The following is a 114,593-nucleotide window of genomic DNA, read 5'->3' on the forward strand; positions in this document are numbered from 1 at the left end:
TTGCTGATGGATGCCTGGACACGTTGTCTCGAACGTCTGGAGGCGGAATTCCCGCCCGAAGATGTCCACACCTGGTTGAAGCCGCTGCAGGCCGACCAACGCGCTGACAGCCTTGTGCTGTATGCGCCCAATGCCTTTATTGTCGACCAAGTGCGCGAACGCTACCTGCCGCGCATCGGCGAACTGCTGACCCATTTCGCCGGTTTCGGCGAGGTTGTGCTGGAAATCGGCTCGCGTCCGCGGGCGCCGGAACCGGCCCCGCTGGTCGCACCAAGCGCCAGCCATGTGCCGGCCGCGCCGGTGGTGCCGTTCAACGGCAACCTCGACGCGCATTACACCTTCACAAATTTCGTCGAAGGCCGCAGCAACCAGCTCGGTTTGGCCGCGGCCTTCCAGGCGGCGCAGAAGCCGGGTGATCGTGCGCATAACCCGCTGCTGCTGTACGGCGGCACCGGTCTGGGTAAAACCCACTTGATGCTGGCCGCCGGCAATGCCATGCGCCAGGCCAATCCGGCGGCAAAAGTGCTGTATCTGCGTTCGGAACAGTTCTTCAGCGCGATGATCCGTGCGCTGCAGGAAAAGACCATGGACCAGTTCAAGCGCCAGTTCCAGCAGGTCGACGCGCTGCTGATCGATGACATCCAGTTCTTCGCCGGCAAGGACCGCACCCAGGAAGAGTTTTTCCACACTTTCAACGCCTTGTTTGACGGCAAGCAGCAGATCATCCTGACCTGCGACCGTTATCCGCGCGAAGTGGAAGGCCTGGAAGCCCGCCTGAAATCGCGCCTGGCCTGGGGTTTGTCGGTGGCCATCGAGCCGCCGGACTTTGAAACCCGTGCTGCCATCGTGCTGGCCAAGGCCCGCGAACGCGGCGCCGAGATTCCGGACGACGTGGCTTTCCTGATCGCCAAGAAGATGCGCTCCAACGTGCGCGATCTGGAAGGTGCGCTCAATACGCTGACCGCCCGCGCCAATTTCACTGGCCGCGCGATCACCACCGAGTTTGCCCAGGAAACCCTGCGCGATCTTCTGCGTGCCCAGCAACAAGCCATCAGCATCCCCAATATCCAGAAAACGGTTGCCGACTACTACGGCCTGCAGATCAAGGATCTGTTGTCCAAGCGGCGCACCCGTTCACTGGCCCGTCCGCGCCAGGTCGCCATGGCGCTGACCAAGGAACTGACCGAACACAGCCTGCCGGAAATCGGCGACGCCTTTGCCGGCCGCGACCACACCACGGTGCTGCACGCCTGCCGGCAGATCCGCACCTTGATGGAAACCGACGGCAAGCTGCGCGAGGACTGGGACAAGCTGATCCGCAAGCTCAGCGAGTAAGCCCCGGCGCTGCCCTGTGGAAATGCTCATCGATGAAACAGGTGGGAAAACCATTGGGGCAGCGAGGTCTGGGCCGGAAGTGGAGCGAATGATGCACCGACGCCACTGCGGCGTCATCGCACAAAACGGTGCATGATTCGGGGGCAGGTTTTGGAGAAGTTGTGGATAAAATTGGTCGGCAGATCCGCATCAAAATTATCCACAGGTTCACCCACCAGCTCAGCGGTAGTAATACATGGGTTTCAGCTTCAAATAAACATTTAAAAACAAACACTTAGGTGTGTTTTAAGCCAAATCTGGCTCTACCAGCACCACCAAGCTTTTGATTTAATCCACATCTTTTAAAAGCATAGGGGCACGAAACCACATGCGTTTCACACTGCAGCGCGAAGCCTTTCTCAAGCCGTTGGCCCAGGTTGTCAACGTGGTTGAACGCCGCCAGACCCTGCCGGTTCTGGCCAATTTCCTCGTCCAGGTCCAGGGCGGCCAGCTTTCGCTGACCGGTACCGACCTGGAAGTCGAAATGGTCTCCCGCATCGCGGTCGAGGATGCGCAGGACGGCGAAACCACGATCCCGGCGCGTAAGCTGTTCGAAATCATCCGCGCCCTGCCCGATGGCAGCCGCATCACGGTTTCGCAGACGGGCGACAAGATCACTGTCCAGGCAGGCCGTAGCCGCTTCACCCTGGCAACCCTGCCAGCCAACGACTTCCCCTCGGTTGACGAAGTTGAAGCCACCGAGCGCGTCGTCGTGCCGGAAGCCGCCTTGAAGGAACTGATTGAACGCACTGCCTTCGCGATGGCGCAGCAGGACGTGCGTTATTACCTCAACGGCCTGTTGTTCGACCTCCGCGACAGCATCCTGCGCTGCGTTGCGACCGACGGCCACCGCCTGGCGCTCTGCGAAACCGCACTGGAAAACGATAATGGCGCCAAGCGCCAGATCATCGTGCCGCGCAAGGGCGTGACCGAATTGCAGCGTCTGCTGGAAGGCGGCGAGCGCGAGGTTGAGCTGGAAGTCGGCCGTAGCCACGTGCGCATGAAGCGCGACGATGTCACCTTCACCTCGAAGCTGATCGACGGCCGCTTCCCGGATTACGAAGCAGTGATTCCGATCGGCGCCGACCGCGAAGTGAAGGTTGAGCGTGAAACCCTGCGTGCTTCGCTGCAGCGTGCGGCAATTCTCTCCAACGAGAAGTACCGCGGCGTTCGCGTCGAAGTGACCCCTGGCCAGCTGAAGATCAGCGCGCACAATCCGGAGCAGGAAGAAGCGCAGGAAGAAATCGAAGCCGATACCGTGGTCAGCGATCTGGCCATCGGCTTCAACGTGAACTACCTGCTCGATGCCCTGTCGGCACTGCGCGATGAGCACGTTGTCATCCAGCTGCGTGATTCCAACTCCTCGGCACTGGTGCGTGAAGCCAGCAGCGAGAAATCGCGTCACGTGGTGATGCCGCTGCGTCTCTGACCTGCAGGTTCCACGTGGAACACGAAGAAGCCCGGCCTGATGCCGGGCTTTTTTGTGGCTTGGATTCTGACTGAGGTTCCACGTGGAACAGCCGGAAGCGGCCCCGAGTTCGCCGGCCTCTGGGCGATTACGCCCTATCAGCCTGCTTCTTGGCGAGGTGCAACGACGTGGTGCCAGATCTTGGACTGATGCGAGTCTCGCGATTTCCTTCAGCTAGCGTGCCAGGTGCTGATTCCGGTAGCAGAGCCCAGACACCTGGTCCCGGCTCATACCGATCGCTCTTGCCACTGTCTCCGGAGCTCACTGAGATCTTTGCACTGGTTTTCTATCTGGACGATCGCATCAGCACTTAGCGGAAGGGCTTTGATCTGCAGCACTCCTTCCCTGCCTGGCTACGTTGGCGGGCAGGACCTGGCTGGATGCCGTTGAACTTTGGCGTTAGCCAAGCTGATCGAAGATCAGCAACTCAAATTCCTCGATGCTTCGGACCATGACGCCCGATACCCATGCGGAACTCGGTTCGCAGATCAAAGCGAGCAGCTCAATCCGTGAAATCCGGGGGCAGGGACCTTGATCGGCCGATCAGAATTCAAGAAATCAGCAGCCTTTCCGGACCATCTCCAAAGGACGAGCAAAGCGGACGGGTCAGGAAGCTCAGATCGACCTCGGATTTCTTGAAATCTGGATCCTGCTGCTGGATCCCAGCACCCAGAATTCAAGGATTCACAGCTCTGGTTTTTCGCCCTTTCTGGCGGCCTGTTTTCTCAGCTCTATGCTTTAAATCTGAGAATAAATCAAAAGCTTGGTGGTGATGGTAGGAGCAGATTTTATGTAAAACTAGCTTAAGTGATTGTTTTACATTGAGTTGTTGGTATTGAAACCCCCTGTAAAACAGGGCTCCTAGCCTGTGGATATCTGTGGATAAGGTCGGATAGGCCTTTCGGGGCCTCTTTTATCCACAGATTGCCCCACTTATACACAGGGTTTGTACCCGGACCTATACATGCTCCAAAAAACGCCACATTTCGTGAAATCTGCAGAGCTGCTGCCTTGGCCGCTACTCAGATTTGAAGAAATCCTGTGGTGTTCCACGTGACAGAGAACGGGGTTGTTCCAGCGAACCCGTTTGGCCTACTCATCAGGCTGCTCGAATTTGGCGGATGCTTTAAGCTGCGCATGGCCAGCCACGGCCCCCGTGCTGGCGTCGTGCTTTCTTTCGAGCGTCAATGCATATCGTCCGTGTTGCCCTGAACCGCGTGCGTCGGTTCGACTCGGTGGAACTGGCTCCCCGCCCCGGCATCAACCTGATTACCGGCGCCAATGGCGCGGGCAAGACCAGCGTGCTCGAAGCGCTGCACCTGATGGCCTATGGCCGCAGCTTCCGAGGCCGCGTTCGTGATGGGCTGGTGCAGAAAGGTGCCGAGAATCTGGACGTTTTTGTTGAATGGCAGGAACGCAGCGACGCAGAACTGGGCGTTTCAACGCGTCGGGCAGGCTTGCGGCACAGCGGACAGGCCTGGAAAGGCCGTTTGGACGGCGAAGACGTGGCGCAACTGGGCAATCTTTGCGCCGCACTGGCCGTGGTTACCTTTGAACCGGGTAGCCATGCCTTGGTCAGTGGCGGCAGCGAACCCCGTCGTCGCTTCATCGATTGGGGATTGTTCCACGTGGAACCTGACTTCCTTCCCCTGTGGCGGCGCTACACGCGGGCCTTGAAGCAGCGCAATGCGCTGTTGAAGATGGGCGCGCCCGGGAAACAGCTGGATGCCTGGGATTGGGAGCTGGCTGAAGCCGGAACTCCCCTCACCTCCCGTCGCCAGCACTATCTGGAACGCCTGCAGGATCGGGCGGTCGGGATCGCTGCAGATCTGGCCCCAGGCCTGCAATTGAGTGCTTTGGAACTGCAACCGGGTTGGCGCCGGCACGAAATGTCGCTGGGCGATGCCCTGTTGCTGGCCCGCGAGCGCGACCGAAGCGCGGGCTATACCTCGGTGGGACCGCACCGGGCTGATTGGAGCGTTGGTTTCACGCAGATCCCCGGCCGTGATGCGCTATCGCGTGGGCAAGCAAAGCTCACTGCCCTGGCCTGCTTGTTGGGGCAGGCCGATGATTACGCCAGCCAACGCGGCGAATGGCCGGTAATCGCCCTGGATGACCTTGGCTCGGAGCTGGACCGCAATCACCAGCAACGCGTCCTGCAGTATCTGGCGGCAACGCCTGCACAGATCTTCATCACTGCAACGGAAACACCGGCGGCACTGGAAGCAGAACTGCAGCCGGCAGCTGTGTTCCACGTGGAACATGGCACCATCAGTGTCGCAAGTTGAGCCTTCAGGGCGGAAATTCCCCCGGCAGGTATAATCGGAACGTCATCCCCTATCTCTCATGCCCGTTCCACGGAACGGCGCATGACCTGCGGAGCCTACGGCAAGCGCAATGAGCGAAGAACAGAACACCCCGGTCAACAACGGCAATTACGACGCCAACAGCATCACCGCATTGGAAGGCTTGGAGGCTGTTCGCAAGCGTCCCGGTATGTACATCGGCGACGTCCATGACGGCACTGGCCTGCACCACATGGTGTTCGAGGTTGTCGATAACTCCATCGACGAAGCCCTCGCCGGCCATGCCGACAACGTGCTGGTCACCATCCATGCTGATGGCTCGGTGTCGGTGGCGGATAACGGCCGCGGTATCCCGGTCGGCAAGCATGCGCAGATGAGCCAGAAGCTCGATCGCGAAGTCTCCGCTGCCGAAGTGGTGATGACCGTCCTGCACGCAGGCGGCAAGTTCGACGACAACAGCTACAAGGTTTCTGGCGGTCTGCACGGCGTCGGCGTCAGCGTGGTCAATGCGCTGTCGCAGAAGCTGCTGCTGGATATCTTCCAGGGTGGCTTCCACTACCAGCAGGAATACGCCGACGGCGCAGCGGTAACGCCGCTCAAGCAGCTTGAAACCAGCGACCGCCGCGGCACCATGCTGCGCTTCTGGCCGTCGGTGACTGCGTTCCACGGCAATGTGGAATTCCACTACGAAATCCTGGCGCGTCGCCTGCGCGAACTGTCGTTCCTGAATTCCGGCGTCAACATCACCCTGGTGGACGAGCGCGGCGAAGGCCGTCGTGATGACTACCACTACGAAGGCGGCATCAAGAGCTTCGTGGAGCATCTGGCGCAGGTGAAGACCCCGCTGCATCCGAACGTGATCGCGGTAACCGGCGAAGCCAATGGCATCGTGGTCGAAGTTGCGCTGCAGTGGACCGATTCCTATCAGGAAACGATGTACTGCTTCACCAACAATATTCCGCAGAAGGACGGCGGTACCCACCTTGCTGGCTTCCGTGCTGCGCTGACCCGCACGCTCAACAGCTACATCGAGCAGAGCGGCATCGCCAAGCAGGCCAAGATCAGCTTCACCGGCGACGACATGCGCGAAGGCATGATCGCGGTGTTGTCGGTGAAGGTGCCGGACCCGAGCTTCTCCAGCCAGACCAAGGAAAAGCTGGTCAGCTCCGACGTCAAGCCGGCGGTGGAAAGCACCTTCGGCGCCAAGCTCGAAGAATTCCTGCAGGAAAACCCGAACGAAGCCAAGGCCATTGCCGGCAAGATCGTTGATGCTGCCCGTGCCCGCGAAGCCGCGCGCAAGGCCCGCGATCTGACCCGCCGCAAGGGTGCACTGGATATCGCAGGCCTGCCGGGCAAGCTCGCCGACTGCCAGGAAAAGGATCCTGCGTTGTCCGAACTGTTCATCGTCGAGGGTGACTCGGCAGGTGGCTCGGCCAAGCAGGGCCGCAACCGCAAGAACCAGGCGGTGCTGCCGTTGCGCGGCAAGATCCTCAACGTGGAACGTGCCCGCTTCGACCGCATGTTGGCGTCCGACCAGGTCGGTACGCTGATCACCGCGCTGGGCACCGGCATTGGCCGTGATGAGTACAACCCGGACAAGCTGCGTTACCACAAGATCATCATCATGACCGACGCCGACGTCGACGGCGCGCACATCCGTACGCTGCTATTGACCTTCTTCTACCGGCAGATGCCGGAGCTGATCGAGCGTGGTTTCGTGTATATCGGCCTGCCGCCGCTGTACAAGATCAAGCAGGGCAAGACCGAGTTGTACCTCAAGGACGACCCGGCACTGGATGCGTATCTGGCCAACAACGCAGTGGAAAACGCGACGCTGATTCCGGCTGCCGGTGAGCCGCCGATCGAAGGCGTGGCCCTGGAAAAGCTGCTGATGACCTACGCTGCTGCGCAGGAAACCATCAACCGCAACGCGCACCGCTACGACCGCGGCCTGCTGGAGGCGCTGGTCGATTTCACTCCGATGGACCTGGAACACCTGCGTAGCGCAGCGCCGGGCGAAGGCCTGGAGGCTTTGGCTGCACGCTTGAACCAGGGCAGCCTGGGCACGCCGCGTTTCAGCCTGGTGCTGCAGGAGCCGAACGAACAGCGCCCGGCCGCCGTGCTGGTAACCCGCCGCCACATGGGCGAGGAACATACCCAGGTGCTGCCGCTTGCTGCATTTGAATCCGGCGAGCTGCGTCAGCTGCACCTGGCTTCGCAGTTGTTGCATGGCTTGGTACGCGAAGGCGCCACCATCAACCGTGGCAACAAGTCGTCCGAGATCACCGGTTTCGCGCAGGCACAGGCCTGGTTGATGGAAGAAGCCAAGCGCGGCCGCATGATCCAGCGCTTCAAGGGCCTGGGTGAAATGAACCCGGAGCAGCTCTGGGACACCACGGTGAACCCGGATACGCGCCGCCTGTTGCAGGTGCGCATCGAAGACGCGGTCGAAGCCGATCAGATCTTCAGCACCTTGATGGGCGACGTGGTGGAGCCGCGTCGTGACTTCATCGAGAGCAATGCGCTGAAGGTCATGAACCTGGATATCTGATCCAGGGCAACCGCAAGTGTGGGCGCCGACGATGGCGCCCACGTTTTATCCGCGTCACTCCCAGGTCCGCGATGTCCAGTCTCCCCGACGTACCGCTTTCCTCGCCCTCCTCGCCTTCGTCCAGCCCGGGTTCGCCGCTGCTGGGGTTTGGCCTGGATCTGTTGATCGGCGTTGCCACACTGCTGTTTCTGAGTGTGCTCGGTGGTTTGGCCTGGGGTTTATGGCGGGGTTTTGAGGTTGGCCTGCAGGCTGCGCGCGATGGCACCGCACCTGCGGCAGCTGATCTGGCCAGCTCGCTGGGTGCGCCGGGCGCGCTGGCACAGATGCTGATTGCCTTGTTTTCAACCGGTGGTGCAGCGTTGCTGCTGTACTTCCTGCGCCGTCGTGCCAGCTCGGCCGAACGTGCAAGCTCGCATCAGGCGTTGGGCCGCACATCCACCTGGGGCTGGATAGCGCTTGTCGCCACCGGCGTTTTCCTGGGCAGCAGCGGCATTGGCTGGGCCGCCAAGCAGATGGGCGTGGAGCCGGTGCCAACCAACCTGGTGTTGATGCAGCAGGCGTGGGCGCAATACCCGCTGTTCCTGATCGCTTTCGCGGTGCTGTTGGCACCGGCCTACGAAGAGCTGCTGTTCCGCCGCGTGTTGTTTGGGCGCTTGTGGGCAGCTGGCCGTCCGGCCTTGGGCATCGTGCTCAGCAGCTTGGCCTTCGCGCTGGTGCATGAAATCCCCGGTACCAGCCCCAACAGCTTTGCGGCGATGCTGCAGCTATGGCTGATCTATGGCTGCATGGGCGCAGCCTTTGCCTGGGTATATCGCAAGACCGGCACACTGTGGGCGGCCGTCATCGCGCATGCTGTCAACAACGCAATCGCCTTGGCGGCGATGGTCCTGCTCGGCGTGCAATAAGACCGCCAACGGTTGACGAAAAATTAAGCAAGACACTCGCACACTGCAGTTGTGAACGAGGGGGATCCCGAATGAAGGCTGTCGGACTAGCTGTTGTTGCCGCGCTGTTGCTCAGCGCCTGCGCCACCACCACCTCCCCTACCGGGCGGCGCCAGGTGGTAGGCGGTGTTTCGCAGCAGCAGCTGGATCAGCTCGGTGCCCAGGCCTTTGCTGAAACCAAGGCCAAGGAAACGCTCAACCGCGATGCCAAGCAGAACGCCTACGTGCAATGCGTGGTCAATGCTTTGGTCGCGCAGCTGCCTTCTCAATACCATGGCGTACGCTGGGAAACCGCGGTGTTCGTCGACAAGGAACCCAATGCCTTTGCCCTGCCCGGTGGCAAGGTCGGGGTGAATACCGGCATCTTCACAGTGGCCAAGAACCAGGATCAGCTGGCGGCTGTCATCGGCCATGAAATCGGCCACGTGATCTCTCGCCATCACGAAGAGCGCCTGACCCGCCAGCAAGGCACACAGGTTGGGCTGGGGATTCTGGGCGCGCTGGCAGGCGCAGCCTACGGCGATACCGCCGCCAGCGCGGTCAACCAGTTCGGTGGAATGGGCGCACAAGGCCTGATCCTGCTGCCTGGTTCCAGAACTCAGGAAAGTGAGGCTGATGTGGTGGGGCAACGTCTGATGGCCCAAGCCGGCTTTGACCCCTCACAGGCAGTGAATCTATGGCAGAACATGATGGCAGCCAGCGGAAATCGCTCTCCGCAATGGCTTTCCACCCATCCTGACCCGGCCAATCGCATCCGTGAATTGCAACGTGACACCCCTGCGCTGGAGCCTGTATATCAGCAGGCGAGGCGTTCTGGTGTAGTCCCACGCTGTGGTTAGTTGTAGGGTTTTTGTGCACTACAGCATCGGAAATTATTTCTCAGGCAAATGATTTCTGATACGTTTGTGAGCTCGGTTCCGTTCCGAGAGTATGAATTTCTACCGCCATGGCGGCTCCTTCGAGGTGAAACATGATCTTCCGCAGCCAAAAGCACGCCGTGCTCTCCCTCCTCATCGCCACTGCATTGGGTGGTGTTGTCGTCGCTGACGCCGTGGCGCAGTCGCGTTCCTCCGAGCGTCGTGGCAACAAGGGCAGTGCCAAGGCTGAAGTGCTGTTCCCGGAAGCCACCCGCGTGGAGCCGAAGGGCAAGGCCTCCTCGAAGATGGGCAGCAAGCTCAACAAGCTGTTCGCCGCCTACAATGACAGCGAATACGCCGAGACCCGCAGCCTGGCCGATGAAATCCTCGCTTCGCCGGATGCCAACGATTACGACAAGGCCGTCGCCAACCAGCTGGCCTCGCAGGGCGCATACAACCTCGACGACAATGCCGCTGCCAAGCAGTACCTGCAGCAGGCGATCGCGCTGAACCAGCTGGACAACAATGGCCACTACCAGGCGATGTTGATGCTGGCCCAGCTGCAGCTGCAGGACGACCAGTTCGCGGAAGGCCTGGCCAACCTGGACAAGTACTTCGCCGAGTCCAAGTCGAACAAGCCTGAAGAACTGATCATCAAGGGCCAGGCCCTTTACCAGAGCGAGAAGTACGCCGAGGCGATCCCGGTGCTGAAGGCGGCCATCGCTGCCTCGCCCGAGCCGAAGGACAACTGGAACCAGCTGCTGATGGCGGCCTACTCCGAAGCCGGCCAGACCGGTGAAGCAGTCAAGGAAGCCGAGGCACTGGCCGCCAAGAACCCGGCGGACAAGAAGGCCCAGCTGAACCTGGCCAGCATGTACATGCAGGCCGACCAGATGGACAAGGCTGCCGCAGTGATGGACAAGCTGCGCACGGCCGGGCAGCTCACCGATGAGCGCGAGTACAAGCAGCTGTACTCGATCTACGCCAACACCGACAACAAGGAACGGGACGTCATTGCGGTGATCAACGAGGGTATCTCCAAGGGCATCCTCAAGCCGGACTACCAGACCTATCTGGCGCTGGCACAGTCGTACTACTACACCGAGCAGGTGCCGCAGGCGATCGACGCCTGGAAGAACGCGGCCCCGCTGTCCAAGGATGGTGAAACCTACCTGAATCTGGCCAAGGTTCTGCACTCGGAAGGGCGCATTCCAGAAGCCAAGCAGGCAGCGCGTGACGCATTGGCCAAGGGTGTCAAAAACCCGGCAGATGCAAACAAAATCATCAACCTGAAGTAAGCAGGAATAACGCCTGAACGGCTGCATTTTAGATGCGCAGCTGGTCAGGATTGGTATAAGCTTGGAGGTTCCTGCGGTGTCATGCACCGCTGAATCAGGGGCGGCTTCACACCACCGCCCCGACCCCACTAAAGAGTTCTTGGCGCATGACGGAACAACTGGTCTTCCACCACAGGTATGACACCCAGAAAGAGACGGGCCTCAGCTGGCCGCGTATCGCGGGTATCGCATTTGTAATCGCACTGCATCTCGCAGCCCTGATGATGCTCCTCATTCCGGCCGTTGCCCCCAAGGCAGCTGCGGAAAAGGAACGCAACGTCATGGTGACGTTGGTCGACGCTCCGCCGCCGCCACCGCCGCCGCCGCCGCCGCCGCCGCCGCAGGACACCCCGCCGCCGCCGGTGAAGAACCTGGCGCCGCCGAAGCCGTCGCCGCTGCCGCCGCCGCCGGAAGCACCGGTGATCGACGTGCCGGAACCGCGTCCGAACGACGTGGTCACGCCGCCTGCCCCGCCTGCTCCACCGTCACCGCCGGTTGATATCCAGGCCAGCGTGGACATCTCGTCCAAGGCCATGAACCCGCCGCGTTATCCGCCGGCAGCGTTCCGTGCCGGTATCCAGGGCGAGGTCATCCTGATCATTGATGTCGATGCCAGCGGCAACGTCACCAATGTGTCTGTCGAGAAGTCCAGCCGCAACCGCGACCTCGACCGAGCTGCAATGGAAGCGGCGCGCAAGTGGAAGTTCAACCCCGCCCAGAGCGGTGGATCGAAGGCAGCTGGTCGCGTCCGCGTCCCGGTCAACTTTGCGCTGAGCTGATCCACGTGGCGGCTTCGATAGCCGCCACCAGGTCAGGTCAACATTAGCTACACCCTTTAACACCACACACAACAAAGGTAAGCGTCATGCTGCAGGAAATTTTCATCGCCGCTGCTGCCGGGGGCAACGCAAACAACGCTCTCTCGCAGATGGGCTTCGAGCATCTGATCCACGAAATGACCACCAAGCCGGGCGACTTCGCCGTTTCCTGGGTTGTTCTGTTGACCCTGGTGATCATGTCGGCCATGTCCTGGTACTGGACCGTCATCAACATCTTCCGTACCGCTCGCCTGAAGTCGGCGGCTGATCGCGTGCCGTCGCAGTTCTGGGATGCCCCGAACGCACAGGACGCCATCCGCGCCATGGAAGAGCAGCCGGCTTCGGAGCCGTTCTCCAAGATCGCTCTGGACGCAGCCCAGGCTGCTGCCCACCACCAGCAGGCTGGTGCTTCGGAAACCCTGAGCCGTTCGGAATTCGTTGACCGCGCCCTGCGTCAGGCCGTGACCCGCGAATCCAACAAGCTGCAGGGCGGCATGATCCTGCTGGCCACCGTCGGTGCAACCGCTCCGTTCGTGGGTCTGCTGGGTACCGTGTGGGGCATCTACGGCGCGCTGATCAAGATCGGTGCAACCGGTTCGGCCTCCATCGACGCTGTTGCCGGCCCGGTGGGTGAAGCACTGATCATGACCGCTATCGGTCTGTTCGTTGCTATCCCGGCCGTGTTCGCCTTCAACTTCTTCAGCAAGATCAACAGCGCGACTGTCAGCAAGTTCGACACCTTCGCTCACGATCTGCACGACTTCTTCGCCACCGGTTCGCGCGTTCGCTAATCCGGTACGTCGAGTAAGTCTTCGCAACGATATAGACGGAGCCCGTTATGGCTTTCAGTAGTGGTAACAGCAGCGGCCCAATGGCCGACATCAACGTCACTCCCCTCGTGGACGTGATGCTGGTGCTGCTGATCATCTTCATCATCACGGCTCCCCTGATGTCCCATAAGGTCAAGGTGGAGTTGCCGGAAGCCAACCTGATCCAGAATCCGGAAGATGCGCCAGATCGCAAGAATCCGATTACGGTGGCGGTCAAGGAAGACGGCAAGCTCTACTGGAACGACGAAGAGGTCTCGAAGGAGACCTTGGAGTCACGTTTCGCGACTGCTGCCCAGCAGACGCCGCAGCCGCCGCTGAATCTGCGTGGTGACAAGACCACCAAGATGAAGGTGATCAACGAGGTCACCAAGATCGCGCAGGGTCAGGGCATGCTGGACGTCGGTTTCGTTGCCACCAAAGAAAAGGGGCAATAAGACATGGCATTCAGTAGTGGTGGAAACAGGGGCCCAATGGCCGACATCAACGTCACGCCCCTCGTGGACGTGATGCTGGTTCTGCTGATCATCTTCATCGTTACCGCGCCGATCATGACGTATCCGATCGCCGTGGATCTGCCGCAGCGTGTGATCAACCCGCCGCCGCAGCTGCGTGAGCCGCCGCCGCCGATCGACCTTCGCGTCGATTCCAGCAACCAGGTTTTCTGGAACAACAGTCCGGTGAACGTGGGCGACCTGCAGCAGAAGATGGAAGAAGAAGTACAGAAGGATCCGACCAACCAGCCGGAACTTCGCATCGAAGCAAGCCCGGATTCCGAGTACGACGTCATGGCCAAGATCCTGGCCCAGGCGAAGAACGCTCAGATGAAGAAGATTGGCTTCGTGCAGTAAGCAATACTGCAATACCAAGTCATGACGCGACTGGAAAACGCCCTCCTTGTGGGGGCGTTTTTTTTTGCGTTTCGTCCAGACCTCTATGTATCGCGGTGATGGTTTATCCACAGGGCTCTGCGGGCAATTTCAGCATGGCGCAGCGCAGCTAGCAGCCGGATAGCCGCAGCTGTTTACGAAAAACTGGAACCCTGCTGAGTCCCTGCCCCGGCGCACTTCGCCTCCCTGGGCTACGGCATTTGAAGAAACCCGCAGATCGAAGCCACAAACAGCTGGCTCAAGTCGTCCCGCATACGCGCGGAGAAGGCTTGCTGTTGTTGCTCCCCTATCCTTCCTTCGCCTGGCCTTGGCGCGCATCACTTGCGCGTAGTGTCTTGGCAATGACTTACCCACAGCTTTCTGTGGATAAGGCCTGGCTGTACTCAAGATGGTGGGGTAAGCCCGAAGCCCGGCTGTGGATTACTGTCGTGTGATCCACGTGGAAACCCAGAAGCAATGAGTCGGGAGCGATTTAAGGCGTTCACTCTGGGCTGTGGATATCTCGGAAGAGAAAGATGCCAACGTCGCTTGGGCAAGCCTGCCCCGCCCTTCACATGCATCGTGTGGATAACTCCCGCGGCCAGCGGTCGGCGATGCCCGCACTAGACCAGGCCGCGGAAACAGCACGCTGGTTCCCATCGACACGACAGGTCCAGCCAACCACTGCTTTCTTCGCGGTTGCATGGCGGAGCCAAAGCGCAGAAATACGATATTTTCTCGAAAATGGCTGCAAAAGACGGACTATAGGCAATTATAGGGACGCGTTATGGACGTTGAAGACCCGTCAGTCTGGCCGGGGAGCTTGGTCCTTGCTGTGACCAATCTGATTGGCCTGCAAGTACCTGCTCTCAGCTCCTGCTGGGAAGGACCTGCAAATCGCAGCCTGCGAGCGGCACTTCGAGGGAGCTGCCGCCTGTGGATAAAGCATGAAAAGCATGCGGTTGGAGCCCCCAGGAAACCACACGCTGAGCGCATCCAACGCACGCTCTCCAGCCTATCCACAACGCTGAGTCGTTCAGCAAAACCCCTACGAAATGCTGTGCAAACGTATGTGGATAAGTGTGTGGATGCTATTTCGACGGCAACGCCTGCGATGGCGCCCTGAGGCGATGGGATGCGCCCACGCCGCGGCAGGGATGCGCTTCCCGGCCAAGATCCAGCGCGGCGTTGACCGTGGCTGCAAACAAAGCGAACCGAGGCAGGCTTAGCTGCTGAGGCCCTCGGCTTCAGCTATCGCCGCAAGATAACCGCCCACGCTGGCTTCCAGGCCGGTGTACAGGGCTTCGCTGATCAAGGCATGGCCGATCGAGACTTCCAGCACGTTGGGTACGTGGGCAAGGAACGCGGCCAGGTTCGCCTGCGACAGGTCATGGCCAGCATTGACGCCGAGTCCGGCCGCCTGCGCGCGGCGCGCGGCATCGGCAAACAGCGCCAGCGATTCCCAGGGATCGGCAAGGGCATGCGCTTCGGCGTATGGACCTGTGTACAACTCGACGCGATCTGCGCCTAGCACTGCCGCCTGGGCAATATCCGGATTGCCGGCATCGACGAACAGGCTGACCCGGCAGCCATAGGATTTCAATGTGGCAATCAGTGGGCGCAGCCGCTCGCCATCGCGAGCGAAATCGAAGCCATGGTCGGAGGTGAGCTGGCCGTCACTGTCGGGCACCAGCGTCGCCTGCGCCGGGCGGGTCTGTTCGCACAGTTCGAGCAGGCCGGGGTAACCCTCACGTGCTGGTGCAAACGGATTGCCTTCGATGTTGAATTCGACGCCGTGCTGCTGGGTGAGCGCAGACAGCAGCAGAACGTCCGCAGCACGGATGTGGCGCTGGTCGGGGCGTGGGTGCACGGTGATGCCATGCGCGCCTGCGCGCAGGCAGGTCATCGCCGCGCGCACCACATCCGGATCATTGCCGCCGCGCGAGTTGCGCAGCACCGCGATCTTGTTGACGTTGACGCTGAGTACGGTCATGGCTGTGGCAACTCGCGGTCGCCAGCAGCAGCTGGCGGGTTCACAGGTGGGGGAGTGGCAGTGGGCGGCGCGGCGGTTGTGGCGGTCGCGGCAACGCCTGGATCGTTCTTGGCCTGGAATTGCGCACGCAGGGCCTGCAGCTCAGCGGCATGCAGCGGACGCGGCACCGAACTCACACCGCCGAAGCGGGCCACGTACAAGCCTTTTGCCCACAGCAGCAGGAACACCAGTGCCGCCAGCAGTGCCAACACCAGCAACCAGGCCTGCGTCGTGGAGAAGGCAAACAGGAACGCGCCCAGCGCGAGCAATAGAAACAGCCAATACATGACGATCTCCCTATCAGAGGCCTGCAGTGTAACGGCGCTGGCAGCGCCGATTCCATGCATGAACAAGGGTTTGGGCGCAGTACCGGACAGCCGGTAGGTTCAGTGAAACAAGCGGGGTATTTCTCACGGCGATATTGGCCGGGCAGCTACAAGCTGGCAGGGGATCGACTGATGTTCTTGCCTTACAACAAGGGCGAAGCCAGGCGCGCGAAGGCCTCCGGCAGGCGCTTGCGCCACAGTGAACGGTCGCGGATCGGCTGCACTTCCTCGGCGCTGTCGAATTCAGCCTGCAGGATGGCTTCCAGTTCGCCGGTGAGCTTGTGGTCGGTGTACATCATCGACAGCTCGAAATTGAGCCGGAAACTGCGGTGGTCGAAGTTGGCCGTGCCGACGATGCAGGTGTCGTCATCAGCGATGAACGCCTTGCTGTGCAGCATGCGTGGGCCGTACTCGAAGATGCGCACACCCGCTTCCAGCAGCTCATCGAAGTAGGAGCGCGCAGCCAGGGTGACGAATTTCGAATCGCTTTGCTTGGGCACCATCAGGCGCACGTCTAGGCCACCGAGCGCCGCCGAAGTCAGCGCCATGCGTGCAGCCTCGCCGGGCACGAAGTATGGCGTCACCAGCCAGACTCGCTGCCTGGCTTCCTGGATGGCTGCCACGTGCAGGCGGTGGATTGGCTCCCATGCCGAATCCGGACCGGACACCAGTACCTGTGCATCGATGCTGCCCTGCGCGCGGGTGGGCACATCGGCCGGGAACAGGTCTTCGCGCTCGAAGAGTTCCGGACCGTGTTCGGTGGCGTAGATCCAGTCTTCCAGGAACACCAGCTGCAGGCTGTGGACAACTTGTCCGCGGATGCGCATGTGCAGGTCGCGGTAGGCGTTCGGGTTGCGGCTGTCGTCTTCCTCGTCGGTGACGTTGATGCCACCAGTGAAGGCAACTTCGCCATCCACAACCACCAGCTTGCGGTGGGTGCGCATGTTCAACCACGGCCGCTTCAAGGGCTTCAGCAGCTGGCGTGGATGGAACCAGGCCACCTCGGCGCCGGCCTCCAATAGCGGCCGCAGGAACTTCCTGCCGACTTTCGAGGAGCCCACCGCATCCAGCAACAGGCGCACCTTGATGCCGGCGCGGGCGCGTTCCACCAGCGCGTCGCGCATGGCGGTGCCTGCATGGTCGGGTTCGAAGATGTAGTACTCCAGGTTGACGTGCCGGCGTGCCTTGCCGATCGCGTCGATGATGGCGGCATAAGTGGCCGCGCCATCCAGCAGCCAATCGACATCGGTGGCGGTGCTCGGCGACAGGCCGGTGGTGGCCTGCCCTACCCGCGCCAACTCGGTGCAGTTGGCGTCGGGCGGACATACTGCGTCATAGGTGCTCATGCCCTCGCGCGAACGGCCGCGGCGCAGGCGCTGGCGCACGATCTTCTGCGGCCCGAACAGGTAGAAAACGAACAGGCCGATGTACGGCAGCGCCGCCAGCGACAGGATCCAGCTCAGCGTCGCCACCGGCTCGCGCTTCTGCAGCACGATGTAGCAGGCCAGCACCAACAGGTAGGTGACATAGGCGGCGGCCAGGATCTGGGCGACGTGGGGGATGCTGGACAGACTTGTCCACAGCTCATGGAGGGTTTCGCGCATCCGCCGATTCTAGCCATGGCCGATGACGGCAGGGGCCGGTCTGTTTTTGTAGGAGCGGCGTCAGCCGCGAAGCCACGGCTGGATCCGGCGCCGAAAGCGCTCGCCGGCCATGGAATCGGGTATGCGCTTTGCGCAGCGGGATTGCCAGCTTCGCGGCTGACGCCGCTCCCACAAATGCCGCCGCCGCGCTTGCCGGCGACCGCGACCGTGCTGCTGGTTGTAGGAGCGGCGTAAGCCGCGAAGCCACAGCTGGCTCCGGCCCCGAAAGCGCTGGGCAACCATGTAATCGGGTATGCGCTTTGCGCGGAGGGATTGCCAGCTTCGCGGCTAACGCCGCTCCTACAAAAGCCGGTGGCGTTTGTGCATTGCATCAATTGGTACATAAATGTAATATACCGGTATGGATAAACCCATTCCCGCCCCCGGTGGCTACGCCAGCATCGACCAGAAGCTGGCGATCAGCAGTGCCCGCCATCCCGGCTTCCCGCGCGACCAGGCCATGTTGGCGCGGCTTATCAAGCTGGTGCACAAGCTGTTCTGCGATCACGGCAACCAGCTGATGCGTGAGTACGGAATCTCCCACCCGGAGTACAACGTACTGATGATGCTGGACGGCTCCGAGCAGGGCCTGAGCCCGTCGGAGATCAGCGAGGCCGCCAGCGAGAAGTCGTCCAACGTCACCCGCCTGATCGACCAGTTGCTGGCCAAGGACCTGGTCAGCCGCGAGCCCAGTGCCGAAGACCGGCGCAAGCTGGTGGTGCGCCTGAGCCCGGTCGGCGAGCAGCTGATCGAGCAGGTCATGCCGGCGGTGATCAATCAGCTGCAGCACTTCTTCAGCGGTGTCGAACCGGCCGAACTGCGCCACACCGAAGCCGTGCTGACCCGCATCCTGATGGGCCTGGAACAACAACCATGAGCACCCGACCGGCTGAGTACGCGCCGGGCGTGCGGCAGTCCCCTGCAACGAAGTCCTCCGCCAGCTGGCGGCACACCTTCGCCCAGGCCATGGGCGGCGAACGTGCGGTGTGGGCTTACATCGGCAAGGTGCTGGTGGCCTTGTACCTGACCGGCTGGATCGCGATGCGGCTGGGCATGAGCTCGCCCGGCACCGCAATGATCACCGTGCTGGTGGTGATGAACCGCAATACCGGCATGGTGCTGGCCAAGGCCTTCTATCGCGGCGTCGGCACCGTGGTCGGCTGTGCGATGGCGGTGCTGCTGGTGTCGCTGTTCCCGCAAAGCCCGGTCGCCCTGGTGACGGTAATGGCGTTGTGGGCCGGTTTCTGTGCCGGCGGCTCGGTGTGGAGCCGCGGCATGGCTTCGTACGGTTTCGTGCTGTCCGGCTACACAGTGGCAATGATCGTGTTCCCGGTGCTCAACCATCCGCAGAACATCCTCAACAGCGCGCTGGAGCGCACTGGCGAGGTGCTGCTGGGCATGGCGGTAACCAGCGTGGTGTTCGACGTGTTGTGGCCCAACCGTCTGCGCGCTGGCCTGCGCGCCGCCGATGACGGCAACCTCAATGACTTCCTTGGTTTTGTTGCCGATGCGATCGGCGGCCGCCTGCACGGCTTTGACGTGATCGAGCGCACCCAGAGCCGGGTGGTACAAGGCGCGACCAATTTCGAAGACCTGCGCGCCATGGCCTGGTTCGATGACCCGATCCTGCGCAGCAACAACGGCCAGCTGAAGCTGATCAACCAGCACTTCATGGCGGCGACCTCGCGTTTCCAGGCGCTGCACCACCATATCGATCGCCTGCGCCGCAGCAAGGAGGAGGCCTTGGTCGCAGCGGTGCGGGCAAGCCTGAAGCCTTTGTCGCAGCTGTTGGATGACAGCGCATTGCGCGATGACATTCCCGCCCTGGCAAAGGCCTTGCAGCATTGGTGCGGACAACTCGACGGCGTGTTCGCCCGTGAACGTCGCGCATTGCCGGTCGACCTGCAGCTCGGCTTCGACGCCAGCACGCTGCTGGTGCGCCGTTTCGCCGAAGAGCTGCAGGCCTATCTTGCTGCCAAGGCGCGGATGGAAACCGGCACTGGCCGCCTGCGTGCCCGCGCGCCGCGGCTGGGCAAGGTGGGCTTCACCCGCGCCAACGACTGGTACGCGATCGTGCTGGCCGGCGTGCGTTGCTTCGTGGTGATGCTGGCCTTGTCGCTGCTGTGGTTGAGCAGCAGCTGGAACCAGGGCGGCTTGGCGGTGTTCGGCATGGCAGCGCTGGTGGCGATGTCCTCGGCGGCGCCGGATCCGTCCTGGGTCGTGCGCCGCGCCACCATCGGCCATGTGATCGCCCCGTTCTTCGCGATACCCGGTTTCATCGCCATGGCGCTGGGATCGAACTTCCCGATGCTGGTGCTGCTGACCCTGCCGTCGATGATCGCTTCGCTGTACATCTCGACCCGGCCGCGTTTCGCGGTGACCGGCATGGCCTTGAATGTTGGCATCCTGGTGTCGTGGAACTTGGGCCCGCATTTCCATCCCAGTGCGCAGGCCTATCTGGACAATTCGCTGACGCTGGCAGTCGGCGCCTGCATCGCCACCGCTGTATTCATGCTGGTGCCAGGCCTGCCAGGCAGCAAGCAACGCCAACGTCGCCTGCTGGAGCGTTTGCGTGCGCAGGTGCAGCTGGCAGTGAGCGCACCCTTGCCCGGCCTGCTGCCGAAGTTTGAAAGCGTCAGCCGTGAATTGTTCCAGCAGGTTGCCAGCCGCACTACGCCGGGCAGCCGACCGTCGCGGCAGCTGTTCGAGTGGGCACTGCTGGTGCATGAAGCCGGTCATTGTGCGATCGACCTGCGCCATGACCTCACCGACCAGCAACTGCCTGCGGAGTTGCATGCACGCATCGAGCAGGCGCTGGCGCTGCTGGGCCAGCTTTACCGCCGGCCGCGTGCGCGCACCCTGCGTGATGCCAAGGCCAGCGTAGAGGCCGCACTGAGTGAACTGAGGGGTCCGCAACCGCAGGCATTGCGCGCGGTACGTGATCACCTTTACCTGCTGCAGATGAGCCTGGACGACAGCGCCTCGGTGCTGGCCGCCTATGTGCAGCGCTCGCGCCGTCAGCAACGCCTGAAGGAGGCCCGCCATGCCGTTTGAAGTATCCATCGGCGATATCTATTTCCCCGGTTCGCTGGTGCTGGTGGTGCTGTTGCTGCCCGTGTTCGGCCTGCTCGATTACGGCCTTGGCCGGGTCGGCCTGTACCGCCGCGCGCTGCACCCCTCACTGGTGCGCGTTGCCCTGTTTGCCAGCGTTTACTGCATGGCCTTGTTGTTGTTCCTGCCGCACTTTTCCTGATTGAGGATGTACCGATGAAAACCGCCAGCCTGATACGAGGCGGTGTCACCAGCGTGGTGGTGCTGCTTGCCGCAGTGCTTGCCTACGTGGTCTGGCACCAATACATGCTTACGCCGTGGACGCGCGATGCGCGGCTGCGCGCCGAGGTGGTGCGCATTGCGCCGGACGTGTCCGGCCTCGTCACCGAAGTGGCCGTGCATGACAACCAGTTGGTCAAGAAAGGTGAACTGCTATTCGTCATCGACCGCGATCGCTATGCGCTGGCGGTAGCCAAGGCCGAAGCCGATCTGCAGGCCGCCGAAGCCGCTGCGCGCGCTGCCGGTGCATCGATTTCAGCCGCCAGCGCCGGCGCGAGCGCCAGCCAGGCCGAGTTCCAGATGCGCCAGGAGCAGGCGCAACGCCGCGCCCAGCTCGACGGCATCGTCTCGCGTGAATCGCAGGCTGATGCACGCGCCGTGGCACAGGCCGCACAGGCCAGCTGGAAGCAGGCACAGGCCAGCGCGCATGCCGCCAGCGCCAGCAGCCAACAGGCCAGTGCCGCCCTGCAACAGGCGCGGGTGACACTGCAGCAGGCGCAGCTGGAACTGGCTCGCACCGAAGTACGCGCCAGCGCCGACGGCACCATCACCAACCTTGACGTGCGTGTAGGCGACTACGCCGCCGCCGGTCAGGCGCGGATGGCGCTGGTCGCCAGCGAAGGCATGTGGGTGTACGGCTACTTCGAGGAAACCAAGCTGCCGAAGATCCACCGCGGTGATGCCGTGGATATCCGCCTGATGGCCGGAGGCGTACACCTGCAGGGCAAGGTCGAAGGCATTGCCACCGGCATCGCCGATGCCGCCGGCCCCACCAGCAGTAACCTGCTGGCCGAGGTCGAGCCGACCTTCAACTGGGTGCGGCTGGCGCAGCGCGTGCCGGTGCGGGTCAGCATCGATCCACAGTCGGTTCCCGCCGATGCCGTGCTCAGCGCCGGCATGAGCGCCACCTTGGTGATCAAGCCCAAGGCCGGCTGAAGCAGGCGCCAGGTGAATACGGCTTGTCGCACATCCTGCGACAAGCCAGGGTTAGGGTAGGCGCATGCCTACCCCGATCAAGGGCCGCGGTGCCAGCACCTACCTGCCCGGCCGTTTCGAAACCCAGACCAGCGAAGCCGTCGATGACGGCTGGGCGGTCGATGAGAGCGAGGAATTCGCCGCCGCCAGGCTGCGCACCGACGTGCGCCCGGAAACCGCGCGCAGCATCATCAGCCGCAACAACTCGCCGGACGTGGGCTTCAGTCAATCGGTCAATCCGTATCGCGGTTGTGAGCATGGCTGTTCGTACTGTTTCGCGCGGCCGACGCATGCCTACCTGAACCTGTCGCCGGGGCTGGATTTCGAAACCAAGATCTTCGCCAAGACCAACGCCGCCGAAGTCCTGCGGCGTGAGCTGTCCAAACCTGGCTACGTACCGCAGCCTATTGCTTTGGGCATCAACACGGATGCCTACCAGCCGATCGAACGCAAGCTCGGCATCACCCGCCAGTTGATCGAGGTGATGCAGGAAACCAGGCATCCGTTCTCGCTGATCACCAAGAACGCACTGGTCGAGCGCGACATGGATCTGCTCGCGCCATTGGCCGAGCAGCAACTGGTCAGCGTGCACTTCTCGGTGACCTCGCTGGACCCGCATCTGTCAGCCAAGCTCGAACCGCGCGCATCGGCACCGCATGCGCGGCTGCGCGCAATGCGGCGCTTGAGTGATGCCGGCATTCCGGTCGGCGTGATGGTTGCGCCAGTGATTCCGTGGATCAACGACGCCGAACTGGAATCGGTGCTGGAAGCCTCACGCGATGCCGGCGCCAGCAGCGCCGGTTACGTGTTGCTGCGCCTGCCTTATGAGGTTGCCCCGCTGTTCCGCGATTGGCTGGATGCGCATTACCCACAGCGCGCGGAGCACGTGATGAGTACCATCAACCAGCTGCGCGGCGGCAAGGATTACGACAGTCAGTTCGGCAAGCGCATGCGCGGCGAGGGTGTGTATGCCGACCTGCTGGCAAACCGTTTCAAGCTGGCCAGCAAGCGCCTGGGTTTCAACGCATCGCGCCAGCAATGGCCGTGGCTCGACTGCAGCAAATTCATAGCACCACTGCCGCCGAAGAAGCCATCGCTGCAGGGCGAGTTGTTCTAAGCCCCATCGGTAGTGCCGAGCCATGCTCGGCAGCAGACAATGTCACTTGTGGGAGCGGCGTCAGCCGCGAAGCCGATGGAAATGAAATTGCAGGTATCCCCATCACGGATCGATTCTCAGCTTCGCGGCTGACGCCGCTCCCACAAGGGAGTGCTGGTAAAGCCCCAGCGGAGCATGGCTCCGCTCTACAGGTAGTGCGCTACGCTGTCGCCCGACTTTCTTGGGCGAAGAAGCCATGCGCAGGCAATACCACTTCCGTAAAAGCGAGGCAGGTTTGTTGGCCTGGGACGTGCATCGTTTGATCGCACTGAGCCGTGATCTTCCGGTTTCCAACATTGCGCTATCAGCGGTCGCTGAGCTGGACGAAGCCTATTGGTGGGATGCCGATTCACCGCCCCCGACATGCAGGCAGGTCATCGAACACTTGCAGCTGGTGGAAGCCGCGGACCTGCAGTACCCAATCATCCTGTGCCCGCAGGGACGGGTGATGGACGGCATGCATCGCGTGGCCAAGGCGCTGTTGTTGGGAAAGAGCGACGTCGCGGCAGTACGCCTGCCAGAGCTGCCTTCGCCAGATCATGTTGGCGTTGACCCGGACGATCTCTGCTACGACGAGTTCTGAGGCGCACTGATCACCGTAGTGCCGAGCCATGCTCGGCAGGGGCTCTACCGATAACACCTAAGCAGAGCATGGCTCTGCTCTACCCGCATGGATGCTGCATCAGGATGCAGGACGCATCTTGGTAACGCAGAGACTGCCCGACCATTGACTGAGGTGACCCCTGGATTGCTGTGTGTAGACACCGGTCAAAAGCAGATGTGTTTCCTGCAGGCCGGCGGAGCGTGGCACGCCATTGATCCAGATACCTTTGCTGAAATCGTGTGCATACATATCCACGCCCGCGTCTGCATAGAGTGCCGAGTGTTCGAACCCATACGAGTAGTAGCCTGTAACCGACACCGCGCGTCCTTCGTACGCGCGTCCGTTGGAGATGAGTTCGCTGAGCGCGACTGACTGAGGAACACCGATATAGCGCTTGCAAGGGTTCTCCAATGCAGCTGTTGCAGTATTCATCGCCAGCGGCGCAGAAGGACAACCGCAGGCTGACAACAACAGCAAGGGCAGGGCCAGCAGCAGGACGCGAGCACCCGCACGTGTCATGTCGCATTTCCATACAACCGCTGCGCTGACTGGAACAAGATCCAACTCGTCGCAATGAACTTATCCCCACCCTGCGGGCGATTGCCGCGATGGGTATGGGTGAATGCGGTAGGCGCAATCAACAGGCTGCCGGTGCGCGGCACAACCTTGCGTTGCTGGAACAGGAATTCGGTTTCGCCTTCTGCGAATCCATCGTTGAGGTACAGCGTCCACAACAGATGTCGGTGCAGGGTTTCGCCGCCGGGGTCGCGTGGGAACAGCTCACAGTGCCAATAGGGATAGCCGCCCTCGCCCGCCGTATACCACTGCAGGTTGATCGCGCCAGGACGCAGGCAGGTGCGCGCGAGTTCGGATAGGGCGGCATCGTCCATACCTTGGAAATCATCTGCGCTCAGGCGCCGCGCCTGTCCCTCCGCATCAGGTACTTGCAGCATCAAAGGCGAAATCAGCACCTGGGGATAACGGCGCAGGTAATGCAGCATGCCGTTGAACACTGCCTGCTGCAGGCGCTGCTCGACATCGCGCCAGCCCTCATTGCCGCTGATGCGCAGGTCGCGGCTGCGCTTCAGCTCCGGGAATACACCGCTGCCGACCTGGCCGGGTTTGAGCTGTGTGCTGTGTCGCAGACGTTCGACGATGACCGCGCAGTCGTCGGCGGACAGGGCGTTGTCGTAGACCTCGATGAAATCGACAGCAGTCATCAGCAGCCTCGCAGTGAGTGTCCGCCGATGGTGACCTGAAGCGCCCCGCATGTGTAGTGCCGAGCCATGCTCGGCATGGGCTTTCCAAGCAATACCCAGGTAGTGCCGAGCCATGCTCGGCAGCGGGGCTTTACCGGTAATGCTCCTGCCGAGCATGGCTCGGCACTACAGGAGGGCTCCCCCTGCCGAGCATGGCTCGGCACTACAGGAGGGTTCCCCCTGCCGAGCATGGCTCGGCACTACAGGTGAAGCGGTGGTCAGCCCTGCAGGTCGTGTTCGCGGTGGTAGCGGGTGGCTTCGGCTACTTCGTTCTTCGAGCCGAGGAATACCGGCACGCGCTGGTGCAGCTGGGTCGGGGCGATGTCGAGGATGCGTTCGCGGCCATTGGTGGCGGCGCCGCCGGCCTGCTCCACCAGCAGCGACATCGGGTTGGCTTCGTACATCAGGCGTAGCTTGCCGGCCTTGGTCGGGTCCTTCTTGTCCCACGGGTAGATGAAGATGCCGCCGCGGGTCAGGATGCGATGCACGTCGGCCACCATCGAGGCGATCCAGCGCATGTTGAAATCCTTGCCGCGCACGCCGTCCTTGCCGGCCAGCAAGTCGGCCACATAGCCCTGCATCGGCGCTTCCCAGTGGCGCTGGTTGGACATGTTGATGGCGAATTCCTTGGTGTCCGCCGGCACCTGCATGCCGCGCTGGGTCAGCACGAACTCACCGGTTTCGCGGTCCAGGGTGAAGGCGTGGGTGCCATGGCCCACGGTCAGGACCAACATGGTGCTGGGCCCGTAGATGCAGTAACCGGCTGCTACCTGCTGGGTGCCCGGCTGCAGGAAGTGCTCGTCGCCCGGCTTATCCACACCCTTGGGCGAGCGCAGCACCGAGAAGATGGTGCCGACCGAGACGTTCACATCGATGTTGGAGCTGCCATCGAGGGGATCGAACAGCAGCAGGAAGTCGCCCAGCGGGTATTCCGACGGCACCGGCTGGCTGTGGTCCATTTCCTCGGAGGCGCAGGCGGCCAGGTGGCCACCCCAGGCATTGGCTTCGAGCAGGATCTCGTTGGAGATCACGTCCAGCTTCTTCTGCGCCTCACCCTGCACGTTGCCGGTGCCGGCATCGCCAAGCACGCCGCCCAGGGCGCCCTTGCTGACGGCGATCGAGATGCTGGTGCAGGCGCGGGCAACCACGGCCACCAGCTGGCGCAGGTCGGCGTTGATGCGCTTGGCATGCTGTTCTTCGATCAGGAAACGGGTCAGCGACGTACGGGACATGGAAGGCAACTACCTTCAGACGAAAGGGGCGCTATTGTCGCGGGTTGTCCGTTCTTTTACGAGCTGATGGCTTGGAGTTGTCCTGTTCAGGACAGAACTGGTCATCCGCGAGCGGGTCGCCGGCAGCGTGGTATTTCGTCAAACTGCCGGACTACCTCTGTTTCAAGGAAGAACCTGCGTGATGAATGTAGTTTCCAGATCCTGGCGCCACACCGCACTCAAGTTGGCGGCCGGCGCCGCGCTGAGCCTGTGGACAAGTGTGGCCCTGGCGGCCCCTTCCCTGTTTGAAGGCCTGCAATGGGGAGCCACCGAGGCACAGCTCCGCGAGGTCTTCGGCGACAAGCTGAAGTTGCTCCCCTGCAGCGACGCGCAGCGCCAGGCAGAGACCGGCACCGACAGGAAGGGCGCCTGTGACAGCCCGTATGTCGAGGACTACACGATCGACGGCATCACCTTCCTGGTGGTCTTCAACATGGGCGGTGAAGGCAAGACCCTGAACACCATTTACCTGGATCGCGGCGCTACCGTCACCAATGCGCAGATCCGCAAGGGGGAAGGTGCCGAGTTCCGCTACAACCGGGTGAAGCGGGTGCTGGCCCAGCGCCACGGTGAGCCCAGCGAGATAAACGAAACCAGCCGTCGGCCGAAGAATGAGCTGGTGACGCTGCACGTCAAATGGATCATCGATGACACGGTGATCAGCATGACCAACACCATCATTCCGGACCCGCGCGGGCAGATGTATTACCTGGGCCTGGTCTACAAGCCCTTGGCCGAGGCGATGAAGCCGTTGGCATCGCTGGAGCAGCGGTAAGCTCGCTGGAAAGCGCGCCATATCGCGAGCGCCTGCATTTCGGCAAGTCTGTGGACAAAAGTGGACAACGCTTGCGGACTGACGCGCCAAGTGGACGCTTTGGGAAGGGAAAAGCCCGTAATAGCGGGCTCGATCGAGGTTATCCACAAGCGTTTGGGGATAATTTCCTTTGGGAATGAGATGTGGATAAGTCCGTGGGTAGTGGCGTTATCCACAGGCTGCTTTTCATGCACTGCGTGGGTGGATTGGAGGCCGCCACATACAGGTGTTGAAGCTGGAGCAAAAGCAAAAGCAGGAGCAGGAGCAGGAGCACCCCTCCCCAACCCTCCCCTGCGCGTAGCGCAAGGGAGGGGGCTGTTCCTGCAGGTCGGCACCATCTTGCGCAACCGCAGCTCTTGCCCCCTCCCTTGCGCTACGCGCAGGGGAGGGTTGGGGAGGGGTGCTTTTTAGCCCTTAAGCCCCGAGGCCCCGAGGCCTCCGAACCCCCACTCCACAACCTTATCCACAACCCACAGCCCACAAAAAAGCCCGGGTTTCCCCGGGCTTTTCATCACATCAGCAGCAACGATCAATCAGCCGCGGCTGACGTCGTAAACCGCCTTTGCCACGTAGTCCAGGTTGTTCTGGCTCAGCGCGGCAACGCAGATGCGGCCGGTGCCGACGGCGTAGATGCCGTAGTCGTCACGCAGCTTGTCTACCTGCGCCTTGCTCAGGCCCGAGTACGAGAACATGCCGGCCTGCTGCTGGATGAAGCCGAATTCCGGCGCGCCCAGGGCGGCCAGCTTCTGCACCATGCCGGCACGCAGGGCGTGGATGCGCTCGCGCATTTCGGTCAGCTCGGCTTCCCATACGCCACGCAGCTCGCCACTGTTCAGCACGCCGGCGACAAGCGCGGCGCCGTGGGTGGACGGGCTGGAGTAGATGGTGCGGATGATGCGCTTGACCTGCGACTGCACGGCCTTGGTCGAGGTCGCGTCCGGGCCCACCACAGACAACGCACCGACGCGCTCGCCGTACAGCGAGAACGACTTGGAGTACGAGTTGGCGACGATGAAGCTGTCGATACCGGCATCGGCGACGATGCGCACGGCCTGGCCGTCCTCGGTGATGCCCTTGTCGAAGCCCTGGTAGGCCATGTCGATGAAGGGGAACAGCTGGCGGTCCTTCATCAACGCGGCAACCTGCTTCCACTGCTCGGTGCTCAGGTCGGCGCCGGTCGGGTTGTGGCAGCAGGCGTGCAGCAACACCACGGTGCCCGGCTGCAGCTTCTGCAGGTCGGCCAGCATGCCGGCGAAATCCAGGCCATGCGCGGCGTTGTCGTAATAGGTGTAGTCGACCACGTCGAAACCGGCGGCGCCGAACACGGCGCGGTGGTTTTCCCAGCTCGGGTTGCTGATGGCGATGGTGGCGTGCGGCAGCAGGCGCTTCAGCAGGTCGGCGCCGACGCGCAGCGCACCGCTGCCGCCAACGGTCTGCGAGGTCGCGACGCGGCCAGCGGCCAGCAGGTCCGACGCTTCGCCGAACACCAGCTTCTGGGTGGCCTGGGTGTAGGCCGGCAGCCCGTCGATCGGCAGGTAACCGCGCGGTTTGGCCTCGGCGGCAAGCGTCTGCTCGATCTGCTTGACGGCGCGCAGCAGCGGAATGCGGCCGCTCTCGTCGTAGTAGATGCCCACGCCAAGATTGACCTTGGTGGTGCGGCTGTCAGCGTTGTAAGCCTCGGTCAGACCCAGAATCGGGTCACCAGGAACCTGTTCGACGTTTGCAAAGAAGGACACGGCGATACTCGTATCAGTGGCGGGGAGTGGGGGTGTTTGGCGCGGGATGCAGCAAAAGCGCGCTCAGAACCGCATCATCGTAACAGGGCTGGAGCCCCGTGGCCGTAGGGTTTCAGCTGGAACTTCAGCGCGCGGGGCGATGACGCTGCCTGCGTGGATCGGAGATGATGGCCGGATGCGTACTTGTAATCGTTTTTTGGCGTTTTTCGGGCTGATGCTGGCATTGCCGGCGCTGGCCGACGAGTTGCCCACCGCAACGCTGGATCGGGTGCAGGTCCAGGCCGCCAAGGTCCACGCGGTGGATGATTTCGACCTGCCCGCTTCCAGCACCACGCTGGCGCTGGACGCCGACGGCAATGGCCGTGGCGCGCAGCTGTCCGAAGTGTTGGGCGCGGTGCCCGGGCTGCTGGCACGGGATCGGCAGAACCTTGCACAGGACACCCAATTGTCGCTGCGCGGCTTTGGTGCCCGCTCCACCTTCGGCGTGCGCGGGGTGCGGCTGCTGCTCGATGGAGTGCCGGCGACCATGCCCGATGGCCAGGGCCAGCTCTCGCACTTCAACGCGTTCGGCGCCGACCAAGTGGAGGTGCTGCGCGGGCCGTTCTCGGCGCTGTACGGCAATTCCTCCGGCGGCGTGCTGCAGCTGTGGAGCACGGACGGGCAGGACGGCGATCCGTGGCGGCTGCGCAGCAGTTACGGCAGCAATGGCAGCTCCAGCACCGGTGTGCAGCTCAAAGGGCTGGCCGGGGCCATGCACTACAACGTGGCAGCCAACCATTTCCGTACCGACGGCTGGCGCGAGCACAGCACGGCCCGGCGTGAATCGGTGAATGCGCGGCTGGGCTTTGATCTGGCGGCCGGCCAGCGACTGGAACTGCTGTTCAACGGCTTTGATGCACCGCATGCGCAGGACCCCTTGGGCCTGAGTCGCGAGCAGGTGCGCGAGAACCCGCGTCAGGCCACCGCTGTCGCCACCCAGTACAACACCCGCAAGTCGGTGCGGCAGACACAGCTCGGTGCGGTCTACAGCGCCGAGCGTGATCAACAGGCCTGGCGGTTGATGGGCTATGCCGGGCAGCGCGCGGTGGAGCAGTTCCTGGCGATCCCGCCGGGGCCGCAGAACAGTCCCCTGCACTCGGGCGGGGTGATCGACCTGGACAGCGATTACGGCGGCGTGGACGCGCGCTGGGCCTGGCATGGGCAACTGGGCGGCAAGCCGCTGGAGCTGGTGATCGGTGCAAATGCCGACCGGCAGCAGCAGCACCGCACCGGCTATGAGAACTTCATTGGCAGCACCTTGGGTATCAAGGGCCGGCTGCGCCGCGACCAGAACGACCGCGTGCAGAACATCGACCAGTTCGCGCAGGCCTGGTGGCAGTTCAGCCCGCGCTGGTCGGCATTGCTGGGTGCGCGCCATAGCGAAGTGCAGTTCCGTTCGCGCGACCGCTACGTCACTGCCAGCAACCCCGACGACAGCGGCAGCCGTGATTACTCGGCGACCACACCGGTGGCGGGCCTGGTGTTCCGTGCCAGCGATGATCTGCGTTTTTATGCCTCGGCCGGGCGCGGTTTTGAAACGCCGACCTTCAACGAGCTGGGCTACCGCGCCGATGGCGGCGCCGGCTTGGCGCTGGATCTGGCCGCCGGCAGCACCCGCAATTACGAGATCGGCAGCAAATGGCGGGCGCAGAGCGGTGCGCGGCTGGAGCTGGCCTTGTTCCGTGCCGACAGCGACGACGAGCTGGCGGTGGCGACCAACAACGGCGGCCGCAGCAGCTACCGCAACATCGGCGCGACCCGGCGGCAAGGTGTCGAGCTGAGCTGGCAGCAGCCGATTGCCACCGACCAGCAGCTGCAGCTGGCCTATACCTGGCTGCAGGCCAGCGTGCGGGATGCCTACCTGACCTGCACCGGCCTGCCCTCGCCCTGCACCCAGCCAAACAATCTGGTGGCGGGCGGCACCAGATTGCCGGGCGTGCCACGCCAGCAGTTGTTCGCACGCTGGCAATGGCAGCCGGGGCCGTGGCAGTGGGCGGCCGAAGTGGTGGCCGCCAGCGACATCGGCGCGAACGATCTGGGCAGCGCCAACGCAGCCGGCTATGCCCTGCTGAACCTGGAGATGGCGCGGCAATGGGCCACCACACGCGGGCCGCTGCGCGCCTTCGCCCGTGTGGATAACCTGCTGGACCAGCGCTACATCGGCTCGGTGATCGTCAATGACGGCAACCAGCGCTATTACGAGCCAGGCCCGGACCGTGGCTTCACCCTTGGCCTGCAGTGGCAATGGGCGCGGTGAGCGGCTTCACCGCAAGCTGAGCGCGCGCCCTTGCCCCCTCCCTTTGCCGCAGGCAAGGGGAGGGCTGGGGAGGGGTGCTTTTGCTTTTGCGTCCGCCTCTGCTTTGCCGTCGCACCCAGCCCAACAACCATCTAAACACCCCGCTCACCCCCACCTAACAGCACCGGGCGTATCTGTGAGCGCCCAACTGGGAGGGTTGTGCCATGTACCGCCCCGATCGCATCGAGCATCCCGCTGCGCCAACCTTGTTTGCCGCCGATCCCACGCTGATGCGTCGCGGCCGGCTCAGGCGCAGCCAACATGCGGCTGACGAAGTGGCGCAGGATTTCGTGCAGTACAGCCTGGATGACTATGCGCGGCGCCGTCGTGGCGCGCGTGGCTGGCTGGATCTGCAGCCGGCTTATGCGTTCGCGCTGGCCACACATGCGGCGGACTGGCCACGTGGCAGCGGTGATACCGACGTCGAGCTGGCCGAGCATTGGGAACAGGCACGCGGCGGCTCGCGGCTGCGCTGGGAACAGGTACGGGATCTGGTCGAAGACGCATGGCTGGCGCTGGACCGCATGCCGGTGGCAGCGGTGCATGCACGCTAGTCGAAACGTGGGGAAGCTTTTGTAGGAGCGGCGTCAGTCGCGAAGCTGGCAATGCTTGGCTACCGATGGGTATGTAATCTGGAGGTGCATGAGCTCTTGCGGCTTCGCCGCACCCTCTCCTGCCTTCGGCACTCCTGCTTTTTGTAGGAGCGGCGTAAGCCGCGAAGCTAGTAATGCCTCGCTACCGACTGGTATGCAACCTGACTGTGCGTGAGCCTAGCGGCTTCGCCGCTTCCCCTCTCCTGGCTTCGGCATCCTCTCCCGCAAGGGGAGAGGAGGAAAGCCACAGCCAAAGCCAAAACCAAAACCCTCAAAAGCAATCCAGCCAGCACACCCCGGGGGAGGTGCGGATGTGCTGGCCGGTTGCGATCAGGCGTTGAAGTCCAACACCACGCGCCCTTCAATCGCACCTGCATGCATGCGCTTGAACACGTCGTTGATGTTCTCCAGCTTGTCGGTGCTCACCGTCGCGGCGACCTTGCCATCGGCAGCGAACTGCAGCGATTCCTGCAGGTCCAGGCGAGTGCCAACGATGGAGCCACGCACGGTGATGCCGTTGAGCACCATGCCGAAGATGTCCAGCGGGAAGTCACCCGGTGGCAGGCCGTTCAAGGACACCGTGCCGCCACGCCGCACCATGCCCAGTGCCTGTTCGAAGGCCTTGGGCGATACCGCCGTCACCAGCGCGCCATGCGCGCCGCCGATTTCCTTCTTCAGGAAGGCCGCCGGATCAGTGTTGCGGGCATTGACGGTGATGCTGGCACCCAAGCGCTTGGCCAGGGCCAGCTTGTTGTCGTCGATATCCACCGCGGCCACGTTCAAGCCCATCGCCTTGGCGTACTGCACCGCCATGTGGCCGAGGCCGCCGATACCTGAGATCGCCACCCAGTCGCCGGGCTTGGTGTCGGTGACCTTCAAGCCCTTGTAGACGGTGACACCCGCGCACAGGATTGGCGCGATCTCGACGAAACCCACTTCCTTGGGCAGCAGGCCGACGTAGTTGGCGTTGGCCAACGCGTACTCGGCGAAGCCGCCGTTCACCGAATAGCCGCTGTTCTGCTGCGCTTCGCACAGGGTTTCCCAGCCGCCCAGACAGTGCTCGCAATAGCCACAGGCCGAATACAGCCACGGAATGCCGACGCGGTCGCCTTCCTTGATGTGGGTAATGCCTGCACCGACCGCAACGACATGGCCGACGCCTTCGTGGCCGGGAATGAACGGGGGATTGGGCTTCACCGGCCAGTCGCCTTCGGCGGCGTGCAGGTCGGTGTGGCAGACGCCACAGGCCTCGATCTTGACCAGGATGTCGCCCGCGGCCGGACGCGGCACGGTTACTTCTTCAATCACCAGCGGCTTGCCGAATTCGCGGACCACGGCCGCCTTCATCGTCTTGTCCATCAATCGATCTCCTTTGCGGGGGATAAGTCCAGCTTGGCGCCAAGCCAGGCCTGGCGCCTTGATCCAGATCACGCCCGGCCAGTTGCGGCCGGGCGGATCCGCTCTAGGTTCAGAAGAAGCCCAGCTTTTTCGGCGAGTAGCTGACCAGCAGGTTCTTGGTCTGCTGGTAATGGTCGAGCATCATCTTGTGGTTCTCGCGGCCGATGCCCGACTGCTTGTAGCCACCGAACGCGGCATGTGCCGGATAGGCGTGATAGCAGTTGGTCCACACCCGCCCGGCCTGTATCGCACGGCCCATGCGGTACAGGCGTGAAGCATCGCGGCTCCACAGGCCGGCACCGAGGCCGTACAAGGTGTCGTTGGCGATCTCCAGCGCTTCCTCTTCGGTCTTGAAGGTGGTCACCGACACCACCGGCCCGAAGATCTCTTCCTGGAACACGCGCATCTTGTTGTGGCCCTTGAACACCGTCGGCTTCACATAGAAGCCATCGGCCAGATCGCCACCGAGCTGGTTCTGCTCGCCACCGATCAGCACTTCGGCGCCCTCGGCCTTGCCGATCTCGATATAGGACAGGATCTTCTGCAACTGCTCCTGCGAGGCCTGCGCGCCCACCATGGTGTTCGGGTCCAGCGGATTGCCCTGCTTGATCGCCGCTACCCGCGCCAGGGCGCGCTCGATGAACTTCTCGTAGATCGACTCCTGGATCAGCACCCGCGACGGGCACGTACAGACCTCGCCCTGGTTGAAGGCGAACATCACGAAGCCTTCCACCGCCTTGTCGAGGAAATCATCGTCCTCGGCCATCACGTCGGCGAAGAAGATGTTCGGTGACTTGCCGCCCAGCTCCAGCGTCACCGGGATCAGGTTCTGGCTGGCGTACTGCATGATCAGCCGACCGGTGCTGGTCTCGCCGGTGAAGGCGATCTTGGAGATGCGCGGGCTGCTGGCCAGCGGCTTGCCGGCTTCCAGGCCGAAGCCGTTGACGATATTGAGCACGCCCGGCGGCAGCAGGTCGCCGATCACTTCCATCAACACCAGGATCGAGGCCGGGGTCTGCTCGGCTGGCTTCAGTACCACGCAGTTGCCGGCGGCCAGTGCCGGTGCCAGCTTCCACGCCGCCATCAGCAGCGGGAAGTTCCACGGGATGATCTGCCCGACCACGCCCAGCGGCTCGTGGAAGTGATAGGCCACGGTGTCGTTGTCGATCTGTGACAGGCTGCCTTCCTGCGCGCGCAGGGCACCGGCGAAGTAACGGAAATGATCGGCCATCAACGGCACGTCGGCGTTGAGCGTCTCGCGGATCGGCTTGCCGTTGTCCCAGGTTTCGGCATGGGCAATCAGCTCGAGGTTTTCCTCGATGCGATCAGCAATGCGGTTGAGGATGTTGGCGCGCTCGGTGGTCGAACGCTTGCCCCAGGCGTCTTTGGCTGCGTGCGCGGCGTCCAGCGCCAGCTCCACGTCTTCGGCGTTTGAGCGCGCCACCTGGGTGAAGACCTTGCCGGTGACCGGCGTGGTGTTGTCGAAATACTGGCCACTGCGCGGGGTCACCCATTCACCGCCGATGTAGTTGCCATAGCGGGCTTTGAACAGGGACTGCGGTTCGGTGGCATGCGGTTTGGCGGACAGGACTGCGTTCATCTGTGGAATCTCCGGTTCAGCGGTGTGTGGGCCGCGTGTGTGGCGGTGGCTACAACAGGCGCAAGAGCGATGCCAAGTTCCGCCTGTTGCGTTGCGACACGATGAAAATCCACTGGCGGCGGAAATCCACGCGCAGATTTGCTGCGCTGCGAAACGGCAGGTGATTGCAGCGCCCGTCCGGGTGTGGTGTTAATCGGAACAGTGGTTTGAACAGCTGTCGCAAAATGCGACACAGGAGCGCTCATGGCACTGGCACTGCAACATCGCGTGGGCAACGCCCGCCGCTCGTTCTTCGAGCGCGGCACCACGCCCGTGGGCACCGTGCCCGACACCATCCTGCAGTCCTGGCGGCGCTGCCAGCGCAGCGGCCTGCTGGTGGATGCCGAGCCTGCGCTGGAACCCCTGCCCGGGCACAACCTGCGCGAACTGCGCGAGCGCCATGAACGCTTGTGGCGATTGGCGCGCGCTGAACTGGATGGCTTGGCCGCACACACCGCCAGCACCGGCAGCATCGTGCTGCTTACCGATGAGAGCGGCTGGATCCTCAATGCCGAGGGCAGCGCTGGCTTCCTCGACAAGGCTGGACGCGTGGCCTTGATGCCGGGCGTGTGCTGGAGCGAGTCAGCCGTCGGCACCAATGCGATCGGTACCGCGATCGTCGAGGGCCGCGCGGTTGAGGTGCGCGGCGGCGAACACTTCTACGCACCGCACGGCATCCTCAGCTGCTCGGCCATGCCCATCCACGATCCGCACGGGCAATTGGCCGGCGTACTCGACATCAGCGGGCCTGCCAGCGTGCAGCAGATGCATGCGATGGGCCTGGCGCGGTTGGCCGCCAACCGCATCGAGCACCGCTTCTTCGAGAACGGCCTGGGCGATTGCGAACTTTTGCGCCTGCACCATGACCGCACCTTGCTGGGTACTGCGGGCGAAGCCGTGCTCGGTTTCCGCAATGGTCGCCTGGTCGCAGCCAATGGCGTCGGCCTGCACCTGTTCGGCCTGGAGCGTGGCGACATCGGCCGCGCGTCGTATGAAGCACTTTTCGAGATGCCGCTGTCGCGGATGCGCGATGAAGGCATGTTGCAGGATCGCAGCGGTCGGGTGCTGCATGGCCAGCTGGATGCACCAGTACCTGCATCCCGCACGCGGTCAACCAGCGCCGCGCCACCGCTGTCACGACCGATGCCAAGCACGGTCGCTGCACCTGCCGTGGTGTTCGATGCCACCCAGCGCGAACAACTGCTGCGTGCCGGCCGCGTGTTGGAAGCGGGCCTGCCGGTACTGCTGCAGGGCGAAACCGGCACCGGCAAGGAAGTGGCGGCACGCGCGCTGCATGCACAAGGCAGCCGCAGCGGCAAACCCTTCGTTGCGGTGAACTGTGCAGCCCTGCCGGAAGGACTGATTGAAGCCGAGCTGTTCGGTTACGAGGAAGGCGCCTTCACCGGCGCGCGCCGACAAGGCAGCCAGGGCCTGCTGCGGCAGGCGCAGGGTGGCGTGTTGTTCCTCGATGAAATCGGCGACATGCCGCTGGCACTGCAGCCGCGCCTGCTGCGCGTGTTGCAGGATCGCGAGCTGTCACCGCTGGGTGGCGGAAAACCGGTCAAGCTCGACTTCATGCTGATCTGCGCCACCCACTGCGATCTGCAGCAGGCGATGGACGAAGGTCGCTTCCGTTCGGATCTGTACTACCGCATCGCCGATCACGTGATGCGGCTGTCACCGCTGCGTGAGGCGCAGGACCGCGCACAGCTGCTGCAGGCGATGTGGCAGCCGTTGGCGCAGGGGCGAGTGCTGAGTGTGGAGGCGGAGCGTGCGCTGGTCGCGTACGACTGGCCGGGCAATCTGCGCCAGCTTGCGGCGTGCCTGCGCACCCTGGTGGCGTTGACCGAGCCGGGTGCGGTGATTGATAGGGAATTGCTGCCGGAGTACCTGCATCAGGCTGCGCGACGCGTTGCTGCCGAGCCGGTGGTGGATGGCAGCCTGCAGGAACTGGCCTTGGATGTGATGCGGCAGACCTTGGCGGCCTGCGATGGCAATGTGAGTCTTGCGGCGAAGCGACTTGGGGTTAACCGCAGCACCTTGTATCGGCGGTTGAAGCTTTAAAGCTGAGCAACAGCAACAGCAACAGCAACAGCACCCCTCCCCGGCCCTCCCCTTCGCTGCGCGAAAGGGAGGGGGTATTTCCGGCGGCTTGCAGCATCCTGCGCAACTGCAGCTTCAGCCCCCTCCCTTTGCCGAAGGCAAGGGGAGGGCTGGGGAGGGGTAAGCTTTTGATCTTGATCGAATCCCCAATCCCCAATCCCAGCATCAACCCGGCAAAACAGCCGCAGCCCGCGCCAGCTTCTCAATCCCCGCCCAATCACGCGCCTGCAGCAGCTCACGCGTGGTCAACCACGAGCCACCTACGCACAGCACATTCGGCAGATGCAGGAACTGCGAAGCAGTCTGCGCGCTGATGCCACCGGTCGGGCAGAAGCGCACGTCACCAAACGGGCCATTCCAGGCGGACAACATGCCCACACCGCCAGCCTGCACAGCCGGGAAGAACTTGAACGTATCCAGCCCCTGCTCCAAACCGCGCATCAGTTCGGATGAAGTCGCAACGCCGGGCAGGAACGGCAGATCGGTATCGCGCGCCGCTGCATACAGCGTGTCGGTAGCGCCCGGCGACACCGCAAAACGACCGCCCACCGACTTCAGCTTCTCCATCTGCGCCGGGGTCAGCACGGTGCCGGCACCAACCACTGCATCCGGCACGGCCTCAACCATGGCCTTGATCGCATCCATCGCGTTTGCGGTGCGCAGGGTGACTTCGATCACCGGCAGTCCGCCGTTGAACAGGGCCTGCGCGACCTGCACCGCATCGTCGACATTGTCGGGGGTGAACACCGGAATCACCGGGGCCAGTTTGAGCACTGCGCGTACGCGCGGATCAGCGCCGGACATCGAACTTTCCTTCGCCCATCAGGGCCATGACGTCGGCAACGCCGACTGGGTTGAAATCACCGGGAATGGAATGCTTCAGGCAGCCAGCGGCGAGGCCGAAGCGGATCGTGGTTTCCGCATCCATGCCTTCGATCAGGCCGTGCAGCACGCCGGCTGCAAACGCGTCGCCGCCGCCGATGCGGTCGACGATATCGGTCAGCTCTTCGGCGGGTGCCAATGCACGGGTGCCATCACGGCCCAGCAGCATCGCGCCCAGCGAGTGGTGGCCGACGCTGTGCGCGGTGCGCTGCGTGCAGGCCATGTACTGCAGGCGCGGGAACGCGGCGAATGCCATTGCCGCGGCAGCATCGACGCGCGCCTGCGGTTCGGGCTGGTGGAATTCGCCGCCCAGCACCACACCGATGTCGCGGTAGTCGGCAAACACGATGTGCGCGCAGTCGAACAGGTCGCGCAGGATCGCCTTGGCGTCGCCGCCCCAGCGTTCCCACAGCTTGGGCCGGAAGTTGCCGTCGAAGGACACCTTGATGCCGCGCTCGTTGGCGGCGCGCGCGGCGGCCAGGGTCGCCTGCGCGGCTTCCAGGCCGAGGGCAGGACTGACCCCGGACAGGTGCAGCCACTGCGCGCCCTGCAGCAGCGCCGGCCAGTCATAGCTGTCGGCACGGGCGCTGGCAAAGGCGGAGTCGGCGCGGTCATAGACCACTTCGCTGGGCCGGTGGCCGGCGCCGGTGGTCAGGAAGTACAGGCCCATGCGGCCATCGCTGCGGCGCACGCGCGAGGTGTCGACGCCGTGACGGCGCAGTTCACCGGCTACCGCCGCACCCAGCGGGTTGTCGGCAACCACGCTGATCATCGCCACGTCGTGGCCGAAGTGCGCCAGCGACACGCCGACATTGGCCTCGGCACCGCCGGCATGCACGTCCAGCGTGGGCGACTGCAGCAGCAGTTGATTGCCGGGCGCGCCCAGGCGCAGCAGCAGCTCACCAAAACAGACAACACGGGGGGAAATCATCGCCATTCCTGTCTCCTCGTCGATCGGCGCGCATCATGGCACGGTTGATTGACTATCGGTGTCATTTGCTCGCCACTGTCCCTCCGGCTGCCCGTGTTACCGTCCCCTCATGTCCATCAGACAATGGTTTCCGCCCTGTTTGAGTCCTGCTGCACTGCAAGATGCTCCCTCTCCACACAGCTGTTACTTTCCGTTTTGACCAGCGGTGTCATCCAGCGCAAAGCACAAGCCGGAGCCACTGCATCGCTTGCAAACCTTGGAGAGGGGAAGCACATGAAACCAAGTAACTCGCAGAAAAAGACACCGGTTACCTTGCTCGCGTTGGGGATCAGTTTGGCGCTGCAGGCAGGCGTTGCCATGGCCCAGGATGCGTCCGCGCCGGCCACCGGCGGCACCGCTGCCACCGAACTGGATGCAGTGACCGTCACCGGTTACCGCGCCAGCGTGGAGAAGGCGCTGGACATCAAGCGCGGCGAAGCCGGCATTGTCGACGCCATCGTCGCCGAGGACATCGGCAAGTTCCCGGACAGCAACCTGGCCGAGTCGCTGCAGCGCATTCCCGGCGTGGTGATCACCCGTGATGGCGGCGAAGGCCGCAACATCTCGGTGCGTGGCCTGGGCCCGGACTTCACCCGCGTGCGTATCAATGGTCTGGAAGCACTGAGCACCGTCGGCAGCAGCGACGGCCAGGGCGGCACCAACCGTGGTCGCGGTTTCGATTTCAATGTGTTCGCCGCCGACCTGTTCACCCAGCTGATCGCGCGCAAGACCGCATCGGCTGATGTCGAGGAAGGTTCGCTTGGCGCCACCGTCGACCTGCGCACTGCGCGTCCGTTCGACTATGACGGCCTGACCATCGTCACCAACGTGCAGGCCTCGTACAACGATGCCTCCGAATCGGCGATGCCGCGCTTTGCCGGTTTGATCGCCAACAGCTGGGCCGATGGCAAGTTCGGCGCGCTGCTGTCGGTTGCCTACTCCGAGCGTGAAACGGTTGAGGAAGGCAGCGGCACCGTGCGTTGGGCTGGCGGCACCACCAATGGTGGTTTCAATGCTGCCTCGCCGTTCAAGGATGCCTTGAAGTCGGACGTGTACTCGCCGCGCTTCCCGCGTTACACGTTGACGGAACATGACCAGAAGCGTCTGGGCGTGACCGGTGCGCTGCAGTTCAAGCCCAGCGACCGCACCACCTTCAGCCTGGATGCGCTGTACTCCAAGATCGATGCCAAGCGCGATGAGAAGTACATCGAGGCCAATGGACTGAGCAAGTCCGATGCACTGGGCAAGCGAGAGATCATCGTCAAGAACGGCGAAGTGCGTAATGGCGCACTGGTCTATGCGGAAATGGACAACGTCGATATCCGCGCGGAAAACCGCCACGACGAATGGACCACCGAGTTCTACCAGCTCAGCCTGGACGGCGAACACCGCCTGACCGACAACTTCACCATCACCGGCAAGGTGGGTACCTCGCGCTCCAAGCATGAGAACCCGATCCAGGCCACCATCATGATGGACAAGCTCAACGTCGACGGTTACAGCTACGACTACCGTGGCAACCCGAACAAGCCGGTCTTCAACTACGGCGTCAGCCCGACCGATCCCACCGGTTGGACGCTGTCCACCATCCGTCTGCGCCAGAACTACGTCACCAATGATTTCGACAACGGCCAGCTGGAGTTCTCCTGGCTGATCGGTCCGTCCTTCACCCTGGAAGGTGGTATCCAGGCCAAGAATTTCAGCTTCGATTCAATGGAGCGCCGTCGCGTCGGCAACGAAACCACCGTGCCGAACTTCAGCAATGGCAGCAAGATCGTCCCGGTCAACATGACCGAGCTGGCCAGCCTCAACGGCATGTCCGGTTCGCCCGGCAAGTGGGTGGTACCGAACTTCAACGGCATCGCCAATGAGTTCGGTGTGCTCAGCGGCGAAGGCATCTATGCGTTGGCCGACTACGCCGCCAGCATCCGCAGCGTGCAGGAGCAGGACCGCGGTGGTTGGTTGATGGGCAAGTTCGGTTTCGACATCGGCTCGATTCCGTTCAGCGGCAACATCGGCGGGCGCTACGTCAAGACCAAGCAGACCTCGACCGGTATCGCCACGGCCAGCGGCACGCCGGTCAGCACCACGGTCAGCCGTGAGTACAACGACTTCCTGCCGTCCTTGAACGTGGTGGCGGAAATCACCCCCGACTTCCTGATCCGCTTCGGCGCCGCCAAGGTGATGTCGCGTCCGGGCCTGGGCAGCCTGACCCCGGGCGTCACCGTCAGCGTCAGCGGCAGTGCGCGCACCGTCAGCGGCGGCAACCCGACCCTGGACCCGATCCGCGCCAAGACCGCCGACCTCGGCTTTGAGTGGTACTTCTCCGAAGGTGCGATGGTGGGCGTCGGCCTGTTCTACAAGGACATCGAGAGCTTCATCCAGGCAACCCGCGAAAGCCGCGTGTATTCGACCAGCGGCCTGCCGGCGAGCCTGCTCGACAACCTCAACGCGACCGTCAATGACGAGTTCGTGTTCAGCACCCCGGTCAACACCCCCGGTGGTGACCTGACCGGCGTCGAGTTCAACTACACCCAGCCCTTCACCTTCCTGCCGGGCAAGTGGGCCAACTTCGGCACCCAGCTGAACTACACCTACGTTGACTCGAAGATCCAGTACGTGACCTCCACCGGCGTGATGGCACAGAAGGCCGACCTGACCGGCCTGTCGCGCAATTCCTGGAACGCCACCCTGTTCTACGAAGGGACCAACTGGTCGGGCCGCGTGTCGGCAACCAACCGCGATGATTACCTGATCCAGGTGCCGGGCACCGAAGTCGGCTTCGACAGCGCAGGCCTAGGCGTGCACGGCCAGAGCGGCACCACCTTCCTCGATGCGTCGATCCACTACCGCATCAGCGATCAGCTGGAAATCAGCCTGGAAGGCGCCAACCTGACCAACGAAGCACAGGAATCGTGGGTGTCCAACCCGTCGTTGTCGCTGCCGCTGGAATACAGCGAGACCGGTCGCCAGTTCACCCTGGGCCTGCGTTACAAGTTCTGATAGCCGCTGTTTGGCGGGGACCGGAGCGCACTCTCTCCGCAGCTCCGGCCCTGCTCTTTCACTCACCGCAGGCCATGGTCGACCCATGGCCTGACGGCTGTCCACGTGCGGCCGCAACGGCCCGACAGCACGTCTGAATCACTCGCCAGGGATATCCCCACACCCCTTCCAGTCCGCTTGATTCCCCGTCCGGGGAAGGAGCCCACCGCATGGATCGTAAGCGCCGTTTTGGAAAGACACCGGTTACCTTGTTGGCAACCGCCATTGCTTCGGTTTTGACTGCTCCCCTCGCCTTCGCCCAGTCCGCACCTGCGGCCGCCGAGGCCACCCAGCTGGATGCAGTGAATGTCACTGGCTACCGCCAGAGCCTGCAGAAATCGCTGGACGAGAAGCGTTACACCACCGAACAGGTGGACGCGATCTTCGCCGAGGACATCGGCAAATTCCCCGACCAGAATCTTGCCGAGTCGCTGCAGCGCATCGCCGGCGTATCGATTGATCGCGAAGGCGGCGAAGGCCAGCGCATCTCGATCCGTGGCCTGGGCGCGGATTTCACCCGCGTGCGCCTCAACGGCCTGGAAGCATTGGCCACCGCCGGCAACGGCAGCAGTGGCGTCAATCGCAGTCGAGGCTTCGATTTCAATACCTTCGCCTCCGAACTCTTCAGCCAGGTCAAGGTCAACAAGACCCAGTCGGCGCAGATGGATGAGGGCTCGCTGGGTTCGACCGTCGACCTGCGTGGTTCGCGTCCGTTCGACTTCGCTGGCTTCCAGGCCTCGGCCTCGGCGCAGGCCGGTTACGGCGAGCTGGCGGAAAAATTCGATCCGCGTTTCTCCGGCCTGATCAGCAATACCTGGGCCGATGGCCGCTTCGGCGCCTTGCTGTCGGGCTCGTACAGCAAGCGCAACGTCTACGAGGAAGGCTACAACCCGGTGCGTTGGGAGCACGGCAACCACCGCAACTCCAACCAGTCCACCGCCGCCAACAACGGCACCTACGGCTTCTGTTCGCCGGTGGGCTACAACCCGCAGACGCCACGTAATCCGGCCTCGAATGAAACCCCGGCCGGCAGTGGCAGCCAGGCCAACCAGGACCGCAACAACGGCTGGGGCAGCTATGGCATCAGTGCCACCCATTGCGGCAACGGTCTGCCGCGCCCGGCCAATACGCCGGAGAACATCGCCGCCTACGAGACCGCGACCAATGCCTGGATTCCGCGCTACCCGCGCTATATCCGCACCGCGCATGAGATCGAGCGGCTGGGTGTAACCGGCGCGTTCCAGTTCCGCGTTTCCGATGACACCTTGCTCAGTTTCGATGCGATGTATTCGAAGCTGGACAAGGAGCAGCGCGAAGATTCCATCGGCGCCAACCTGCACCGCGCCGCCAACCTCGGTGGCAAGACCCAGATCGTGGTGCGCGAGGCCGAAGTGGATGCGCAGAACCGCCTGGTCTACGGCGTGTTTGACAACGTCGATTTCCGCACCGAATCGAGCCTGATCGAGGAATCGACCACCTTCCAGCAATACAGCTTGAACCTTGAGCATCATTTCAACGACGCAGTGAAGCTGGAGGCTGTGCTCGGCCACTCCAGCTCGGATTACGAGCGCCCGGTGTTCTCGCTGGTGAGCTTCGACAACAGCAATGTCGATGGCTTCGTGATGGACATGCGCAACGGCGGCGACATGCCGAACATGACCCTGCCCTTCGCCTTGAACGACCCGGCGGCATGGTCGTGGCTTGGTTACGGTGCAGTGCCGGTCAACAGCAATGGCACCGCACGCGGCAGCAACATCAGCGAAGTGCGCTTGAACCCGAGCTACGTCAACAACGCCTTCGATACCGCCAAGATCGACCTGCAGTTCAACATCAATCCGACCTTCACCCTGCGTACCGGCCTTGCCTACAAGGACTACGACATGGAGTCGGAGGAGTACCGCCACATCAGCTACGGCCGCCTGGCCCAGGCCTTGCCGGCGGGCGTCACCGTCGGGGACCTGAGCACCACACTGACCGGCTTCGGCAAGAACCTGTCCGGTAATGTGCCCAGCGGTTGGCTGATACCGGATTTCGGCAAGATCGCCGAGCTGCTCAACATCAACTGCAATTGCGATACCGGCGTGCAGGGTGGCGATTACCGTCTGGCCGGCATCGGCCACTTCGGCGCTTCCAACAACAACTTCGAGGTCAATGAGCGCAGCCTCGGCGGCTACCTGCAATTGGACTTCAACACCGAGCTGTGGGACCGCGCCCTCCGCGGCAACCTCGGTGTGCGCGTGGTCAATACCCAGATCAGCGCCTCGGGCTGGGCGCCGTGCAACGCAGCCACATCGGGCAACAACTCGGCCAACTGCGAATCGTTCTTCGGTGTCGCCAGCGCGACGGCTGCCGCGGGTGAACGTTCGCTGGTGCGCTCGGTGGTCAACCACAGCTACCAGGACGTGCTGCCATCCTTGAACCTGGCCTGGGACGTGGCCGAGAACGTGGTGCTGCGTTTCGGCGCGGCCAAGACCATGGCACGACCGACCCTGGCATACCTGTCACCCAGCGTCAGCGGCGGCCCTACCGGTTACTTCGATGATGGCCGTGTGTTCGCGATCAACCTTGGCAATCCCAAGCTCGATCCGTTCCGCTCGACCAACTACGACCTGAGCGCGGAGTGGTACTTCGGTGATGGCGGCCTGTTGTCGGCTGCATTGTTCTACAAGGACATCGACAGCTACGTGCAGCGCACCCGCCTGCTGACCACCTGGGGCGACATGGGCTACTCGCTGGACCTGCTGCCGGCTGGCTTCACCGCCGACACCGTGTTCAACGTGCAGAGCTACTACAACACCCCGGGCGGCCCGCTGAAGGGCTACGAGTTGAGCTACCAGCAGCCGTTTACCTTCCTGCCCGGCATCTGGAGCAAGTTCGGCATCCAGCTCAACTACACGCACGTCGAGTCGAGCATCAAATACATGTTCAGCTCGGCCGGCAACAGCAATACCAGCATCACCACCACCTTCACCGACAACGACCTGGTCAACCTGTCGCCGAATTCGTACAACGCCACTTTGTACTATGACGATGGCAAGTTCAGCGCACGCGTATCCACCAGCTACCGAGACGGCTACATCGGGGAGATCCTCAGCCAGGAAAGCGTCTGGGACCTGGACGGCAACCAGTTCGCAACACCGGACGTGACCGGCAAGAACAGCGTGCGCAACGTCGACTTCAACATGTCGTACAAGGTCAACAAGAAGCTGTCGCTGACCTTCGAGGCGATCAACCTGCTCGACACGCCGGACCAGCGCTACGTGGACTCGGCGCTGCAGATGTCCGATCGCTACACCGTCACCGGTCGCCAGTACTACGTCGGCGCACGCTACAAGTTCTGAGATGAAGCATACGCACGGCCAATGCAATAACACCGGGATGCCAGCACGCTGGCGTCCCGGTGCATGCAGGAGAATGCGATGAGGCGATTATGGTTGTCGACCGTGCTGTTGATCGGTGCGGGCTGGAGCTTCCCGGCAGCGCATGCGGCCACGCCGCGCACCGAAGCAGAGGCCGAGAACATGTTGCTGCTGCAGACCGCCTCCGGCGGTTGGTCCAAGCAATATCAGGGCAAGGCGGTGGATTACCAGCACGTGTTCAGCGCCGACGAGCGCACGGCGTTGCAGGCCCCGGATCGGCTGGATGACGCCAATATCGACAACAAGTCGACCACGCGTGAGATCCGCCATCTGCTGCAGGTATGGAAAGACACCGGTAACGCTGCTTACCTGAGCGCCGCACAGCGCGGCGTGGACTATCTGCTGGCCGCGCAATACGCCAATGGCGGCTGGCCGCAGTACTACCCCGAGCGCTCGTTGTACCGCCACCAGATCACCTTCAACGACGACGCGATGACCCGCGTGCTGGACCTGCTGCAGGACATCGCGGAAGGCGCACCTGCGGTTGCCGGGTTGCCGTCCGACTATCGGGGCAAGGCCAATGCAGCCCTGCAGCGCGGTTTGCAGAACGTATTGGCCACGCAGGTACGCATGGATGGCCGGCTTTCCATCTGGGCCGCGCAATACGACGAGGTCAGCCTGCAACCGGCCAAGGCGCGTTCCTACGAACTGCCATCGCTTGCCGTATCCGAGTCGGTAGGCGTGCTGCGGCTGTTGATGCGCCAGCCCGAGCCTTCACCGCAGGCCATCGAAGCCATCGAAGCCGGCCTGCAGTGGCTGCAGGCCAATGCCTTGCCAGATCTGGCGATGCGCAAGGTCGAGGCACCGCAGCAGCCCAGTGGCAAGGACGTGCTTGTAGAACCTTTGGCAGGCGCACGGCTGTGGGCGCGCTTCTACGATCTGGAACAGGGACGGCCGATGTTCGTCAATCGCGAGGGCGAGCGTGTGGCGCGCTTCGCGGATATTCCGAACGAACGCCGGGTAGGTTATGCCTGGTATGGCGTGTGGCCAGAGCAGTTGCTGGTGCGGGAGTGGCCGAAGTGGGCGCAGCGGCATGGGCGGAAGATGCCGGAGCGAACGTGAAGTCTGACCCTTCTCCCTCCGGGAGAAGGTGGCCCGAAGGGCCGGATGAGGGTGAGGGCGAAGCCCACGCAATCCTGCATTGCGGATGTGCTCGACCCTCTCCCCAACCCCCGCACCGCGCCCCGGCCCTCGCGCCAGCGCAAGGGCGTTCGTAGCGGCGCGAACCTTTGGTTCGCGAGCGCCCCTTCTCACCCCGGAGGGAGAGGGGCTTAAGCAAGGCAGTCAACCGATTTGGAACGAGTTAGACAATGAACCAGAAAACCGTGTTGCGTCCCACCCATCTCGCCTGCGTGCTGGGCCTGCTGTTGGCACCGCTGAGCGCAGTCGCGCAGTCGCCTGAGCTGTTGTTCCGCGTATCGGCGGACAAGGGCTTCGTCGCCGACAGCGCAGGTGGCGATGCCACGCCGAACTTCCAGGACAAGGTCAGCCTTGTCGATGATGGTGCGCATGGTCGTGCGATCCAATGGCAGGACGATGGCGTGCTGTCGTGGAATGCGCCCGGCAACATCCAGGCCGAGCGCGGCACCCTGTCCTTCTTCTGGCGCTCGCGTTACGCAGTGGGCGAAACCCCGTTCGTGATCTTCCGTGTCGGCTACGCCGACCACAGCAGCTGGGACATGGCGTGGCTGCGCATCGACTGGAACGGGCACGGCTTCGATGCTTTTGTCACCGATGCCAACCTGGCCCGCACCCGCGTCTCGTTCAAGCTCGACAAGAATCCATCGCCCGAGCAATGGCAGCACATCGCCTTTGCCTGGGACGAGGACAAGGGCGTCAAGCTGTTCGTCGATGGCCGTGAAGTCGCGCAGGCGGCAACCACCGGCGACTACGACGCAGCGCTGGACCAGCTCGGCCTCGCTGGCCGGGTGATGGCGCCCTACCAGGTGCAGAGCCGCTACAACTTCCTGCGTGGCAGCGACTTCGACGAGATCCGCGTCTATGACCGCATGCTCGATGGCGCCGGTGTGGCCGCGCTTGCGCGCAATGCCGAGCCGCGCAGCGCCGAGAGCGGCAGCGCCTCGCAGCGCGCCTGGTGGCACCGTTATGGCTGGGAAGGTGCCGCACCGCCGGTACTGAGCGCGCCGACCACAAGCATTCGCAAGGTCGAGTTCGCCGATGTAAAGGACAAGCTGCAATGGATGTGGAAAGGCACCGACGGTATTGCCGAAACCACCTGGCCCGGCGTCTATAACCGCTCGCGCCTGCCCGGCCGCAATGATTACTTCCAGCTGCCGGACTGGAATACCTATGTTGAAGGTGGTCAGCAACTCGACCTGACAGTTCCCGAAGGCGAGCACATCAATCGCATCGAGATCCGCGGCGCCGCCTACGGCGAGCTGAAAGGCACGGCCGGCACTTTGTTCAAGCGTCCGCAAGGCGTGGTGCGCAGCGTCGACAGCTTCGCCGACCAGGTCGGTGGCGCGCTGCATTTCCACAACACCGCGCAGGAAACGCCGATCCAGGAGATCTGGGGCTACCAGGTCAGCGACGCGGCCGAGCCGGAGGGCACGGTCAAGCAGCGCTATCAGATCGACAGCAGCGTATTGCCGGATTACACCAACATCGCAAGCCTGCGCGACTACATCGACGGCCGCTTCGCGCCGGATGAGCGCAGCACGGTGATGGCGCTGCCCAAGGGCGCAGGCTCGCGCAAGCGCGCTGCCGACAGCCTGCCGGCCAAGCCGATGCCGATCGTGCACGTGCTGATTCCATCCGGCGTCGGCGACGCACCGGCCGCACAGCCACTGATCCGCAGCTGGGCGCACAGCTGGGAGAACATGTACGACGGCCTGGATGGCGTGGCGATCGATATTCCCGCGCTGGACCTGCCGGCTACGCATGACGGTCTGATCCCGCTGAACATCCGCATCAAGGACCCGATCTGGCCGGCGCGCGACATGATCGATGTCTCGGTGTCGGTGAAGCCGGGTGAAGCACGCACGCTGTGGCTGGACCTGCGCGACCGTATCCTCACCGCCGACAGCCTGTGGATCTCGGTGGCCTCGGCTGCGCCCGGCTTCAATGCCTCATCACTGGACGGCGCCGAAGTGCGGCTGGTGTTCAAGGAACGCAAGGAGGCGATCAAGCAGCACGTCGCAGATCGCTTCAACCAGGTGCGTGACAACTGGGGCTTCCTGGTCGAGGAGCACACCACCTCCAAGCGCCAGCGGCTGTACTCGCGCGTCTATGCCGATCTGAGTGATCTGCTGAGGGTCGATCCGGACCATGAGTTGGGCCGCCTGTATTGGAATTACATCAGCTACAACAGCCAGGGCAAGCCGCCGTTCGAGCAGCCGCAGGCGCCGAAGGGCGTGCCGTTGTGGGCGTTCCGCCAGGTTGAAGACCTGAAGTACGTGCGCCGCTTTGTCGACTGGTGGATCGAGAACCGTCAGGTCGCCTATGGCGATTTCGGCGGCGGCATTTCCGACGACAGCGACCTGACCCAGCAGTGGCCGGGACTGGCATTGATGGGCGTGGAGCCCGAGCGCCTGAACCGCTCGCTGACCGCACTCTCCGATGCGGTTTATCGCAACGGCATGTTCTCCAATGGCCTGAGCACCATCGAGACTGATGAGCTGCACGCCTACGAGGAGGGCATCAACACCAACAGCGCGATGCTCTACCTCAACTGGGGCGATCCGCTCACCGTCGAGCGCCTGATGGAGACGGTGAAGGCCTTCGACGAGCACATCATCCTGCGCAACCCGCAGGGCAATCTGCTGTTCTCCAGCAACTGGTTTGGTGGCAACAAGGTTTACCGCGAACCGAACTGGCAGTGGCAGAAACCGTATTCGTTCCCGGCGCTGCATCCGGCCTTCCTGATGGGCGAGTACAACGCCGATCCGACTGGCCGCAAGCTGGTCACCGGCTTGGCTGATGGTTATCTGGCCCACGCCTACAACGACGACAAGGGCCGCTTCACCCTGCCCAACGAGATCAACTGGGCCACCGGCAAGACCCGCGGCGGCGAGTTGAACCAGGGCTCGGGCAGCGGCGATCTGATGCACACCTTCTGGGCCGCGTGGCGCTGGACTGGCGATGCCAAGTACCTGCAGGCGCTGGACTACCGCGTAGTGCGCGGCGGGCCGGGCGTACTGTCCAACCTCGGCGAGAATTACGTCGATGTGCTGGGCAGGCAGCAGGACTGGGGCAAGCAGCTGGTGGCCGATGCCGACAAGGGCGGCAGCGGCTTCGCCGCGATCAGCGCCTGGCAGCAGACCGGTGACAAGAAGTACCTGGAAACGCTGCACGCCGACGGCATTCAGGCCAAGGCGCAGCGCGAGTACATGAACACCGAGGGCCACTGGTGGAGCGACCGCGTCGAAGCCCCGAGCGAGTTCCTGCAGCGCCTGCGACTGGGCGGCATTGGTTTGAAGCGCAACCAGAGCTGGCCGGGGCATACCGTCAGCTGGCAGTTCGCCCAGCCGGATGGTGCCGAGCAGGTCGCCCTGCTGGTGCATGCGCCGTCACGGGAGCGCTTCAAGGTGATTGCCTACAACCTTGGCAATACGCCGCTGGACGCGACCATGACCGGCTGGAACATCGCCGCCGGTACCTGGCGGATCCGCAGTGGCGTGGATCGCGATGGTGATGATGTGATCGACGGCAAGGCGGAGGTTCGCGAGGTGCTGCTGGAGAAGAGCGTCGGCACCCAGCTGCGATTCGCGCCGAAGCAGAGCCAGGTAATCGAGTTCGAGCTGGTGACGCCGGGCACGCCGGTGGAGACGCGCGCGGACCTGGGCATTGGTCGCGGCGACCTGAAGATCGACGGCGAGCGTGTGCTGTTGACCGTGCACAGCCTGGGGCATGTCGGGACTGGCGTTGGCTATGCGGTGTTGGAAGATGCGCGCGGTCGTGAAGTTGCGCGGGTTGCAGTGCCTGCATTGGAAGCGCCGTCGGATCTGTCGCCGCGGACGACGACGGTGGAGCTGGTGATGCCGGCCGGGTTCAAGCGCGAGGGAGCGAATGTGCGGGTTGGTCTGGATGGGGATGGGGCTGAGGTGACGAAGCTAAATAATCGCTTGCCGCTGCAGTGATTGTTCAAGCCCCTCTCCCAAAGGGAGAGGGGCTTTGCTTGCGGTAGTGCCGAGCCATGCTCGGCAGAGGCTTTACCGGTAATGCCTCTTGCCGAGCATGGCTCGGCACTACCGGCGTTGGTTGGATTATCGGCTTCGCGGCTTACGCCGCTCCTACAAAAGCCGCCGGCTCACGCGTCCAGCCCCAGCTCTTTGCACTCACGCGCATACCAGCGTGGCGCATCATCGATCGGCTGGAATACGTGGCTGCGCTCCATCACGCGCTGGTAGACGTGCACCGAGATCGCAATCCGGTCGGTGTCGCTGTTGCGCAGCGTGTGGAATTCATCGGGTGGAATCAGGTTGCCTGCACTGCCTTTGCAGCCCAGCAGGCAATCGCGTGGTGCAAACCGGTAACGCTCACCATCGCGCTCCAGCATGCGGTACGGGGTGATCTCCAAGCTGCCCTGCCATACGCCCTCCACGCACCACAGGCCATCGTGGTCGTGCAGCGGCGTGCCCTGCCCCGGCCCCCAGGTCATGGCGATGATGCTGTAGCCATGTTCCGGGCTGCGGTAGATCTCGCGGCGTGCGTAGTGATCGTGCACGGGGGCGTGCACGCAGGCGGGCAGCACGATCTGCGGATCGCGGATGGCGCGTTCCAGCACGGCCTGCACCTGGGCGACCGTGCTGTGGGTATCGCTGGCCTGCAAGGCGGCGTCGATACCGTCCAGCAGGCGCTGACGGCCGGCGAATTCGGGATGCGGCGATTGCAAATTCATCGCTGCAGTCTAGGCAAGGCAGGTAAAGATTCCGTTGAAACTATCTGCCGGCGAGCTCAGAAGGTACCGCGCTGGATGAAGGGCGCCTGCTGGTAGAGACGACGTTCGCCGCCGCGCGGGTCGTCCATCTGCCGGCTTTGTGTGTCGAACAGCATCGTTTGTCGGCGTTCCAGTCCGTATTGCTGCCAATGCGGCAGACCGGCGTGGTTGGGATCGCCGCTTCGCGCGAAGGCCAGCAAGGCATCACTCATCGTGTCGGCAAGCTGTTGCATCGCCGCACCGTTGCCGGTGCGGGAACCGGGCTGGGTGTTGTTGTGGAACACCAGCGGGATGTCCAGGGTGTGGAAGGCACGCAGCTTGGCGGCGTCGCCATCACGGTCATAGCCATCCAACTGGTACGCCCAGGTGGGTGCGCCCTGGCGCGCACGTGCTTCCAGTTCTTCGACCGCACCGCGCCAGGAGCGGCCGGCGGTGGTGGCGGCGAAGAACACGTCCGACGGCGTGTACTGCGGATACAGGCGGCGGTACTCGGCAATCACCACCGACGGCAACAGATCCACGTATTGCTGGGCTTCGAGCTTGGCTGGCAATTCCTCCCAGCTCAGTTCGAAATTCTTCGGATCGTTGCCGAGGAAGGCGCGGGTTTCGTCGTGGGTATTGCCGATCACCATCGGGATGGTCGCCGATTGCTGCGGCGCCTGCGGCCAGAACGGATGCACCGGCAGGTTGCGCGCATCCAGCACCGGGCCGACGTAGAGGCTGCTGTTCTCCACGCGCGAGGGGTCGCGCACTTTCACTGCCTCCAGCAGTTGCTGCATCGGCATGCGCCGCAATGCCTCGGGATCGGCCTTGAGGTGATCGAGCACCAGCTGCGCGCGTTGTGTGGCCGCGCGCGGGCCGGCGGCGGTGGCCTGCTGGCCGCTCATCGTCCAGGCGCGGTGGAACAGGCCCTTGGCTGCCGGCATCGCCATAAGCGTGGCGATCTTGGCGCCGCCGCCGGATTGGCCGAACACGGTGACGTTGTCGGCATCACCGCCAAATTCGGCGGCGTGCTGGCGCACCCACTGCAGCGCCTGGATCAGGTCGAGCTGGCCGACATTGCCGGAGTCCTTGAAGGTCTCACCGCCGAGCTGGGCCAGATACAGGTAGCCGAACAGGTTGAGGCGGTGATTGACCGTCACCACCACCACGTCGCCGCGTCGGCTCAAGTTGCCGCCGTCGTAGAGCGGGTCGCTGCCGGAGCCGTTGTTGTAGGCGCCGCCGTGGATATAGAACAGGATCGGCCGCTTGCCGCCGTCGCGCAGTGCTGGCGTCCACACGTTGAGGTAGAGGCAGTCCTCGCTGCCCGGGCCTTCGCTGCCGGTTTGTGGAGCAGCTGCGGCGTAATCGAGCGCATCGCGTATGCCGCGCCAGGCTTGCTCCTGCAGGGCGGACTGGAAGCGGCGTGGCGCGGTGTCGGCGCCGTAGGGGATGCCGCGGAACACGTGTGTGCCGGCTTCGGTCTGGCCGGCCAGGCGGCCGCTGCGGATGCGGACGATCGGGCTGCTGCCGGTGTTGGCCCAGCTGGTGTTGCTGAGTGTGGCAAGGCTGGTTGCTGCGGCCAGCAGGGTGGTTTGCTGGAGGAAGCTGCGGCGGGCGGGGTTGTTTGGGGTTTGCGGCATGGTGGTGTCCTGGGGTGGTGGGGATTGGGCGCGCTTTGCCCTCTCCCCAACCCCTCTCCCGGAGGGAGAGGGGCTTTAAAGGCTGGGTTTGGGCTGGATTGGCTGTTGCGATGCCATCCAGCTCAGGGCCAGTTGTGGCCATGCCGCTGTTGTCAGGCCCACTGTGCCGCGTGTGCCGAAGCCGTGGCCGCCGTGTGGGAACAGGTGCATTTCGCTGCTTACCTTTGCACTGCGCAGGCTGTTGTAGAACAGGAGGCTGTTGCCTACCGGTACTACCTCGTCATCGGCGGCATGCAGCAGGAAGGTCGGCGGTGTGTCGGCGCGGACCTGCAGCTGCATCGAGTATTGCTGCAGCAGTTCGTCGTTGGGCGCGCTGCCGAGCAGGCGATCGCGTGAGCCTGTATGCACGTCGTCGCCGCGCATCGTGATGACCGGGTACATCAGCAATTGGAAGTCGGGACGTGCGCTCTCAGCATCGATTGCGTCGCCGTGTGGATAGACATTGCGGTCAAAGCCATTGCCCAGCCGCGCAGCCAGATGTCCGCCGGCGGAGAAACCCATCGTGCCGATGCGCTGCGGGTCCAGGCCCCATTCCTTGGCGCGGTGGCGGATCAGCCGCAATGCACGCTGCGCATCGGCGAGTGCCGCTTCACGGTCGGTACGGCCTTCGCCGGGTAGCCGGTAGCGCAACACGAACAGGGTTACTCCACCCTGCTCCACCAGTGCCGGCACCAGTGCCGTGCCTTCCTTGTCCAGCACGACGCGCTGGTAGCCGCCGCCGGGGATCACCAGCAAGGCGCTGCCATTGGGCTTGGCCGGACGATACGCCACCAGATACGGCGCGCTGACATGGTCGGTATAGCGGTCAGGCAAGGCGGGGTCGCTGCTGCGTTCGACGATGCGCTGTGCTTGTGCCAGCGGCTTGTCCCCCGGTGCCATGCCCTGCGGCCATAGCGCGATACGGTCGGGTGACGTCGCTGCGGGTTCACCATCGGTGGCGGCCAATACGGTTGCCGGGAGCAATCCGACAAAAGCGGCGAAAGCCAGTTGCAGCAAGGGTTTCAAACGGATCATGGGCGTAGCGGTCAGGTCTTGGCTGAGGGCGTGGTACAGCTTCTGGTGCAGTGCACATTGTCAGATGACACCGGTTTACCTTATACAGCCAGTCACAGCACTGTCGATGGGCAGTGCAGCAAAGTCACCAGGAGACGCACTTGAGCAACGACCAAGGCAGCCAGCCGCAGGCGCCAGCCGCGCTGGACGAGATTGCCCGCACTTTTGTGGAAGCACGCCGCGATGGCCGCTCGCTTCCGGATTTCCCCGGTGCGATTCCGGACGACCTGGTCACCGCCTATCAGGTGCAGGATCTGGCGATCGGCCGCTGGGATGACAGCGTGGTCGGCTGGAAGGTCGGCTATATCGCCGCCGAACGCCGCGACAGCTCCGGCGACGACCGCCTGCTCGGCCCGATTTTCAAACGCAATCTCTGGAATGCCACCGGTAGCATTGTGGAGATCCCGGTATTTGAGGCTGCTGGCGGCTTCGCCGCGGTGGAGGCCGAGTACGTGCTGGAACTGCTGGCCGATGCACCGGCCGACAAGCTCGACTGGACCCCGGAAGAAGCCGAAGCGCTGCCGGCCAAGCTCTACATCGGCGTGGAAGTGGCCAGCAGCCCGTTGAAGACCATCAATATCCTTGGTCCGCGCGTGGTGGTGTCCGACTTCGGCAACAACAACGGCCTGGTGCTGGGCGGCGAAGTGCCGAACTGGACCCGCTGCGATGAGCCGGAACTGCGTGCGCAGACCGAGATCGACGGCATCGTGGTCGGCACCGGTGGCGCCACCACCCTGCCCGGCGGCCTGCGCGCGGCCTATGCCTTTGCACTGTCGCGTTCGGCCAAGCGTGGTCGGCCCTTGAAGAAGGGCGAGCTGATCGCTACCGGCAATGCCACCGGCATCCACGACATCGCAGTGGGCCAACAGGCATTGATTCGCTTCGCCGGTTACGGCGACATTTCCTGCAAGGCCGTGCCAGCCGGGTAATCCCGGCGGCCACGGTAGCAACGCGTTGGAGGGCGCTATGGTTACTCGAAGAGGCTTTCTCAAAACCGGCATGGGGGCATTGGCCATGCCGGTACTCGCCGCCTGCTCTGGCGGCGGCAAGGGTGCGACCGCCGGCAGTCAGCTGCTGACCGCCACCGATGTGCACGTGGCGGACTATCCGACGGTCACCGCGGTGAAGTGGATCGGCGAACAGCTGCTGCGCGAAACCGGTGGCCGCCTGGGTTTGAACCAGTTCCACTCCGGCCAGCTCGGCCGTGAGTCCGAGGCGATCGACATGGCCCGCTTCGGTGCCATCGACATCACCCGCGTCTATTCCGGCGCGCTCAACAATGCGTTCCCGCTGACCCGCGCGCTGTGCCTGCCGTATGTCTTCGACTCGGTCGACCATATGCGCCGCGCGCTCGATGGCAGTATCGCCGATGCGGTGCTGCAGGGCTTTGAGAGCCGCGAACTGGTTGGCCTGGCGGTCTATGACTCCGGTGCGCGCAGCTTCTACAACACCAAGCACCCGATCATCACGCCCAAGGACCTGCACGGCTTGAAGCTGCGCGTGGCCAGCTCGGACATCTTCCTGCAGCTGATGCGCCTGTTCGGTGCCAATCCCACGCCGATGTCGCTGGGCGACACGTTCTCCGGCATGGAGACGCACATGATCGACGGCGCCGAGAACAACATGCGCAGCTTCCATTCCAGCCGTCATTTCGAGGCTGCGCATTACTGGTCGGAAAGCCAGCACTCGTACGCGCCGGACATCCTGCTGATGTCGCGCCGCAGCCTGGACGCGCTGACCCCGTCCGATCGTCGCCTGCTGATCGATCTGGCGCGGCAATCGGTGCAGGTGATGCGCACCGCCTGGGACGCATCCGAAGACAAGGCCCGCGAGGCGGTACTGGCTGCCGGTGTGAAGTCGAACGCGGTCGACATGCCGGCGTTCCGCGCCGCTGCCGAACCGCTGCTGCGTGACTACCTGCAGCAGGCCGATATCGCCGCGCTGCACCGTCGCATCCGCGACTTCGCCTGAGGGGGCCGTACCGATGTCTGATTCCAACGTACAAGCGGCCCCGGCAGGACTCCAGCGCGTGCTGGAGAAAGTTGCCGATGTGGTCATCTATATCGCCGTCGCCGCCCTGCTTGGGCTGGTGGTGGTGCAGGGCTGGCAGGTCTTCGCCCGCTATGTGATCAACGATTCACCGAGCTGGACCGAACCGGTCACGCTGTTGCTGCTGAGCACCACGATGAGCATGGGCGCTGCCGCCGGTGTGTATACCAATCGTCACTTTGGCTTCTTCCTGTTGGCCGAGCAGATGCACCCGCTGGTCAAGCGCCTGATCGATGCGCTGGTGCCGCTGATCGTCGGCACCATCGGCGGCTTCCTCGCCTGGTGGGGTTGGGTGTTGTGGCTGGACGGCCTGCATATCAAGACCGCCGGTGCCAACCTGCCGCAGAGCGTGAACTACCTGCCGCTGAGCATCGGTGGTGCGCTGATGGCGGTGTTCGCACTCAATCGCCTGCTGTTGTCGCTGCGCGTTGGCGCCGGCACTGCTGTCAACGCTGCCGAAGGGGACCGCTGAGTCATGGGTATCGCAATTCTTTTCGCCGTATTCGGCGTGCTGTTGTTGATCGGCGTGCCGGTGGCCTATGCGCTTGCCGCTGCAGCGTTGGCCACCCTGCTGTATCTGGATATTCCCAGCATCGTGCTGGTGCAGCAGATATCCGCCGGCACCGGCTCGGCCTCGTTGATCGCCATTCCGCTTTTCATCTTTGCCGGTGAAATCATGATGCGCGGCGGTATTTCCGAGCGTCTTATTTCCCTTGCGTCGTCGCTGGTTGGCCGCATGCGCGGTGGCCTGGGCCAGGTCTCGATCCTGTCCTCGCTGTTCTTCGGCGGTGTGTCCGGTTCGGCTATTGCCGACGTGTCGGCGGTGGGCGGCACGATGATTCCGCAGATGGTCAAGCGTGGTTACGACCGTGATTTCGCGGTCAACGTCAGCATCACCGCCGCCTTGGTGGCGCTGCTGGTACCGCCCTCGCATAACCTGATCCTGTTCTCGGCTGCGGCCGGTGGTGGTCTGTCCATTGCCGACCTTTTCGCCGCAGGCATCGTGCCGGCCTTGTTGATGACGGTGGTATTGATGATCACCGGTTACGTGGTCGCGCGTCGTCGTGGTTACGGCGTGGAAGCCTTCCCGGGCTGGCGCGCGGTGCTGCTGCGGTTGGTTGCCGCCCTGCCCGGCCTCGGCCTGGTCGGCCTGATCTTCTTCGGTATCCGCGCCGGTATCTTCACCGCGGTGGAGTCGGCGGCAATCGCCGTGGTCTACGCCTTGCTGGTGACCACCGTGCTGTACCGCCAGCTGCGCATCAAGGAGTTCTTCGAGACCGTCATCCATGCGGCGCGCAGCACCGGTGTGATCCTGTTCGTGATCGCCACCGCTGCGGTGTTCGGCTGGTTGCTGGCCTACCTGCAGGTACCTGCGGCGGCGGTGGATTTCCTGCAGTCCTTCGCCCACAGCAAGTACATGGTGTTGTTGATGATCGTGGTGATGCTGCTGTTGCTGGGCACCTTCATGGACCTGGCGCCGATGATCCTGATCTGCACGCCGATCTTCCTGCCGGTGGCCAAGGCTTATGGCATCGATCCGATCCACTTCGGTCTGGTGCTGGTGCTGACCGGTGGCCTCGGCCTGGTCACGCCGCCGGTGGGCTCGGTGCTGTTCATCGGTACCGCCATCGGCAAGATCAGCGTCGGCGAAAGCATGAAGACCATCTGGCCGTTCTGGATGGCCGGCCTGCTGGTGCTGTTGATCGTGACCTTCTTCCCCGAACTGTCGCTGTGGCTGCCGGCCCTGCTGCGTAGCTGATGCATGCACGCTGCGGACAGGCTCGTGCCTGTCCGCAGCCGTGGTTTGACGCTGGCGTATCCGCCGCGCCTTCAACCTGGAGATGTCGATGAACGTGACCCGTACCCTGGCCGCGCTGGCCACCGCATGCCTGTTGGCCGTCGTGCCGGCCTGGGCCGCCGATGCACCGATCAGTCCGAAGCGTGGCATCGAGCACCAGCGCATGGCCGATCTGGGCAATGGCAGCTTCCTCAACCCGGTGCTGGCCGGCGACCACCCGGATCCGTCGGTGCTCAAGGACGGTGATGATTACTACCTCACCCTGTCCTCCTTCGACGCCTATCCCGGCCTGCCGATCTGGCATTCGCGCGACCTGGTCAACTGGCAGCCGCTGGGCCATGCCATCACCACCAACGTCGGCGCGATCTGGGCGCCGGACATCATCAAGCACAAGGGCCGCTACTTCATCTACTTCCCGGCGCGCACCGGTGATTCGCGCAGCAATTTCGTGGTCTGGGCCGACGACATCAAGGGCCCGTGGAGCGAGCCGATCGACATCGGCCTGTCCGGTTACATCGACCCCGGCCACGCCGTGGGCGAGGACGGCAAGCGCTACCTGTTCCTGTCCGGTGGCGACTACGTGCAGATCAGCGATGACGGCCTGAGCGTGGTCGGCAAGCCCAGGCATGTCTATGACGGCTGGCGTTACCCGGAAAGCTGGGACGTCGAGTCGTACGCCCAGGAAGGCCCGAAGATCAGCCAGCGCAATGGCTGGTATTACATGACCACCGCAGTCGGCGGCACCGCCGGTCCGCCGACCGGGCACATGGTCATCACCGCACGCTCGCGCTCGATCCACGGGCCGTGGGAAAACGCACCCAACAACCCCATCACCCGCACCGTCGATCGCGCCGAGCCGTGGTGGTCGCGTGGCCATGCCACCCTGATCGAAGGCACCGATGGCCGCGGCTGGATGATGTACCACGGCTACGAGAACGGTTATTGGACGCTGGGCCGACAGATGCTGCTGGAACCGATCGAGTGGACCGATGATGGTTGGTTCGTCGCCAAAGGCGGCGATCTGGGCGCGCCGCTGGCCAAGCCCTCCGGCGAGGCGCTGCCGCATGGCATGGCGCTGTCCGATGACTTCAAGGGCGGCAAGCTCGGCCCGCAGTGGTCGTTCTTCAACCCGGCCCGTGACGAGTACCAGCGGCTGTCCTTCGACAAGGACGGCATGAGCCTGCAGGGCAAGGGCACCACCCCGCGTGACAGCTCACCGCTGACTGCCATTGCCGGCGACGTCGCCTATCAGTTCGAAGTGGAAATGGACATCGAGCCGGGTGCCTTCGGCGGCGCCCTGCTGTATTACAGCGACCGCCTGTATGCCGGCGTGGGCAGCAACGGCGAGCAGTTCATCCTGCACCGCTACGGCGAGGAGCGCCCTACCCGGCCCCAGCCCAGCACCACTGGCGGCAAGCTGTGGCTCAGGGTCACCAACAACCGCCACATCCTCACCGTCCACACCTCCAAGGACGGCCACAGCTGGCAGAAGTATCCTGTTCAGATGGAAGTCTCCGGCTACCATCACAATGTGGCGGGGAAATTCCTTGCACTGAAGCCGGCCATCTATGCCGCCGGCAACGGCAAGGTCCACTTCCGCCAGTTCCGCTACCGTGCTCTGGATTGAGTGCGGCCCGATAGAATGCCCGTCATGAACGGTTTCAAGGACATCGCCTTGCGCAAGAAAGCCGACGCCGCCACCACGCCCCAGTCACTGGGGCGGCCCGCAACCATCAACGACATCGCGCGGCTGTCGGGTGTTTCCAAGAAGACGGTCTCGCGGATCATCAACAACTCACCGTTGGTGCGCAAAGACACCCGCGACAAGGTTGAAGCGCTGATGCGCGAGGTCGGCTACACGCCCGACCCGCTGGCCCGCGGGCTGGCGTTCCGGCGCTCGTTCCTGATCGGCATGGTCTACGACAACCCCACCGCGCAATACGTGGTGGACATGCAGAACGGTGCATTGGATGCGCTGCGCGGTTCCAGCTTCGAGCTGGTGGTGCACCCCTGCGATACCCGCAGCCCCGGCTACATCGAGGGCGTGAAGCGCTTCGTGCAGCAGCAGAAGCTGCACGGCGTGATCCTGGTGCCGCGCGCGTCCGAAGACCAGGCGCTGGCCGACATGCTGGACGAGATCGGCTGCCGCTTCACCCGCATCGCCTCGCTGCCGCTGGATGAAACCTCGCAGATGGTGATCACCCACGACCGTGACGGCGCCGCCGAAGCGGCCGATTACCTGCTGTCGCTGGGCCACCGCGACATCGCCCTGATCACCGGCCCCACCGCCTACCGCTCGGCCCATGAGCGCACCGCGGGCTTCCTTGAGGCCTTGGAGCGACGCGGCATCGAACTGCCGCCGGCGCGCATCATCGAGGCCGGTTACACCTTCGAATCCGGTGTGGCCGCGGCCGAGAAGCTGCTGCTGGGCAAGCAGCGCCCGACCGCCATCTTCACCGGTAACGATGAGATGGCTGCCGGCGTCTACAAGGTCGCCATGCGTGCCGGCATCAGCATTCCGCGCGAGTTGTCGATCGTCGGTTACGACGACAGCCCGCTGGCGTCGCGCCTGTGGCCATCGCTGACCTCGGTGCGCCGCAACACCCGTGACACCGGGAGAACAGCGGCTGCGATGCTGATCCAGCCGGAGGGCAAGACCGCCATGCCGATGGCCAGCGTGCGCCCGCATCTGATCGTGCGCGATTCCTGCCAGCCGCCGCAGGACTGATAGATCCCAAGTTTTTGTTTTGTAACGGAAACTACTTATCTTGCAGTGCAAAATGACACCGGTTTCCATAATTGGCTAGAATCGCCCGGCAGGCCCGCGGATTGCAGCGGCGGGCCACTGGACAGATGTGCTGACCGGGACCGACCCGGCGCCATCGCCCCGCTCCGGCACCCGCCGCCGGCAGCACTACCGAACTACCGCTCTGGGAGAGGAACAGCATGACGAATCCATTCAGTCTCGAAGGCAAGGTCGCCCTGGTAACCGGTGCCAATACCGGTCTGGGCCAGGGCATCGCGCTGGCGCTGGCCGCCGCCGGTGCCGACATTGCCGGCGCCGGCATCGTCCCGGCCGACGAGACCGCCGAGAAGGTGCGCGCGCTGGGCCGCCGTTTCCTCAACATCGAAGCCAACCTGATCAGCATCGAGCCGGTCGAGCGCGTGGTTGCCGAGACCGTTGCAGGCCTGGGCCGCCTGGATATCCTGGTCAACAACGCCGGCCTGATCCGTCGCGCCGACGCAGTGGATTTCAGCGAGAAGGATTGGGATGACGTGATGAACGTCAACATCAAGTCCGCGTTCTTCATGAGCCAGGCAGCCGGCAAGCATTTCATCGCCCAGGGCAGCGGCAAGATCATCAACATCGCCTCGATGCTGTCCTTCCAGGGCGGCGTGCGGGTGCCGTCGTATACCGCTTCCAAGAGCGGCATCGCCGGCATCACCCGCCTGCTGGCCAATGAGTGGGCAGGCAAGGGCGTGACCATCAATGCCATCGCCCCGGGTTACATGGCGACCGACAACACCGCGCAGCTGCGTGCTGACGAAGACCGCAACAAGGCGATCCTGGACCGCATCCCGGCCGGTCGCTGGGGCAAGCCGGAAGACCTGGGCGGTACGGCAGTGTTCCTGGCTTCGAGCGCGTCGGATTACGTCAACGGCGCGATCATTCCGGTGGATGGTGGTTGGTTGGCGCGCTGAGGATTGAAGGTGGTGAGGCGCAGTTGAAAGGCTGGTAGGAAGCGTAAAGCTGAAGAGCCAGAAGCGCTGAAGAGCCAGGAGCGCCCTCACCCCTACCCCTCTCCCGCGTGCGGGAGAGGGGAAAGCAAGAGCCAAGGCAGGAGCAGGAGCAGGAGCAGAAGCAACAGCCAAGGCCAAAGCAACAGCCAAAGCCAAAGCAACAGCTGAAGCAACAGCTGAAGCAGAGGCAAATGTAGAGGCAAATGTAGAGGCAAATGCAAATGCAGAGGCAGATGCGACAGCGATAGCGAGCGGAGGCAGCCAAGCAGCAGTCGCGCGCAGCACAGATTTCCCTTCTCCCGCATGCGGGAGAAGGTGCCCCGAAGGGGCGGATGAGGGGAGCTCTTGCTTCTGCTTCCACCTCATCACCAACAACGTTTCCCCCTAATCGAGAGTCACGCAATGAAAATCGCATTGATGCAGGAGTTCAGCCAGGCCGCCAAGAACCCGGTGGTGCTGGAGCAGCTCAACACCGTCGCCGCTGCACAGGGCCACGACGTGTTCAACGTTGGCATGGACGGTGACAATGATCACCGCCTGACCTACATCCACCTCGGCATCTGCGCCGCGCTGCTGCTCAACGCCAAGGCCGTGGATTTCGTGGTCGCCGGCTGCGGCACCGGGCAGGGCGCGATGATGTCGCTCAATGCATGGCCGGGCGTGTACTGCGGCTACTGCATCGAGCCGACCGATGCCTTCCTGTTCGCCCAGGTCAACAGCGGCAACGCGCTGGCACTGCCGTTCGCCAAGGGCTTCGGCTGGGGCGCGGAAATCAACATCCGCTACATCTTCGAGAAGGCATTTGCCGGTGAGCGTGGCCAGGGTTACCCGGCCGAGCGCAAGGAATCGCAGATGGCCAACGCCGGCATCCTGGCGCAGGTGAAGCAGGGCGCCTCCAAGGACTTCGTCGAAGGCCTGAAGTCCATCGACCAGGAACTGGTGAAGCAGGCCGTCGGCGGCGAGCGCTTCCAGAAGGCGTTCTTCGACAACGCGCAGGACGAGAACATCGTCGCCTACGTGAAGAGCGTGCTGGGCAAGTAAGCCCACGCATGCAGTAGCGCCCTTGCGGGCAGACAAGGGCGCCTGCGGGCGCCTTTGTTGTTTGTCGACAGACGCGTGTATGCCTACGGGCACTCCGTGCAGCAGGATTCCAGCCCTTCTCCCCTTGTGGGAGAAGGTGCCCGAAGGGCGGAAGAGGGGAGGCGTGCATTGCACGCATGCTTCTTGGTGCTGGAACTCATCAAGCCAGCGATCTTCGATCGCGTCCCTTCTCCCCAACCCCTCTCCGCAAGGGGAGAGGGGCTTCAAGGCGCATAGCACCGCATGAAGACCTCAGCTCTTATCCTCATCCTCCTCAGCGCCTTCTCAACCAGCGCCCAAGCCAATGAGCCGACCCATCGCGTCTTCATAGCGGCAGACTCCACCGCCGCCAGCTACGGACCCGAACGCGCGCCACAAGCGGGCTGGGGTCAGGTGCTGCAGAGCTGGCTCGACGACAGCCAATGGCAGGTACGCAACCACGCCGTCGGCGGCCGCAGCACCCGCAGCTTCATCAACGAAGGGCGACTGGATGCAATCGAGAAAGAGCTGCAACCTGGCGACGTATTGCTGATCCAGTTCCGTCACAACGACGCCAAGTTGGAAGACGCAACGCGCTATACCGATCCAGACGGTGACTATCAACAGTTCCTCTCGCGCTACATCGCCGTTGCACGTGCGAAAGGCGCAACGCCAATCCTGATCACCCCCGTCGCACGCCTGCTCTACGATTTCGGTGCATTGCTCGACACCCACGGGCGCTACACGCTGGCGATGAAGCAGGTCGCCAAAGCGCAGGACGTGCAGCTGATCGATCTCAACGCCAGTTCAATGGCATGGATACGCGCGCTGGGCGAGCAGGGCGCCAAGTCCTATTTCATGTTCGTGCCCGAGCAGAACAAGGCCGACGGTACCCACTTCAGCGCAGCCGGCGCGACTGCGGTGGCCTGCCTGGTGATGCGCGGCTGGGTGGATATCGCGCCGCAACTGAAACCCTTGCTCAAGCGCGATATCGACTGTGGAGCCATCAGTGCAACGCAAGGCATTGTTGCTTCGACGCCAAGCGCGGCGGCCCCTGTTGTGGCAACGCCAAAGCAGGATCGAGGCGACACGCACGGTTCCCAGGTCGTCCGCGAACAGGACATCGGCCGCCAGCAGCCCGGCCCGCACGGCGGTGCAGGACCGACCACCGCTTACTCGTTCTTCGCCGACGTAAATGATCTGCCCTTCGTGATGCGCAAGCGCGTGCTGCACAAAGGCGCGGGCATCGGCCTGCATCCGCAGCACAAGGACGAGATCTATTACATCGTCAGCGGACGCGGCCTTTACGTGCTGGACGGCAAGCAATACGAGGTCGGCCCCGGCCACGCCTTGCTTACCCGCAGCGGCAGCAGCCACGCACTGCAGCAGGTCGGTGAGGAAGACCTGGTGGTGATGCTGGCATACCCGGCTACGGCTCCGCGTTGAGGGGACTCAGCGCAGCGCCCACGGCTCCTTCTCCAGACGCTGCGCAAGATAGTCGATCAAGGCCTGCACACGTGCAGGCCGGTGCAGGCCGGGTGGGGTGATGATGCTCAGTGCCAGTGGCTCCACCTTCCAATCGTCCATGGCGGTCTGCAGCTGGCCATCACGCAGTTGTTCCCAGACCAGGAACTCCGGCTGCAAGGCGAGCCCGAGTCCTGCCTGCAGGGCGGCATCGAATATCTCGGCATTGTTGGCCTGCAGCTGGCGCGGCACGGTCTGTGCGAACTCGCCGTGCCGCGGGTGGCGGAAGCGCCAGGTGTTGCCGCTGCGGGTATAGCTGTATTGGAAACCGCGGTGCTGGGCCAGATCGCGCGGGTGGGTGGGGCGCCCGTGTGCCTCGAAGTAGGCAGGCGACCCGACCAGCAGGATGCGGACCTGGCATAGCTGGCGCGCGCGCAGGCTGGAGTCGGCCAGCGTGGAGATGCGCAGCGCCATGTCGAAGCGCTCGGCCACCAGATCCACCATCTGGTCGCTGAGCTGGATATCCAGCTCCACGTCCGGATGCGCCTGCATGAACCCAGGCAGCAACGGCGCCAACCGCGACACGCCGAACGACATCGGTGCCGCCAGCCGGATCAGGCCGCGCAGCGCCGCTGAACGATCGGCCACTTCCGCCTCCACCGCTTCGCCCTCGTCGAGGATGCGTGCTGCCCGCTCCAGCGCAGCTTCACCGGCAGCGGTCAGCGACATGCGCCGCGAGGTGCGGTGGAACAGGCTGGTGCCGATACGCGTCTCCAGCCGGGTGATGGCCTTGGAAACGGTAGCCTGCGACAGCTGCAGCTCCTCGGCGGCGCGGGCGAAGGAGCCGGCTTCGGCAACCTTGGCGAAGATGGCCCAGGCTTCCAGGTCAGGCAGGCGGTTCATGGCAGCGGCTCGCAGGGCAGGGTGGGGCGATCATCTCACAAATGGAAAGAATGCTTTTCCATACTTTCTATTCTCGGCATCGTGGTGCAGGCCTAGACTTTCCCACATCGAAACCCCACCGCCTTCAGGAGAACGCCATGATTGAACGTCGCCCATTTGCCAGCCTCGGTGGAGCCAATCACGGCTGGCTCGATGCCAAGCACCACTTTTCCTTCGCCGAGTACCAGGACAGCAAGCGCATGAACTGGGGCACGATGCGGGTCTGGAATGACGACACCATCCAGCCTGGCACCGGCTTCCCGCCGCACCCGCATGCCGAGATGGAAATCATCACCTACGTCCGCGAAGGCGCCATCAGCCACAAGGACGACCAGGGCAACCAGGGCCGTACCGAAGCCGGCGATGTGCAGGTGATGAGTGCCGGCACCGGTATCCGCCACGCTGAGTACAACCTGGAAGCAGGCGTCACCAGGATCTTCCAGATCTGGATCTTCCCCGACCAGCGCGGTGGCAAGCCGTCCTGGGGCAGCAAGCCTTTCCCGAAGGGCGAGCGCTCGGGCCGCTTCATCACCCTGGCCAGTGGCATGGACGGTGACGACGATGCACTGCCGATCCGCGCCAACGCCCGCGTCCTGGGCGCCACGCTGAAGGCCGGCGAGAGCACCGAGTACCACTTCACCGATGCCGACCGTTACGGCTATTTGGTGCCGAACACCGGCAAGGTCGAAGTCAGCGGCGTGCTGCTGGAAGCCCGCGATGGTGCAGCCATCAGCGGCGAGACCAGCATCCGCATCACCGCGCTGGAAGACTCCGAGCTGGTGCTGGTGGACACCCCAGCACTGCAATAAGCAAAACCGGGGTCAGAGTCAGGTTTCCGTTTACCCAAGCGGAGTTGCGTTGCCCGGGTTGCGAAGCTGGTGGTGCACCGGCTTCGCGATTCGCTCAGGGTTTGTAGGAGCGGCGTAAGCCGCGAAGCTGACATTGCTGAAGTCGTGAGCGGCAGTGCCATCTGTTGGTGTATCAGCTTCGCGGCTTATGCCGCTCCCACAAGAATCCCGCATCGCTGGACACCGGCTATTTCTGCTCACGCAAACGACAAAGGCGCGGATGTCCGCGCCTTTGTCGTTGTTGTTCTCCGATCCTTGCGGCGGCCGCTCACGCCTTCTTGCGGCTGGCCTTGCGCTTGCTGGCGGCGCGGGTCGGCTCGACCACGGTGTCGGTGCCGCTGACCGGCTCCATCCAGGTGAGCACATCCACGTAGGCGATGAAGTGCTGCAGATACTCCGGTGACACTTCCTGCATCAATGCCATTGCACGGTAGGTGAGCACACTGGAGTGCAGCGGGCCAGCATCTTCGGGCAGCGAATCCAGGCATTGGCGCAGCAGGCTGTCGATGCGGATGCGGCTCCACAACTGCTGGAATTCATCCAGCGCCGGCATCAGCGCGGTGTCGCTGACGTCACTGGCATCAGAGGAATCGACAGCGTCGCTGGCGGTGTTGGTTGCTCGCAACGGTAATTGGTACTGCAATGGATCCGCCGCCAACTGCTGCAACAGTGCCTGCATTGGACTTTCGCTTGCGCTGCTCGCAGCGGGCACAACAAGCTCGGCCCCAGCGACAAGCTGCGCGTACGCATCGATCAACTGCGACAGCCGCACATCCAACTGCTCACGCGCGCTGCCGCTGTAAGCTTGCGCGCGCTGTGCCAGCGACGCGATCAGCTCGAAGCGTGATGGATCGAAACGATCAGCACCACTCTCGCGCCATGCCTGCAGTTGGGCGAGTGCTGTTGAATCAACCGGCATCATTGCGCGGCGTCGGCCTTGCCGTCCTGCTTGGGACGCGGGATCGGCGCGATCTCGACGCGGCGATTCTTTGCCCGTCCAGCCTCGTCATCATTGCTGCTGACCGGCTGCTCGGCGCCGAAGGCGGCGGCGAACACCGACTGCGACGGCACACCATCGGCGATCAGGGTGCGGGTGACGGTGAGTGCGCGCGCCGCGGACAGCTCCAGATTGTCGGCGAAGCGGCCATGGACCACACGCACCGGTTGATTGTCGGTGAAGCCGCTGACCATCAGGATCTCCTCGCGTGCACCCAGGTAGTCCCGCAACGGCGCTGCGATGCTCTGCAGCAGCTCGCGACCTTCCGGCTGCAGCTGGTCGGAGTTGAGCGCGAACAACACGCTGCCGCTGATGCCGATGCGGCCGTTGATGACGGTGACGCGGCCGGCTGCCAATGGCGCGGCCAGCGCCTGTTCCAGTGTCTTCAGCTTGGCGGTCTGTTCCTGGCGCTGCTTCACTTCCTCATCCAAACGGTTGTGCAGCAGCAACTGGATGCCGATCACGCTGGCCAGGATCAGCACGAAGGCGCCGAGCAGCACCGACATCAGGTCGCCGAACGCGGCCCAGGTGGTGGCGCTGGATTCGGCGTCGAATTCGATTTCGTCGCTCATCGCGCTCAGGCTCCGGCGTTGTCGCGGGCTTCGGCCAGCTGCTGCAGTTCGCCGATGATCTGCTTCTGCGAGAGCATGCTCAGGTCCACCACTTCGCGCGCCTGCGCGATGTAGTAGGCCAGCTGCTCATCGCTGCGTGCCAGCGACTTGTCCAATGCGCTTTCGATCAGCTGCAGGCGTTCGCCCAAGGCGGCAGTGGACTGGCCGAACAGCTGCACCGCACTGCCGAAGGCATCGCCCAAGCTGGCCATTTCGACCGCGCTGGCGGTGACGTTGGCGGCGGCGTGGTCGAGCTTGCTGGTCTCACTTTCGAGTTGGTTGCTGAAGCGGCTGCCGACGCGTTCGAGCAGATCCGCTGAAGTGCTGACCAGTGCGTCGACTGCGCTGCGTTGCTCGGTCGATGCGTGGTTGACCGCGCCGAGCAGGGTTTCCAGCGTGGACAGCAGATGGCCGCGTTCTTCCAGCATGGCAGTGTCGCGGACCATGCTGTCGGAGAGCTTCTGGCGCAGCTCGGCCACCACTTCGGCAGCGGCGCGCGGTGCTTCGGAGGCGGTTTGGACGAGTCGCGAGATCTCGGCGATGGTGTCGCGGGCCTGCGCCTGCTGCTGTTCGCTCATGGCCTGGGTGGTTTGCGCCAAGCTGTCGCAGATCTGCTGCTGGCGCTGTGCGACAGCCTCGCCATTGCGCTGCCAGCTGCTGTCCAGCGTGCTGACCATCGTCGACAGACTCTGCGACCACTGGCCCAGGCGCTGTTCGTCGCGTTCGGCGAACGCGCTCTGCAGTTGTTCGTGCGATTGCTGCAGCGAAGACAGCAGCGACTGCGCGTGCTGTTCAAACGCAGACGAAGCCGCGAGCAAGGCCTGCTCGTTGCGCTGCGCCAGTTCGTCATGCGCGCTGCGCTGCTGCGCCAGTGCATCGCGCCACGCTTCGGCGGTACGGACGACGTTGTCTTCCATGCGCGCGGCGACGCCGTCGATCAGACTGTTGGAGCGCTGTTCGAAGTTGCTGCCGAACTGTGCAAGTGCCTGCTGCAGCTGTTCGGTTAGCGCGCTGTTGCTGCGCTGCTGTTGCTCCAGTGCGCTGTTCCAGCTGCTGCCCGCAGTTGCGGCCGCACTCTGCACGGCGGCGTTGATGCCTTCCAGTTGCTTGTGCACGGCGCTGTCGATGCTGGCGTGCAACGCATTGGACTTGTCAGCAAGCCCGGCCATGGTGGCGTCGACGACCGGCTGCAGCGCAGCGCCCACCGCATTGGCCTGCTGGGTGATGCCGGCCTGCATCGATTGCTGCAGCGATGCCGCCAGCTGCGTGTAAGCCGCTTCGGTGCGCTGGTGGAACTCCTGCTGGCTGGCCTGCAGGCGTTCGTTGTTGGCCTGGTGCTGCTGTTCCAGGCTGCTCATCATGGATTGCAGGCGCTCGACCAGGGTTGGCATCAACGCGTTCTGTTCCTGCAGCAGGCGGAAGGTCTCGCCGCGCTGGAAACTCTGCGAATGCGTGCGCAGCTGGCTGGCAATACCAGCATCCAGTTCCTGCACGGCCTGCGCGCGTTCGCGGCGCAGCAGCGCCGACAACAGGCCGAGTGCGGCCGAACTGGCGACACCGGCGATGGAGGTGCCGAAGGCAAAACCAAGCCCCTTGACCGGTGCAGCCAGCGAGCTGCGGATGGCATCAAGATCGGTGGCGCTTTCCAGCGCCAGGCCGGTGCCGCGCAGGGTCGCCATCATGCCGAGCAGGGTGCCAAGCATGCCAAGCAACACCAGCAGGCCGACCAGGTACGGGGTCAACGCAGGAGCGGGCAGGCCGACGCGTTCGCCCTGCACGCGCAGGCGTACCGGGCCGCGCAGACCCGGCTGCAGGCGGGCGAGCCAGCCGTCGAGGTTGTCTGTGGCTTCACCGATGGATGGCAAGGCCTGCTGTAAGGTGCCGGTGGCCTGGCGGTAGCGGAACAGTTCCACCGCGCCGGCCAGATAGCAGGCGGCGATGACGGCGGCGACCACCGCAGCCAGCGGATGGGTGCCGGCATAGCCGATGCCGATCCAGCACACGGCCAACAGGCCAACAAGGAAGACAACGACTGCAACGAGGTTTCTGGACATGAGGTACGGATTACCGGGTGCGTAGCGCTGCAAGCAGGCCATCGATGGGGTGGAAGCGGACATCCAGTTCGGCCAGCAGCGCGATGCGCAGGTCTTGCCGGAACGTGGCCAGCCAGGGGCCGGTGGGTGCCGCGGTGGGATCCGATGCGGCTGCATCGGCGGGGTCGTGCGCGGCGGCGTCATGCAGCCGTTGGTAGTGCTGGCCCAGCAGGGCCGGCACATGGGAAAGCAGGGTGTGTTCGCGCGGGCTGAGGGTGGCTTCCATCACCGCGTCGACTTCGGCCAGGCGCGCCTTGGACACGGACTGCCGGGCCAGCATGTCACGCAGGCGGCCGCGCAGGCGGCCGCTGGCGGTCTGCATGGCACGTTGCTGGTTCAGGTAATGCTGGCGGTAGGGGGCGAAGCCGGGCGGCAGCTCGGCATCGGCCGGCGCTGGATTGCGTGGCGGGCTGAGGTCGATGTCGGCCTGGATGGCTTCCATCAGCCTGGTTCGCACATTGGCGTATTCGGCATCCTGCGCCGGATCGTAGGCAGCACCGGGTTCGGCCTCGGGCGGCAGGTTGTCCAGCGCCTTGGACAGGGTGATGGCACGGTTCCAGTCGAACCACTGCGCCAGCCGCTCCGGCACCGCAGGCGCCGCAGGGGAGGTTCCCTCGTCATTGAAGCGGGCCAGCAGGCGAATGAACGCCGGGCCCAGAACGGGCGCCCGTTCGGATGCTTTCGCCATGGTCCTGACTAAAAATTGGCCATTTTACATGCTGGCGCAAAGCGCGCCGTGGGCCGTGTATTCAGGCCTCCGCCAGCGGCACCAGCGCGGCTGGCAGAACAGCCAGTGCCAGCAATGTTGTTGAGAATGGTTATTATTTACTATAATCAGCGCATCAGCCGCTGCCTGGGCAGTCAGCCAATACTTCTGTCTGTGCAGGTTGATCCGTGTCCCTCCCCCGTATTTCTGCCGGCCTCCGCCCGGCCTTGTTGTCCCTTGCCGTTGTCTCGGCCCTGTTCCCGCTTGCTGCAATCGCCGCCGAAGCCGAAGCGGCTGCCGACGCGCAGACCCTGGATGCGGTGCGGGTCAATGCCTACCGCACCACCGGCCACACTTCCGGCGCGACCAAGACCGATACCGCCATCGCCGAAACCGCACAGTCGGTCTCGGTGATCGCGCGCGAGGAACTGGATGCGCGCGGCGTGCAGAACCTCAACGAGGCAATGCGTTACGTGGCCGGCGTCTCGCTGGAAAGCAGCGGCATCGACAACCGTGTCGATGACTTCCGCATCCGCGGCTTCGACGCCGGCAGCTGGGCCAACAACGTCACCATCGATGGCATGCGCGCGCCGCAGGGCAGCCAGTGGAACCGCAGCATGGTCGACAGCTGGAACCTGGACCGGGTGGAGGTGCTCAAGGGCCCGTCCGCAGTGATGTACGGGCAGGTGGCTCCGGGCGGCATGGTCAACCAGGTCAGCAAGACGCCGGTGCCGGACCAGCAGCAGGTGCTGCGCCTGGGCATCGATGGCAACGGCCAGTACAGCAGTGCCTTCGACGTCGGCACCGGAACGGATGACAACCGCCACCTGCTGCGCCTGGTCGGCCTGTACCGCGACGGCCAGACCCAGATCGACCGCACCGAGCAGCAGCACTGGTTCCTGGCGCCCAGCTATACCTTCCAGATCGCCGAACGCACGCGCCTGACCCTGCTCGGCCTGTACCAGAAGGACGACGGTGGCTCGACCTACCAGTTCCTGCCGATGGCCGGCACGCTGCGCCCCACCGCCTACGGCTACATGAAGAACACCACCTTCATCGGCGAGCCCAACTGGAACACCTTCGACCGCACCATCTGGACTGCCGGTTACCTGTTCGAACACAGCTTCAACAACAACTGGACCTTGAGCCAGAGTGCGCGCCATACCAACGTCGAATCGGTGTTCCGCTCGGTGGTGACCAATGGTGCCCTCAACGCCGATGGCCGCACCCAGAAGCGGCGCGCGACCTGGGGCGAAGGCGACTCCAAGGGTGAGACGGTCGACACCCGCCTGACTGGCAAATTCAGCACCGGCGTCGCCGAGCACACCGTGCTGTTCGGCGTGGACTGGCAGAAAGCCGACTGGACCGGCGCGCGTGGCGCGATGACCAATCCGGCCGATATCGACATCTTCAATCCGGTCTATACCAACTACGTTCCGGTCACCACCAGCATCAGTTACAGCGGCGGCATCAACCGCCAGACCGGCGTCTACCTGCAGGACCAGATCGCCATCGACAAGTGGCGCCTGACCTTCGGCGGCCGCCACGACTGGACCAAGGACGACACCTGGACCCAGGCGTATACGGTGGCCACCAACACCTATCGCCCGGTGGTGCCGACCAAGGTCAAGGACAAGGCATTCACCGGCAATGCCGGCGTGCTGTACGTGGCCGACAACGGCCTGACGCCCTACCTGAGCTATGCCGAGTCGTTCCAGCCGGCCGGTACCAATGCCAACATGAGCTACACGCAGACGCCGTTCGACCCGGTGACCGGCAAGCAGTGGGAGGCCGGCCTGAAGTACCAGCCGGCCTCGTTCGATGGCCTGCTGACCTTGTCGGCCTACGACCTGCGCCAGCAGAACATCGTCACCAACGATCCGATCAAATCGCACAACACCTGCGGCGCCGCAGGCAACGCCGATTGCCAGGTGCAGGACGGCGAGGGCCGCGTGCGCGGCGTCGAGCTTGAAGGGCGCGTCACTCCGCTGGAAGGCTTCAGCGTGATTGGTGCGGCCAGCTGGATGGATTCGGAAGTCACCCGCAGCAACAACGGCTATACCGGCAAGCAGCTGGCGATGGTGCCGGACTGGACGGCGGCACTGTGGGCCGATTACACCTTCCTCGCTGGCGGCCTGGAAGGCCTGAGCCTTGCCGCCGGCGTGCGTTACAACGGCCGCAGCTACGGCGACAGCGCCAACCTCTACCTGATTCCGTCCTACACCTTGTGGGATGCCGCCATCCGCTATGACGCCGGCCAGCACGGCGCCGTCGGCACGCAGTTCGCGCTCAACCTGAGCAACCTCGCCGACAAGCGCTTCGTCTCCACCTGCACTGGCGAGTCGTCCTGCTATTACGGCACCGGCCGTACCGTCACTGCTACCGCACGTTTCAGTTGGTGATCCCCGCGCGGCGCCTGCGCTTTGGTGCAGGCGCCGCGAGTGCATGTCCAGCGAAGAGCCAGACCAGATGAAATCCAAACATCGCATGTGCGCCCGGCAAGGGCGCGCCATCACCTACAGCAGGCAGGCCGCATGAACCTGTGGCTGGGCATCGCCGGCACGCTGGCCGGGATCGTTGGCGGACTGCTGCTGTACGTCGCTTCACCACAGCAACAGTTGCGCGCCGCCGGGCCGTGGCCAAAGCGGCGTGCATGGTGGCCGGGCACCTTGTTGGTGCTGCTGTCACTGCTGGCGTTGTGGCCGCTGCTGGCGCCGCTGGAGGCGATCGCCAGCTGGTTGGTGTTGCTGATGCTGGTGTGGTCGCTCGCGCCGTTTGTCGGCGCATGGCGTGCACGCACGCGTGCGGGGCGGTCGGTATGAGCCCGGCGAAGCCACGGCTGGAAAGCCGCCATTGGTTCGGCAAGACCTGCGCGGGCGTGGTACTTGGGTTTGGCTTGGCCTTGGCGCTGTCGGGCCTGTTCGCGTGGCTGGGCCCTGACGGCATCAATGCCGGCGGCGGCAAGAACCAGTTCAACATGTGGCTGATGGCACCTATCTGGGCGACGGTGCTGTCCTTCGTCTACCTGTTCCGCGACAGCCTGCGTGCCTGGCTGTGGTTGGGTGCGGCCAATGCGCTGGCCTTCGCTGCGCTGTGGCTGGTGCGTGGAGTGATGTCATGAAGGTGGCTGCATGAAGATCCGTAGCGACATCATCAAGGTCTACAAGGATGTGCACATCTGGATCGGCATCGTCAGCGGGTTGATGCTGTTCATCGCCTTCTATGCCGGTTCGGTCACCATGTTCGAGAAGCCGCTGGAGCGCTGGGCGACGCCGCCTTCAACGCTGTCGGCGGCACCGTCGTTGCAAGAGGCCGACGCGCTGGTGGCCGCAGTGCTGGCCGAACACCCCAAGGCCGCATCGCGTTACTTCGTGTCGGTGCGTCCGCACGCCGATCAACCGGCGCGGGTGTACTGGCAGGAGCGTGCACCCGGCCAGGGCCGTCGCCAGTTCACCGAGTATGGCGCCAGCTTCGCCGCCGACGGCAGCCTGCAGGTCGCACAGACACGCAAGGCACCGGTGGCGCAGTTGGTGGACACATTGCACCAGCTGGTTGGCCTGCCATTCCCGGACAAGATCGCGCGGCCGATCATGGGCGCGGTGGCGATGGCGTATGCGGTCGCCCTGGTATCGGGCCTGATCGTGCTGCTGATCACCTTGAGCAAGGACGTGTTCGCGCTGCGCATCGGCAAGAACATCAAGCGCATGTGGCTGGATGCACACAACGCCCTGGGGCTGTTCAGTCTGCCGTTCCACATCGTCATCGCGCTGACCAGCGTGGTGTTCGCTTTCCACGACCAGTTCTACGATGCACAGGGAGCGGTGGTGTATCCGCAAGGCATCGAGTGGAACGAGGAGCACGCAGAAGCGCCCGGAGGGGCCGCAGTGCTGCCGGCCGCTGAGCTGCTGCGTCGGGTCGAACTGCAGTTGCCCGGCTTCGAGGTGCAGAGCTTCGGCTTCCAGAGCAAGGGCGGTCATGTCGAAGCAACAGTGACCGGACTGGATATCCGCCATGGCACGCGTGCCCGCGTATACGCGAGCACCCATCTGGATCCGTATAGCGGTGAGGTGGATGCGCATGACCTGCCGGGTCATATGGATGGCTGGAACGGCGCGGTCAATGCGTTCTTCGCGCTGCATTTCGGCAGTTTTGGTGGCAACCCGGTGCGTTGGTTGTACCTGCTGATGGGCCTGGCTGGCGCGGCGCTGTTCTACACCGGCAACCTGCTATGGGTGGAATCGCGGCGACGCAAGCGCAAGGGCGCGGAAACGCCGGTGCAGAAGCGTTCGGCCCGGGTGTTGGCCTGCCTGACGGTAGGTGTGTCGCTGGGTTGCGTGGCCGGCATATCCGCCAGCATCGCCGCGACCAAATGGCTGCCGTCGCTGGTCACCGATCTGAAGGCCTGGCACACCGGCATCTATTACGTCGTATTCCTGGCCGCCATCGGCTGGGCCTACCTGCGCGGTGCGCCGCGCGCTGCGGTGGAGCTGCTGTGGTTGAGCGCGCTGTGTACGTTGGCGATTCCGCTGTCGAGTGTTGCCGGAGTTCTGGGGCTGGGTGGCAGCTGGTACCACGCAGGCAGCTGGCCGGTCGACCTGACCGCGCTGCTGTCAGTGCCGGTGATGCTGTACATCGCGCATCGCAGCCAGCTGCGCATGCAGCAGGGCCATACCGACAGCGTCTGGTCGCAAGGTAGTGCCGAGCCATGCTCGGCAGATGCCGTGCCGGGCACGCCTTTGTAGGAGCGGCGTAAGCCGCGAAGCTGGCAATGCTGCAATCACCGATGTGTTGGCAATCTGATGGTTCGTGAGCTTCGCGGCTGACACCGCCCCTACAACCGCTGATTGGGCTGCGGGTGACGCCCCTGCCGAGCATGGCTCGGCACTACCCTCACTTTGCGTGGCGCTTCATCAGCTCGAGCAGTACCTCGGCTTCCTGCGCGCGTTTGGCCGGATCCTTTTCCGCGACGACATGGTCGCTGAGGTGGCCGGCCATCACTTCCAGCATCAGCCCGTGCATCGCGCCCTTGGCGGCGGCTATCTGCACCAGCACGGCGTCGCAGTCGTCGCCGCTTTCCAGTGCCTGCTCCAGTGCCGCCACCTGGCCGGCGATGCGGCGCACCCGGGTCAGCAGCTTTTTCTTGTCGCGTTGGATATGAGCCATGACTGGCATCATATACCCCTTGGGGGTATAGAATCACGCCGTCCTTCTCCCGGCCCATCGCCATGCAACTCGACGCGCTTGCTCAATCCCGCCGCCACAGCCATGCCTTCAGCGATGGCAATCCGATGGCGGAGCAGAACACCCGTCGTGCGATGGCGCTGACCGTGGTGATGATGGTGGTGGAGATCGCTGGCGGCTGGTGGTTCAACTCGATGGCGGTGCTGGCCGATGGCTGGCATATGAGCTCGCATGCGCTGGCGCTCGGTTTGGCGGCGTTCGCCTACGCCTGTGCACGGCGCTATCGCGATGATCCGCGCTTTGCATTCGGTACCTGGAAGATCGAAATCCTGGCTGGGTTCACCAGCGCGATCCTGTTGCTGGGGGTTGCCGCGATCATGGCGTTCGAGTCCATCCTGCGCGTGTTCAAGCCCAGCCCCATCCATTACCAGCAGGCCATTTCGATCGCGGTGGTCGGCTTGGCGGTGAACCTGCTGTGTGCATGGTGGCTGCGCGATCAACACCATCATCATGGTCACGACCACGGGCATGACCACCACGCGCATGGCGGCCACCACCATCATCACCATGATCTGAACCAGCGCTCGGCCTACCTGCATGTACTGGCCGATGCGGCGACCTCGGTGCTAGCGATCGTCGCCCTGCTCGGCGGTCTGTATTTCGGCGCGTCCTGGTTGGACCCGCTGATGGGCATCGTCGGCGCAGTGCTGGTATCGGTATGGGCTTGGGGATTGATCAAGCAGACCAGTGGCGTGCTGCTGGATGCGGAGATGGACGCACCAGTGGTCGCCGAGATCCGCGAGGCGGTGGAGCAGGGCGAGGTAGCTGCCCAGATCAGCGACCTGCATGTCTGGCAGGTGGGGCGTGGTCGCTATGCCTGCGCGATGGAGGTGGTGACAGAATCAGTGGTGGCGCCGGAAGTGTTCCATCGCGCCTTGGCGATCCACGAGGAGATAGTGCACGTGACGGTGGAGGTGCGTAGTGCCGAGCCATGCTCGGCAGGGGCTTTACCTGTGCACCGGCTGTAGGAGCGGCGTCAGCCGCGAAGCTAACAACGCCGGAACAACCGATATATTCGCAATCTGATGATTCATGGGCTTCGCGGCTTACGCCGCTCCCACAACGGCGGACAGGCTAACGGTAAAGCCCTTGCCGAGCATGGCTCGGCACTACAGCTTCGGCCGATGCTGCTAGATCACCCGCAGGGTGATCGCCTTCAGCACTGCGCGGGTGCGGTCGCGGGTGTCGAGCTTGTCGAGGATGGTCGAGACGTAGTTCTTCACGGTGCCTTCGGCCAGGAACAGGCTGCCGGCGATCTCGCGGTTGCTGTAGCCACCGGCCATCAGCCGCAGCACCGCGACTTCCTTCTGGCTGAACAACTCTTTCGGCGCGTCATCGGCGTGGTAGCGATAGCGCTGGCGTACCGCATCGGTGCTCACCGGCTGCAACAAGGTCTGGCCGGCGATGGCGCGGCCGATGGCGTCGTGCAGGTCTTCCGGGGCTGCATCCTTCAGCAGGAAACCCTGCGCACCGGCTTCGGTGGCACGTAGCAGCAGGTCACTCTCGTCGAAGGTGGTCAGGAACACGCATGGTGTTTGATCACCGCGCTCGCGCAGCGCCTTCAAGGCCTGGATGCCGTCCAGGCCCGGCATGCGGATGTCAGACAGGATCAGCTGCACCGGCTGCTGTGCGATCTGTTCGAGCAGGGCGTCGCCGCTGTCGGCCTCGAACACGATGGTGATGCCGAGCTGCTGCAGCAGGGCGCGCAGGCCGGCGCGGATCAGGGCCTGGTCGTCGACCAGGGCAATGCGTGGGGAATCGTTCATGCCGGCAATTCCACACGAATCCGCAGGGCACCGGAAGCAGCACGCTGCAGTTGCAGGCTGCCGCCCTGTTCGTCCACGCGTTCGCGCATGCCGGTCAGGCCATTGCCGGCGCGCGGTTCGCCGCGCAATTGGCCATCGTCTTCCATTGCCAGCAGCAAGCGTCCGTCGCGGCGTTGCAGGGCAACCTGCAGGACCTTGGCATCGCTGTGGCGGGCACTGTTGGTCAGCGCCTCCTGCACGCAGCGCAGCAGGGTTTCGGCCTTGGCGGTATCGCTGACCTGTACGTCGTCATCCAACTGCAGCTGCAGGCGCGGACGCGGCAAAGGTGCCGCCAGTGCGTGCAGGGCGGTGTCCATGTCGAGCTGGCCGCTGTCGCGCAGGCAATGCACCACCGCGCGGATGTCGCCGAGCAGGTCGGCGGACAGCTGCTCGCACAAAGCCAGCTCGGGCACGGCACCTGCTGGCGCTGCCAGTGCGCGCAGGTGCAAGCGCAGCGCGGTGAGTTTGTGCCCGGCCACATCATGCAGCTCGCGCGACAGGCGCAGCCGTTCCATGTCGCGGGAGCGCTCAGCGAGCAGGGCGCGGGTAGCCAGCAGGTCGGCATTGACCAGCGCCAGCCGGTCGCGCGCTTGCTCGGCGCTGCTGGCGTAGTGGGTGGTGAGCATGGCGAAGGCCTGGAAGCCGGCGAAGATCAGCACCACCGCGGCCGGGTGGCTGTGTACGTCGCGCAGTACCAGGTACATGCCCAGGTTGGCTGCCAGCATCACTGCCACAGCGATGCGCAGCGGCCAGCTCATCGCCACCTGTGCCGCCAGCATCACCAACAGCGCCGGCGCCACGCCGCTGCTCGCGGCCAGGCGGATCACCGCCAGTGCCGCGACGGCCTCGATCACCAACAGTACGCTGCGCTGTGGCGCAGGTCGGTCGTAGCTGGCGGCGAGCAGGAAGGCGATCAGGAACAGCAACGCACAGCCCCAGCGCAGCGCGAACTGCTCGGCGGAGCCATACGGCAGGGTCACCGCCACGGCCAGCCAGGTCAGCAGGCCGGCGAGATTGAGCGGGTGCAGCAGCCTGTGCCAGCGCGAACGGGGAGTGATTTCCATGCCCGCATGCTGGTGGGCGCACGCGCCTTCGACAAGGGGGTGACTGCAGAAAGTGACTTCCGGCAGGGTCCGGCAGTGACCGGCGCGACTGCCATGCGCGCGCCCGTGCGCGCACGCTTTGCACAGGCCATCGCACTTCGCCGGCCGTCACTGGAGAGCCCCAATGCCCGGATATTCCCTGATCGTTGCGCTGCATGTACTGGCCGGCGTGGTCGCACTGGTTGGCTTCTGGTCGGCGGCGGTGATAAAGAAGGGCTCGCCGCGGCACCGTGCGCTGGGCAAGGTCTATCTGGTAGCGATGGCGGTGATCGTGGTCACCGCACTGCCGATCACCATCCAGTTCGCGTTCTTCCGCCAGCAGCCGTTGTCGGCACTGTTCCTCGCCTATCTGATGGCGATCACCGGCAACGCGACCTGGTTGGCGTGGCGCGCGGTCACCGACAAGCGCGACTGGAAGCAGCTGGTGTCGCGCCCGGGCTGGCATCTGGCGTTGTGGCCGATGGTGATCCTGGCCCTGGTGGTCGTGGGCACCGGCATCCAGCATCGCCAGCCCCTGTTCCTTGGCTTCTCGTCGATCGGCCTGTGGGTGGGCTGGCGCATGTTGAAGTTCGCCCGTCGCGGACCGTCGCGTCCGGATTGGGCGTTCCGCCAGCATTACCAGTCGATCCTGGGTGCAGGCATCGCCACCCACGTTGCCTTCCTCGGCATCGGCATGCGTCCGGTATGGCAGTGGCTGCACAGCCACACCACGGTGCCGTCGTTGGTGATCGAGCTGTTCCCGTGGGCGGCACCGTTGCTGGTGGCGGTGATGGTTGGCGTCTACCTGGACCGCAAGTACGGCGGTCGGCGGGCGGCCAAGACGGCGCAGTGAGTTACAGGATCTGGTGGCCCCGGCTGCGCTTCGCTTACCCGGGCTAGCTTTGGGCATGAATGAAGAAGCCGCCCTGGGGCGGCTTCTTCTATTGCAGCGATGTGGGCTGGCTCAGACGTCGCCGCCGTCGGCCCAGCCTTCGCCGCTGCCGCGCTGGAATACCGTGTCACCTTCCTGCACGTCGCCAGCGGGCAGATGTTCGGCGTCGGCGAGGCGTGCGTAGATCGGGGTGAAGTCCGGCTCGGTCGCAGCCATCAGCTGCTCGAAGCCGTCGATGACGAAGTAGCTCTTCTGGAAGGTGTCGATGCGGTAGCGGGTGCGCATGATCCGCTCCAGATCAAAACCAATCCGGTTAGGCGCGGCCGACTCCAGCGAGTACAACGACTCGCCCTTGGACGAGACGATGCCGGCGCCGTAGATGCGCAGGCCATCGGCGGTGTTGATCAGGCCGAACTCCACCGTGTACCAGTACAGGCGGGTCAGGTTCTGCAGCGCGTCCGGGCCGATGGCATGGGCCTTGACGCCACCACGGCCGTAGGCGGCCATGTAGTCGGCGAACACCGGGTTCATCAGCAGCGGCACGTGGCCGAACAGGTCGTGGAACAGGTCGGGTTCTGCGATGTAGTCGATCTGGTCGGGGCGACGGATCCACCAGGTCACCGGGAAGCGGCGGTTGGCCAGGTGATCGAAGAAGTCGAGTTCCGGCAGCAGGCCTTCCACGCCGACCAGGGTCCAGCCGGTGGCCGCGCCCAGCACTTCATTGAGCTGGTCGAAGCGCGGAATCATGTGCTCGCTCATGCCCATCTCGTCCTGGGCATCGAGGAACTCCTGGCAGGCACGACCGACCAGCAGTTCGCGCTGGCGCTGGTACAGGGTGCTCCAGGTCGCATGGTCGTCGGCGCTGTAGCCGTCCCAGGGCTGCTCCACCACGGCAGTGGTATAGACCGGCACGTAACCCTTGTCGGTCTGTTGGTGTTCGACGCGGCGCGGGTTGGCTTCCATGACGGCAGCTCCTGAAGGGAATAAGTAACCGCATGGTAGGAAGCCTGCCGCGCAACAGGTGTGCGTAATTGCGCTGACAACCGCTTCTAACGCAATATTGTTGCGTCCATTCAATGCTGCGGAGCAACAAAGATGGCGTCGGTGAATCTTGATCGCACGGATCTGCGGCTTCTGGTCGAAATACAGCAGCATGGCCGCGCCACCAACGCCGAACTCGCGGCGCGGGTGAACCTGTCGCCCTCGGCCTGCCTGCGGCGGGTGCAGCGGCTGGAGGCGGAGGGCGTGATTGCCGGTTACGGCGCACGGCTGGAGCCACGCGCGATCGGGCTGGGCCTGCAGGCCTTCGTGCGCGTGCAGTTGTCCAAGCACGGCCAGGCGGCCATCGATCACTTCGTGCAGGCGGTGCAGCTATGGGACGAAGTGGTGGCCTGCCATGCGCTGACCGGCGACATGGATTATCTGCTGCAGGTCTACGTACGCGACCTGGACCACTTCTCGGAATTCCTGCTCGACAAGCTGCTCAACGCAGCTGGTGTGGCCGACGTCAATTCCAGCTTCGTGCTGCGCACGGTGAAGGAGTTCCGCGCCCTGCCGCTGTCGCAATTGGGGCGGTGAAGGCTCTTCCTTCTCCCTGCGGGAGAAGGTGCCCCGAAGGGGCGGATGAGGGTAGGCGGCGAAGCCTTATGGAATCTGAAGCAAGCTGCTTCGCCCGTACCCTCACCCCAACCCCTCTCCCGTTGGAGAGGGGCTTCAAGCATCAACGCGCTGGCGCGCTGCAGTTCTTCTCGATGCCACGCAGCTTCTCGATGCGGCTGCGGCTGTCCTGGCAACGTTGGTGCGCTTCGGCCTGCACGGCGGCGGCACGTGCCTCGGCGTTGCGTGCGGTGGCTAGACGCGCCTGCTGCAGGCGGGTAATGCCCGCACGGATCTGCGGCATCGCCGCCATCGCGGCCTTCTCGCCTTCGAGGATGGCGCGGCCACGCTGCTCGAAATCGGCTGCGCCGATGTCCAGCACCGCCGGGCGGATCACCACGTCGGCGCGTGCCAGTTCCTGCTCGCCCAGGCGCTGGCCCATGATGGTGATCGACTGGCCCACCGCACCGAGCAGACCGGTCGGGCGCTGGCCGGTGGCACGGCTGGAGATATCCACCGCGATCACGAATTCGGCACCCAGCTGCTTGGCCGCATCCACCGGCACCGGGCTGACCACGCCGCCGTCGACATAGCTCTTGCCACCGATGATCACCGGCTCGAACACACCGGGGATGGAGCTGGAAGCGCGCACCGCCTGGCCGACATTGCCGCGTACGAATACCGCGCGCTCACCGGTTTCCAGCTGCGTGGCAACCGCGGCGAAGGGCTTCTGCAGCTGCTCGGCGCGCTTGTTGCCGACCTGCGCGTTGACGTAGTCCTGCAGCTTCTGGCCCTGCACCAGGCCACCGGAGAACAGGCGGATATCGCGGATGCTGGCTTCATCCAGCGCCACTGCCTTCTGCTGCATCTGGAAGGCGTCCATGCCGCTGGCATACAGGGCACCGACCACGCTGCCGGCGCTGGTGCCGGAGACCACCACCGGCTCGAAGCCATTGGCTTCCAGCATCTTGATCACGCCGATATGGGCGAAACCCTTGGCTGCGCCGCCGCCCAATGCCACGCCGATCTTGACCGGCCTTACCGGCGTGGTCGGCTGCACCGCTGCCGGCGGCGTGGGCTTGGTGTTCTCGCCGCCGCAGGCTGCCAGCAGGCCAAACAAGGAGAGGGACAGCAGCAGACGGGCGTTGCGCATGATGAACAGGGGTGTCGGAAAGGGCGCCAGCATAGCGCTTTGTGTTGGCAAGGCCGCCAGTGGGCCAATGCATGGTTTAGCTGCGGCTGTCATCCGTAAGCGGTTTCAGCTTGCCGGTAGATAGACCGTTGGCGTCCAGAACAGGGCGACTATTCCGAGCCCGATGACCAGCCAGAACAAGCCGCCCAGTATCAGCCAGGCCCAGTTTGCAGCGGTGAGACGTGCGTTGCCGCTACCGTCCGGGTCGCCGCAGGCGAGGTTGGCCGCGCGCTGTGCCTGCACCAAGGCCATTGCATTGATGGCAAGCAGCAGGATGCCGATGCCGAAGCTTGGCAGGGCCGGCAGGATGGTTTCGGGGATACGGCTGACGATGCGTCCGCCAATGGCCGAGATGACGTAGGCGCCCGCCCACATGCCCGGCGACCAACTGTAGCGCTTGCCTGCGCGCTGCAGGCGGTGGTCGATTTCCTGGTTCAGGCTGTGGGCGAAGAAGATCGCGAAGATCGCGCGCGGTACTGGCCAGATACTCAGCTTCTTGTCGCGCTTGTGCCGGGCCCAGTGCTTCCAGAACCAGTAGAGCGAATAGAAACCCATCGTCGCCACGTACAGCAGTACCAGCTTGGTGATGGAGACCACATAGAACGGCGGCAACGCCGAAGGTACTGCTGTCTCCTGCGCCAGCGAGGATTGTGGTGGTGCGTAAACATTGTCCTGCGTGTGCATGGCGTCCTGCCATTCCCCTGAAAATGAATGCGGCGAGTATGGCGACGGCGTCGGGGCACTACAAGGAGATACGTCTTCCCTGCGCAATGACGGCTTGTTCCGTGCGCACGGGGCATGTGCACAGGGTTCCGCAGCCCGGGCTTTGCAGCCGGGCTACGGACGTCAAAGCCACATCAGAACTTGTTGTCACCATCCAGCAAGCGGCCCAGCCCGCCCAGCACCGAGCCTTCACCGCGGCTTTGGCCACCACCCTGTGGTGCGGCGGCATACATGCGGCCAGCCAGGCGTGAGAACGGCAGCGACTGCAGCCATACCTTGCCCGGGCCGGTCAGGGTGGCCAGGAACACACCTTCGCCGCCGAAGAACATGCTTTTCAGGCCAGCCACGCGGCGCACGTCCATGTCCACGCCACCGTGGTAAGCCACCACGCAGCCGGTATCCACGTCGATGCGCTCGCCCGCAGCCAGCTCACGCTCCACCACGCAGCCGCCGGCGTGCACGAACACCCAGCCGTCACCTTCAAGCTTCTGCATGATGAAACCTTCGCCGCCAAACAGGCCGGTCATCACCTTGCGCTGGAAATGCACGCCCACCTGCACGCCGCGTGCGCCGGCCAGGAAGCTGTCCTTCTGGCAGATCAGCTTGCCGCCGTGCTGGTCCAGCTTCATCGGGATCACGGTGCCCGGGTAGGGCGCGGCGAAGGCGACCTTGGCCTTGCCGTTGCCGGTATGGGTGAATACGGTGGCGAACAGGCTTTCACCGGTGATCACACGCTTGCCGGCCGACATCAGCTTGTCCATGAAGCCACCGCCCTGGCCCTCGTGGCGGCCATCGCCGAACACGGTGTCCATCTGCACGGTTGAGTCCTTGAACATCAGCGCGCCGGCCTCGGCAATCGCGCTTTCACCGGGGTCGAGTTCGATTTCCACGAACTGCATCTCATGCCCGACGATGCGGAAGTCGATATCGTCGGCACGGTTGCCCCTGCCACCTACCGGCGGCGGCATCGGTGGCGGGCCGGCCTGGCCGCCGAAGTCGGCGATTTCGGTCACCGCCTGCCAGCCCTGCATGCCCTCGCGCCAGGCCAGTGCCTGGCGGCTACCCTGGGCAAAACGGCGTGCGGCCTCGTCGTCCATGGGGCCGACGCGGTCGGCCTGGCCGGGAATATGGAAATACCACTGGGTCATGGCAAGGTGCCTGGGCGGGAAGGAAGCCCCAAGTCTATGCGGCCGAAGGGGCGCTTACCCCTGACAGGCGTCATGCCGCTGAATACCTGAACGATTGCGATACGAATGTTGTACTGCAACAATTCCGTGCTAGGCGCAGTTCCCCATTCCTCCTCAACAGGCCCTTCTCCGCCATGTCCCCGACCCGTACCGTCCGCCGCCGCCTGCCGGCAGCGCATCCGCTGTTTGTCGCCGTTCTCGCCGTACTGCCACTCACCGCTGCCGCGCAGGATGCGACGCCCGCCCAGAAGCAAGCCTCAACGCTGGATGCGGTGAAGGTCACCGCCGCACGCAAGTTGGAGAACATCCAGGATGTGCCGGTGTCGATCAGCACCGTCAGCGGCGAGAAGCTCGACGCGCTGGCCTCCGGCGGTACCGACGTGCGTTACCTGTCCGGCCGCGTGCCCAGCCTGAACATCGAATCCTCGTTCGGCCGCGCCTTCCCGCGTTTCTACATCCGCGGCTACGGCAACACCGACTTCCGTCTGAATACCTCGCAGCCGGTCTCGCTGGTGTATGACGACATCGTGCAGGAAAACCCGATCCTCAAGGGCTTCCCGATCTTCGACGTGGAGCAGGTGGAAGTGCTGCGTGGCCCGCAGGGTTCACTGTTCGGCCGCAACACCCCGGCCGGTGTGGTCAAGTTCGACTCGGTGCGCCCGTCGCAGGAGTTTGAAGGCTACGGCAAGGTCGGCTACGGCAGCGACAACCTGTGGAACGTCGAGGCTGCCGTCGGTGGCGCACTGAGCGCGCGCTGGTCGGCACGTGTGTCGGCCTTGTACCAGCGTCGCGACGACTGGGTGAAGAACACCGGCACCGGCCCGAACGACGGCCTGGAAGGCTATGACGAATCGGCCGTGCGTGCGCAGTTCCTGTACGAAGGCGACAATTTCGAAGCACTGTTGGGCGCACACAAGCGTCACCTCAACGGTACCGCGCGCCTGTTCCGCGGCAACATCTTCAAGAAGGGCAGCAACGATTTCGTGCCCGGCTTCGACGAGAACAAGGTCTCGATCGATGGTTTGAACCACTCCGAGCTCGACAGCAGCGGTGCCAATGCACGCCTGAGCTGGGACCTGGGCAACTACAAGCTGTCCTCGATCACCGGTTACGAGACCGTCGATACCTTCAGCGTCGGCGACATCGACGGCACCTCCGGCCCGTACTTCACCGCCGATGTGCCGTTCGCCTCGGAAACCGCCGATGGCATCCCCAGCCACTCGCAGTGGACCCAGGAGCTGCGTCTTGAATCGCAGAACGAAGGCCCGTTGAACTGGCAGGCCGGCGTGTTCTATTTCAAGGAAGACTACGACGTCGACAGCGTCAGCTACGACAGCACCAACGGCAGCAAGCAGGACGGTTTCCAGCGCATCAACCAGACCAATGATGCCTGGGCGGTGTTCGGCGGCCTGAACTTCCAGGCCACCGACAAGCTGGAACTGCGCGCTGGCGTGCGTTACACCGTCGACAAGAAGGACCTCAAGGTCAAGGATTACTGGAACACTGGCTTCTCGCCGTGCATCGCACCGACCCTGACCACGCCCCCGGGTATTGCCAAGTGCGATCTCGCCGGTCTGCTTGCCGCGCAGCAGGACGCCTATGCCAAGGGTGATGCTGTTGATCCCTACCTGTCGGCCTCGACCAAGGACAAGAAGTTCAACTGGGACTTCTCGGCCACCTACGCCGTCAATGACACCGTCAACGTCTACGGCCGCGTTGCTACCGGCTTCCGTGGCAGCTCGATCCAGTCGGCGGGTGCCTTCAACAACAAGACCGTGGCCGATCCGGAAACCGTGCTGTCGTTCGAGGCCGGCGTGAAGGCGGACTTCTGGGACAACCGTGCGCGCTTGAATGCCAGCGTCTACCACTACCGGGTCAAGGACCAGCAGCTGACCGCCGTGGGCGGCGCCGGCGGCAACGCCAACATCCTGCTCAATGCCGACAAGAGCGTGGGCCAGGGCTTCGAGCTGGATCTGCAGGCCTACCTGACCGACAACCTGCTGGTCACCCTGGGCAGCGGCTACAACCACACCGAGATCAAGGATTCCGATCTGAGCGTCGCACCGTGCTTCTCCTGCACCGTGACCAATCCGGTCGTCAACGGCAAGGTGCTGATCAACGGCAATTCGCTACCGCAGGCGCCGGAGTGGACCCACAACATGACCGCGCGCTGGTCGCTGCCACTGGCCGATGGCACGCAGCTGTATGTGTTCACCGACTGGGCGTACCGCAGCGAAGTGAACTTCTTCCTGTACCAGTCCAAGGAATTCACCGGCAAGTCGCTGCTGGAAGGCGGCCTGCGCGTGGGTTACCAGTGGAATGACGGTGATTACGACGTGGCGCTGTATGGCCGCAACATCACCAACCAGATCCGCGCCACCGGCGGCATTGACTTCAACAACCTCACCGGCTTCATCAACGAGCCGCGTTTGTGGGGCGTGGAGTTCAAGACCCGCTTCTAAGCGTTGCTTGTGTGAGTTGAACGCAGAAGGCGCGGAGCAATCCGCGCCTTCTGCATTCCTGTAGTGCCGAGCCATGCTCGGCAAGAGGCCTTACCGATAGCCCTGCCAAACATCCTGTGGGAGCGGCGTAAGCCGCGAAGCCGAGAGTCGATCAGATTGCGGTCGGGTTTGCAGTTCAAACAATGCAGGCTTCGCGGCTTATGACCCTAGGCCACCCAGCGCCGCTCCTACAAAGCCGCGTCGGTGAAGCCCCTGCCGAGCATGGCTCGGCACTACTTGGCGCTGCAGCGTGCGGCCAATCTAGCCCCTCTCCCGCATGCGGGAGAGGGGTTGGGGTGAGGGCAGCTTTTGCGGGGAAGGCCCCTGCCGAGCATGGCTCGGCACTACGTGGCGCTGCAGCACGTGGCCAATCTAGCCCCTCTCCCGCATGCGGGAGAGGGGTTGGGGTGAGGGCAGCTTTCGCGGGGAAGGCGTCTGCCGAGCATGGCTCGGCACTACTTGGTGCTGCAGCGTGCGGCCAATCTAGCCCCTCTCCCGCGTGCGGGAGAGGGGTTGGGGTGAGGGCAGCTTTTGCGGGGAAGGCCCCTGCCGAGCACGGCTCGGCACTACGGTTGGGGCATTACCGGTGAAGCCCCAACCGAGCATGGCTCGGCACTACTTGGCGCTGCAGCGTGCGGCCAATCTAGCCCCTCTCCCGCATGCGGGAGAGGGGTTGGGGTGAGGGCAGCTTTTTGCGGGGAAGGCTTCTGCCGAGCATGGCTCGGCACTACGGTTGGGGCATTACCGGTGAAGCCCCTGCCGAGCATGGCTCGGCACTACTTGGCGCTGCAGCGTGCGGCCAATCTAGCCCCTCTCCCGCATGCGGGAGAGGGGTTGGGGTGAGGGCAGCTTTTTTGCGGGGAAGGCTTCTGCCGAGCATGGCCCGGCACTACGGTTGGGGCATTACCGGTGAAGCCCCTGCCGAGCATGGCTCGGCACTACCGGATCAGCGCAATGCCTCATGCAACACATCAAGCAACTGCTCGTTGTCATCACCGCGCTGCTCCCAATACATGATGCCGCCCAGGCCCTGCTGCTTCACGTAGTTGGCCTTGATCAGCAGCGATTGCGGATCGTCATAACTGATCATGCGTCGCTCCTTGGCATTCCACAGCCACGGCACCTGCGCTTCGTCATCCCAATGACGCTGCCAGTCCGGCGCATTGAGACGGGTGTGGACGATGTCACGCCAGGTGATGAAGCCGCCCTCCTTGGTGAACTTCTGGAAGCGACCGTTGTTCTCCGTGCCGACATCACCAAAGGTGCGGCCATAGAACGGCACGCCGACATTGATCTTGGCAGCAGGCACGCCCGCATCGAGGAAGTACTTCACCGCATCCACGGTGGTGCGACCCTGCGGCGTGGCCAGCGATGAGCGCGCAAGCCCGGAATGATGGCCGGTGGTCTTGGTCAGGCTGCCGTAGAAGTCGTAGGTCATCAGGTTGATCCAATCCAATGACTGCGCGATGCGCGGCAGCTCCAAGCCTTCCGCGGCGCGGCCTTCGGCAGCGGCGATGGTCAGCAGGTAATGGCGCTTGCCGTTGCCCTCCCGGTCCAGACGCGCACGCAGTTCTTCCAGCAGCACGGTGAAGTTGTGGCGGTCATCCGGGCTGTGGCTGATGTCGGCATCACCGAGCGTGGGGTATTCCCAGTCGACGTCCAGGCCATCGAGTTTGAACTGGTGCATCAGCGCGACGCTGCTGTCGATGAAGCGTGCGCGTGCCGGTGCAGTGGCAGCGGCCTCGGAGAAGTTGCCCGCACCCCAGCCACCAATCGACAACACGATCTGCAGTGAGGGGTTGTCCGTGCGCTTGGCGACCACCGCATGCAGGCGTGCCGGATCGATGTTCTCGGGTAGGTAAACGCTGCCGTCGAGGCGAACCAAGGCGAAGGCGAAGTTCACCACGTCGAGCTTCCGGGCCGACAACTGCAGCGGCTCCGGGCTGTCCATCACATAGCCGATCAGGCGCGGCGTCTGTGCCTGCGCGGCGAAGGGCAGCAAGACGGCAATCAACAGCGCATGCAGGCGCGGACTGCGAAGGAATACAGGCATGAGAGGTCCCGCAATGAGAGGACCCCGGACTGTAACCGCAGGCGCGCAATCCAGTGGCAGGCGGTGACGTCGGAAACCATCGCGCCCACGGTAGAGCCGAGCCATGCTCGGCTGGGGGACGCCGATAGCCCAGCCGAAGCTCTTGTAGGAGCGGCGTCAGCCGCGAAGCTGATGGCCAGCCAGATTGCCGATATGCCTGCGATTGAAGCAATGCCAGCTTCGCTGGCTGACGCCGCTCCTACAAAAGCGGCTCGTCAAGACCGCGATGCCGAGCATGGCTCGGCACTACAGGTGAGGCTCAGCGGGCTTCTGGGATGTCCGAGGTCAGCGCTGCGGTTTCCGCGGCGCAATCGCGCGGCAGCGGCAGATTGAGCGTGCGTGCGTGTCCTAGTTCTTCGCGTGCCTTGGCGAGGTCGGCCACAAACGCAGGGTTGTCATGCAGTCGCGCGACCGTGGCCGCGCCCATGAACTGGCCCTGCTGCACATCGCTATACCAATGCACGTTGCAGACCAGACGGCTGTGGCCGTAGTTGCGGCCGCGTTCGATCAGGGCGGTGGCATGTTCGGGATCGATTTCCGACAGGATCAGGCCCCAGGCCCAGCCAATCGATGTATGCCCGGACGGATACGAGCCACTCTTGCGCAGGCCTTCCTCATCGTCCGGCGTGCAGGTCGGAGCGGTGTTGACCATGAATGGGCGCGGACGCTGGTAATGGGTTTTCGCCGCCTTGGTGGCAGCACTGGCGTCGATGCGGCTGCGTTCAAGCAGGCTGTACAGCACCGGCGTGGTCTTGGCGGTGACGGCCACGCCCAGCGCACAGCTGAACTGGTCAGCGCCAGCCGGGAAACTCAGGTCGGCGTCGGTATGCGCCTGCACGAAGCGCGCGCTGCCGCGCATGTTCATGGCTTGGCTGGCGACGGCTTCGTCGAGTTGTGCTGCTACCGAACCGGGAGCCGGGGGCGCGGGACTCAGCGCTAGGCTGTCGGGGATGGCGGAGCCGACCAGATAGCCGACAACCTTGTTGCTGGAGTCCTTGCCTGCAGAAGGCAGGGTCGGAGTGCTGGAGCAGGCGCTGAGCACGGCGGCCAGCGCGAGGGCGGCGCCAAGGCGCAGCGGGGAAGCGGGTAGTGACATTGCGAGGACAACGGGATTACAGGAGCGGACCGGCATCATCGCACCAACGGCCGCGCTCTGCCCCCTCCCTTTGCCGAAGGCAAGGGGAGGGGTGCTCTTCACATGAACTTGAGCCCCCGGCCAAAGCAACGGCCAAAGCTACCCCCTCCCAACCTCCCCCTTGGCTACGCCAAAGGGGAGGGGCCAGAGCTCCCTCCCTTGCGCAACGCGCAGGGGGTGAAGAAGGCCTGCTTGCGCGCCATTGGCGCGCGGCCTGATGAACGACCGAAGGCTGTGCCTTCGGGCCGGACGGGCTGGGGAGGGGTGCTCTTGCTTCAAGAACTACGCAGTGCCAACCCAGGCCGACATCCGGCCGTCGTCCTCGCGTACCTCGATCGGGCCGCCGAACACCTCCGACAGCGGCCCGGAGCGCAGCAGCTCGCCGCGAGAGCCGTCGGCAAAGATCCGTCCGCCCTTCATCAGCACGACGCGGTTGATCTCCGGGATCACCTCCTCGATGTGGTGGGTCACCAGCACCAGGGTGATGCCCTGCTGGGCAAGGTTGCGCATGCTGTCGACCAAGTGCTGGCGCGAGATCAGGTCCAGGCCGGTGGACGGCTCATCCAGCAGCAAGGCCTTGGGCTGGTTGACCAGCGCACGCGCGATCAGCACCCGGCGGGTTTCACCGGCGGACAGTTCGGCATAGCTGCGGCCGATCAGGGGCAGGGCGCGGGCCAGTTCCAGTGCATGCCGCGCGCGCTGGCGCATGGCGTCGGTGACATCGCGATGCCCAGGGACAACGTAACTGGCAAAGAAGCCGGCGATCACCGCTTCCTCGACGGTCAGCCCGGGCATGCTGGACAGGTTGCTGGACAGGTCGCCGGTGACGATGCCGAGCTGCGCACGCAGCCGGTCCACCTGCCAGCGGGTCTGGCCCATCACCTTGACCGGCACATGGCCGTCGGCGCGCGCCAAGGGATAGAGCTCGCGCGTGATCAGCTTGATGAATGAGGACTTGCCGCAGCCGTTCGGCCCGAGGATGGCGGTGTGCTGGCCTTGTTCGATACGCAGGTTCAGCTCGTGCAGCACACGGACCTGGCCGCGGATGACGCAGGCATGGTCCAGTTCGATCAGGGGGGCCGCTTCGGCGGCGGGTGCAATGGACATTCAGGAGTAGGTGGCAGCTGAGGATTCGACCAACGGACCTGCCGCCGGTGGATGAAGTTTGCGCCGACAGCCCCCATCATGTGTAGCAGTTGTTTCATCTGGCACCGACTGCCTGGAGTGTTCGCGATGTCCGACGCCCTGCTCGATTTCCTCACCGGAGGCATTGCCGGCCTGGGCTGGTGGGGCATGCTGGCGGTGCTGCTGGTGTTCACCCAGCTCACCATCTTCGCGGTCACCTTGTACCTGCATCGCAGCCAGGCCCATCGCGGCGTGGATTTCCACCCGCTGGTGTCGCACTTCTTCCGCTTCTGGGTGTGGCTGACCACCTCGATGATCACCCGCGAGTGGGTGGCCATCCATCGCAAGCACCACGCCAAGGTGGAAACCGAGGAAGACCCGCACAGCCCCGTTACCAAAGGCATCCGCACCGTGTTCTGGCGCGGCGTGGAGCTGTACCGCGAGGCACGTACGTTGCGTGGCGACATCGAGCAGTACGGGCGTGGTGCGCCGGAAGACTGGATCGAGCGCAGGCTCTATACCCCGCATGCCAACCTCGGCCCGATCCTGCTGTTCGTGATCAACGCCGTGTTGTTCGGCCTGCCCGGCATCGCCTTGTGGGCGATCCAGATGGCGTGGATTCCGTTCTGGGCAGCGGGCGTGGTCAATGGCCTTGGCCATTGGTGGGGTTATCGCAATTTCGAATCGGCCGACACCTCGACCAACCTGACGCCCTGGGCGTTCTGGATCGGCGGCGAGGAACTGCACAACAATCATCACGCCTTCCCCAGCTCGGCACGTTTCTCGATGCGGCGCTGGGAGTTCGACATCGGCTGGCAGGTGATCCGCCTGCTGCAGTTCCTGCGCCTGGCCAAGGTGCTGCGGGTAGCACCGACCATGGACATCCGTCCGAACATCGCCGTGCCCGACGCAGATACCTTGAAGGCGCTGCTGTCGCATCGCTTTCAGGCAATGACCGATTACCAGCGCAATGTGTTCGCGCCGGCTTTGAAGGAGGAAGCGGCGGCTGCAGGAGCCAAGTTGCGCAAGCTGTTGCCGCGGCGCATGCGCAAAGGATTGGTCAATGATGGCCGTTGGCTCAAACCCGATTGCCGCGCGCAGTTGCAGACCTGGGTGCAGCAGCGACCGCGCATCAAACTGTTGGTCGAACACCGGGCGCGCCTGTCGGCCCTGCTGGAAGCCCGCAGTCATGACGCCGCCGAGCGCTTGCGCCAGCTGCAGCAGTGGTGCCAGGACGCCGAGGCCAGCGGCAGCGCCGCATTGCAGGCCTACGCAGCGCGCCTGAAAGGCTATTCGCTCAGCGCCGCATGAAGACGATTGCCCTTCTTTTCCTGCTTGGCGCTTCGTTGCCTGCCATGGCACAAGTACAGGACACCAATGCCTACCTGCAGCGCATGGACAGCGATGGCGATGGCCGCGTCAGCCCGGACGAATACCTGCAGTGGATGCTGTACGCCTTCGACAAGATGGACCGCAATGGCGACGGCATTCTGCAGCCCGAAGAACAGCCGGGTGGCCGTGGCAAACCGATTACCCGCGAAGAACAGCGGCAGGTGATCCTGGCCCGCTTCGCCCGCCAGGATGCCAACGGCGACGGCTACCTGAGCGCACGCGAGCTGATGGCGCCACCGCGTTGACCGGTGGTTGTAGGAGCGGCGTAAGCCGCGAAGCCAAAAAAAAACCGAAGCCGATGGTGCAGTGCAATCGATACCGGTCTGCTGTTCACCACCACCAGCTTCACGGCTCACGCCGTTCCCACAAGAACAACCAGATACCGTCGCTTTGAGGTCCGCATGCCAGAACTACCCGAAGTAGAAACCACCCGGCGCGGGCTGGAACCGCATCTGCTGGATCGACGCATCCACGGTGTGATCCTGCGCCGGCCGGATCTGCGTTGGCCGATTCCCGCCGAGATCGAACAGGTGCTGCCGGGCCAGCGCATCGAAGCGATCCGTCGCCGCGCCAAGTACCTGTTGCTGGATACCGAAGCAGGCAGCGCGGTGTTGCACCTGGGCATGTCTGGCAGCCTGCGCGTGCTGCCTGGTGACACGCCGGTGCGTGCGCACGACCATGTCGACATCAGCCTGGAAGACGGCCGCCTGCTGCGCTTCAACGATCCGCGTCGCTTCGGTTGCCTGCTGTGGCAGCCAGCAGGAGAAACGCACGAGTTGCTGAGTGGTCTCGGCCCGGAGCCTTTGGATGGTGATTTTGATGGCGACTATCTGTTCCAACGCAGCCGTGGCCGCAAGGCGCCGATCAAGACCTTCCTGATGGACCAGGGCATCGTCGTCGGTGTGGGCAATATCTATGCGGCGGAAAGCCTGTTCATGGCCGGCATCAATCCCTTGCGCGAGGCTGGCAAGGTATCGCGGGCGCGCTACCAGCGGCTAGCCGATGCGGTGAAGGAAATCCTGGGTCATGCGATCACCCGTGGCGGGACCACCTTGCGCGATTTCATCAGTCCCGACGGTGCGCCAGGCTACTTCGAGCAGGAACTGCTGGTGTACGGCCGCGAGGGCGAGAACTGCAAGCAATGCGGGCGCGTGCTGCGCTATGCCAGCATTGGCCAGCGGGCAACAGTATGGTGCGGGTATTGCCAGCGCTAAGGCGGAGCAACTGTAGTGCCGAGCCATGCTCGGCAAGAGCCTTCCCGGTAAAGCCCCAGCTGTAGTGCCGAGCCATGCTCGGCAGGGGCCTTCCCGGTAAAGCTCCACCCGTAATACCGAGCCATGCTCGGCAGGGGCCTTCCCGGTAAAGCTCCACCCGTAATACCGAGCCATGCTCGGCAGGAGCCTTCCCGGTAAAGTCTCTGCCGAGCATGGCTCGGCACTACCGCGGCACGGCCGCCGCGACCTCTGCCATGATCCCCGCTGGCCCGCAGGGAAAACCCAATGCAGCTGCATCATCGAATCATCCTCTGTCTGCTATTGCTGCCAACACTGGCGATTGCGCAAGCCCATACCCCGGCAGACGACAACTCCGCAGCGCTGGAGAGCAGTGAGCTGCAATTGCAGCTGACCTCCGCCTTCGGCGGCCGGGTGCTGTCGCTGCAGCGCAAAGGCGAACCGAACTTTCTGCGCATAGGCGCAGCGGTCCGCACGCAGCCGGATCCGGAGGTAAGCGCCAGCAGCGATGACATCGCCTACCTCGGCCATGATGTCTGGGTTGGCCCGCAATCGCAGTGGTGGCTGCACCAGCAGATCAATACCGAGCGCCGAGCAGCTGCCGCCAACTGGCCACCGGATCCATGGCTGTCGCTGGCCCCTGCGCAGTGGTTGCAACGCGATGCCGACCAGCTGCGTCTGCGCGGTGCCGCCAGCCCGGTGACCGGCATGCAATTGGAGAAGACATTCCGGCTTGATCCCGAGCGCGCCGACACCGTGCAGCTGCAGGTCAGTGGCCAGAACATCCGTGACACGCCGGTCGCCTGGGATCTGTGGTTCAACACCCGCGTCCACCCGGCTACCCGCGTCTTCGTGCCGGTAACCATGGCCAGCGATATCCGCGTAGAAGGCGCACCCGATCCGGGCATGCCGGATCATCAGTTCCAGGACGGCATGTTGGTGCTGCATGCCGACGCCAGCAGCAGGGGGCCACGTGGCAAATGGTTCGTGCAGCCTACGGTGGGCTGGATGGCAGGCTTCAATGGCAGTCAGGCGTTGATCGTCCGTTTTGCGAAACAACCGCGTTCCACCATCCACCCTGAGCAGGCGCAGGTGGAGCTGTATCTGGATGCCGGCGGTATCGTCGAGGGGCTGCTGGAGATGGAAGTGCATGCGCCTTACCGTGAGCTGCAAGCCGGGGAGCGGATGCAGGCAGCCGAGGAATGGACCCTGTTGCAATGGGATGGGGGTGATGACGCGGCGGCACAGCGTGGATTCCTGTGCGCGCATGCGGCCGCGTTGCAGTTGGCGGGTGCTTGCCGTTAGATCGCGGTCATGCGGTGCTGGAGCTATACCGGTAAGGCCTCTGCCGAGCATGGCTCGGCACTACAAGCCCCTCTCCCGCTTGCGGGAGAGGGGTTGGGGTGAGGGCGCTTTTGCGCAGGGTGCAGCGGTGCTGCACTGGGGACTCTACCGATGAGGCCCCTGCCGAGCATGGCTCGGCACTACCTGGTTCTGCTCCCTCCCTTTGCCGTAGGCAAGGGGAGGGTTGGGGAGGGGTTGGCTTTTCACCGGTTGGCTGAAGCAGGTGTTCATCCGCCGCCCGTCTCAAGGCTGTCGATTCACGCAATTGCGCCTACCATGCTGCGGTCCCCTATCGGCCTGCTTTCCATGCAACGACGCGACTTCCTGCGCAACGCCGCTGCCGCCCTGGCGGCCTTTGGTCTTCCGGCCTTTACGGCCTGCGCGGCCGGCAAACCGGCCCAGTTGGGGCTGCGCCGTCTGGGCCAGGCGCAGCCCTTCGATTTCGCCACGCTCAAGGGCCAGGCCCGCGCGCTGGCGCAGGCGCCGTACAAGAGCCACAAGCGCACCCTGCCGGGCGCGCTGGAGAAGCTCGACTGGGATCAGTACCAGTCCATCAGCTATCGCCAGGACCACGCACTGTGGGCGGACCAACCCGGCAAGTTCCAGGCGAAGTTCTTCCACCTTGGCCTGTACTTCCATTCACCGGTACGCATGTTCGACGTGGTCGATGGCAAGGCACAGGAGTTGGCCTATGACGGCGCGGCTTTCAACTACGGCAAGAGCGGCATCCACGATGGCGAGTTGCCGGCCGACCTCGGCTTCGCCGGCTTCCGCCTCAATACCCGCAGCGATACCGACCGTGACTTCGCTGCCTTCCTCGGCGCCAGCTACTTCCGCGCGGTAGGCAAGGAAGGCCAGTACGGCCAATCGGCACGCGGCCTGGCCATCGATACCGGCATGGGCCGTCCGGAGGAGTTCCCGGACTTCATCGCCTATTACCTAGAGCAGCCGTCAGCGGATTCAGACACGCTGGTGGTCTACGGCCTGCTGGATTCGCCCAGCGTTGCCGGTGCCTATCGCTTCGCCATCACCAATGGCGATGTGCTGTTGATGGACATCGACAGCGCCTTGTACCCGCGCAAGGAAATCGAACGGCTCGGCATCGCGCCGTGCACCAGCATGTACCAGGTTGGCGAGAACGACCGCCGCATGGATTGGGACTGGCGCCCGGAGATCCACGACACCGACGGCTTGTCGATGTGGAACGGTGCCGGCGAGTGGATCTGGCGGCCGCTGTGCAACCCGGCCCACCTGCGCTTCAACATGTTCGTCGACAACAACCCGCGCGGCTTCGGCCTGCTGCAGCGTGATCGCAACTTCGATCACTATCAGGACGATGGCGTGTTCTACGAGAAGCGCCCCTGCCTGTGGATCGAGCCCAAGGGGCAGTGGGGCGAAGGCTCGGTGCAGCTGGTGGAGATTCCCACCGTCGATGAAACCTTCGACAACATCGTTGCTTTCTGGAACCCCAAGGCCAAGCCGCAGCCGGGCCAGGAACTGCTGGTCGGCTATCGCCTGTACTGGGGCGCAGAGCCGCCGGCACGTCCGCCGCTCGCGCATTGCGTGGCCAGCCGTACCGGCCTGGGCGGCATCATCGGCAAGAAGCGCGAGTATTTCTCGTGGCGTTTTGCGGTGGATTTTGAAGGTGGCGAACTGGCCAGCCTGATCGACAAGGCCGACGTCGAGGCTGTGGTGGAAACCAGCCGTGGCCGCGTGGAAGTGGTATCGGCGCGCCCGCTACGTGAGATCAAGGGCTACCGCGCCATGTTCGACCTGGTGCCGCCGGATGGCAGCACCGAGCAGATCGACGTGCGCCTGTACCTGCGCAGCGGCGGCAAGACCCTGACCGAGACGTGGTTGTACCAGTACAGCCCGCCGGCTGCAGGTGCGCCGGAGCGGACCTTGTATTGAGGGCTTTGCTTGAAGCTTTTGCTTAAGTCCCTCTCCCGTTTACGGGAGAGGGGTTGGGGTGAGGGCAAGCTCTTGGCAAGCAGGCATGGAGTCCCAGAAGCTCCCCTCATCCGCCCCTTCGGGGCACCTTCTCCCGTGAACGGGAGAAGGGACGCATCACCCCCGCGAGTTCCTGTTACAACGGCAGCGGTGCCTGCATCGGATCAATCCGCCCCTCGCCGCGGGTTATCTTCTTGAACTCGGCGCGGCTCACCGATACATAGCGGTCGTTGCCACCGATCTCCACCTGCGGGCCGTCCTGCACGGCAAAGCCGTTCTCGTCCACGCGCACGGTCATCGTCGCCTTCTTGCCGCTGTGGCAGATGGTCTTGATCTCCTGCATCTCGTCGGCCCAGGCCAGCAGGTATTGGCTGCCTTCGAACAGTTCGCCACGGAAGTCGGTACGCAACCCGTAGCACAGCACCGGGATGCGCAGCTGGTCGACTACCTCGGACAGCTGCCACACCTGCGATTTGCTCAGGAACTGGGCCTCGTCCACCAGCACGCAGCCGAGCCTGCCGTGGGCGGCCATGTCCTGCTGGATCAGCTTCTCCAGGTCGGTATCGCGCTCGAAGGTGGTGGCTTCGGCCTGCAGGCCGATCCGCGAGGCGACCACGCCGGTGCCGGCGCGGTGGTCCAGGTGCGGGGTCAGCAGGGCGACGCGCATGCCGCGCTCGCGGTAGTTGTGCGCGGACTGCAGCAGGGTGGTGGTCTTGCCGGCGTTCATCGCCGAATAGTAGAAATAGAGCTTGGCCATGCCGCATTTTACCGCGCCAGCCGGCGCTCACGGGCGATGGCTTACACTGCCTGCCTGCGACTGAAACCACCCCATGCTGGACTCCCTCAATCCCCCCCAACGCGCGGCGGCTGTGCACGCCGAAGGTCCCCTGCTGGTGCTGGCTGGTGCTGGCAGCGGCAAGACGCGCGTGATCGTCGAGAAAATCGCCCATCTGATCGGCATTGGCCGCTACAGCGCCCGCCGCATCGCCGCGATCACCTTCACCAACAAGTCGGCCAAGGAAATGCGCGAGCGTGTGGCCAAACGCCTGCGTGCCGAGGACGCGGCCGAAGTCACCATCTGCACCTTCCACGCCCTTGGCCTGAAGTTCCTGCAGATCGAACATGAACAGGTGGGGTTGAAGCGTAACTTTTCCATCTTCGATGCCGACGATGCCGGTGCGCAGATCAAGGATCTGCTGGGCGGCAGCAATGCCAAGCCCGACGACATCGAGGACATGAAGAACCTGATCTCGCGGGCCAAGAACTCCGGGCTGTCGCCCGAGCAGGCGATGGCCGCGGCGCGCAGCAACCGCGAGAAGGATGCGGCGATGGTCTACGAGCTGTACCAGACCCGGTTGACTTCGTTCAACGCAGTGGATTTCGATGACCTGATCCGCCTGCCGGTGCAGGTGCTGGAAGAGCACCCGGATATCGCCCTAGCCTGGCGCGAGCGCATCGGCTATCTGTTGGTCGACGAATGCCAGGACACCAACGATGCCCAGTACCGCCTGCTCAAGCAGCTGGCCGGGCCCGCTGGCAACTTCACCTGCGTGGGCGATGACGACCAGTCGATCTATGCCTGGCGCGGTGCCAATCCCGAGAACCTGCAGCAGATGGGCGTGGATTACCCCAAGCTGCAGATCATCAAGCTGGAGCAGAATTACCGTTGTTCCAACCGCGTGCTGCGCGCGGCCAATGCGCTGATCGCGCACAACCCGCACGAGCATCTGAAAACGTTGTGGTCCGACCAGGCCGATGGCGAACGCATCCGAGTGTGGGAATGTCGCAACAGCGAACACGAAGCGGAAAAGGTGGCGGCGGAAATCCATTTCCTGGCGACCAGTCGCAAGATTCCGTGGAGTGATTTCTGCATCCTGTTCCGGGGAAATTTCCAATCGCGTCCGCTGGAAAAAGCGATGCAGCTGGTCGGTGTGCCGTATCACCTCAATGGCGGCACGGTGTTCCTGGAACGGCAGGAAGTGAAGGACACGCTGGCCTGGTTGCGGCTGATCGTGAACCCGGACGACGACACGGCTTTCATGCGCGCGGTGCAGTCGCCCAAGCGTGATGTCGGTGCAAGCACGCTGGCCAAGCTGGCGGAGCTGGCGTCCGAGAAAGACATCCCGATGGCGCAGGCCGCCGAGAGCATGGGCGCGCTGGCCCAGCTCGCCCCGCGTGCGGCCAACAGCCTGAGCAAGTTCACCGACATCCTGCGCGCGCTGCGTCTGGACATGCGGCAGATGAGTTCCGGCGATCTGGTGCGGCGCGTGGCCAAGGATTCGGGCATGTTGGCCGAGCTGCGTCATGCAGCCAAGGACACCGCCGGCTACGAGCGTCGCGCCAACAACCTGGAAGAACTGGCCTCGTGGTTCGAGAGCGGCCCGCGCGGTGCCAGTGCCGCCGACATGGCCGCACAGCTGGCGCTGATCTCGCGCAACGACAAGGACGACGGCGGCAACCAGGTGCGAATGATGACGCTGCATGCGTCCAAGGGCCTGGAATTCCCCTATGTGTTCATCGTCGGCTGCGAGGACGGCGTGCTGCCACACCAGGTCAGCCTGGACGAAGGCAACCTGCAGGAAGAGCGACGCCTGCTGTACGTGGGCATCACCCGTGCCAAGATCCAGCTGTGGATGAGCTTCAGTCGTTTAACGCGCAAGTTCGGCGAGCACATCCGGCTCAAGCCAAGCCGGTTTTTCGATGAGATTCCGGCCGGTGAGATCCAGCGCGATGGTGCCGATCCGGTGGCCGATGCCGCGCACAAGCAGGAGCGGGCCAAGGCCGGATTGGCAGCGATTCAAGCATTGTTTGATTGATGCTTGCCTCCTCCCCTTTGGCGAAGCCAAGGGGGAGGTTGGGAGGGGGTAGCTTTGGCCCCGGTCTTGCGCTTTGATTGGGGCTCACTGTGAACAGAACCCCTTTGCGTTAAGAGGTAGTGCCGAGCCATGCTCGGCAGGGGGCTCTACCGGCAAAAATCAAAAGCACCCCTCCCCAGCCCTCCCCTCTGCTGCGCAGAAGGGAGGGGGCCACAGCAGATTCCACCATGTCCCTGATCCAGACCGAACGCCTGCAACTGCGCCTGCTACGTGACGACGACGGCGATGCCGCCGCGATGCTGCAGCTGCTCAACGAACCCGGTTTCCACGAATTCATCGGTGACCGCGGTGTGCGCACGCTGGAGCAGGCGCGCGAGTACGTGCAGAAGCACACCTTCGGCAGTTATGCCGCCAATGGCTTCGGCATGTATGCGATTGAACGCCGCAGCGACGGCGCCTGGCTGGGTAATGCCGGGCTGGTCCGGCGCGAGGGCCTGCCCTGCGCGGATGTCGGTTACGCCCTGCTGGGCACATACACCGGCAACGGCTATGCCTTGGAAGCTGTGCAGGGCGTGCTCGCTTATGCGCGTGGCCCGCTCGGTCTTGGCGAATTGCGGGCAATCGTCTCACCTGGCAACACGCGTTCGGTATCCCTGCTTGAAAAAGTGGGTTTCCGCGATGACGGCACCGTGGTGCTGCCGGGCAAGGACGAACAGCTGCTGCTGTTCGTCAATACGCCTGACTGAGCCTAGCCAGCCGCGTAGCCCGGGTAAGCGCAGCGCACCCGGGGAAAAGGATCTCGGGGTCTTTAAAATTCTCCGCAAACCGCCCCGGACGCGCTGCGCTTATCCGGGCCAGGGCCAGACTGTTTGCGGCGTCAGGTCAGCCGCCCAGCTGCTCCTGCAACGCTGCCAGCTGTTCCTGCAGGGCAGACACGGTGGCTTCCAACTGCTGCACGCGTTCTTCCAATGCGCTGTTGTCGACGCTGGCGGTAGAGCCCGAGCCAGACGGCGCTCGGTACTGCGCCGCCAGGGCATCCACATCCACCGCACCACTGAGCAGGTGCATGAAGCGATCTTCGCGCTGGCCCGAAGCACGCGGCAGCTGCACGACCAGGCCACGCTGCTGCATGCGGTCCAACTGGTGGCGCAGGTCGGCGGCATCGGCGAACTTGGCCATGCGCTCGCTGCGCGTTGCCAGTTCCCCGGCAGTCTGCGGGCCGCGCAACAACAACAGGCCGAGCAGGGCGACCTGCTGGCGTGGCAGGTCGAGCTTGGGGCCGGCGAGGTGTTCGTAGCGGTCCGCGCGCGAAGCGAAGTGCTGCCGCACCAGACCCAGCGTCTCCAGCTGGCGCAGCGCGTGCTGCACCTTGCCAGCCTCCAGGTTCATCACCGGCTCGCGCGCGGTCTTCTGGTTGGCGGCAACCTGGGTGGCGTTGACCGTCAGCGGATAGGTGTCCGGGGTGGTGGCTTCTTTCTCGATCAGGCAGCCCAGCACGCGCGCCTGGGCGGCGTCGAGGATGGGGAAATCGGGGGTCTGGCTGGTCTCGGTCACGATTCGTGCTCTGGGTGTTGCTAGGGGGCGCAAGCATAGCTGAGAGGGCAAAACCGGGGTCAGGGGCTAAACCGGGGTCAGAGTGGGGTTTCGGTACGAAACCCCACTCTGACCCCGGTTTAGCCCCTGACCCCGGTTTTGACCCCCAAGCCGGTAAACTTGCCCGGTTTTCAAAGATTCCCGGTAGTTGCCATGTCCCGATTCCCAACCCTTACCCTGCTGGCCGGCGCCGTGCTGTCGCTGGCTGCCTGCAGCTCGACCGCGCCGCTGAGCCGCGTTTCGCCGTCCCCGGCCGATGCCGTCGTGACTCCGGCCAATGTGCCCAACGACAACCTCAATGCCGTGCTGTGGGTGCAGCGTTCGCAGGAGTACCGGGCCAGCGCGCTGCAGACCTGGAAGCTGGCTGGCACCCAGCTGGATGCGGCGCTTGCCGATGGCAGCTGGACCGCGCTGTTGCCGGAAGAAGGCGGCAAGCACCAGTCGGCCAAGCTGAAGCCGGCGGTGGTGGTGGACGTGGATGAGACCGTGCTCGACAACTCGCCCTACCAGGCGCGCCTGGTGAGCGATGGCAGCAGCTACAACGACGCGAGCTGGGAAGCCTGGGTCGATGAGCGCAAGGCAAAGCCGGTACCCGGCGCAGTGCAGTTCGCGCAGGCCGCTGCGGCCAAGGGCGTGACCATGATCTACATCAGCAACCGCACCGCGGCGATGAAGGACGCCACCATCGCCAACCTGCGTGCGGTCGGCTTCCCGGTCGCCGATGACAGCGTCTACCTGGGCCTGGGCACGCCGGTGCCGGGCTGCACCGAACACGGCAGCGAGAAGGGCTGTCGCCGCCAGTTGGTGGCGCAGCAGTACCGCGTGCTGATGCAGGTGGGTGACCAGTTCACCGATTTCCTGCAGGTCGAGGACAACAGCCTGGCAGCCCGCGACATGCTGCTGGACAAGTACCAGGGCTGGATCGGCTCGCGCTGGTGGATCCTTCCCAACCCGACCTACGGTGGCTGGGAAGGTGCGGCCATCAACAATGCCTGGTCGCTGCCGGCGGACCTGCGCAACGGGGCAAAGCGTGAAGCGCTGGAGCTGGCCCGATGAGCCGCGCACCGCTGCCACTGCGTAACGACGAACGCCTGATCTTCGCCCTGGACGTGCCCGGCAAGGCCGAGGCCATCGAGTGGGTGGACAGGCTTGATGATGCGGTGTCGTTCTACAAGATCGGCATGGAACTGCTGGCCTCGGGCGAGTACTTCGACGTACTCGACGAACTGGCCAAGCGCGACAAGCGCGTGTTCGTCGACCTCAAGTTCTTCGATATCCCGGCCACCATTGCCGGCGTCATCCGCCGCCTGTCGCAGTGGCCGGTGAGCTACTGCACCATTCACGGCTGGCATCCCGGCATGATGGAAGCCGCGGCAGCCGCCAACAGCTCGGAGATGCGCCTGCTGGCGGTGACCGTGCTGACCTCGATGGGCCGGCCGGACCTGGCGCAGATGGGCATCGATCGTGAGCCGGTGGATGTGGTGGTCGAGCGCGCGCTGGCCGCACAGCGGGCCGGCATCGACGGCGTGATCGCCTCCGGTCAGGAAGCTGCGCCGATCCGCGCCGCTACCGGTCAGCGGTTCTCCATCGTCTGCCCCGGCATCCGCCCGGGTGGCCCGGTGGGCGACGACCAGCAGCGCACGGTTGGCGTGGCGCAGGCGTTTGCTGATGGCGCCGACGCTATCGTCGTCGGCCGGCCGATCCGCCTGGCCGCCGATCCGCGTGCCACGGCGCTGGCTATTCAGCAAGAAATTTCTGAATCAATTAAATAAAATCAATAACTTATATTGTTATTCATGAAGTATTGCTTTAACTGAACCGGGCGCGTACGCTACGTCTCGTCCGGCTCTGCCGGCGATGCGTCAAACATGTCTACCGGTCCCGTACCGGTTTGAGGAGGTCTGTCACCGGCAACGGGGCGGCCTCTTTTTTTATGCCGGATTTGGGGGCTGGGGATCGGGGACCAGTTGATGGCGCTTGCTGGGTGGCAACTGGCGAGCAGGCCTGGATCGCGCACGACCCCGCCGGAGCCGGCCTGCGCCCCCTCCCTTTGCCGCAGGCAAGGGGAGGGCTGGGGAGGGGTGCTCCTGCTGTCTGCATTATCGAAACCCCAATCCCCACTCCAGCCGTGACGGCCGTGCTTGCTGCTGTCACCGGGCAGGCTTCAAGATGCTTGGCCTACGGGAGGATAGCCGCTGCCATGCAACGCCGTTCACTACGCAGATGCCACACCATCGTCCTGGCGTCGGTCTGCCTTGTAGCCCTGCTGGCGGCCTGCAAGCGCAACGCCGAGCCCTTGCCCGGTGCCGCCACCGAGCCTGCCGCGGCAGTGCGCCAGCTGGCCCAGCACCTGCGCAACAACGATCTGGTCGCCTATGCCCGCGATGCGGTGCCGCCGGCCCAATACGCCGAACTGGAGGCCGCCTGGGCGCAGGGCCACAGCCGCTGGCCGCTGACCGAGCTGCCGCTGGACGAAAAGCTGCCAGCGTTGTTGGCCACGCTGTCGGAGAAGGATGCCGAGCGCACCCTGCAGCGCGCCTTCAAGGCGCAGCTGGAGGGCCAGAACGCCGCCGTGCGGCAGGCCGCGCATTCGCTGGGCCTGTTCGGCGTGCAGTACATCAGTCACCAAGGTGACTACAACGCAGCCGAACGTGCGCACTACGTGCAGCTGGTCACCGCACTGAGCGACTGGGCCCAAGCCGCGCCGCTGTCGGATCCCAAGCTGGCCAGGACCTCGATTGCCACCCTGACCGCCGCCGCCCGCGCCACCGGGCTGGTCGGTGAGCAGGCCTTCCAGCAGGCCGGCATGACCGCCAGCCTGCAGAAGCTGGGTCCGTTCGCCGCAGCCAGCAAGCAGGTGCTGGCCGGGTACGGGCTGAAGCTGGACGAAAGCGTGGAGCAGATGCGTACCGGCCTGGTCTCGCAGGACGGCGACCGCGCCACCGTGCGCGTGCAGTACCCGTTGGCAGGCAAGGAACTGGATCTTGAAGTGGCGCTGGTGAGGCGCGATAAGCGCTGGTATCTGGCGCGCACCCTCAGCGATGTGGACGCCGTACTGGTGGCTGCGAGGGCTGCCGAACAGGCCAAGGCCGACGCCTTGCAAGCGGCGCAAACCCCGGATCCACAAACAGCAGACAACGCTGCAGCGGCGGCTAAGCCATAATGCCGCCGATGTCGAAACAGAAATCCCAGCCCGATCAGGGTGAACTGCTGCCGCCGGACGACGCCAACGCGACGCCCGCCACTCCTGCTGCCATCGTGCCGGGCGCCCCTGCGCGCCCGCTGCCGGCTGCCCGTGCTGCCCGCCGCCCGCTATGGGCGCGCCTGCTGGGCAAGCTGATCGAGCCCTGGCTCGGCCTGAAGATCGAACCCGAGCAGCCCGGTGAATACAACGACGGCCGCCCGGTGGTGTACGTGCTGGAGGACTACGGTCTGTCCAACGCGCTGATCCTGGACAAGGCCTGCCGCGATGCCGGCCTGCCGTCGCCGCTGGTGCCGCTGGCCGGTGATCCGACCGGACGCAAGCGCGCCTACGTGGCCTTGTCGCGCCGCTCCAGCAACAACATGCTGCTGCCCGAGCAGCGTGGCGCCAAGACCCATTCCGATTCGCTGGCCAAGCTGCTGCAGGCGCACCGTGCCAACCCGGGCCTGGACGTGCACCTGGTGCCGGTGTCGATCTTCGTCGGCCGCGCCCCGGACAAGCAGAGCGGCTGGTTCGCGGTGCTGTTCTCGGAAAACTGGGCGCTGGTCGGCCGCTTCCGCCGCCTGCTGGCGATCCTGCTCAACGGCCGCGACACCATCGTCCGCTTCGCCCCGCCGGTTTCGCTACGCGGCACCGTCGATGAAGGCCTGGAGCCGGAGCGCACCGTCCGCAAGCTGCAGCGTGTGCTGCGCACCCACTTCCGCCGCATCCGCGAATCGATCATCGGCCCGGACCTGTCCACCCGCCGCCTGCTGGTGGACAAGGTGCTGGAGTCGGATTCGGTGCGCGAAGCCATTGCCGTACAGGCCAAGCGCGACAACTCCAAGACCACCGACGCCTGGAAGAAGGCGCAGGGCTACGCCTGGGAAATCGCCGCCGACTACTCCACCCCGGTGGTGCGCTCGGCCAGCTTCATGCTCAGCCACGTCTGGAACCGGATCTACGCCGGCGTGCTGGTGCACCACCTGGACAAGTTCAAGGAAGCCGCGCCTGGCCACGAAATCGTCTACGTGCCCAGCCACCGCAGCCACATGGACTACCTGTTGCTGAGCTACCTGCTGTACGACCGCGGCATCGTGCCGCCGCACATCTTCGCCGGCATCAACCTCAACCTGCCGGTGGTCGGCACCCTGCTGCGCAAGGGCGGTGCGTTCTTCGCGCGGCGCAGCTTCCGCGGCAACCCGCTGTACTCGGCGGTGTTCTCCGAATACATGGCGCAGCTGGTATCGGGCGGCTACTCGATCGAGTATTTCGTCGAAGGCGGGCGCTCGCGTACTGGCCGTCTGTTGCAGCCCAAGGGCGGCGTCATCTCCATGACCCTGCGTGCCTACCTGCGCCAGCCGCGCAAGCCGGTGCTGTTCCAGCCCATCTACATCGGCTACGAGAAGCTGATGGAAGGCAACAGCTACCTGGACGAGCTGTCCGGCCGGCCGAAGGAAAAAGAGTCGATCTGGGCGCTGCTGTGGGGCATCCCCAAGGTGCTGAAGCAGAACTACGGCCAGGTGGTGGTCAACTTCGGCGAGCCGATCGCGTTGAACGACGTGCTGGCGGTGAACGCCCCGGAGTGGGACGGCCAGCCGGTGCCAGAGGACGAGAAGCCGACGTGGTTGATGAAGACCGTCGACACGCTCGCGCAGAACATCAACGTCCACGTCAACGCCGCCGCCGACGTCAACCCGATCAACCTGCTGGCGCTGGCGCTGCTGTCCACGCCCAAGCATGCGATGGGCGAGGCCGACCTGATCGCGCAGATCGAGCTGAGCAAGAAGCTGCTGGTGGAGATGCCGTACTCGGACCGGGTCACGGTCACCCCGCATTCGCCCGAGCGCATCATCGCCCACGCCGAGGAAATCAACGTCCTCACCCGCACCAAGCACCCGCTGGGCGACGTGCTCAGCGTCAGCGGCGATACCGCGGTGTTGCTGAGCTACTTCCGCAACAACGTGATCCACCTGTTCACCGCTTCGTCGTGGGTGGCGTGCTGCTTCCAGAACAACCGTCGCATGAGCCGCGGCGGTCTGCTGCGCCTGGGCCGCGGGCTTTACCCGTTCCTGCAGGAAGAGTTGTTCCTGCCCTGGACCGAGGACGAGTTCGCCGCGCGCATCGACCAGACCATCGACGTCTTCGTGCGCGAAGGCCTGCTCCAGCACGTGGGCGAGGACGATGGCGGCATGCTCGCACGCAGCACCGGCCAGACCGATGAAGTGTTCCGCCTGCGCGCGATCGGCCATTCTCTGCAACAGGCCTTCGAGCGCTATTACATCGCCATCTCGGTGCTGGTGAAGAATGGCCCCGGCACCCTGGGGGCAGGCGAACTGGAGAGCCTGTGCCAACAGGCCGCACAGCGCCTGAGCCTGTTGTATGCACCGGCGGCACCGGAATTCTTCGACAAGTCGCTGTTCCGTGGCTTCATCCAGAAGATGCGCGAACTGCGCCTGGTCTGGCCGGACCAGAACAGCAAGCTGCTGTTCGATGAGCGCCTGGATGCCTGGGCCAAGGACGCCAAGTTCATCCTCGGCCGCGAGCTGCGCCACACCATCGAGCGTGTGAGCCCGGAAGCGGTGAAGCCGGAACTGCCGGTCGAGAAATGAGTTCCACGCCCATCCGCGAGCTCATGGCAGGACTGCTGCTCGCAGTGCTCCTGCCCATGTCGCCTGCGTTGCAGGCGACAACACCGGGCTCGCAATGCGTGGATGACGAACTGCCAGGGCGCTTCACTGGAGCGCCGTTGCGCTTGTGCGTACTGGGCGACGGGGAGCAGCGCCGCTTCGTGCTGTCCATCGCCGAGGTTGAACGCCTGCAAGCTGGGCTGGGCGCCGTGCGTACCGGCGCACTTGCCGACTGGGCCGGGCATGCGCTGGGACTGCAGTGCAGCGACGATGGCATGAGCTGCGAGATCAGCGTGGATGGGCGGGATGCCTGGAAAGGACGATTGCCTGAGCCCACGGGGACTGATACCGCCGATTGAGGCGTGCCGGCGTGCCGCTTGCTGCGTATCAGCCGCAGTCGGCCTGGGTCATGCGGATCGATACCTGTTCCGCGGCACAGCTCATCGGGCCGATGCGGATGTTGTCACCCATGCCGCAGCTGGCACCGATGTAGTTGGCCTGGCTGAAATGCACGCCGTTGCCGTTTGCAGTGCCGGGGCAGCGCGCCTCGAAGGCGACGTTGCAGCCGGTTTTCGGGGGCGACGAACTGCGTAGATACAGGACATCCTTGCCGCCACCCGGGCAGGTGATCGCCGCGCCGCGAAAGGACCCGAGCAGGTTCTGCTCATGGCGTGCCCGCGCCTGACGTGCGGCCTGGTGCTGCTGCTCTTCGGCCTGGCGGCGCTCGGCAGCGATTTTTTCGCTGGCGGCACGTTGCTTCTCGGCACTGGCGGCTTGCTGCTCCCGCAGTTGCTGCTGGCGTTGCCGTTCGGCGGCGACGCTCGCGCGCAAGGCCTCGTCGCGATCGGTTGCTGCCTGCGCTGGCGAGGATGGGGGTGGCGCCGGCGTGGCGCTGCGCTGTGGTGATGCCGCGCTCGTCGCCGGCGTGGCTATCGTCGTTTGAACGCGGGCAGCCTGCTGACGCTGTTGTTGTGCCAGGTGTTCCAATCGCACGCGCTCCTGCGCAAGACGCTCACGTTCCAGATCGCGTTGCCGTTGTCGAGCCACTGCTTCAGCCTCCCGACGGACATTGTCCAGGAAGCGTCTCTGCTGTTCATCGGCTTGTTGCTTCTTGGCCATTTCCTCGTTGAACGTGGTCGTGAATGTCTCGAGGATGCCGGCGAAGCCGACGCCCGATGATTGCTGTGGCATCTCCTCTTCCCAATCGTCCTCGGCCTCCGCGTTGGCGAGCGCTTCCTCCTGGCGGCGCAGTTCTTCCTGCTGCCTGGCAAGAGCGGCCTGACGTTGGGCTTCGGCGGCATTGGTCCTGCTGGCATCGACGTTGCGGCGTAGCTTGGCCATGTCCGCTTCGCTCAGTTGCCGCGGCGCTTGTTGCGCGGGCAATACGGCAGGTAGCAGAAGCAGGGAAAGGCACATGAGAAGCAGCATGCGGCGGCCTGAATGCATTGCGTGTACCCCTGCAATCAGAAGCCGGTGCCGGCTGTGGGGTCACAACTCATCTGCAGGAACTTCATTGCGTACTCGATGCGATCAAGCAGCTCCGGGTCTGTCGTGGCAAAGGTCAATGCGAACAAGCCGAAGCGCGGATGGGGCATGCTGGCGCTGATGCCCTTGCCGTCGGTCCAGCGTGTGATCTGCGCCTTGCCCCAGTCGATCCGGTGTGGAGGAGCAAGCACCGCGCGTGGATCCTGGCGTTTGACTTCCTGATACCAGCCCTTGGTTTTCAGCCATTGACCGGCTTGGTGGCTGACGGTTGTCAGCTGCAGTTCCTCCGGCTGGAATGCCAGTTCCGAGACGACGGTTGAGCAGGCATTGCCCGCATCCGTGGACATCGCAGTGACGGAGGGGCGATAACTGAGCTTCAGGGTTTGCTCGCTGACGGTTTCGGTCTGCTCGACGGATATCGAGTATTTGCTCTTGTCTTCCAGATGCCGGGTGGTCTGCAGGATGTCCACGTTCTGGAAGAACGCGTTGACGTTCACGTTGCGATTGGCGAGCAACAAGGACAGGAACTGCTGCGCGCTGTCCGCCGTCTGCTGGGTTTGTGCTGCATGCACGCTCCAGGTTGGCAGCAGCGCCAAAGCGCTGGCGGCGACGACCATTCCCCGGGTTAGGGCCAAAGCCAATCCGCTGCGGGAGCGACTGCGCGGGCCGGTGGAGCGCAGGCTATCCATGCCGCAACTGCGGGGGAGCGGATCGGTGGCCAGGCAATACACATCGTTCATCGAAGGCACTCGTATGAGAATGGGACGTCAGTCAGATAACGAAGTCGTTCGGACAGCTTCTCCACCTTCAGGGTGGCGATGGCGCGCTGCGGTGCCGGCGCGGACGATTGGTCGAGCAGGTCGCGCTCCGCCAACGCCAGGCGCAAGTCGTAGATGATGTCGTTGAATCCGACACGCATTTCCTCGTTGGCGAAGTTGTCGGCTCGGCTGCGGGCGGCGCTGGCACTCTCCGTCGTGCGGGCAAATACGTTGAAGGGGAGGCTGTATTTGATGTTGAAGGACGAGCTGCGCTCGCCAGGTGTGAACGTATAGGTATTGCGGTTCTCGTCGACGCCCAGCGTGCCTTCATCGCCGTAGCTCACTTCGGCGGACATGCGATCCAGGAAATAGGTCTTCAGCGCGCTGGGCTTCTCGATTGCGCGTAGCGCATCGCGGTTGGCCTCCAACCGTGCAAGTCTCCGTTCCCACAGTTCCTTGGCCAACGCCGTGCCGCTGGTGCCACATCCAGCTGTGCCGGACGTGGCCCAACACGCTGCCGGCATGCCCGCGAGCATTGCCAAGAAAATTCCCCAGACACGTTTCATGAATCCCCTTGTTCCATGAGTGGCGCCACCCCTGCTGCGGGTGTTGCCCGCAGGCGGGTGGCTGCGCCCCGACAGCCTCCCCGGGTAGTTGATCGCAGGAAGAAAACCCGGAACACTCCCGGCAGGGGCTTGACATCAGGGGGATGAGCATGGGCCTGGATCACCAGCTGTCGGCAGTGCTGGAGCCACTGTATGCATCGGTATTGGATTTCTCGGCGTTGGCCACCTTCAACCAGCGCCTGGCCGAGCTGACAGACAGCCACATCAGCGGTGTGCTTTTCCACGATGTTGCCGGCGGGCGTGCCAGCGTCAACCACATCCATGGCGTAGACAACGCCCGGATGGCGGAGCTCCTGGCCGACCTGGACCTGCGCGATGACCCGTGGATGCAACGGGTGACGCCGCAGCTGGCGATTGGCCGGGTGTTGGATACCGAGGATTTCCTCGCCCGCAGGCTGGCGCTCAACAGTGGCTTCTACAACAACTATTACCGGCGGCTTGGCATTGTCCAGCAGGTCGCCTCGGTGGGTTTGTATGACGGAACCAATTCGGTGACGTTGTCCATCTGCCACGGCGACCTCAAGCGCGTGTACGGCGAGGCCGAGCTTGGCCTGCTGCGCGCGCTGACCCCGCACTGGATCAATGCCTATGCGATGCTCCGCCGCATCGGCGGGCTGGAGCATCGGGTCAGCACCCTGGAGCAGGCGTTGGAGTGTTCGCCGGTGGCCATGTTCATGCTCGGTGACGATCTGCGCGTGCAACGTGCCAATGCCGCCGCCGAGGCGGTGCTCGGGCGCGGAATGCTCGGGCGCGAGGCTGGTGTGCTGGTGGCGCGAGGCCGAGCTCGCTCTGGCCTGCATGCATTGCTGCAGCGGGCGCTGCGCGGTGATAGTGGGTTTTCCAGCGGGGACGTGGAGAAGCTGCTCCTGCATGACGCGGAAGGAGCACCCTGGGGCGTGGTCACTGCGCATCGGCTGGTCCGCTGGTCGCCGCAGGAGCGGGGCAGCCTGTTGGTGTTCGTACGGGAGGTGAGGCAGGCCGCGCCCGCGCTCACGCCGGTGTTGCGACACCTGTTCGAGCTGACGGAAGCTGAATCGCGATTGGCGCTGGCGCTGTACCGGCACGCCGATGTGGGCGCGGCGGCGAGGGAGTGTGGGGTGACGCAGGGGACTGCGCTGGGTCGGCTCAAGACCATCTACGACAAGACGGGTGAACACGGCCAAGCCAATCTGGTGCGGCTGGTGGCGGCAGTGGCGGGTAGCTGCGCAGGCTGAACGGGTGGCGAGCTCAGGCGGGCTCGTTCGGGATCAGCATGCTTTCCAGCTTGGTGATGCAGTCGCGCAGCTGCAGCTTGCGCCTCTTCAGCCGCTTGGCTTCCAGATCGTCGTCCGGGTTGGCGGCCAGGCGCGCGATGTCCTCGTCCAGGCTGCGGTGTTCGGCCCGCAGGACGGCGATGCGTTGGCTGATCTGCTCGGGGGTCATGGTCTCCACGGGGGTTGAGCATACACGTTGCCGCTGGCCGCGTGAGGGACCCTGCCGACCCGGTAGAATGGGCGGATGAGCGCTGTCATTTCCCTGCCCGATCCCGCCCCGCGGGCCCGTGATCCGCACGTGGCCGAACGTGAACACCAGAAACTCGGCAAACGCCTGCGTCACCAGGTAGGCCAGGCCATTGCCGACTTCGGCATGATCGAGGCCGGCGACAAGGTGATGGTCTGCCTGTCCGGCGGCAAGGACAGCTATACCTTGCTGGATATCCTGTTACAGCTGCAGAAGAAGGCGCCGGTGCCGTTCGAGCTGGTGGCGGTGAACCTGGACCAGAAGCAGCCCGGTTTCCCCGAGCATGTGCTGCCGGAATACCTGGCCTCGGTCGGCGTGCCGTACCACATCATCGAACAGGACACCTACTCGGTGGTGAGCCGGGTGATCCCGGAAGGCAAGACCATGTGTTCGCTGTGCTCGCGCATGCGCCGTGGCTCGCTGTACACCTATGCCGAAGCCAATGGTTTCACCAAGATCGCGTTGGGCCACCACCGCGATGACATGGTGGCCACGTTCTTCATGAACCTGTTTCACCACTCCAAGATTTCCGGCATGCCGCCGAAGCTGCGCAGCGACGACGGCAAGCATGTGGTGATCCGCCCGCTGGCCTATGTGCGCGAGGCGGACATCATCGAATACGCCAATACCCGTCAGTTCCCGATCATTCCGTGCAACCTGTGCGGCAGTCAGGAAAACCTGCAGCGCAAGCAGGTTGGCCTGATGATGAAGCAGTGGGAGAAGGACACGCCCGGTCGCATCGAGCAGATCTCGCGCGCGCTGGGCGATATCCGTCCTTCGCAGCTGGCCGATCCCAAACTGTTCGATTTCATGGCGCTTGGCCGCCGTGAAGACGCGCCGCAGTCTGATGCGCAGGCATGGCTGGACGGTGGCGACAAGCCACAAGATCAAGAAGCCCTTCTCCCATCGGGAGAAGGGTTGGGATGAGGGGTGGCAGTGCTACGGTGGTCTGAAGCGAGTTAGTGCCCCGCTCATCTGCCGGCCTCCACGGCGGCAAGCTCTTCGGAGCAGTTTCTCCAACGAGGAGAAGCAAGCTCCTGAACCATGAATACGAAATAGGACATCCATGTTTTTCAAGAACCTCACGCTGTTCCGTTTCCCTACCTCCATTGATTTTTCCGAAGTCGACACGCTGCTGCCGCAGGTGGTGCTCAAGCCGGTTGGCGCGCTGGAAATGACCTCGCGCGGCTTCATCTCGCCGTTCGGTCGTGAAGAGAAGATCCAGTTCTCGCACCGCATCGGTGATGCGCTGTGGCTGACCGTCGGCGGTGAAGACAAGATCCTGCCCAGCGTGGTGGTCAACGATCTGCTGCAGCGCAAGCTGGAGGAGATCGAAGAGAAGGAAGGCCGCAAGCCCGGCGGCCGTGAGCGCAAGCGCCTGAAGGACGACCTGCTGCACGAGCTGCTGCCGCGCGCCTTCGTCAAGAGCTCGCGTACCGATGCCTTCCTCGACCTGCAGCACGGCTATGTCGCCGTCGACAGCTCCAGCCGCAAGACCGGCGAGAACGTGATGAGCGACATCCGCGGCATGCTCGGCAGCTTCCCGGCGATGCCGTTGAATGCCGAAGTCGCACCGCGCGCCATCCTGACCGCGTGGATTGCAGGCGAGCCGCTGCCCGAAGGCCTGAGCCTGGGCGAAGAATGCGAGATGAAGGACCCGGCCGAGGGTGGCGCGGTGGTCAAGTGCCAGCATCAGGAACTGCGCTGCGACGAGATCGACAAGCACCTGGATGCCGGCAAGCAGGTCACCAAGCTGGCGCTGATCTTCGAGGACAACCTGTCCTTCGTGCTCGGCGACGACCTGATCGTGCGCAAGTTGAAGTTCCTCGATGGCGCGCTGGACCAGCTCGAGCACATCGACGAGGAAGGTCGCCGTGCTGAACTGGACGCCCGCTTCGCCCTGCAGAGCGGCGAAATCCGCCGCCTGTTCCTGCTGTTGGAACAGGCATTCAAGCTGAGCAAGGCTGATAGCTGAACCCGTTGCTGACCTACCCGGTTTCGTAACCGGGTAGGGACTATGCTGGAGCCATGGTTAGTCTGTTCCGCCGCCTTGTTACACCTGCCGCGCCGGTGATCCAGCGCGACACGGTGCGCCTGCGCCTGGACGATGCCGAGATCGAAGTGCTGCGCGTGCGTGATCCGCGCGCACGTCGGCTCAAGCTCAGCGTGGACGAACGCGGAGCACGGCTGACCATGCCGCTGCGTGCAAGCCTGGTGTCCGGCGAGCGTTTCCTGCAGGCCAACCGGCAATGGTTGCAGCAGCAGCTGGCGCGGCTGGGCGGTGATGGTTTGCTGGCGCCGGCGCTGCGTCTGCGCGAACCCGGTGTGCTGCCGTTGCGCGGTGAGTTGTTGCCGGTGCAATGGCAGGAAGGGCGGTTTACCCGCATCGAGGCCGATGCGGGTGTAGTGACGATCCAGCTGCCGGCACGTGCAGGGGAACCGGCGTTGCGGCGCGCGCTGCGGGAGTTCTATGAAGTGCAGGTGCGGGCCGATGTTGGGCAGTGGCTGCCGCGCTATCTGCCGGGCCTGGCGCGGGCGCCGTCACGATTGCGGCCCAAGGTGATGTCCTCGCAGTGGGGTTCGCTGGCGCCGGACGGTTCGATGGCTTTGGATCTGGCGCTGGTATTGGCGCGACCGTCGGCGTTTGAGTACGTGCTGGTGCACGAATTGTGTCACTTGTTGCAGGCCAACCACTCGCCGGCGTTCTGGGCGGAAGTGGAAGCGCGTTTTCCCGAGTGGCGTGATGAGCGTGATTACCTGCGTGAGGAAGGCCGCAGGTTGAAGAGCACCTTGCATCAGCTGCTGCGCGCGCAGGGCTGAAGCCAAAGCAGGCCACTGTAGTGCCGAGCCATGCTCGGCAGGGGCCTTGCCGGCAAGATCAAAAGCGTCCCCTCATCCCAACCCTCGCTCCGCGCCCCGGCCCTTGCGCTGGCGCAAAGGCGTTCAACGGGCAGCGAACCTATGGTTCGCAAGCTGCCCTTCTCACCCCGCAAGCGGGAGAAGGGCTAAGGCAACGGTAACGGCAAAAACCAAAAGCCAAAGCAGGCCACTGTAGTGCCGAGCCATGCTCGGCAGGGGGCCTTGCCGGCAAGATCAAAAGCCTCCCCTCATCCCAACCCTCGCTCCGCGCCCCGGCCCTTGCGCTGGCGCAAAGGCGTTCAACGGGCAGCGAACCTATGGTTCGCAAGCTGCCCTTCTCACCCCGCAAGCGGGAGAAGGGCTAAGGCAACGGCAACGGCAACGGCAAAAGCAACGGCAAGAGCAACGGCAAGAGCCAAGAGCCAAGAGCCAAGAGCACCCCTCCCCAACCCTCCCCTTGCCTGAGGCAAAGGGAGGGAGAACAGCAGGTGCTGCAGGCATCGAGAGGGCCGCCAAGTGCACGATCCGTCCCCTCCCTTTGCCGTAGGCAAGGGGAGGGCTAGGGAGGGGTGCTTCTGCTTTGCTTTTGCTTCTGTGTTTACGTCTGTTTTTCTGCAACAACCGCAACAGCAACAGCAACAGCAACCTCACCCAACCCGGCGTATCACCTCAGCCCCACCACCAGCCGAATAACGAAACACCGAAACCGCCTCCGCCAACGCATTCGCCTGCTGCTCCATCGAACGCGCAGCCGCACTGGCCTCCTCAACCAGGGCAGCATTCTGCTGGGTGGTTTCATCCATCTGCACGACGGTGTGATTGACCTGTTCAATGCC

The 114,593-nt window shown here is 64.0% G+C and carries 95 protein-coding genes (1 of these 95 running past the window's edge); 59 read left to right on the top strand and 36 right to left on the bottom strand.

Annotation, left to right across the window (positions count from 1 at the left end):
- The first annotated feature begins 6 nt into the window (after positions 1-6).
- The 11 genes from dnaA to Q5Z11_RS00055 all read left to right on the top strand — a co-directional run bounded on the left by dnaA (position 7) and on the right by Q5Z11_RS00055 (position 13,333).
- Complete coding sequence (gene dnaA / locus Q5Z11_RS00005) at positions 7-1,335, top strand: chromosomal replication initiator protein DnaA (RefSeq protein WP_303748127.1); 1,329 nt, start codon at positions 7-9, stop codon at positions 1,333-1,335.
- 367 nt (positions 1,336-1,702) lie between these two features.
- Positions 1,703-2,803, top strand: coding sequence for a DNA polymerase III subunit beta (dnaN, locus tag Q5Z11_RS00010; RefSeq protein WP_057629944.1), 1,101 nt, complete (start codon positions 1,703-1,705; stop codon positions 2,801-2,803).
- A 1,226-nt stretch (positions 2,804-4,029) separates the two neighbouring features.
- On the top strand, positions 4,030-5,130 hold the full coding sequence (gene recF, locus Q5Z11_RS00015) for a DNA replication/repair protein RecF (protein WP_303748128.1): 1,101 nt from the start codon (positions 4,030-4,032) through the stop codon (positions 5,128-5,130).
- Between the two features lie 109 nt (positions 5,131-5,239).
- Positions 5,240-7,699 (top strand): DNA topoisomerase (ATP-hydrolyzing) subunit B, encoded by a 2,460-nt coding sequence (gene gyrB, locus Q5Z11_RS00020; RefSeq protein ID WP_303748129.1) that lies wholly within the window; start codon positions 5,240-5,242, stop codon positions 7,697-7,699.
- 71 nt (positions 7,700-7,770) lie between these two features.
- Positions 7,771-8,604, top strand: coding sequence for a CPBP family intramembrane glutamic endopeptidase (locus Q5Z11_RS00025; RefSeq protein ID WP_303748130.1), 834 nt, complete (start codon positions 7,771-7,773; stop codon positions 8,602-8,604).
- A 71-nt stretch (positions 8,605-8,675) separates the two neighbouring features.
- A complete protein-coding gene (locus Q5Z11_RS00030) occupies positions 8,676-9,482 on the top strand; it encodes a M48 family metallopeptidase (protein WP_303748131.1) in 807 nt (268 codons plus the stop codon).
- A gap of 131 nt (positions 9,483-9,613) precedes the next feature.
- Positions 9,614-10,798 (top strand): tetratricopeptide repeat protein, encoded by a 1,185-nt coding sequence (locus Q5Z11_RS00035; RefSeq protein WP_303748132.1) that lies wholly within the window; start codon positions 9,614-9,616, stop codon positions 10,796-10,798.
- Between the two features lie 146 nt (positions 10,799-10,944).
- Positions 10,945-11,616, top strand: coding sequence for an energy transducer TonB (locus Q5Z11_RS00040; RefSeq protein WP_450097590.1), 672 nt, complete (start codon positions 10,945-10,947; stop codon positions 11,614-11,616).
- An 86-nt stretch (positions 11,617-11,702) separates the two neighbouring features.
- On the top strand, positions 11,703-12,446 hold the full coding sequence (gene exbB, locus Q5Z11_RS00045) for a TonB-system energizer ExbB (RefSeq protein ID WP_057629874.1): 744 nt from the start codon (positions 11,703-11,705) through the stop codon (positions 12,444-12,446).
- Between the two features lie 47 nt (positions 12,447-12,493).
- Positions 12,494-12,919: an ExbD/TolR family protein gene (locus tag Q5Z11_RS00050; RefSeq protein ID WP_282268370.1), complete on the top strand. Its 426-nt coding sequence runs from the start codon at positions 12,494-12,496 to the stop codon at positions 12,917-12,919.
- A 3-nt stretch (positions 12,920-12,922) separates the two neighbouring features.
- Entirely contained in the window at positions 12,923-13,333 is a 411-nt protein-coding gene (locus tag Q5Z11_RS00055; protein ID WP_303748133.1) for an ExbD/TolR family protein, read from the top strand.
- 1,243 nt (positions 13,334-14,576) lie between these two features.
- Here Q5Z11_RS00055 and Q5Z11_RS00060 read toward each other — a convergent pair.
- The 3 genes from Q5Z11_RS00060 to cls form a co-directional block, all read right to left on the bottom strand.
- Entirely contained in the window at positions 14,577-15,344 is a 768-nt protein-coding gene (locus Q5Z11_RS00060; RefSeq protein WP_303748134.1) for a pyridoxine 5'-phosphate synthase, read from the bottom strand.
- Entirely contained in the window at positions 15,341-15,670 is a 330-nt protein-coding gene (locus tag Q5Z11_RS00065; protein ID WP_303748135.1) for a hypothetical protein, read from the bottom strand. Before Q5Z11_RS00065 ends, Q5Z11_RS00060 begins: the two co-directional genes overlap by 4 nt.
- A 182-nt stretch (positions 15,671-15,852) precedes the next feature.
- Positions 15,853-17,313 carry a cardiolipin synthase gene (cls, locus tag Q5Z11_RS00070; protein ID WP_303748136.1) on the bottom strand — a complete coding sequence of 487 codons (1,461 nt, stop codon included), beginning with the start codon at positions 17,311-17,313 and terminating at the stop codon, positions 15,853-15,855.
- Between the two features lie 400 nt (positions 17,314-17,713).
- Between cls and Q5Z11_RS00075 the strand changes: the two genes are divergently transcribed.
- The 6 genes from Q5Z11_RS00075 to Q5Z11_RS00100 all read left to right on the top strand — a co-directional run bounded on the left by Q5Z11_RS00075 (position 17,714) and on the right by Q5Z11_RS00100 (position 23,396).
- Entirely contained in the window at positions 17,714-18,229 is a 516-nt protein-coding gene (locus Q5Z11_RS00075; RefSeq protein ID WP_303748137.1) for a MarR family winged helix-turn-helix transcriptional regulator, read from the top strand.
- Complete coding sequence (locus tag Q5Z11_RS00080; RefSeq protein ID WP_303748138.1) at positions 18,226-20,406, top strand: FUSC family protein; 2,181 nt, start codon at positions 18,226-18,228, stop codon at positions 20,404-20,406. Before Q5Z11_RS00075 ends, Q5Z11_RS00080 begins: the two co-directional genes overlap by 4 nt.
- Positions 20,396-20,605, top strand: a complete 210-nt coding sequence (locus Q5Z11_RS00085; RefSeq protein WP_303748139.1) for a DUF1656 domain-containing protein — start codon at positions 20,396-20,398, stop codon at positions 20,603-20,605. The genes Q5Z11_RS00080 and Q5Z11_RS00085 overlap by 11 nt, the downstream gene beginning before the upstream one ends.
- Before the next feature lie 14 nt (positions 20,606-20,619).
- Entirely contained in the window at positions 20,620-21,618 is a 999-nt protein-coding gene (locus Q5Z11_RS00090; protein ID WP_303748140.1) for a biotin/lipoyl-binding protein, read from the top strand.
- 64 nt (positions 21,619-21,682) lie between these two features.
- On the top strand, positions 21,683-22,774 hold the full coding sequence (locus tag Q5Z11_RS00095; protein ID WP_296247364.1) for a PA0069 family radical SAM protein: 1,092 nt from the start codon (positions 21,683-21,685) through the stop codon (positions 22,772-22,774).
- A 235-nt stretch (positions 22,775-23,009) separates the two neighbouring features.
- Positions 23,010-23,396, top strand: a complete 387-nt coding sequence (locus tag Q5Z11_RS00100) for a hypothetical protein (RefSeq protein WP_303748141.1) — start codon at positions 23,010-23,012, stop codon at positions 23,394-23,396.
- A 99-nt stretch (positions 23,397-23,495) separates the two neighbouring features.
- Here the strand turns inward: Q5Z11_RS00100 and Q5Z11_RS00105 are convergent, their stop codons facing one another.
- The 3 genes from Q5Z11_RS00105 to Q5Z11_RS00115 form a co-directional block, all read right to left on the bottom strand.
- Positions 23,496-23,936: a hypothetical protein gene (locus Q5Z11_RS00105; RefSeq protein ID WP_303748142.1), complete on the bottom strand. Its 441-nt coding sequence runs from the start codon at positions 23,934-23,936 to the stop codon at positions 23,496-23,498.
- Positions 23,933-24,637 (bottom strand): 2OG-Fe(II) oxygenase, encoded by a 705-nt coding sequence (locus tag Q5Z11_RS00110; protein WP_303750100.1) that lies wholly within the window; start codon positions 24,635-24,637, stop codon positions 23,933-23,935. The genes Q5Z11_RS00105 and Q5Z11_RS00110 overlap by 4 nt, the downstream gene beginning before the upstream one ends.
- Positions 24,638-24,894: 257 nt before the next feature.
- Entirely contained in the window at positions 24,895-25,908 is a 1,014-nt protein-coding gene (locus Q5Z11_RS00115; protein ID WP_303748143.1) for a class 1 fructose-bisphosphatase, read from the bottom strand.
- Between the two features lie 181 nt (positions 25,909-26,089).
- Between Q5Z11_RS00115 and Q5Z11_RS00120 the strand changes: the two genes are divergently transcribed.
- Positions 26,090-26,722, top strand: a complete 633-nt coding sequence (locus Q5Z11_RS00120; protein ID WP_303748144.1) for a hypothetical protein — start codon at positions 26,090-26,092, stop codon at positions 26,720-26,722.
- 572 nt (positions 26,723-27,294) lie between these two features.
- Here the strand turns inward: Q5Z11_RS00120 and Q5Z11_RS00125 are convergent.
- On the bottom strand, positions 27,295-28,497 hold the full coding sequence (locus tag Q5Z11_RS00125; RefSeq protein ID WP_282269220.1) for an amino acid aminotransferase: 1,203 nt from the start codon (positions 28,495-28,497) through the stop codon (positions 27,295-27,297).
- 175 nt (positions 28,498-28,672) lie between these two features.
- On the opposite strand from Q5Z11_RS00125, the gene Q5Z11_RS00130 reads away from it, so the two are divergent.
- Positions 28,673-30,793 carry a TonB-dependent receptor family protein gene (locus Q5Z11_RS00130; RefSeq protein WP_405051632.1) on the top strand — a complete coding sequence of 707 codons (2,121 nt, stop codon included), beginning with the start codon at positions 28,673-28,675 and terminating at the stop codon, positions 30,791-30,793.
- Positions 30,794-31,062: 269 nt separating this feature from the next.
- Positions 31,063-31,386 (top strand): hypothetical protein, encoded by a 324-nt coding sequence (locus tag Q5Z11_RS00135; RefSeq protein ID WP_303750102.1) that lies wholly within the window; start codon positions 31,063-31,065, stop codon positions 31,384-31,386.
- A gap of 369 nt (positions 31,387-31,755) precedes the next feature.
- On the opposite strand, the gene adhP is transcribed toward Q5Z11_RS00135, so the two are convergent.
- Positions 31,756-32,784 (bottom strand): alcohol dehydrogenase AdhP, encoded by a 1,029-nt coding sequence (adhP, locus tag Q5Z11_RS00140; protein WP_303748145.1) that lies wholly within the window; start codon positions 32,782-32,784, stop codon positions 31,756-31,758.
- A 109-nt stretch (positions 32,785-32,893) separates the two neighbouring features.
- Positions 32,894-34,423 carry an aldehyde dehydrogenase gene (gene adh / locus Q5Z11_RS00145; protein ID WP_303748146.1) on the bottom strand — a complete coding sequence of 510 codons (1,530 nt, stop codon included), beginning with the start codon at positions 34,421-34,423 and terminating at the stop codon, positions 32,894-32,896.
- Between the two features lie 243 nt (positions 34,424-34,666).
- Between adh and Q5Z11_RS00150 the strand changes: the two genes are divergently transcribed.
- Positions 34,667-36,526 carry a sigma-54-dependent Fis family transcriptional regulator gene (locus tag Q5Z11_RS00150; RefSeq protein WP_303748147.1) on the top strand — a complete coding sequence of 620 codons (1,860 nt, stop codon included), beginning with the start codon at positions 34,667-34,669 and terminating at the stop codon, positions 36,524-36,526.
- Positions 36,527-36,730: 204 nt separating this feature from the next.
- Here the strand turns inward: Q5Z11_RS00150 and eda are convergent, their stop codons facing one another.
- Positions 36,731-37,369 carry a bifunctional 4-hydroxy-2-oxoglutarate aldolase/2-dehydro-3-deoxy-phosphogluconate aldolase gene (eda, locus tag Q5Z11_RS00155; RefSeq protein WP_303748148.1) on the bottom strand — a complete coding sequence of 213 codons (639 nt, stop codon included), beginning with the start codon at positions 37,367-37,369 and terminating at the stop codon, positions 36,731-36,733.
- Entirely contained in the window at positions 37,356-38,378 is a 1,023-nt protein-coding gene (locus tag Q5Z11_RS00160) for a sugar kinase (RefSeq protein WP_303748149.1), read from the bottom strand. Before Q5Z11_RS00160 ends, eda begins: the two co-directional genes overlap by 14 nt.
- A 273-nt stretch (positions 38,379-38,651) precedes the next feature.
- Here Q5Z11_RS00160 and Q5Z11_RS00165 point away from each other — a divergent pair, with 273 nt between their 5' ends.
- From Q5Z11_RS00165 to Q5Z11_RS00180, 4 genes are all read left to right on the top strand, one after another.
- A complete protein-coding gene (locus Q5Z11_RS00165; protein ID WP_303748150.1) occupies positions 38,652-41,420 on the top strand; it encodes a TonB-dependent receptor in 2,769 nt (922 codons plus the stop codon).
- Positions 41,421-41,629: 209 nt separating this feature from the next.
- A complete protein-coding gene (locus Q5Z11_RS00170) occupies positions 41,630-44,800 on the top strand; it encodes a TonB-dependent receptor (protein ID WP_303748151.1) in 3,171 nt (1,056 codons plus the stop codon).
- Between the two features lie 78 nt (positions 44,801-44,878).
- The gene (pelA, locus tag Q5Z11_RS00175) at positions 44,879-45,940 is read left to right on the top strand and encodes a pectate lyase (protein ID WP_303748152.1); all 1,062 of its coding nucleotides are present in this window, start codon (positions 44,879-44,881) and stop codon (positions 45,938-45,940) included.
- Positions 45,941-46,188: 248 nt separating this feature from the next.
- Positions 46,189-49,977: a LamG-like jellyroll fold domain-containing protein gene (locus tag Q5Z11_RS00180; protein WP_303748153.1), complete on the top strand. Its 3,789-nt coding sequence runs from the start codon at positions 46,189-46,191 to the stop codon at positions 49,975-49,977.
- 170 nt (positions 49,978-50,147) lie between these two features.
- On the opposite strand, the gene Q5Z11_RS00185 is transcribed toward Q5Z11_RS00180, so the two are convergent.
- The 3 genes from Q5Z11_RS00185 to Q5Z11_RS00195 form a co-directional block, all read right to left on the bottom strand.
- The gene (locus tag Q5Z11_RS00185; RefSeq protein ID WP_303748154.1) at positions 50,148-50,738 is read right to left on the bottom strand and encodes a cysteine dioxygenase family protein; all 591 of its coding nucleotides are present in this window, start codon (positions 50,736-50,738) and stop codon (positions 50,148-50,150) included.
- A 56-nt stretch (positions 50,739-50,794) separates the two neighbouring features.
- Positions 50,795-52,399: a carboxylesterase/lipase family protein gene (locus tag Q5Z11_RS00190; protein ID WP_303748155.1), complete on the bottom strand. Its 1,605-nt coding sequence runs from the start codon at positions 52,397-52,399 to the stop codon at positions 50,795-50,797.
- Positions 52,400-52,474: 75 nt separating this feature from the next.
- Positions 52,475-53,473 carry an alpha/beta hydrolase gene (locus tag Q5Z11_RS00195; protein ID WP_303748156.1) on the bottom strand — a complete coding sequence of 333 codons (999 nt, stop codon included), beginning with the start codon at positions 53,471-53,473 and terminating at the stop codon, positions 52,475-52,477.
- A 140-nt stretch (positions 53,474-53,613) separates the two neighbouring features.
- Between Q5Z11_RS00195 and Q5Z11_RS00200 the strand changes: the two genes are divergently transcribed.
- The 9 genes from Q5Z11_RS00200 to Q5Z11_RS00240 all read left to right on the top strand — a co-directional run bounded on the left by Q5Z11_RS00200 (position 53,614) and on the right by Q5Z11_RS00240 (position 63,605).
- The gene (locus Q5Z11_RS00200) at positions 53,614-54,441 is read left to right on the top strand and encodes a 2-keto-4-pentenoate hydratase (RefSeq protein WP_303748157.1); all 828 of its coding nucleotides are present in this window, start codon (positions 53,614-53,616) and stop codon (positions 54,439-54,441) included.
- Between the two features lie 37 nt (positions 54,442-54,478).
- On the top strand, positions 54,479-55,483 hold the full coding sequence (locus tag Q5Z11_RS00205) for a TRAP transporter substrate-binding protein (RefSeq protein WP_303748158.1): 1,005 nt from the start codon (positions 54,479-54,481) through the stop codon (positions 55,481-55,483).
- A 13-nt stretch (positions 55,484-55,496) separates the two neighbouring features.
- The gene (locus tag Q5Z11_RS00210) at positions 55,497-56,033 is read left to right on the top strand and encodes a TRAP transporter small permease (protein ID WP_303748159.1); all 537 of its coding nucleotides are present in this window, start codon (positions 55,497-55,499) and stop codon (positions 56,031-56,033) included.
- Between the two features lie 3 nt (positions 56,034-56,036).
- Entirely contained in the window at positions 56,037-57,320 is a 1,284-nt protein-coding gene (locus Q5Z11_RS00215) for a TRAP transporter large permease (protein WP_303748160.1), read from the top strand.
- Between the two features lie 202 nt (positions 57,321-57,522).
- Entirely contained in the window at positions 57,523-58,986 is a 1,464-nt protein-coding gene (locus Q5Z11_RS00220) for a family 43 glycosylhydrolase (protein ID WP_303750103.1), read from the top strand.
- Between the two features lie 24 nt (positions 58,987-59,010).
- The gene (locus tag Q5Z11_RS00225) at positions 59,011-60,087 is read left to right on the top strand and encodes a LacI family DNA-binding transcriptional regulator (protein WP_405051635.1); all 1,077 of its coding nucleotides are present in this window, start codon (positions 59,011-59,013) and stop codon (positions 60,085-60,087) included.
- Between the two features lie 218 nt (positions 60,088-60,305).
- On the top strand, positions 60,306-61,061 hold the full coding sequence (kduD, locus tag Q5Z11_RS00230) for a 2-dehydro-3-deoxy-D-gluconate 5-dehydrogenase KduD (RefSeq protein WP_282270993.1): 756 nt from the start codon (positions 60,306-60,308) through the stop codon (positions 61,059-61,061).
- Between the two features lie 441 nt (positions 61,062-61,502).
- Complete coding sequence (locus Q5Z11_RS00235) at positions 61,503-62,141, top strand: RpiB/LacA/LacB family sugar-phosphate isomerase (protein WP_303748161.1); 639 nt, start codon at positions 61,503-61,505, stop codon at positions 62,139-62,141.
- 282 nt (positions 62,142-62,423) lie between these two features.
- A complete protein-coding gene (locus tag Q5Z11_RS00240) occupies positions 62,424-63,605 on the top strand; it encodes a GDSL-type esterase/lipase family protein (protein WP_303748162.1) in 1,182 nt (393 codons plus the stop codon).
- 6 nt (positions 63,606-63,611) lie between these two features.
- Here the strand turns inward: Q5Z11_RS00240 and Q5Z11_RS00245 are convergent, their stop codons facing one another.
- Positions 63,612-64,526 (bottom strand): LysR family transcriptional regulator, encoded by a 915-nt coding sequence (locus Q5Z11_RS00245; protein WP_303748163.1) that lies wholly within the window; start codon positions 64,524-64,526, stop codon positions 63,612-63,614.
- 137 nt (positions 64,527-64,663) lie between these two features.
- Between Q5Z11_RS00245 and Q5Z11_RS00250 the strand changes: the two genes are divergently transcribed.
- The gene (locus tag Q5Z11_RS00250; protein WP_303748164.1) at positions 64,664-65,374 is read left to right on the top strand and encodes a pirin family protein; all 711 of its coding nucleotides are present in this window, start codon (positions 64,664-64,666) and stop codon (positions 65,372-65,374) included.
- Positions 65,375-65,681: 307 nt separating this feature from the next.
- On the opposite strand, the gene Q5Z11_RS00255 is transcribed toward Q5Z11_RS00250, so the two are convergent.
- Genes Q5Z11_RS00255 through Q5Z11_RS00270 form a run of 4 tightly spaced genes read right to left on the bottom strand, consistent with a single transcriptional unit; the run spans position 65,682 to position 69,802 of the window.
- Positions 65,682-66,335 (bottom strand): DUF2894 domain-containing protein, encoded by a 654-nt coding sequence (locus Q5Z11_RS00255; RefSeq protein WP_303748165.1) that lies wholly within the window; start codon positions 66,333-66,335, stop codon positions 65,682-65,684.
- Entirely contained in the window at positions 66,332-66,982 is a 651-nt protein-coding gene (locus tag Q5Z11_RS00260) for an OmpA family protein (protein WP_303748166.1), read from the bottom strand. The genes Q5Z11_RS00255 and Q5Z11_RS00260 overlap by 4 nt, the downstream gene beginning before the upstream one ends.
- Before the next feature lie 5 nt (positions 66,983-66,987).
- The gene (locus Q5Z11_RS00265) at positions 66,988-69,075 is read right to left on the bottom strand and encodes a DUF802 domain-containing protein (protein ID WP_303748167.1); all 2,088 of its coding nucleotides are present in this window, start codon (positions 69,073-69,075) and stop codon (positions 66,988-66,990) included.
- A 10-nt stretch (positions 69,076-69,085) separates the two neighbouring features.
- The gene (locus Q5Z11_RS00270) at positions 69,086-69,802 is read right to left on the bottom strand and encodes a DUF3348 domain-containing protein (RefSeq protein WP_303748168.1); all 717 of its coding nucleotides are present in this window, start codon (positions 69,800-69,802) and stop codon (positions 69,086-69,088) included.
- Between the two features lie 206 nt (positions 69,803-70,008).
- On the opposite strand from Q5Z11_RS00270, the gene Q5Z11_RS00275 reads away from it, so the two are divergent.
- From Q5Z11_RS00275 to Q5Z11_RS00290, 4 genes are all read left to right on the top strand, one after another.
- Positions 70,009-72,222 (top strand): TonB-dependent siderophore receptor, encoded by a 2,214-nt coding sequence (locus tag Q5Z11_RS00275; RefSeq protein ID WP_303748169.1) that lies wholly within the window; start codon positions 70,009-70,011, stop codon positions 72,220-72,222.
- Between the two features lie 132 nt (positions 72,223-72,354).
- Positions 72,355-72,642: a hypothetical protein gene (locus tag Q5Z11_RS00280; RefSeq protein ID WP_303748170.1), complete on the top strand. Its 288-nt coding sequence runs from the start codon at positions 72,355-72,357 to the stop codon at positions 72,640-72,642.
- Complete coding sequence (locus Q5Z11_RS00285) at positions 72,639-72,941, top strand: hypothetical protein (RefSeq protein ID WP_303748171.1); 303 nt, start codon at positions 72,639-72,641, stop codon at positions 72,939-72,941. The genes Q5Z11_RS00280 and Q5Z11_RS00285 overlap by 4 nt, the downstream gene beginning before the upstream one ends.
- Before the next feature lie 10 nt (positions 72,942-72,951).
- Entirely contained in the window at positions 72,952-74,562 is a 1,611-nt protein-coding gene (locus Q5Z11_RS00290) for a PepSY-associated TM helix domain-containing protein (protein ID WP_303748172.1), read from the top strand.
- Between the two features lie 148 nt (positions 74,563-74,710).
- Here the strand turns inward: Q5Z11_RS00290 and Q5Z11_RS00295 are convergent, their stop codons facing one another.
- Positions 74,711-74,983, bottom strand: coding sequence for a metal/formaldehyde-sensitive transcriptional repressor (locus Q5Z11_RS00295; RefSeq protein ID WP_303748173.1), 273 nt, complete (start codon positions 74,981-74,983; stop codon positions 74,711-74,713).
- A 62-nt stretch (positions 74,984-75,045) separates the two neighbouring features.
- Between Q5Z11_RS00295 and dmeF the strand changes: the two genes are divergently transcribed.
- The gene (gene dmeF / locus Q5Z11_RS00300) at positions 75,046-76,029 is read left to right on the top strand and encodes a CDF family Co(II)/Ni(II) efflux transporter DmeF (RefSeq protein ID WP_303748174.1); all 984 of its coding nucleotides are present in this window, start codon (positions 75,046-75,048) and stop codon (positions 76,027-76,029) included.
- Positions 76,030-76,191: 162 nt separating this feature from the next.
- Here the strand turns inward: dmeF and Q5Z11_RS00305 are convergent, their stop codons facing one another.
- Both Q5Z11_RS00305 and Q5Z11_RS00310 read right to left on the bottom strand, forming a co-directional pair.
- Positions 76,192-76,827 carry a response regulator transcription factor gene (locus Q5Z11_RS00305; RefSeq protein WP_303748175.1) on the bottom strand — a complete coding sequence of 212 codons (636 nt, stop codon included), beginning with the start codon at positions 76,825-76,827 and terminating at the stop codon, positions 76,192-76,194.
- Positions 76,824-77,930, bottom strand: coding sequence for a sensor histidine kinase (locus tag Q5Z11_RS00310; protein ID WP_303748176.1), 1,107 nt, complete (start codon positions 77,928-77,930; stop codon positions 76,824-76,826). The genes Q5Z11_RS00305 and Q5Z11_RS00310 overlap by 4 nt, the downstream gene beginning before the upstream one ends.
- A 163-nt stretch (positions 77,931-78,093) precedes the next feature.
- Here Q5Z11_RS00310 and Q5Z11_RS00315 point away from each other — a divergent pair, with 163 nt between their 5' ends.
- A complete protein-coding gene (locus Q5Z11_RS00315; protein ID WP_303748177.1) occupies positions 78,094-78,801 on the top strand; it encodes a DUF2306 domain-containing protein in 708 nt (235 codons plus the stop codon).
- A 111-nt stretch (positions 78,802-78,912) separates the two neighbouring features.
- On the opposite strand, the gene phhA is transcribed toward Q5Z11_RS00315, so the two are convergent.
- Entirely contained in the window at positions 78,913-79,803 is an 891-nt protein-coding gene (gene phhA / locus Q5Z11_RS00320; protein ID WP_303748178.1) for a phenylalanine 4-monooxygenase, read from the bottom strand.
- A gap of 132 nt (positions 79,804-79,935) precedes the next feature.
- On the opposite strand from phhA, the gene Q5Z11_RS00325 reads away from it, so the two are divergent.
- Positions 79,936-80,418, top strand: coding sequence for an Lrp/AsnC family transcriptional regulator (locus Q5Z11_RS00325; RefSeq protein ID WP_282271903.1), 483 nt, complete (start codon positions 79,936-79,938; stop codon positions 80,416-80,418).
- Positions 80,419-80,560: 142 nt separating this feature from the next.
- On the opposite strand, the gene Q5Z11_RS00330 is transcribed toward Q5Z11_RS00325, so the two are convergent.
- The 3 genes from Q5Z11_RS00330 to Q5Z11_RS00340 form a co-directional block, all read right to left on the bottom strand.
- Positions 80,561-81,622 (bottom strand): patatin-like phospholipase family protein, encoded by a 1,062-nt coding sequence (locus Q5Z11_RS00330; protein ID WP_303748179.1) that lies wholly within the window; start codon positions 81,620-81,622, stop codon positions 80,561-80,563.
- 72 nt (positions 81,623-81,694) lie between these two features.
- A complete protein-coding gene (locus Q5Z11_RS00335) occupies positions 81,695-82,312 on the bottom strand; it encodes a hypothetical protein (RefSeq protein WP_303748180.1) in 618 nt (205 codons plus the stop codon).
- Between the two features lie 173 nt (positions 82,313-82,485).
- Complete coding sequence (locus tag Q5Z11_RS00340) at positions 82,486-83,499, bottom strand: TIGR00266 family protein (RefSeq protein ID WP_303748181.1); 1,014 nt, start codon at positions 83,497-83,499, stop codon at positions 82,486-82,488.
- 173 nt (positions 83,500-83,672) lie between these two features.
- Between Q5Z11_RS00340 and Q5Z11_RS00345 the strand changes: the two genes are divergently transcribed.
- Entirely contained in the window at positions 83,673-86,000 is a 2,328-nt protein-coding gene (locus tag Q5Z11_RS00345; protein WP_303748182.1) for a TonB-dependent receptor, read from the top strand.
- A gap of 985 nt (positions 86,001-86,985) precedes the next feature.
- On the opposite strand, the gene Q5Z11_RS00350 is transcribed toward Q5Z11_RS00345, so the two are convergent.
- The 3 genes from Q5Z11_RS00350 to Q5Z11_RS00360 form a co-directional block, all read right to left on the bottom strand.
- Positions 86,986-88,092, bottom strand: coding sequence for a glycoside hydrolase family 18 protein (locus tag Q5Z11_RS00350; protein WP_303748183.1), 1,107 nt, complete (start codon positions 88,090-88,092; stop codon positions 86,986-86,988).
- A gap of 298 nt (positions 88,093-88,390) precedes the next feature.
- Positions 88,391-89,227 (bottom strand): acid phosphatase, encoded by an 837-nt coding sequence (locus Q5Z11_RS00355; protein ID WP_303748184.1) that lies wholly within the window; start codon positions 89,225-89,227, stop codon positions 88,391-88,393.
- A gap of 321 nt (positions 89,228-89,548) precedes the next feature.
- On the bottom strand, positions 89,549-90,373 hold the full coding sequence (locus Q5Z11_RS00360; protein ID WP_303748185.1) for an ABC transporter ATP-binding protein: 825 nt from the start codon (positions 90,371-90,373) through the stop codon (positions 89,549-89,551).
- A gap of 126 nt (positions 90,374-90,499) precedes the next feature.
- On the opposite strand from Q5Z11_RS00360, the gene Q5Z11_RS00365 reads away from it, so the two are divergent.
- The 5 genes from Q5Z11_RS00365 to Q5Z11_RS00385 all read left to right on the top strand — a co-directional run bounded on the left by Q5Z11_RS00365 (position 90,500) and on the right by Q5Z11_RS00385 (position 96,270).
- The gene (locus tag Q5Z11_RS00365; RefSeq protein WP_303748186.1) at positions 90,500-91,702 is read left to right on the top strand and encodes a DesA family fatty acid desaturase; all 1,203 of its coding nucleotides are present in this window, start codon (positions 90,500-90,502) and stop codon (positions 91,700-91,702) included.
- Positions 91,699-92,028, top strand: a complete 330-nt coding sequence (locus tag Q5Z11_RS00370) for an EF-hand domain-containing protein (RefSeq protein WP_303748187.1) — start codon at positions 91,699-91,701, stop codon at positions 92,026-92,028. Before Q5Z11_RS00365 ends, Q5Z11_RS00370 begins: the two co-directional genes overlap by 4 nt.
- 156 nt (positions 92,029-92,184) lie before the next feature.
- The gene (mutM, locus tag Q5Z11_RS00375) at positions 92,185-92,997 is read left to right on the top strand and encodes a bifunctional DNA-formamidopyrimidine glycosylase/DNA-(apurinic or apyrimidinic site) lyase (RefSeq protein WP_303748188.1); all 813 of its coding nucleotides are present in this window, start codon (positions 92,185-92,187) and stop codon (positions 92,995-92,997) included.
- Between the two features lie 381 nt (positions 92,998-93,378).
- Entirely contained in the window at positions 93,379-94,320 is a 942-nt protein-coding gene (locus Q5Z11_RS00380; RefSeq protein ID WP_345783919.1) for a DUF4380 domain-containing protein, read from the top strand.
- A gap of 345 nt (positions 94,321-94,665) precedes the next feature.
- Complete coding sequence (locus Q5Z11_RS00385) at positions 94,666-96,270, top strand: glucan biosynthesis protein (RefSeq protein WP_303750105.1); 1,605 nt, start codon at positions 94,666-94,668, stop codon at positions 96,268-96,270.
- A gap of 175 nt (positions 96,271-96,445) precedes the next feature.
- Here Q5Z11_RS00385 and Q5Z11_RS00390 read toward each other — a convergent pair whose 3' ends face one another.
- Complete coding sequence (locus Q5Z11_RS00390) at positions 96,446-97,066, bottom strand: thymidine kinase (protein WP_303748190.1); 621 nt, start codon at positions 97,064-97,066, stop codon at positions 96,446-96,448.
- A gap of 76 nt (positions 97,067-97,142) precedes the next feature.
- On the opposite strand from Q5Z11_RS00390, the gene Q5Z11_RS00395 reads away from it, so the two are divergent.
- Positions 97,143-99,125 carry a UvrD-helicase domain-containing protein gene (locus tag Q5Z11_RS00395; RefSeq protein ID WP_303750106.1) on the top strand — a complete coding sequence of 661 codons (1,983 nt, stop codon included), beginning with the start codon at positions 97,143-97,145 and terminating at the stop codon, positions 99,123-99,125.
- Positions 99,126-99,352: 227 nt separating this feature from the next.
- Positions 99,353-99,871 (top strand): GNAT family N-acetyltransferase, encoded by a 519-nt coding sequence (locus Q5Z11_RS00400; protein WP_303748191.1) that lies wholly within the window; start codon positions 99,353-99,355, stop codon positions 99,869-99,871.
- Positions 99,872-100,007: 136 nt separating this feature from the next.
- Here the strand turns inward: Q5Z11_RS00400 and Q5Z11_RS00405 are convergent, their stop codons facing one another.
- The gene (locus Q5Z11_RS00405) at positions 100,008-100,679 is read right to left on the bottom strand and encodes a YceH family protein (protein WP_303748192.1); all 672 of its coding nucleotides are present in this window, start codon (positions 100,677-100,679) and stop codon (positions 100,008-100,010) included.
- Positions 100,680-100,871: 192 nt separating this feature from the next.
- On the opposite strand from Q5Z11_RS00405, the gene Q5Z11_RS00410 reads away from it, so the two are divergent.
- The 5 genes from Q5Z11_RS00410 to Q5Z11_RS00430 all read left to right on the top strand — a co-directional run bounded on the left by Q5Z11_RS00410 (position 100,872) and on the right by Q5Z11_RS00430 (position 106,888).
- Positions 100,872-101,774 (top strand): 5'-nucleotidase, lipoprotein e(P4) family, encoded by a 903-nt coding sequence (locus Q5Z11_RS00410; protein WP_303748193.1) that lies wholly within the window; start codon positions 100,872-100,874, stop codon positions 101,772-101,774.
- Positions 101,771-102,490, top strand: coding sequence for an orotidine-5'-phosphate decarboxylase (gene pyrF, locus Q5Z11_RS00415; protein ID WP_303748194.1), 720 nt, complete (start codon positions 101,771-101,773; stop codon positions 102,488-102,490). The genes Q5Z11_RS00410 and pyrF overlap by 4 nt, the downstream gene beginning before the upstream one ends.
- A 428-nt stretch (positions 102,491-102,918) precedes the next feature.
- Positions 102,919-103,881 carry a hypothetical protein gene (locus tag Q5Z11_RS00420; protein ID WP_303748195.1) on the top strand — a complete coding sequence of 321 codons (963 nt, stop codon included), beginning with the start codon at positions 102,919-102,921 and terminating at the stop codon, positions 103,879-103,881.
- Between the two features lie 8 nt (positions 103,882-103,889).
- The gene (gene plsB, locus Q5Z11_RS00425) at positions 103,890-106,511 is read left to right on the top strand and encodes a glycerol-3-phosphate 1-O-acyltransferase PlsB (protein WP_303748196.1); all 2,622 of its coding nucleotides are present in this window, start codon (positions 103,890-103,892) and stop codon (positions 106,509-106,511) included.
- Positions 106,508-106,888 carry a hypothetical protein gene (locus tag Q5Z11_RS00430; RefSeq protein ID WP_303748197.1) on the top strand — a complete coding sequence of 127 codons (381 nt, stop codon included), beginning with the start codon at positions 106,508-106,510 and terminating at the stop codon, positions 106,886-106,888. The genes plsB and Q5Z11_RS00430 overlap by 4 nt, the downstream gene beginning before the upstream one ends.
- A 28-nt stretch (positions 106,889-106,916) precedes the next feature.
- Here Q5Z11_RS00430 and Q5Z11_RS00435 read toward each other — a convergent pair whose 3' ends face one another.
- The 3 genes from Q5Z11_RS00435 to Q5Z11_RS00445 all read right to left on the bottom strand — a co-directional run bounded on the left by Q5Z11_RS00435 (position 106,917) and on the right by Q5Z11_RS00445 (position 109,314).
- Positions 106,917-107,870 carry a hypothetical protein gene (locus Q5Z11_RS00435; RefSeq protein ID WP_303748198.1) on the bottom strand — a complete coding sequence of 318 codons (954 nt, stop codon included), beginning with the start codon at positions 107,868-107,870 and terminating at the stop codon, positions 106,917-106,919.
- Between the two features lie 122 nt (positions 107,871-107,992).
- Positions 107,993-108,754: a hypothetical protein gene (locus Q5Z11_RS00440; protein ID WP_303748199.1), complete on the bottom strand. Its 762-nt coding sequence runs from the start codon at positions 108,752-108,754 to the stop codon at positions 107,993-107,995.
- Complete coding sequence (locus Q5Z11_RS00445) at positions 108,751-109,314, bottom strand: hypothetical protein (RefSeq protein ID WP_303748200.1); 564 nt, start codon at positions 109,312-109,314, stop codon at positions 108,751-108,753. The genes Q5Z11_RS00440 and Q5Z11_RS00445 overlap by 4 nt, the downstream gene beginning before the upstream one ends.
- 173 nt (positions 109,315-109,487) lie before the next feature.
- On the opposite strand from Q5Z11_RS00445, the gene Q5Z11_RS00450 reads away from it, so the two are divergent.
- Entirely contained in the window at positions 109,488-110,612 is a 1,125-nt protein-coding gene (locus tag Q5Z11_RS00450) for a PAS domain-containing protein (RefSeq protein ID WP_303748201.1), read from the top strand.
- Positions 110,613-110,625: 13 nt separating this feature from the next.
- Here Q5Z11_RS00450 and Q5Z11_RS00455 read toward each other — a convergent pair whose 3' ends face one another.
- Positions 110,626-110,820, bottom strand: coding sequence for a YdcH family protein (locus Q5Z11_RS00455; protein ID WP_405051637.1), 195 nt, complete (start codon positions 110,818-110,820; stop codon positions 110,626-110,628).
- A gap of 75 nt (positions 110,821-110,895) precedes the next feature.
- On the opposite strand from Q5Z11_RS00455, the gene ttcA reads away from it, so the two are divergent.
- From ttcA to Q5Z11_RS00470, 3 genes are all read left to right on the top strand, one after another.
- Positions 110,896-111,825, top strand: a complete 930-nt coding sequence (ttcA, locus tag Q5Z11_RS00460) for a tRNA 2-thiocytidine(32) synthetase TtcA (protein ID WP_303748203.1) — start codon at positions 110,896-110,898, stop codon at positions 111,823-111,825.
- Between the two features lie 139 nt (positions 111,826-111,964).
- A complete protein-coding gene (locus Q5Z11_RS00465; RefSeq protein WP_303748204.1) occupies positions 111,965-112,873 on the top strand; it encodes a recombination-associated protein RdgC in 909 nt (302 codons plus the stop codon).
- A 53-nt stretch (positions 112,874-112,926) separates the two neighbouring features.
- Positions 112,927-113,718 carry a M48 family metallopeptidase gene (locus Q5Z11_RS00470; RefSeq protein WP_303748205.1) on the top strand — a complete coding sequence of 264 codons (792 nt, stop codon included), beginning with the start codon at positions 112,927-112,929 and terminating at the stop codon, positions 113,716-113,718.
- Between the two features lie 686 nt (positions 113,719-114,404).
- Here the strand turns inward: Q5Z11_RS00470 and Q5Z11_RS00475 are convergent.
- Positions 114,405-114,593, bottom strand: the end of a protein-coding gene (locus Q5Z11_RS00475; protein ID WP_303748206.1) for a methyl-accepting chemotaxis protein. It continues 1,968 nt past the right edge of the window; the window shows 189 of its 2,157 coding nt (coding positions 1,969-2,157); its start codon lies beyond the right edge, outside the window; its stop codon occupies positions 114,405-114,407.

This window comes from Stenotrophomonas sp. 610A2 (assembly GCF_030549615.1).
GTDB classification, from domain to species: Bacteria; Pseudomonadota; Gammaproteobacteria; order Xanthomonadales; family Xanthomonadaceae; genus Stenotrophomonas; species Stenotrophomonas pigmentata.

Bases quoted from the DNA above. Each gene is read 5' to 3' on its own strand.
- dnaA (WP_303748127.1), top strand. From the start codon at position 7: ATGGATGCCTGGACACGTTGTCTCGAACGTCTGGAGGCGGAATTCCCG.
- dnaN (WP_057629944.1), top strand. From the start codon at position 1,703: ATGCGTTTCACACTGCAGCGCGAAGCCTTTCTCAAGCCGTTGGCCCAG.
- recF (WP_303748128.1), top strand. From the start codon at position 4,030: ATGCATATCGTCCGTGTTGCCCTGAACCGCGTGCGTCGGTTCGACTCG.
- gyrB (WP_303748129.1), top strand. From the start codon at position 5,240: ATGAGCGAAGAACAGAACACCCCGGTCAACAACGGCAATTACGACGCC.
- Q5Z11_RS00025 (WP_303748130.1), top strand. From the start codon at position 7,771: ATGTCCAGTCTCCCCGACGTACCGCTTTCCTCGCCCTCCTCGCCTTCG.
- Q5Z11_RS00030 (WP_303748131.1), top strand. From the start codon at position 8,676: ATGAAGGCTGTCGGACTAGCTGTTGTTGCCGCGCTGTTGCTCAGCGCC.
- Q5Z11_RS00035 (WP_303748132.1), top strand. From the start codon at position 9,614: ATGATCTTCCGCAGCCAAAAGCACGCCGTGCTCTCCCTCCTCATCGCC.
- Q5Z11_RS00040 (WP_450097590.1), top strand. From the start codon at position 10,945: ATGACGGAACAACTGGTCTTCCACCACAGGTATGACACCCAGAAAGAG.
- exbB (WP_057629874.1), top strand. From the start codon at position 11,703: ATGCTGCAGGAAATTTTCATCGCCGCTGCTGCCGGGGGCAACGCAAAC.
- Q5Z11_RS00050 (WP_282268370.1), top strand. From the start codon at position 12,494: ATGGCTTTCAGTAGTGGTAACAGCAGCGGCCCAATGGCCGACATCAAC.
- Q5Z11_RS00055 (WP_303748133.1), top strand. From the start codon at position 12,923: ATGGCATTCAGTAGTGGTGGAAACAGGGGCCCAATGGCCGACATCAAC.
- Q5Z11_RS00060 (WP_303748134.1), bottom strand. From the start codon at position 15,344: ATGACCGTACTCAGCGTCAACGTCAACAAGATCGCGGTGCTGCGCAAC.
- Q5Z11_RS00065 (WP_303748135.1), bottom strand. From the start codon at position 15,670: ATGTATTGGCTGTTTCTATTGCTCGCGCTGGGCGCGTTCCTGTTTGCC.
- cls (WP_303748136.1), bottom strand. From the start codon at position 17,313: ATGCGCGAAACCCTCCATGAGCTGTGGACAAGTCTGTCCAGCATCCCC.
- Q5Z11_RS00075 (WP_303748137.1), top strand. From the start codon at position 17,714: ATGGATAAACCCATTCCCGCCCCCGGTGGCTACGCCAGCATCGACCAG.
- Q5Z11_RS00080 (WP_303748138.1), top strand. From the start codon at position 18,226: ATGAGCACCCGACCGGCTGAGTACGCGCCGGGCGTGCGGCAGTCCCCT.
- Q5Z11_RS00085 (WP_303748139.1), top strand. From the start codon at position 20,396: ATGCCGTTTGAAGTATCCATCGGCGATATCTATTTCCCCGGTTCGCTG.
- Q5Z11_RS00090 (WP_303748140.1), top strand. From the start codon at position 20,620: ATGAAAACCGCCAGCCTGATACGAGGCGGTGTCACCAGCGTGGTGGTG.
- Q5Z11_RS00095 (WP_296247364.1), top strand. From the start codon at position 21,683: ATGCCTACCCCGATCAAGGGCCGCGGTGCCAGCACCTACCTGCCCGGC.
- Q5Z11_RS00100 (WP_303748141.1), top strand. From the start codon at position 23,010: ATGCGCAGGCAATACCACTTCCGTAAAAGCGAGGCAGGTTTGTTGGCC.
- Q5Z11_RS00105 (WP_303748142.1), bottom strand. From the start codon at position 23,936: ATGACACGTGCGGGTGCTCGCGTCCTGCTGCTGGCCCTGCCCTTGCTG.
- Q5Z11_RS00110 (WP_303750100.1), bottom strand. From the start codon at position 24,637: ATGACTGCTGTCGATTTCATCGAGGTCTACGACAACGCCCTGTCCGCC.
- Q5Z11_RS00115 (WP_303748143.1), bottom strand. From the start codon at position 25,908: ATGTCCCGTACGTCGCTGACCCGTTTCCTGATCGAAGAACAGCATGCC.
- Q5Z11_RS00120 (WP_303748144.1), top strand. From the start codon at position 26,090: ATGAATGTAGTTTCCAGATCCTGGCGCCACACCGCACTCAAGTTGGCG.
- Q5Z11_RS00130 (WP_405051632.1), top strand. From the start codon at position 28,673: ATGCGTACTTGTAATCGTTTTTTGGCGTTTTTCGGGCTGATGCTGGCA.
- Q5Z11_RS00135 (WP_303750102.1), top strand. From the start codon at position 31,063: ATGCGTCGCGGCCGGCTCAGGCGCAGCCAACATGCGGCTGACGAAGTG.
- adhP (WP_303748145.1), bottom strand. From the start codon at position 32,784: ATGGACAAGACGATGAAGGCGGCCGTGGTCCGCGAATTCGGCAAGCCG.
- adh (WP_303748146.1), bottom strand. From the start codon at position 34,423: ATGAACGCAGTCCTGTCCGCCAAACCGCATGCCACCGAACCGCAGTCC.
- Q5Z11_RS00150 (WP_303748147.1), top strand. From the start codon at position 34,667: ATGGCACTGGCACTGCAACATCGCGTGGGCAACGCCCGCCGCTCGTTC.
- eda (WP_303748148.1), bottom strand. From the start codon at position 37,369: ATGTCCGGCGCTGATCCGCGCGTACGCGCAGTGCTCAAACTGGCCCCG.
- Q5Z11_RS00160 (WP_303748149.1), bottom strand. From the start codon at position 38,378: ATGATTTCCCCCCGTGTTGTCTGTTTTGGTGAGCTGCTGCTGCGCCTG.
- Q5Z11_RS00165 (WP_303748150.1), top strand. From the start codon at position 38,652: ATGAAACCAAGTAACTCGCAGAAAAAGACACCGGTTACCTTGCTCGCG.
- Q5Z11_RS00170 (WP_303748151.1), top strand. From the start codon at position 41,630: ATGGATCGTAAGCGCCGTTTTGGAAAGACACCGGTTACCTTGTTGGCA.
- pelA (WP_303748152.1), top strand. From the start codon at position 44,879: ATGAGGCGATTATGGTTGTCGACCGTGCTGTTGATCGGTGCGGGCTGG.
- Q5Z11_RS00180 (WP_303748153.1), top strand. From the start codon at position 46,189: ATGAACCAGAAAACCGTGTTGCGTCCCACCCATCTCGCCTGCGTGCTG.
- Q5Z11_RS00185 (WP_303748154.1), bottom strand. From the start codon at position 50,738: ATGAATTTGCAATCGCCGCATCCCGAATTCGCCGGCCGTCAGCGCCTG.
- Q5Z11_RS00190 (WP_303748155.1), bottom strand. From the start codon at position 52,399: ATGCCGCAAACCCCAAACAACCCCGCCCGCCGCAGCTTCCTCCAGCAA.
- Q5Z11_RS00195 (WP_303748156.1), bottom strand. From the start codon at position 53,473: ATGATCCGTTTGAAACCCTTGCTGCAACTGGCTTTCGCCGCTTTTGTC.
- Q5Z11_RS00205 (WP_303748158.1), top strand. From the start codon at position 54,479: ATGGTTACTCGAAGAGGCTTTCTCAAAACCGGCATGGGGGCATTGGCC.
- Q5Z11_RS00210 (WP_303748159.1), top strand. From the start codon at position 55,497: ATGTCTGATTCCAACGTACAAGCGGCCCCGGCAGGACTCCAGCGCGTG.
- Q5Z11_RS00215 (WP_303748160.1), top strand. From the start codon at position 56,037: ATGGGTATCGCAATTCTTTTCGCCGTATTCGGCGTGCTGTTGTTGATC.
- Q5Z11_RS00220 (WP_303750103.1), top strand. From the start codon at position 57,523: ATGGCCGATCTGGGCAATGGCAGCTTCCTCAACCCGGTGCTGGCCGGC.
- Q5Z11_RS00225 (WP_405051635.1), top strand. From the start codon at position 59,011: ATGAACGGTTTCAAGGACATCGCCTTGCGCAAGAAAGCCGACGCCGCC.
- kduD (WP_282270993.1), top strand. From the start codon at position 60,306: ATGACGAATCCATTCAGTCTCGAAGGCAAGGTCGCCCTGGTAACCGGT.
- Q5Z11_RS00235 (WP_303748161.1), top strand. From the start codon at position 61,503: ATGAAAATCGCATTGATGCAGGAGTTCAGCCAGGCCGCCAAGAACCCG.
- Q5Z11_RS00240 (WP_303748162.1), top strand. From the start codon at position 62,424: ATGAAGACCTCAGCTCTTATCCTCATCCTCCTCAGCGCCTTCTCAACC.
- Q5Z11_RS00245 (WP_303748163.1), bottom strand. From the start codon at position 64,526: ATGAACCGCCTGCCTGACCTGGAAGCCTGGGCCATCTTCGCCAAGGTT.
- Q5Z11_RS00250 (WP_303748164.1), top strand. From the start codon at position 64,664: ATGATTGAACGTCGCCCATTTGCCAGCCTCGGTGGAGCCAATCACGGC.
- Q5Z11_RS00255 (WP_303748165.1), bottom strand. From the start codon at position 66,335: ATGATGCCGGTTGATTCAACAGCACTCGCCCAACTGCAGGCATGGCGC.
- Q5Z11_RS00260 (WP_303748166.1), bottom strand. From the start codon at position 66,982: ATGAGCGACGAAATCGAATTCGACGCCGAATCCAGCGCCACCACCTGG.
- Q5Z11_RS00265 (WP_303748167.1), bottom strand. From the start codon at position 69,075: ATGTCCAGAAACCTCGTTGCAGTCGTTGTCTTCCTTGTTGGCCTGTTG.
- Q5Z11_RS00270 (WP_303748168.1), bottom strand. From the start codon at position 69,802: ATGGCGAAAGCATCCGAACGGGCGCCCGTTCTGGGCCCGGCGTTCATT.
- Q5Z11_RS00280 (WP_303748170.1), top strand. From the start codon at position 72,355: ATGAACCTGTGGCTGGGCATCGCCGGCACGCTGGCCGGGATCGTTGGC.
- Q5Z11_RS00285 (WP_303748171.1), top strand. From the start codon at position 72,639: ATGAGCCCGGCGAAGCCACGGCTGGAAAGCCGCCATTGGTTCGGCAAG.
- Q5Z11_RS00290 (WP_303748172.1), top strand. From the start codon at position 72,952: ATGAAGATCCGTAGCGACATCATCAAGGTCTACAAGGATGTGCACATC.
- Q5Z11_RS00295 (WP_303748173.1), bottom strand. From the start codon at position 74,983: ATGGCTCATATCCAACGCGACAAGAAAAAGCTGCTGACCCGGGTGCGC.
- dmeF (WP_303748174.1), top strand. From the start codon at position 75,046: ATGCAACTCGACGCGCTTGCTCAATCCCGCCGCCACAGCCATGCCTTC.
- Q5Z11_RS00305 (WP_303748175.1), bottom strand. From the start codon at position 76,827: ATGAACGATTCCCCACGCATTGCCCTGGTCGACGACCAGGCCCTGATC.
- Q5Z11_RS00310 (WP_303748176.1), bottom strand. From the start codon at position 77,930: ATGGAAATCACTCCCCGTTCGCGCTGGCACAGGCTGCTGCACCCGCTC.
- Q5Z11_RS00315 (WP_303748177.1), top strand. From the start codon at position 78,094: ATGCCCGGATATTCCCTGATCGTTGCGCTGCATGTACTGGCCGGCGTG.
- phhA (WP_303748178.1), bottom strand. From the start codon at position 79,803: ATGGAAGCCAACCCGCGCCGCGTCGAACACCAACAGACCGACAAGGGT.
- Q5Z11_RS00325 (WP_282271903.1), top strand. From the start codon at position 79,936: ATGGCGTCGGTGAATCTTGATCGCACGGATCTGCGGCTTCTGGTCGAA.
- Q5Z11_RS00330 (WP_303748179.1), bottom strand. From the start codon at position 81,622: ATGCTGGCGCCCTTTCCGACACCCCTGTTCATCATGCGCAACGCCCGT.
- Q5Z11_RS00335 (WP_303748180.1), bottom strand. From the start codon at position 82,312: ATGCACACGCAGGACAATGTTTACGCACCACCACAATCCTCGCTGGCG.
- Q5Z11_RS00340 (WP_303748181.1), bottom strand. From the start codon at position 83,499: ATGACCCAGTGGTATTTCCATATTCCCGGCCAGGCCGACCGCGTCGGC.
- Q5Z11_RS00345 (WP_303748182.1), top strand. From the start codon at position 83,673: ATGTCCCCGACCCGTACCGTCCGCCGCCGCCTGCCGGCAGCGCATCCG.
- Q5Z11_RS00350 (WP_303748183.1), bottom strand. From the start codon at position 88,092: ATGCCTGTATTCCTTCGCAGTCCGCGCCTGCATGCGCTGTTGATTGCC.
- Q5Z11_RS00355 (WP_303748184.1), bottom strand. From the start codon at position 89,227: ATGTCACTACCCGCTTCCCCGCTGCGCCTTGGCGCCGCCCTCGCGCTG.
- Q5Z11_RS00360 (WP_303748185.1), bottom strand. From the start codon at position 90,373: ATGTCCATTGCACCCGCCGCCGAAGCGGCCCCCCTGATCGAACTGGAC.
- Q5Z11_RS00365 (WP_303748186.1), top strand. From the start codon at position 90,500: ATGTCCGACGCCCTGCTCGATTTCCTCACCGGAGGCATTGCCGGCCTG.
- Q5Z11_RS00370 (WP_303748187.1), top strand. From the start codon at position 91,699: ATGAAGACGATTGCCCTTCTTTTCCTGCTTGGCGCTTCGTTGCCTGCC.
- mutM (WP_303748188.1), top strand. From the start codon at position 92,185: ATGCCAGAACTACCCGAAGTAGAAACCACCCGGCGCGGGCTGGAACCG.
- Q5Z11_RS00385 (WP_303750105.1), top strand. From the start codon at position 94,666: ATGCAACGACGCGACTTCCTGCGCAACGCCGCTGCCGCCCTGGCGGCC.
- Q5Z11_RS00390 (WP_303748190.1), bottom strand. From the start codon at position 97,066: ATGGCCAAGCTCTATTTCTACTATTCGGCGATGAACGCCGGCAAGACC.
- Q5Z11_RS00400 (WP_303748191.1), top strand. From the start codon at position 99,353: ATGTCCCTGATCCAGACCGAACGCCTGCAACTGCGCCTGCTACGTGAC.
- Q5Z11_RS00410 (WP_303748193.1), top strand. From the start codon at position 100,872: ATGTCCCGATTCCCAACCCTTACCCTGCTGGCCGGCGCCGTGCTGTCG.
- pyrF (WP_303748194.1), top strand. From the start codon at position 101,771: ATGAGCCGCGCACCGCTGCCACTGCGTAACGACGAACGCCTGATCTTC.
- Q5Z11_RS00420 (WP_303748195.1), top strand. From the start codon at position 102,919: ATGCAACGCCGTTCACTACGCAGATGCCACACCATCGTCCTGGCGTCG.
- plsB (WP_303748196.1), top strand. From the start codon at position 103,890: ATGTCGAAACAGAAATCCCAGCCCGATCAGGGTGAACTGCTGCCGCCG.
- Q5Z11_RS00430 (WP_303748197.1), top strand. From the start codon at position 106,508: ATGAGTTCCACGCCCATCCGCGAGCTCATGGCAGGACTGCTGCTCGCA.
- Q5Z11_RS00435 (WP_303748198.1), bottom strand. From the start codon at position 107,870: ATGGCCAAGCTACGCCGCAACGTCGATGCCAGCAGGACCAATGCCGCC.
- Q5Z11_RS00440 (WP_303748199.1), bottom strand. From the start codon at position 108,754: ATGAACGATGTGTATTGCCTGGCCACCGATCCGCTCCCCCGCAGTTGC.
- Q5Z11_RS00450 (WP_303748201.1), top strand. From the start codon at position 109,488: ATGGGCCTGGATCACCAGCTGTCGGCAGTGCTGGAGCCACTGTATGCA.
- Q5Z11_RS00455 (WP_405051637.1), bottom strand. From the start codon at position 110,820: ATGACCCCCGAGCAGATCAGCCAACGCATCGCCGTCCTGCGGGCCGAA.
- ttcA (WP_303748203.1), top strand. From the start codon at position 110,896: ATGAGCGCTGTCATTTCCCTGCCCGATCCCGCCCCGCGGGCCCGTGAT.
- Q5Z11_RS00465 (WP_303748204.1), top strand. From the start codon at position 111,965: ATGTTTTTCAAGAACCTCACGCTGTTCCGTTTCCCTACCTCCATTGAT.
- Q5Z11_RS00470 (WP_303748205.1), top strand. From the start codon at position 112,927: ATGGTTAGTCTGTTCCGCCGCCTTGTTACACCTGCCGCGCCGGTGATC.